Source organism: Arthrobacter sp. YA7-1 (assembly GCF_025960325.1).
GTDB lineage: Bacteria > Actinomycetota > Actinomycetes > Actinomycetales > Micrococcaceae > Arthrobacter > Arthrobacter bambusae_A.
Genome location: NZ_CP110114.1, coordinates 1542571 through 1657913, shown reverse-complemented (window position 1 = coordinate 1657913; position 115343 = coordinate 1542571). Strand labels below are relative to the sequence as shown.

General features: G+C 64.7%; 98 protein-coding genes, 1 tRNA gene, 3 rRNA genes and 2 pseudogenes (2 of these 104 only partly in view). 27 read left to right on the top strand and 77 right to left on the bottom strand.

Translation table 11 applies throughout. The features are described from left to right. Positions 1 to 1141, bottom strand: the 5' portion of a protein-coding gene (locus tag OIT41_RS07740; RefSeq protein WP_372489697.1) for a class II 3-deoxy-7-phosphoheptulonate synthase. 287 nt of this gene lie to the left of the window's left edge; the window shows 1141 of its 1428 coding nt (coding positions 1-1141); it begins with the start codon at positions 1139 to 1141; its stop codon lies off the left edge, out of view. A gap of 66 nt (positions 1142 to 1207) precedes the next feature. Then, the gene (locus OIT41_RS07735) at positions 1208 to 2008 is read right to left on the bottom strand and encodes a lysophospholipid acyltransferase family protein (RefSeq protein WP_264637715.1); all 801 of its coding nucleotides are present in this window, start codon (positions 2006 to 2008) and stop codon (positions 1208 to 1210) included. Positions 2009 to 2164: 156 nt separating this feature from the next. On the opposite strand from OIT41_RS07735, the gene OIT41_RS07730 reads away from it, so the two are divergent. Together OIT41_RS07730 and OIT41_RS07725 are read left to right on the top strand one after the other, a co-directional pair. Beyond that, positions 2165 to 2980, top strand: coding sequence for an alpha/beta hydrolase (locus OIT41_RS07730; RefSeq protein WP_264637714.1), 816 nt, complete (start codon positions 2165 to 2167; stop codon positions 2978 to 2980). Next, positions 2973 to 3521 carry a hypothetical protein gene (locus tag OIT41_RS07725; protein ID WP_241710269.1) on the top strand — a complete coding sequence of 183 codons (549 nt, stop codon included), beginning with the start codon at positions 2973 to 2975 and terminating at the stop codon, positions 3519 to 3521. The genes OIT41_RS07730 and OIT41_RS07725 overlap by 8 nt, the downstream gene beginning before the upstream one ends. Positions 3522 to 3595: 74 nt before the next feature. Here OIT41_RS07725 and OIT41_RS07720 read toward each other — a convergent pair whose 3' ends face one another. Further along, positions 3596 to 4711, bottom strand: a complete 1116-nt coding sequence (locus OIT41_RS07720; RefSeq protein WP_241710268.1) for an ROK family glucokinase — start codon at positions 4709 to 4711, stop codon at positions 3596 to 3598. A 207-nt stretch (positions 4712 to 4918) separates the two neighbouring features. Between OIT41_RS07720 and OIT41_RS07715 the strand changes: the two genes are divergently transcribed. Then, complete coding sequence (locus OIT41_RS07715; RefSeq protein ID WP_264637713.1) at positions 4919 to 6730, top strand: AMP-dependent synthetase/ligase; 1812 nt, start codon at positions 4919 to 4921, stop codon at positions 6728 to 6730. A 97-nt stretch (positions 6731 to 6827) separates the two neighbouring features. Here the strand turns inward: OIT41_RS07715 and OIT41_RS07710 are convergent, their stop codons facing one another. Beyond that, positions 6828 to 10223 carry a pyruvate carboxylase gene (locus OIT41_RS07710; RefSeq protein ID WP_241710266.1) on the bottom strand — a complete coding sequence of 1132 codons (3396 nt, stop codon included), beginning with the start codon at positions 10221 to 10223 and terminating at the stop codon, positions 6828 to 6830. 311 nt (positions 10224 to 10534) lie between these two features. On the opposite strand from OIT41_RS07710, the gene OIT41_RS07705 reads away from it, so the two are divergent. Then, positions 10535 to 11353, top strand: coding sequence for a ParA family protein (locus OIT41_RS07705; RefSeq protein WP_078105593.1), 819 nt, complete (start codon positions 10535 to 10537; stop codon positions 11351 to 11353). A gap of 143 nt (positions 11354 to 11496) precedes the next feature. Here OIT41_RS07705 and OIT41_RS07700 read toward each other — a convergent pair whose 3' ends face one another. The 5 genes from OIT41_RS07700 to gcvH form a co-directional block, all read right to left on the bottom strand. Then, positions 11497 to 12090, bottom strand: coding sequence for a MerR family transcriptional regulator (locus OIT41_RS07700; RefSeq protein WP_078105594.1), 594 nt, complete (start codon positions 12088 to 12090; stop codon positions 11497 to 11499). A 242-nt stretch (positions 12091 to 12332) separates the two neighbouring features. Then, positions 12333 to 12836 (bottom strand): bifunctional nuclease family protein, encoded by a 504-nt coding sequence (locus OIT41_RS07695; protein ID WP_078105595.1) that lies wholly within the window; start codon positions 12834 to 12836, stop codon positions 12333 to 12335. Further along, positions 12836 to 13552: a MerR family transcriptional regulator gene (locus OIT41_RS07690; protein WP_241710275.1), complete on the bottom strand. Its 717-nt coding sequence runs from the start codon at positions 13550 to 13552 to the stop codon at positions 12836 to 12838. The genes OIT41_RS07695 and OIT41_RS07690 overlap by 1 nt, the downstream gene beginning before the upstream one ends. 20 nt (positions 13553 to 13572) lie before the next feature. Continuing rightward, positions 13573 to 14052, bottom strand: coding sequence for an FHA domain-containing protein (locus OIT41_RS07685; protein WP_241710265.1), 480 nt, complete (start codon positions 14050 to 14052; stop codon positions 13573 to 13575). 141 nt (positions 14053 to 14193) lie between these two features. Continuing rightward, a complete protein-coding gene (gcvH, locus tag OIT41_RS07680) occupies positions 14194 to 14580 on the bottom strand; it encodes a glycine cleavage system protein GcvH (protein ID WP_078105597.1) in 387 nt (128 codons plus the stop codon). Positions 14581 to 14743: 163 nt separating this feature from the next. Between gcvH and OIT41_RS07675 the strand changes: the two genes are divergently transcribed. Continuing rightward, on the top strand, positions 14744 to 15637 hold the full coding sequence (locus OIT41_RS07675; RefSeq protein WP_264637712.1) for a DNA-formamidopyrimidine glycosylase family protein: 894 nt from the start codon (positions 14744 to 14746) through the stop codon (positions 15635 to 15637). Between the two features lie 21 nt (positions 15638 to 15658). Here OIT41_RS07675 and OIT41_RS07670 read toward each other — a convergent pair whose 3' ends face one another. Beyond that, positions 15659 to 16882, bottom strand: coding sequence for an MFS transporter (locus OIT41_RS07670; RefSeq protein WP_264637711.1), 1224 nt, complete (start codon positions 16880 to 16882; stop codon positions 15659 to 15661). Between the two features lie 174 nt (positions 16883 to 17056). Between OIT41_RS07670 and OIT41_RS07665 the strand changes: the two genes are divergently transcribed. Beyond that, positions 17057 to 17503: a MarR family winged helix-turn-helix transcriptional regulator gene (locus tag OIT41_RS07665; RefSeq protein ID WP_078105600.1), complete on the top strand. Its 447-nt coding sequence runs from the start codon at positions 17057 to 17059 to the stop codon at positions 17501 to 17503. 5 nt (positions 17504 to 17508) lie between these two features. Here OIT41_RS07665 and OIT41_RS07660 read toward each other — a convergent pair whose 3' ends face one another. The 11 genes and pseudogenes from OIT41_RS07660 to OIT41_RS07610 form a co-directional block, all read right to left on the bottom strand. Next, positions 17509 to 17859 carry a zinc ribbon domain-containing protein YjdM gene (locus tag OIT41_RS07660; protein WP_264637710.1) on the bottom strand — a complete coding sequence of 117 codons (351 nt, stop codon included), beginning with the start codon at positions 17857 to 17859 and terminating at the stop codon, positions 17509 to 17511. Between the two features lie 604 nt (positions 17860 to 18463). Beyond that, positions 18464 to 18537, bottom strand: a tRNA-Pro gene (locus tag OIT41_RS07655). Positions 18538 to 18664: 127 nt separating this feature from the next. Beyond that, complete coding sequence (der, locus tag OIT41_RS07650) at positions 18665 to 20215, bottom strand: ribosome biogenesis GTPase Der (protein WP_078105603.1); 1551 nt, start codon at positions 20213 to 20215, stop codon at positions 18665 to 18667. A gap of 10 nt (positions 20216 to 20225) precedes the next feature. After that, a pseudogene (locus OIT41_RS07645) lies at positions 20226 to 20924 on the bottom strand (lysophospholipid acyltransferase family protein). Between the two features lie 25 nt (positions 20925 to 20949). Continuing rightward, complete coding sequence (gene cmk / locus OIT41_RS07640; RefSeq protein WP_078105605.1) at positions 20950 to 21663, bottom strand: (d)CMP kinase; 714 nt, start codon at positions 21661 to 21663, stop codon at positions 20950 to 20952. Further along, positions 21663 to 22769, bottom strand: coding sequence for a prephenate dehydrogenase (locus OIT41_RS07635; RefSeq protein ID WP_264637708.1), 1107 nt, complete (start codon positions 22767 to 22769; stop codon positions 21663 to 21665). Before OIT41_RS07635 ends, cmk begins: the two co-directional genes overlap by 1 nt. A 3-nt stretch (positions 22770 to 22772) precedes the next feature. Then, complete coding sequence (locus tag OIT41_RS07630; protein WP_264637707.1) at positions 22773 to 24038, bottom strand: pseudouridine synthase; 1266 nt, start codon at positions 24036 to 24038, stop codon at positions 22773 to 22775. A gap of 159 nt (positions 24039 to 24197) precedes the next feature. Next, positions 24198 to 24863 carry an SMC-Scp complex subunit ScpB gene (scpB, locus tag OIT41_RS07625; RefSeq protein ID WP_264637706.1) on the bottom strand — a complete coding sequence of 222 codons (666 nt, stop codon included), beginning with the start codon at positions 24861 to 24863 and terminating at the stop codon, positions 24198 to 24200. Further along, positions 24860 to 25789, bottom strand: a complete 930-nt coding sequence (locus OIT41_RS07620) for a segregation and condensation protein A (protein WP_413542314.1) — start codon at positions 25787 to 25789, stop codon at positions 24860 to 24862. The genes scpB and OIT41_RS07620 overlap by 4 nt, the downstream gene beginning before the upstream one ends. Positions 25790 to 25794: 5 nt before the next feature. Next, positions 25795 to 26694: a ParA family protein gene (locus OIT41_RS07615; RefSeq protein WP_078105609.1), complete on the bottom strand. Its 900-nt coding sequence runs from the start codon at positions 26692 to 26694 to the stop codon at positions 25795 to 25797. A 257-nt stretch (positions 26695 to 26951) separates the two neighbouring features. Beyond that, on the bottom strand, positions 26952 to 28277 hold the full coding sequence (locus OIT41_RS07610) for a cation:dicarboxylate symporter family transporter (protein WP_241710256.1): 1326 nt from the start codon (positions 28275 to 28277) through the stop codon (positions 26952 to 26954). A 152-nt stretch (positions 28278 to 28429) separates the two neighbouring features. Here OIT41_RS07610 and OIT41_RS07605 point away from each other — a divergent pair, with 152 nt between their 5' ends. The 6 genes and pseudogenes from OIT41_RS07605 (at position 28430) to OIT41_RS07580 (ending at position 35216) form a co-directional block, all read left to right on the top strand. Further along, entirely contained in the window at positions 28430 to 30097 is a 1668-nt protein-coding gene (locus OIT41_RS07605; protein ID WP_264637705.1) for an ATP-binding protein, read from the top strand. Further along, complete coding sequence (locus OIT41_RS07600; protein ID WP_078105612.1) at positions 30094 to 30807, top strand: response regulator; 714 nt, start codon at positions 30094 to 30096, stop codon at positions 30805 to 30807. The genes OIT41_RS07605 and OIT41_RS07600 overlap by 4 nt, the downstream gene beginning before the upstream one ends. A 119-nt stretch (positions 30808 to 30926) precedes the next feature. Beyond that, positions 30927 to 31608: pseudogene (locus OIT41_RS07595) on the top strand (GntR family transcriptional regulator). Beyond that, positions 31577 to 33097 (top strand): MmgE/PrpD family protein, encoded by a 1521-nt coding sequence (locus OIT41_RS07590; protein WP_264637704.1) that lies wholly within the window; start codon positions 31577 to 31579, stop codon positions 33095 to 33097. Before OIT41_RS07595 ends, OIT41_RS07590 begins: the two are co-directional and overlap by 32 nt. Then, entirely contained in the window at positions 33098 to 34006 is a 909-nt protein-coding gene (gene prpB, locus OIT41_RS07585) for a methylisocitrate lyase (RefSeq protein WP_264637703.1), read from the top strand. It begins immediately after the preceding gene. Between the two features lie 70 nt (positions 34007 to 34076). Next, positions 34077 to 35216: a bifunctional 2-methylcitrate synthase/citrate synthase gene (locus OIT41_RS07580; RefSeq protein WP_078105616.1), complete on the top strand. Its 1140-nt coding sequence runs from the start codon at positions 34077 to 34079 to the stop codon at positions 35214 to 35216. An 83-nt stretch (positions 35217 to 35299) separates the two neighbouring features. Here OIT41_RS07580 and OIT41_RS07575 read toward each other — a convergent pair whose 3' ends face one another. The 10 genes from OIT41_RS07575 to OIT41_RS07530 all read right to left on the bottom strand — a co-directional run bounded on the left by OIT41_RS07575 (position 35300) and on the right by OIT41_RS07530 (position 45163). Next, complete coding sequence (locus OIT41_RS07575; RefSeq protein ID WP_264637702.1) at positions 35300 to 35803, bottom strand: 8-oxo-dGTP diphosphatase; 504 nt, start codon at positions 35801 to 35803, stop codon at positions 35300 to 35302. 47 nt (positions 35804 to 35850) lie between these two features. After that, positions 35851 to 36843, bottom strand: a complete 993-nt coding sequence (gene xerD, locus OIT41_RS07570; protein ID WP_413542323.1) for a site-specific tyrosine recombinase XerD — start codon at positions 36841 to 36843, stop codon at positions 35851 to 35853. Next, the gene (locus OIT41_RS07565; RefSeq protein ID WP_078105618.1) at positions 36816 to 37478 is read right to left on the bottom strand and encodes an NUDIX domain-containing protein; all 663 of its coding nucleotides are present in this window, start codon (positions 37476 to 37478) and stop codon (positions 36816 to 36818) included. The genes xerD and OIT41_RS07565 overlap by 28 nt, the downstream gene beginning before the upstream one ends. Positions 37479 to 37505: 27 nt before the next feature. Then, the gene (locus OIT41_RS07560; RefSeq protein WP_264637700.1) at positions 37506 to 39248 is read right to left on the bottom strand and encodes a CTP synthase; all 1743 of its coding nucleotides are present in this window, start codon (positions 39246 to 39248) and stop codon (positions 37506 to 37508) included. A 211-nt stretch (positions 39249 to 39459) separates the two neighbouring features. Then, positions 39460 to 41199 carry a DNA repair protein RecN gene (recN, locus tag OIT41_RS07555; RefSeq protein WP_264637699.1) on the bottom strand — a complete coding sequence of 580 codons (1740 nt, stop codon included), beginning with the start codon at positions 41197 to 41199 and terminating at the stop codon, positions 39460 to 39462. A gap of 3 nt (positions 41200 to 41202) precedes the next feature. Next, on the bottom strand, positions 41203 to 42225 hold the full coding sequence (locus OIT41_RS07550; protein ID WP_241710245.1) for an NAD kinase: 1023 nt from the start codon (positions 42223 to 42225) through the stop codon (positions 41203 to 41205). A gap of 13 nt (positions 42226 to 42238) precedes the next feature. Then, entirely contained in the window at positions 42239 to 43051 is an 813-nt protein-coding gene (locus OIT41_RS07545; protein ID WP_241710244.1) for a TlyA family RNA methyltransferase, read from the bottom strand. A gap of 2 nt (positions 43052 to 43053) precedes the next feature. Continuing rightward, positions 43054 to 43308, bottom strand: a complete 255-nt coding sequence (locus tag OIT41_RS07540) for a hypothetical protein (RefSeq protein ID WP_264637698.1) — start codon at positions 43306 to 43308, stop codon at positions 43054 to 43056. Positions 43309 to 43317: 9 nt separating this feature from the next. Continuing rightward, positions 43318 to 44307 (bottom strand): HAD-IIA family hydrolase, encoded by a 990-nt coding sequence (locus OIT41_RS07535; RefSeq protein WP_241710242.1) that lies wholly within the window; start codon positions 44305 to 44307, stop codon positions 43318 to 43320. Then, entirely contained in the window at positions 44300 to 45163 is an 864-nt protein-coding gene (locus OIT41_RS07530; RefSeq protein ID WP_264637697.1) for a hypothetical protein, read from the bottom strand. The genes OIT41_RS07535 and OIT41_RS07530 overlap by 8 nt, the downstream gene beginning before the upstream one ends. 21 nt (positions 45164 to 45184) lie before the next feature. Between OIT41_RS07530 and OIT41_RS07525 the strand changes: the two genes are divergently transcribed. Then, complete coding sequence (locus tag OIT41_RS07525; RefSeq protein ID WP_264637696.1) at positions 45185 to 46090, top strand: hypothetical protein; 906 nt, start codon at positions 45185 to 45187, stop codon at positions 46088 to 46090. 656 nt (positions 46091 to 46746) lie between these two features. On the opposite strand, the gene rrf is transcribed toward OIT41_RS07525, so the two are convergent. The 3 genes from rrf to OIT41_RS07510 all read right to left on the bottom strand — a co-directional run bounded on the left by rrf (position 46747) and on the right by OIT41_RS07510 (position 52276). Beyond that, positions 46747 to 46863 (bottom strand): 5S ribosomal RNA (gene rrf / locus OIT41_RS07520). Positions 46864 to 47032: 169 nt separating this feature from the next. Beyond that, positions 47033 to 50171, bottom strand: a 23S ribosomal RNA gene (locus OIT41_RS07515). Between the two features lie 583 nt (positions 50172 to 50754). Further along, positions 50755 to 52276: ribosomal RNA gene (locus OIT41_RS07510) — 16S ribosomal RNA — on the bottom strand. The 16S, 23S and 5S rRNA genes sit together here, the layout of an rRNA operon. Before the next feature lie 599 nt (positions 52277 to 52875). On the opposite strand from OIT41_RS07510, the gene OIT41_RS07505 reads away from it, so the two are divergent. Then, complete coding sequence (locus tag OIT41_RS07505; protein ID WP_264637414.1) at positions 52876 to 54060, top strand: integrase catalytic domain-containing protein; 1185 nt, start codon at positions 52876 to 52878, stop codon at positions 54058 to 54060. A 141-nt stretch (positions 54061 to 54201) separates the two neighbouring features. On the opposite strand, the gene tyrS is transcribed toward OIT41_RS07505, so the two are convergent. Both tyrS and OIT41_RS07495 read right to left on the bottom strand, forming a co-directional pair. After that, entirely contained in the window at positions 54202 to 55512 is a 1311-nt protein-coding gene (tyrS, locus tag OIT41_RS07500; protein WP_264637695.1) for a tyrosine--tRNA ligase, read from the bottom strand. A gap of 44 nt (positions 55513 to 55556) precedes the next feature. After that, entirely contained in the window at positions 55557 to 57785 is a 2229-nt protein-coding gene (locus OIT41_RS07495; protein ID WP_241708877.1) for an AAA family ATPase, read from the bottom strand. 158 nt (positions 57786 to 57943) lie between these two features. Here OIT41_RS07495 and OIT41_RS07490 point away from each other — a divergent pair, with 158 nt between their 5' ends. After that, positions 57944 to 58579 (top strand): GNAT family N-acetyltransferase, encoded by a 636-nt coding sequence (locus OIT41_RS07490; protein ID WP_241708876.1) that lies wholly within the window; start codon positions 57944 to 57946, stop codon positions 58577 to 58579. 19 nt (positions 58580 to 58598) lie between these two features. On the opposite strand, the gene OIT41_RS07485 is transcribed toward OIT41_RS07490, so the two are convergent. Next, positions 58599 to 59261 (bottom strand): DNA-3-methyladenine glycosylase, encoded by a 663-nt coding sequence (locus tag OIT41_RS07485; RefSeq protein WP_264637694.1) that lies wholly within the window; start codon positions 59259 to 59261, stop codon positions 58599 to 58601. 96 nt (positions 59262 to 59357) lie between these two features. On the opposite strand from OIT41_RS07485, the gene OIT41_RS07480 reads away from it, so the two are divergent. Beyond that, complete coding sequence (locus OIT41_RS07480; RefSeq protein ID WP_264637693.1) at positions 59358 to 60923, top strand: AlkA N-terminal domain-containing protein; 1566 nt, start codon at positions 59358 to 59360, stop codon at positions 60921 to 60923. Here the strand turns inward: OIT41_RS07480 and OIT41_RS07475 are convergent. From OIT41_RS07475 to argC, 9 genes are all read right to left on the bottom strand, one after another. Continuing rightward, positions 60829 to 61566 (bottom strand): maleylpyruvate isomerase family mycothiol-dependent enzyme, encoded by a 738-nt coding sequence (locus OIT41_RS07475; RefSeq protein WP_078105634.1) that lies wholly within the window; start codon positions 61564 to 61566, stop codon positions 60829 to 60831. The genes OIT41_RS07480 and OIT41_RS07475 overlap by 95 nt on opposite strands. Positions 61567 to 61743: 177 nt before the next feature. After that, positions 61744 to 63171, bottom strand: coding sequence for an argininosuccinate lyase (gene argH, locus OIT41_RS07470; protein WP_264637692.1), 1428 nt, complete (start codon positions 63169 to 63171; stop codon positions 61744 to 61746). A 5-nt stretch (positions 63172 to 63176) separates the two neighbouring features. Continuing rightward, positions 63177 to 64382, bottom strand: coding sequence for an argininosuccinate synthase (locus tag OIT41_RS07465; RefSeq protein WP_264637691.1), 1206 nt, complete (start codon positions 64380 to 64382; stop codon positions 63177 to 63179). Between the two features lie 103 nt (positions 64383 to 64485). After that, positions 64486 to 65022 carry an arginine repressor gene (locus OIT41_RS07460; protein ID WP_241708869.1) on the bottom strand — a complete coding sequence of 179 codons (537 nt, stop codon included), beginning with the start codon at positions 65020 to 65022 and terminating at the stop codon, positions 64486 to 64488. After that, positions 65022 to 66020: an ornithine carbamoyltransferase gene (argF, locus tag OIT41_RS07455; RefSeq protein WP_241708866.1), complete on the bottom strand. Its 999-nt coding sequence runs from the start codon at positions 66018 to 66020 to the stop codon at positions 65022 to 65024. Before argF ends, OIT41_RS07460 begins: the two co-directional genes overlap by 1 nt. Further along, on the bottom strand, positions 66017 to 67324 hold the full coding sequence (locus OIT41_RS07450; RefSeq protein WP_241708865.1) for an acetylornithine transaminase: 1308 nt from the start codon (positions 67322 to 67324) through the stop codon (positions 66017 to 66019). Before OIT41_RS07450 ends, argF begins: the two co-directional genes overlap by 4 nt. Continuing rightward, complete coding sequence (argB, locus tag OIT41_RS07445; protein WP_241708861.1) at positions 67321 to 68280, bottom strand: acetylglutamate kinase; 960 nt, start codon at positions 68278 to 68280, stop codon at positions 67321 to 67323. The genes OIT41_RS07450 and argB overlap by 4 nt, the downstream gene beginning before the upstream one ends. 11 nt (positions 68281 to 68291) lie before the next feature. Next, entirely contained in the window at positions 68292 to 69458 is a 1167-nt protein-coding gene (argJ, locus tag OIT41_RS07440; protein ID WP_241708860.1) for a bifunctional glutamate N-acetyltransferase/amino-acid acetyltransferase ArgJ, read from the bottom strand. Next, a complete protein-coding gene (gene argC / locus OIT41_RS07435; RefSeq protein WP_241708859.1) occupies positions 69455 to 70486 on the bottom strand; it encodes an N-acetyl-gamma-glutamyl-phosphate reductase in 1032 nt (343 codons plus the stop codon). The genes argJ and argC overlap by 4 nt, the downstream gene beginning before the upstream one ends. 200 nt (positions 70487 to 70686) lie before the next feature. Between argC and OIT41_RS07430 the strand changes: the two genes are divergently transcribed. From OIT41_RS07430 to OIT41_RS07415, 4 genes are all read left to right on the top strand, one after another. Next, the gene (locus tag OIT41_RS07430; protein WP_078105643.1) at positions 70687 to 71775 is read left to right on the top strand and encodes a fatty acid desaturase family protein; all 1089 of its coding nucleotides are present in this window, start codon (positions 70687 to 70689) and stop codon (positions 71773 to 71775) included. Between the two features lie 135 nt (positions 71776 to 71910). Continuing rightward, positions 71911 to 72876, top strand: a complete 966-nt coding sequence (locus tag OIT41_RS07425; protein WP_241708858.1) for a quinone oxidoreductase family protein — start codon at positions 71911 to 71913, stop codon at positions 72874 to 72876. A 107-nt stretch (positions 72877 to 72983) separates the two neighbouring features. Continuing rightward, complete coding sequence (locus OIT41_RS07420) at positions 72984 to 76916, top strand: Pls/PosA family non-ribosomal peptide synthetase (RefSeq protein ID WP_264637690.1); 3933 nt, start codon at positions 72984 to 72986, stop codon at positions 76914 to 76916. An 81-nt stretch (positions 76917 to 76997) separates the two neighbouring features. Next, the gene (locus OIT41_RS07415; protein WP_264637689.1) at positions 76998 to 78395 is read left to right on the top strand and encodes a M1 family metallopeptidase; all 1398 of its coding nucleotides are present in this window, start codon (positions 76998 to 77000) and stop codon (positions 78393 to 78395) included. 27 nt (positions 78396 to 78422) lie between these two features. On the opposite strand, the gene OIT41_RS07410 is transcribed toward OIT41_RS07415, so the two are convergent. From OIT41_RS07410 to pheS, 3 genes are read right to left on the bottom strand one after another with little or no spacing between them, the layout of a single operon-like run. After that, positions 78423 to 79067, bottom strand: a complete 645-nt coding sequence (locus tag OIT41_RS07410; RefSeq protein ID WP_264637688.1) for a 4'-phosphopantetheinyl transferase family protein — start codon at positions 79065 to 79067, stop codon at positions 78423 to 78425. 47 nt (positions 79068 to 79114) lie between these two features. After that, on the bottom strand, positions 79115 to 81664 hold the full coding sequence (pheT, locus tag OIT41_RS07405) for a phenylalanine--tRNA ligase subunit beta (protein ID WP_264637687.1): 2550 nt from the start codon (positions 81662 to 81664) through the stop codon (positions 79115 to 79117). Between the two features lie 2 nt (positions 81665 to 81666). Continuing rightward, positions 81667 to 82728, bottom strand: coding sequence for a phenylalanine--tRNA ligase subunit alpha (gene pheS / locus OIT41_RS07400; protein WP_078105647.1), 1062 nt, complete (start codon positions 82726 to 82728; stop codon positions 81667 to 81669). 172 nt (positions 82729 to 82900) lie between these two features. Between pheS and OIT41_RS07395 the strand changes: the two genes are divergently transcribed. Further along, positions 82901 to 83551, top strand: a complete 651-nt coding sequence (locus OIT41_RS07395; RefSeq protein WP_264637686.1) for an SIMPL domain-containing protein — start codon at positions 82901 to 82903, stop codon at positions 83549 to 83551. Positions 83552 to 83565: 14 nt separating this feature from the next. Here the strand turns inward: OIT41_RS07395 and pcp are convergent, their stop codons facing one another. Next, positions 83566 to 84213: a pyroglutamyl-peptidase I gene (gene pcp, locus OIT41_RS07390; RefSeq protein ID WP_264637685.1), complete on the bottom strand. Its 648-nt coding sequence runs from the start codon at positions 84211 to 84213 to the stop codon at positions 83566 to 83568. Positions 84214 to 84337: 124 nt separating this feature from the next. Between pcp and OIT41_RS07385 the strand changes: the two genes are divergently transcribed. Further along, on the top strand, positions 84338 to 85432 hold the full coding sequence (locus OIT41_RS07385) for an Rv2578c family radical SAM protein (RefSeq protein ID WP_264637684.1): 1095 nt from the start codon (positions 84338 to 84340) through the stop codon (positions 85430 to 85432). Between the two features lie 25 nt (positions 85433 to 85457). Here the strand turns inward: OIT41_RS07385 and OIT41_RS07380 are convergent, their stop codons facing one another. Then, positions 85458 to 85898 carry a (deoxy)nucleoside triphosphate pyrophosphohydrolase gene (locus OIT41_RS07380; RefSeq protein ID WP_264637683.1) on the bottom strand — a complete coding sequence of 147 codons (441 nt, stop codon included), beginning with the start codon at positions 85896 to 85898 and terminating at the stop codon, positions 85458 to 85460. A gap of 146 nt (positions 85899 to 86044) precedes the next feature. Between OIT41_RS07380 and OIT41_RS07375 the strand changes: the two genes are divergently transcribed. Beyond that, complete coding sequence (locus OIT41_RS07375; protein ID WP_264637682.1) at positions 86045 to 87253, top strand: MFS transporter; 1209 nt, start codon at positions 86045 to 86047, stop codon at positions 87251 to 87253. Positions 87254 to 87267: 14 nt separating this feature from the next. On the opposite strand, the gene OIT41_RS07370 is transcribed toward OIT41_RS07375, so the two are convergent. From OIT41_RS07370 to infC, 5 genes are all read right to left on the bottom strand, one after another. Further along, positions 87268 to 88185 (bottom strand): cation diffusion facilitator family transporter, encoded by a 918-nt coding sequence (locus OIT41_RS07370; protein WP_078105653.1) that lies wholly within the window; start codon positions 88183 to 88185, stop codon positions 87268 to 87270. Position 88186: 1 nt separating this feature from the next. Beyond that, positions 88187 to 89083, bottom strand: a complete 897-nt coding sequence (locus tag OIT41_RS07365; protein ID WP_264637681.1) for a TrmH family RNA methyltransferase — start codon at positions 89081 to 89083, stop codon at positions 88187 to 88189. Between the two features lie 53 nt (positions 89084 to 89136). Continuing rightward, positions 89137 to 89667, bottom strand: coding sequence for a 50S ribosomal protein L20 (gene rplT / locus OIT41_RS07360; RefSeq protein ID WP_078105655.1), 531 nt, complete (start codon positions 89665 to 89667; stop codon positions 89137 to 89139). Between the two features lie 117 nt (positions 89668 to 89784). Next, the gene (rpmI, locus tag OIT41_RS07355; RefSeq protein ID WP_059387794.1) at positions 89785 to 89979 is read right to left on the bottom strand and encodes a 50S ribosomal protein L35; all 195 of its coding nucleotides are present in this window, start codon (positions 89977 to 89979) and stop codon (positions 89785 to 89787) included. 117 nt (positions 89980 to 90096) lie between these two features. After that, entirely contained in the window at positions 90097 to 91122 is a 1026-nt protein-coding gene (infC, locus tag OIT41_RS07350) for a translation initiation factor IF-3 (protein WP_264637680.1), read from the bottom strand. A 376-nt stretch (positions 91123 to 91498) separates the two neighbouring features. Here infC and OIT41_RS07345 point away from each other — a divergent pair, with 376 nt between their 5' ends. Next, the gene (locus OIT41_RS07345) at positions 91499 to 91885 is read left to right on the top strand and encodes a DUF1844 domain-containing protein (protein WP_078105657.1); all 387 of its coding nucleotides are present in this window, start codon (positions 91499 to 91501) and stop codon (positions 91883 to 91885) included. A gap of 83 nt (positions 91886 to 91968) precedes the next feature. On the opposite strand, the gene OIT41_RS07340 is transcribed toward OIT41_RS07345, so the two are convergent. The 8 genes from OIT41_RS07340 to OIT41_RS07305 form a co-directional block, all read right to left on the bottom strand. Then, positions 91969 to 93303 carry an MFS transporter gene (locus tag OIT41_RS07340; protein ID WP_264637679.1) on the bottom strand — a complete coding sequence of 445 codons (1335 nt, stop codon included), beginning with the start codon at positions 93301 to 93303 and terminating at the stop codon, positions 91969 to 91971. A gap of 58 nt (positions 93304 to 93361) precedes the next feature. Further along, complete coding sequence (locus OIT41_RS07335) at positions 93362 to 94264, bottom strand: SseB family protein (RefSeq protein ID WP_264637678.1); 903 nt, start codon at positions 94262 to 94264, stop codon at positions 93362 to 93364. Next, positions 94264 to 95010, bottom strand: coding sequence for a bifunctional 1-(5-phosphoribosyl)-5-((5-phosphoribosylamino)methylideneamino)imidazole-4-carboxamide isomerase/phosphoribosylanthranilate isomerase PriA (priA, locus tag OIT41_RS07330; protein ID WP_241708830.1), 747 nt, complete (start codon positions 95008 to 95010; stop codon positions 94264 to 94266). The genes OIT41_RS07335 and priA overlap by 1 nt, the downstream gene beginning before the upstream one ends. Positions 95011 to 95057: 47 nt before the next feature. Further along, positions 95058 to 95216, bottom strand: a complete 159-nt coding sequence (locus OIT41_RS07325; RefSeq protein ID WP_264637677.1) for a hypothetical protein — start codon at positions 95214 to 95216, stop codon at positions 95058 to 95060. Position 95217: 1 nt separating this feature from the next. Then, complete coding sequence (gene hisH, locus OIT41_RS07320) at positions 95218 to 95973, bottom strand: imidazole glycerol phosphate synthase subunit HisH (protein WP_078105661.1); 756 nt, start codon at positions 95971 to 95973, stop codon at positions 95218 to 95220. Next, positions 95970 to 96596, bottom strand: coding sequence for an imidazoleglycerol-phosphate dehydratase HisB (gene hisB, locus OIT41_RS07315; protein ID WP_078105662.1), 627 nt, complete (start codon positions 96594 to 96596; stop codon positions 95970 to 95972). Before hisB ends, hisH begins: the two co-directional genes overlap by 4 nt. A gap of 43 nt (positions 96597 to 96639) precedes the next feature. Next, on the bottom strand, positions 96640 to 97758 hold the full coding sequence (locus tag OIT41_RS07310; protein ID WP_264637676.1) for a histidinol-phosphate transaminase: 1119 nt from the start codon (positions 97756 to 97758) through the stop codon (positions 96640 to 96642). A 91-nt stretch (positions 97759 to 97849) separates the two neighbouring features. After that, positions 97850 to 98209 carry a LysM peptidoglycan-binding domain-containing protein gene (locus OIT41_RS07305; protein WP_264637675.1) on the bottom strand — a complete coding sequence of 120 codons (360 nt, stop codon included), beginning with the start codon at positions 98207 to 98209 and terminating at the stop codon, positions 97850 to 97852. Between the two features lie 358 nt (positions 98210 to 98567). Between OIT41_RS07305 and lexA the strand changes: the two genes are divergently transcribed. Further along, positions 98568 to 99317, top strand: a complete 750-nt coding sequence (gene lexA, locus OIT41_RS07300; RefSeq protein ID WP_078105743.1) for a transcriptional repressor LexA — start codon at positions 98568 to 98570, stop codon at positions 99315 to 99317. A gap of 22 nt (positions 99318 to 99339) precedes the next feature. Here the strand turns inward: lexA and OIT41_RS07295 are convergent, their stop codons facing one another. Further along, positions 99340 to 101403, bottom strand: coding sequence for an ATP-dependent DNA helicase (locus OIT41_RS07295; protein ID WP_241708826.1), 2064 nt, complete (start codon positions 101401 to 101403; stop codon positions 99340 to 99342). Beyond that, entirely contained in the window at positions 101396 to 102958 is a 1563-nt protein-coding gene (gene hflX, locus OIT41_RS07290) for a GTPase HflX (RefSeq protein ID WP_241708825.1), read from the bottom strand. Before hflX ends, OIT41_RS07295 begins: the two co-directional genes overlap by 8 nt. Positions 102959 to 103345: 387 nt before the next feature. On the opposite strand from hflX, the gene OIT41_RS07285 reads away from it, so the two are divergent. Next, positions 103346 to 103960: a class I SAM-dependent methyltransferase gene (locus OIT41_RS07285; RefSeq protein WP_241708824.1), complete on the top strand. Its 615-nt coding sequence runs from the start codon at positions 103346 to 103348 to the stop codon at positions 103958 to 103960. Here the strand turns inward: OIT41_RS07285 and dapF are convergent. From dapF to OIT41_RS07250, 7 genes are all read right to left on the bottom strand, one after another. Continuing rightward, the gene (gene dapF / locus OIT41_RS07280; protein WP_241708823.1) at positions 103941 to 104909 is read right to left on the bottom strand and encodes a diaminopimelate epimerase; all 969 of its coding nucleotides are present in this window, start codon (positions 104907 to 104909) and stop codon (positions 103941 to 103943) included. The genes OIT41_RS07285 and dapF overlap by 20 nt on opposite strands. Positions 104910 to 104940: 31 nt before the next feature. Beyond that, the gene (gene miaA, locus OIT41_RS07275) at positions 104941 to 105882 is read right to left on the bottom strand and encodes a tRNA (adenosine(37)-N6)-dimethylallyltransferase MiaA (RefSeq protein WP_264637674.1); all 942 of its coding nucleotides are present in this window, start codon (positions 105880 to 105882) and stop codon (positions 104941 to 104943) included. Positions 105883 to 105888: 6 nt separating this feature from the next. Next, entirely contained in the window at positions 105889 to 107343 is a 1455-nt protein-coding gene (gene miaB, locus OIT41_RS07270) for a tRNA (N6-isopentenyl adenosine(37)-C2)-methylthiotransferase MiaB (protein ID WP_264637940.1), read from the bottom strand. Between the two features lie 148 nt (positions 107344 to 107491). After that, complete coding sequence (locus OIT41_RS07265) at positions 107492 to 108754, bottom strand: lytic transglycosylase domain-containing protein (protein WP_241708818.1); 1263 nt, start codon at positions 108752 to 108754, stop codon at positions 107492 to 107494. A gap of 128 nt (positions 108755 to 108882) precedes the next feature. Continuing rightward, the gene (locus OIT41_RS07260) at positions 108883 to 109443 is read right to left on the bottom strand and encodes a regulatory protein RecX (protein WP_372489656.1); all 561 of its coding nucleotides are present in this window, start codon (positions 109441 to 109443) and stop codon (positions 108883 to 108885) included. A gap of 109 nt (positions 109444 to 109552) precedes the next feature. Next, positions 109553 to 110602 carry a recombinase RecA gene (gene recA, locus OIT41_RS07255; RefSeq protein WP_078105671.1) on the bottom strand — a complete coding sequence of 350 codons (1050 nt, stop codon included), beginning with the start codon at positions 110600 to 110602 and terminating at the stop codon, positions 109553 to 109555. Between the two features lie 241 nt (positions 110603 to 110843). Continuing rightward, on the bottom strand, positions 110844 to 111083 hold the full coding sequence (locus tag OIT41_RS07250; RefSeq protein WP_241708817.1) for a DUF3046 domain-containing protein: 240 nt from the start codon (positions 111081 to 111083) through the stop codon (positions 110844 to 110846). A 41-nt stretch (positions 111084 to 111124) separates the two neighbouring features. Here OIT41_RS07250 and OIT41_RS07245 point away from each other — a divergent pair, with 41 nt between their 5' ends. Further along, on the top strand, positions 111125 to 111622 hold the full coding sequence (locus OIT41_RS07245) for a MarR family winged helix-turn-helix transcriptional regulator (RefSeq protein WP_264637673.1): 498 nt from the start codon (positions 111125 to 111127) through the stop codon (positions 111620 to 111622). Positions 111623 to 111801: 179 nt separating this feature from the next. Here OIT41_RS07245 and OIT41_RS07240 read toward each other — a convergent pair whose 3' ends face one another. The 4 genes from OIT41_RS07240 to OIT41_RS07225 all read right to left on the bottom strand — a co-directional run. Continuing rightward, positions 111802 to 112254: a helix-turn-helix domain-containing protein gene (locus OIT41_RS07240; protein WP_078105673.1), complete on the bottom strand. Its 453-nt coding sequence runs from the start codon at positions 112252 to 112254 to the stop codon at positions 111802 to 111804. 132 nt (positions 112255 to 112386) lie between these two features. Further along, positions 112387 to 112890, bottom strand: a complete 504-nt coding sequence (locus OIT41_RS07235; protein ID WP_264637672.1) for a CinA family protein — start codon at positions 112888 to 112890, stop codon at positions 112387 to 112389. Then, positions 112887 to 113489: a CDP-diacylglycerol--glycerol-3-phosphate 3-phosphatidyltransferase gene (gene pgsA / locus OIT41_RS07230; RefSeq protein ID WP_264637671.1), complete on the bottom strand. Its 603-nt coding sequence runs from the start codon at positions 113487 to 113489 to the stop codon at positions 112887 to 112889. Before pgsA ends, OIT41_RS07235 begins: the two co-directional genes overlap by 4 nt. A gap of 9 nt (positions 113490 to 113498) precedes the next feature. Beyond that, positions 113499 to 115343, bottom strand: the 3' portion of a protein-coding gene (locus OIT41_RS07225) for an FtsK/SpoIIIE family DNA translocase (RefSeq protein ID WP_264637670.1). The gene runs 1005 nt beyond the window's last position; only the last 1845 of its 2850 coding nucleotides appear in the window; its start codon lies beyond the right edge, outside the window; the stop codon is at positions 113499 to 113501.

The window sequence follows — 115343 nt, the reverse complement described above, 5'->3', positions numbered from 1 at the left end:
GCATCGGGTCCGTGACCCAGAGAACCTGGGCGCCCGAGGCAGTGACCTTCTCGACGACGGCGGGCAGCTTCTCGCGGATGTTCTTGGAGCCCATCCGGGTGATGAAGGTGAGGCGGCCAGGCTCGCGGTTCGGGTCCAGCTTGTCAATGAGCCGCAGCGCGTCGTCTCCCGAGGTCCCGGGACCGAGCTTGACGCCGATGGGATTGCGCACGCGGGACAGGAAATCCACATGCGCATGGTCAAGCTCGCGCGTGCGCTCACCGATCCAGAGGAAATGCCCTGAGGTGTCGTACGGAAGCCCGGTGCGGGAGTCAATGCGGGTCAGGGCCCGCTCGTAGTCGAGCAACAATGCCTCGTGGCTCGCGAAGAACTCCACGCGCTTGAGGGCTTCGAAATCGGCACCGCAGGATGCCATGAATTTGATGGCTCGGTCGATGTCCCGTGCCAGGGACTCGTAGCGCGCATGGGCGGGGTTTTCGGTGAAGCCCTTGTTCCAGAGGTGCACCAGGCGAAGATCGGCGAAACCACCCTGCGTGAAGGCGCGGATGAGGTTCAGCGTGGAAGCCGAGGTGTGGTAGGCCTTCAGCATGCGGCTGGCATCGTGGGCTCGGGATTCCGGGGTGAATTCGTAGCCGTTGACGATGTCGCCGCGATAGGCGGGCAAGGTCACGCCGTCGCGGGTTTCGTCGTTCGACGAACGGGGCTTGGCGAACTGTCCGGCCATGCGGCCCATCTTGATGACGGGCATGGCCGCACCATAGGTGAGGACAACGGCCATCTGCAGGATGGTGCGGACCCGGGCACTGATCTTGTCCGCCGTCGCGTCCTCGAAAGTCTCGGCGCAGTCGCCGCCCTGCAACAGGAATGCCTTGCCCTGGGCCGCAGCCGCCAAACGCTCGCGCAATACGTCCACTTCGCCAGCGAAGACCAGCGGCGGAAGCACGGAGAGTTCTTTGACGGAGGCATCGAAGACACCCCTGTCGGTCCAGGTGGGTTGCTGCGAGATAGGCAGCTGGCGCCAATCGTCCAAGCCGGGATAGTTTGCCGCGCCGCTTTGCGCGGTGCTGGTCAGGGGGCTGCCCAGGGAACTGGTCAAGGGGCTCGTCACGGACGGTGCGGGGTTCGCGGATAGCTCAGTCACTCTCCAAGACTAGTTGCCTTGCCCGCTGTTCGGGGCACGGCTTCCGTAACCCTTATTCCACCGCCGTCACACTTTCCCGGCCACCGCGCCGTCGCCGTCCGGCCCCGAACCGTTGCCGGGGAGCCGCCTCCCCTTTTCACCGCCGTCGCGTGGATTCCCTTCTGACCCGCCGGCCGGCTCCGGAAGCTGCCCGGCGAGCCGCTGCTTGACGACGGCGGCGTACTCGTCCACGTATTCCTGACCGGAGAGCCGCATGAGTTCGTACATGATTTCGTCGGTCACGGCGCGTTGCACGGAATGGTCTTCCTCCTGGCCGTAATACCGGCTGAAGTCCATCGGTTGACCGAAAATGATCCCGATCCGGCGGATATTGGGCAAACGTTTGCCGATGGGCTGGACCTTCTCAGTGCCGATCATCGCCACGGGAACAACGGGCACCCGGGTCTGGAGTGCAAGTTTCGCGACCCCGACCTTGCCCCGGTAGAGCCTGGCGTCGGGACTGCGGGTGCCCTCGGGGTAGATGCCCAGCAGTCCGCGGTCGGCCAGGACGTCCCTGCCGGCCTGCAAGGACAGCTCGGACGCGGCACCGCCCGAACGGTCCATCGGCAACTGGTTGGTGAGCCGGAAGAACAAGGCCGTAAGCCTTCCTTTGAGACCGGTGCCCGTAAAGTACTCGGACTTGGCAAGGAAACTCACGCGCCGGGGCACCATCACCGGCATGAAGATCGAGTCCGAAAAGGACAAATGATTGGAAGCGAGAATCGCGGGACCATCGTGGGGAACATTGTCGAGGCCCTTGACCCAGGGACGGAACAGCAATTTGAGAAGCGGACCCAAAAAGATCCGCTTCATGACCCAATAGAACACGTTGGTTCCTCTCCGGGGCGGCGTCTGCAAGGCGTCCGGACGGTGCCGGTCCGCATTCAGAAGCCACCCTACTCCAGTGAGAAATGTCCCGAACAGTGACACGATGGACTCATCACGGAAAGCAGTGCCGCCAACTTCAGTAGCCTCGGAGTCATTATGAAAACCCTCCCCGATCCCTCGCCGTACGCCAGCGGCTTCACCGGTAGTGGACCCAGCATCGGCGTCGTGATGAGCCACGGCTTCACGGGCAGTCCGCACAGCATGCGCCCTTGGGCGGAGTATCTGGCCGCGGAGGGCTACGCGGTCCGCCTGCCGCTGCTTCCAGGCCATGGGACAACGTGGCAGGACATGGCCACGAAGCACTGGCAGGAGTGGCACCATGCGGTGGATGCCGCTTATCTCGAGCTTCAGGCCGAGTGTGACTTCGTCTTCGCCGCCGGCCTGTCGATGGGGGGAACGCTGGCCCTGCGGATCGCGGCCACGCGGCCCGTGGCCGGCACCGTCGTCGTCAATCCGGGACTGGTGATCGACGACCCGCGCGCCGCCGTGGTCGGCATCCTCAAGCACGTGATGAAATCCACCCCTGCCATCGCCAACGACATCCTCAAACCGGGCATGGATGAAGGAGCGTACCCCAGGACACCGGTTGCCGCCGCGCATGAGTTGAAAAAGATGTACAAGGACACCGTCACCCTGCTGCCCCGGATTTCCGAGCCGGTGCGCGTCTTCCGTTCCTCCGTGGACCACGTGGTTTCGGATCGAAGCATCAGTCAGTTGAAGGAGCGGGTCACGGCTCCCATGGAGTTCAGCACCCTGGAGAACAGCTACCACGTGGCTACGCTGGACAATGATGCTCCGGAGATTTTCCGGGGATCGGCCGAGTTCATCAGGAAGACAATGGCGGGAGTGGCAAGCAGTTCCGCCCCCGCTGGCCAGTCCGGCACCGAGCTCCGGGATTCACCCCATGAATAGGCCGGGGCCCGATTCCCCCGACCAGAGCGCCAACAAGGACGACGACGCCGTCTGGCTCGATCTGGTGGCCCGGCTTGAGTCGATGCCTTCCTCGGCGCTCGACGAAGCGCCGACGGCGGAGACGTCAGCGAGCGATTCCGGAACCGAGACGGGTACGGGTCCGGGTCCGCAGGACGTTCCTGGCCGGTCGTCGTCCCGTTCCTTCCAGGACTTCGATCCCCTCGGGTTGTCCAAAAGGGGCGCTGCTGAAGAATCCGGGGGCAGCGGAGCTGCCGGTCCGCGCGACTACGACGTCGACGACGAAAACGGCTTCGTCCCGGAGGAGCCGCCGAGCCTGGCCGGCACCGAACCGCTGACCATGCTCGCTTGGCTCGGAGCCGTGGGCGGCCCGCTTGCCCTGCTGTTCACCGCGATGTTCTGGCGCTCGGCACCGCTCCTGGCTGTGATGGGCATCCTGGCAACCTTCCTGGCCTCCGTTGTGTACCTCATCATGAAGCTGCCCCAGGAAAAAGACGAGAACGACGACGGCGCACGCGTCTGAGCGGACTGCCGCCCTGCGCATCCCTCGCGGCTGAGCGGACTCCCCCCTGCCCATACCCTCGCGGCTGGGGCCTGCTAGCCGCGTGCCCGGCCGCTGACCCTTGACAGGTCGGCGGCACCGATCATCCCGGCCCGCGGTCCGAGTGCGGCAAGCTTGATGGCGGCCACGGGACGGAAGCCGCGGCCCGTGAGGTTCCGGGCGAAGGCTGTCCGCGCAGGGCCGACAAGAAGCTCACCGGCGTCGCACAGCCCGCCGCCGATCACAAATGTTCCTGGGTCAAGCGCAGCCGCGAGGTTTGCAAGGCCAAGCCCGAGCCAGTGCCCCACTTCTTCCAGGAGCTCCCTCGACGCGGAGTCCCCGGCTTTTGCCCGCTCCGTCACGGTTACGCCGGAGATGTTCCCGGCAGAGCCCCCGGCAGCCTTGAGCAATTCGAAGGCAACCGGTGAATTCCGCAGGGCAAGCTCCCGGGCTTCCCTGCCGAGCGCATTACCGGAAGCATATTGCTCCCAGCAGCCCCGGTTGCCGCATTCACAGCGATGGCCGCCGGGCACCACGATCTGGTGGCCGAACTCCCCCGCTACGCCGAACCGTCCACGCTCCACCCGTCCGTCCATGACCATGGCGCCACCGATGCCTGTGCCGAGCGTGATGCAGACGAGGCGGCTCTCCCCTTGCCCCGCTCCGAAGCGCCATTCGGCCCAGGCAGCGGCGTCGGCGTCGTTGGTGACGAGTACCGGGCGCCTCAACAGGTGCTGCAGGTTTTCACGCAACGGCTCGTTTCGCCAGGCGAGATGCGGGCTGAAAAGCACCGTGCCGCCGTCGAGGTCCATCCAGCCGGCGGCGCCGATCCCCACGGAGGCTATGCGTTGGCTCCTACCCAATTCCTGGACAAGCTCGACGATCACTTGCTCTACTGCCCGGGCGTCATTGCCCGGCGTGGAGCGCCACGCTTCTTCGACCACGCGGCCCGAGGGATCCACAACTCCGGCTGCCACCTTCGTGCCGCCGATGTCGATGCCGATCGCCAAGCCCCTACGGCCGAGATGGGAACGGCGCGCGGCCCACGGCACCGATTCCCAACGAAGACCTCCGTGTGTGGAGCCGGCGCGCCGGCCGGTTGCGTTCGAACCGGACCAGGAAATCTTCCGGACTCTTGCCGGGATCTGGTCGTTGGATGAATTCAAGGGCATGTCGCCATCCTATTCCGCGTGCCGCATATGTACTGAGATGGACGCTGCGCGGAGGGAACGTTCACACGCCCGCATTGGCGGAATTCCACGCTTCACGTAAAGTTACTCATCAGTAACTTGAGTATCGTGAATTGCGACACACCCATTACTTGGCCGTATAGAGTTAGAGCAGCCCCGCAATGGTCTGTTGATATCGAAGGAGCTATCGTGCGTGAATTCAGTGTTCCGCCCCTGGTGAATGTTGCCCCCGAAACCAACATCACGGACCTCGTGGTTCGTCAGGCCGCCAAGGCGTCCAACCCGGCACTGTTTGCCAAGCTCAACAGCGCCGGCCAATGGCAGGATATCCGGGCAACGGACTTCCTCAAGGACGTGTCGGCCCTCGCCAAGGGACTGATCGCCAACGGCGTCAGCGTGGGCGACCGCGTGGGCATCATGTCCAGGACCCGCTACGAGTGGTCCCTCGTGGACTTCGCCATCTGGTTTGCCGGCGGCATTTCCGTGCCGATCTATGAAACGTCGTCGCCGTCGCAAGTGGCCTGGAACCTCGGCGACTCCGGCGCGGTGGCCGCATTCGCCGAGTCCCCGCACCACGAAGACGTGATCCGGCAGGCCGTTACCGGAGAAGGCCTCGGCTCAGTCGCCCATGTCTGGCAGCTCGAAGGCGGCGGCCTTGACGCACTCCGCGACTCCGGCAGCGCCGTCAGCGACGAGGAACTCGAGGCGCGCCGCAGCAGCGCGGAACTGGCCGACGTCGCCACGATCATCTACACCTCGGGCACCACAGGCCGCCCGAAGGGTTGCGAACTCACGCACGGCAACTTCGTGGAACTCTCGGAGAACGCCTTGGCCTCCCTCGGGAACGTCGTCAACGAGAACGCCAAGACCATCATGTTCCTTCCGCTGGCCCACGTCTTTGCCCGTTTCATCTCGGTCCTGGCCGTCGCCGCGGGGGCCCAAGTGGCGCACACGCCCGATATCAAGAACCTCTTGGCGGACCTGCAGAGCTTCCAGCCCTCCTTCATCCTGGCTGTCCCCCGCGTCTTCGAGAAGGTCTTCAACTCGGCCCTCACCACGGCAGAGGACGGTGGCAAGGGCGCCATCTTCCACAAGGCCGTGGACACCGCGATCGCCTACTCGAAGGCGCAGCAGTCGGGATCCGTCGGCTTGGTGCTCAGGCTCAAGCATGCAGTCTTCGACCGTTTGGTGTACGGGAAGCTTCGCGCTGCCATGGGTGGCCATGTCAGCCACGCCGTCTCCGGCGGTGGCCCGCTCGGCGAACGGCTGGGCCATTTCTTCCACGGTATCGGCCTGCAGATCCTGGAAGGCTACGGCCTCACGGAGACCACGGCGCCCATATCAGTCAACACCCCGTCCCTGATCAAGATCGGCACGGTGGGGGCGCCGCTCCCCGGCAATGCGGTCAGGATCGCCGACGACGGCGAAATCCTCGCCAAGGGCGTCTGCGTCATGAGGGGCTACTTCAAGCGGGATGACCTTGCCGCGGAAACCTTCGTGGACGGCTGGTTCCGCACGGGTGACATCGGCGAACTGGATGAACAGGGGTTCCTGAAGATCACCGGCCGCAAGAAGGAAATCATCGTCACCGCCAGCGGCAAGAACGTGGTGCCCGCCCTGCTGGAGGACCAGATCCGCGCGGATGCGCTGGTGTCCCAAGTCCTCGTCATCGGCGACAACCGGCCCTTCATCGGCGCGCTGGTCACCCTCGACGAGGAAGCCCTGCCCGGCTGGCTGGAGCGCCATGGCCTTCCCTCATCCACGACGACGACCGCTGCCGCGGACAACGCCCTTGTCCGGGCGGCGGTCCAGGAATTGATCAGCCACGCGAATCAGTCCGTCTCGCATGCGGAGGCCATCAAGTCGTTCCGGATCGTGCCGTCCGACTTCACCGAGGCTTCCGGCCACCTCACGCCGTCGCTGAAGGTCAAGCGCGCCCAGGTCATGAAGGACTTCGACGCCGTGATCGAGGAAATGTACTCGGCGCCCAAGGCGTCCTGACGCGCCGCACGCGACGCATCGGTCAAAGCAATGAAGGAAGGTCCCGGGCTTTAGCCCGGGACCTTCCTTCATGTGTGCTCCGCGGAGGAGCGGGCCGCTATTCGACCACGATCAGCAGATCGCCGCCCTGGACCTGCTCCACGTTGTTGATGGCGAGGCGCGAGACCGTGCCGGCCACCGGCGTCGTGATGGACGCCTCCATCTTCATTGCCTCGATAGTGGCGACGGTGTCGCCGGCCTTGACGGTGTCCCCGGCTTTGACGGTCAGCGTCACGGCGCCGGCGAACGGCGCTGCGACCTGGCCGGGCTGGGACGCATCCGCCTTCTCCGCCGCCTTCACGTTGCTGACGACGGACTTGTCGCGGACCACCACGGGGCGGGACTGGCCGTTGAGCTTGCACATGACGGTGCGCATGCCCTTTTCGTCAGGCTCCGAGACTGCTTCCAGGGAAGCGATCAGGCGCACGCCCTTTTCGAGCTCCATGACGTGTTCGGTACCGAGCTGGAGACCGTAGAGGTAGTCGCGGGTATCGAGCACCGACAGGTTGCCGTAGGTATCCACGCTCTTGAGGTAGTCCTTGGTGGGGCCCGCGAACAGCAACCGGTTCAGTGTCCTCTGGCGGGTCTTCGAATCACCCTTGAGCGCCGCGCTGTCTTCGGGGCTCAATTCGACGTCGCGGACCTTGATGCTGCGGCCCTGGAGCGCCTTGGTGCGGAACGGCTCCGGCCATCCTCCGGGAGGATCTCCCAGTTCACCCGACAGGAAGCCGATGACGGAGTCCGGGATGTCGTAGTTCTGCGGGTTCTCGTTGAAGTCCGCAGGATCCGCATGGATTCCCACGAGGTGCAGGGCGAGATCACCGACCACCTTGGACGATGGCGTGACCTTCACCAAACGGCCCAGAATACGGTCCGCGGCGGTGTACATGTCCTCGATGGCCTCGAAACGCTCGCCAAGGCCGAGCGCGATGGCCTGCTGGCGCAGGTTGGACAGCTGGCCGCCCGGGATTTCGTGCTGGTAGACCCGGCCCGTAGGACCGGGAAGCCCGGATTCGAACGGTGCGTAGACCCGCCGGACCGCCTCCCAATAGGGCTCCATGGAGCTCACGCTGGCCAGGCTGAGCCCGGTATCGCGCGGCGTGTGTGCCAATGCGGCCACGAGGGCCGACGCCGACGGCTGGCTCGTGGTACCCGCCAGGGACGCTGACGCGACGTCGACGGCGTCCACGCCGGCGTCCACAGCCGCCAGCAAGGTGGCCAGTTGGCCGCCTGCGGTGTCGTGGGTGTGCAGGTGGACAGGCAGGTCGAAGCGTTCGCGCAAGGCGCTGACAAGCTTGGCTGCCGCCGCCGGGCGAAGCAGCCCGGCCATGTCCTTGATGGCGAGGATGTGCGCACCGGCGTCGACGATCTTCTGGGCGAGGTCCAGGTAGTAGTCGAGGGTGTACAGGGTCTCGTCCGGGTCGAGGAGATCGCCGGTGTAGCAGAGTGCCACCTCAGCTACCGCGGTGCCGGTGGCCCGCACGGCGCGGATGGCAGGAGCCATCTGGTTGACGTCGTTGAGGGCGTCGAAGATGCGGAAGATGTCGATGCCCGTTGCCGCGGCCTCGTTGACGAATGCCTCGGTGACTTCCTCCGGGTAGGGCGTGTACCCGACCGTGTTGCGGCCACGCAGCAGCATCTGCAGGCAGACATTGGGCAGGGCCTTGCGCAGGGCGGCCAGCCGGTCCCAGGGATCCTCGCCGAGGAAGCGCAGGGCGACGTCGTAGGTGGCGCCGCCCCAGGCTTCGACCGACAGCAGCTCGGGCAGCAGCGCGGAGACCGCAGGGCCGGCCGCGACGAGGTCGCGGGTACGGACACGGGTGGCGAGCAGCGACTGGTGCGCGTCGCGGAATGTTGTGTCGGTGACGGCGACGGCGGTCTGTTCGCGCAGCGCCTTCGCAAAGCCAACGGGACCAAGCTCCTGCAGCTTCTGGCGCGAACCGGCCGGTGCAACGATCCCTGCAACCGAAGGGAGCTTGGCCGCGGGATCCGTGTGGACTTTGAGTTCGCCGTTGGGCTTGTTGACCGTCACGTCGGCCAACCAGGTCAGCAGCTTGGTTCCGCGGTCCGCGGAGACGTGGGACTTCAGCAGTTCAGGACGTTTGTCGATGAAGTCGGTCGCCACGTTGCCGGCAATGAAGTCGGGGTCCGCGAGGACGGCCTGGAGGAAGGGGATGTTGGTGGACACGCCACGGATCCGGAACTCTGCCAGACCGCGCCGGGCACGGGCCACTGCGGCCGGGTAGTCGCGTCCGCGGCAGGTCAGCTTGACCAACATGGAGTCGAAGTGCGGGCTGATCTCGGCACCGGAGTAGACCGTGCCGCCGTCGAGACGGACACCGGCGCCGCCGGCCGAACGGTAGCCGGTGATCTTTCCGACGTCGGGCCGGAAGCCATTGGCGGGATCTTCCGTGGTGATGCGGCACTGCAGGGCGGCGCCCTTGATGGATACCGACTCCTGGCTCAAGCCGAGGTCTGCGAGTGTCTCGCCCGAGGCAATGCGCATCTGCGCCTGGACGAGGTCCACGTCCGTGATTTCCTCGGTGACCGTGTGCTCAACCTGGATGCGCGGGTTCATCTCGATGAAGACGTGCTGGCCGGCCCGTTCGCCCTCGGTGTCCACGAGGAACTCGACCGTTCCGGCGTTGACGTAGTTCAGGGCCTTGGCGAAAGCCACAGCATCCCGGTAGAGGGCCTGGCGGATTGACTCGTCCAGGTTGGGAGCCGGAGCGATTTCCACGACTTTCTGGTGGCGGCGCTGCAGGGAACAGTCGCGCTCGAAGAGATGCATGACATTGCCCTCGGCGTCCGCCAGGATCTGTACCTCGATGTGACGGGGACGCAGCACGGCCTGCTCCAGGAACATGGTGGGATCGCCGAACGCGGCGTCCGCCTCGCGCATGGCCGACTGGAGGGCTTCCGGAAGGTCCTCGCGGGTCTCCACCCGGCGCATGCCGCGGCCGCCGCCACCGGCGACGGCCTTGGCGAAGATCGGGAATCCGACCTCGTCCGCCGCGGCGATGAGCTCGTCGATGTCACGGGACGGCGCACTCGACTTCAAGACCGGCACGCCGGCCTTGCGGGCGGCCTCGAGAGCGGCGACCTTGTTGCCCGCGAGCTCAAGCACCTCCGCCGGAGGGCCGACAAACGTGATGCCCGCCTCTTGGGCTGCCCGGGCGAGGTCAGGGTTTTCCGACAGGAATCCGTAGCCCGGGTAGATTGCGTCCGCACCCGCTTCCTTGGCGACCCGGACGATTTCATCCACGTCCAGGTAAGCGCGGACCGGATGACCCTCCTTGCCAATCAGATAGGCCTCATCAGCCTTCTGACGGTGGATCGAATTGCGATCCTCATACGGGAAGACCGCTACGGTCTTGGCGCCGAGTTCGTAGCCGGCGCGGAAGGCCCTGATCGCGATCTCGCCGCGATTAGCCACCAGAATCTTGGAAAACATGCTTCTCCTGCATCATTGCGGGTGTAACGGTCGGTGGTCACAGTGTGTAAGACCTCCATACCCAAACACAAATCTTTGTGGTGACTGTCACACGGGAATTCGTCACGAGCAGTGTACCTTCGCGCACGATGCAGTTTCACGTGCTAAAAGGCGATCGACTTCGGACGGCCAAGCCGTTCCGGGCCGATAAGGCAGGAAACGGCGGCCACTCAACATATGATGTTGAAGGGCAGCGGCAGAGCCCCGGTTCCGGCAAGGCCGGAACACAAGCACCGCGACACGGCAACCGGCGTTAGGTTTTGGGTTTTCAAGTGCAAGTAGTCAGCATCAGCAGCCTCAAAGGCGGCGTGGGCAAGACATCCGTAACCACTGGGCTAGCCTCGGCCGCATTGGCCGCAGGGATCCCCACCCTTGTCGTGGACCTGGATCCCCACGCGGACGCCACCACGGCCCTCGGCGTCCAGGCCGGCGAGCAACTCGACATTGGCCGCATGCTGAAGAACCCCCGCAAGGCGAGGCTCTTGGACAACGTGGTCAGCAGCGGCTGGGTTGACCACCCCCGCGGCAATGGCGGAGGGACGGCCCTTGATGTCGCCGTCGGATCCGCGTACACCGGAATCTACGATCGGCCGGACCTTGGGCGCCGCGATCTCCGCCGCCTGACGGCAGTCCTTGCCGCGGCCGAAAAGTACGAGCTGGTACTCGTGGACTGTCCGCCGTCCCTCAACGGCCTCACACGCATGGCCTGGACCGCGAGTGACCGCGTGGTCCTCGTCGCCGAGCCGGGGCTCTTCTCGGTAGCCGGCACGGAACGCACCATGCGCGCCATCCAACTGTTCCGCCAGGAGTTCGCCCCCCAGCTGGCCCCGGCAGGGATCGTTGCCAACCGCGTCCGTCCCGCCTCGTCCGAGCACACCTTCCGCCTCGCCGAGATGGAATCCATGTTCGGCGAGCTCCTGCTGGCACCGCACATTCCGGAGCAGGCCAACTGGCAGCAAATCCAGGGGGCCGCCCACGCAGTTCACCACTGGCCGGGCGACTCCGCCAAGAACACCGCCAAGCTGTTCGACACGCTTCTGGCGAATATGTTGTCCTCCCACAACGGCACGCGGGACCGCCGCAAACGCTGACGGGAGTCCTCGGGGCAGAAGCCGCCCTTTCGAGATCATCGATCGTCGAGAAAAGCCAATGGAGCCGCCTTCCTGTTGGAAGGCGGCTCCATTGGCCTTCAGTGGCATCTTCTGTGGCCGCTGGCGGCAAACCCGACGGCGGTTCAGCCCGTCCGGCGCGCGGAGCGGCGCTTACTGAGTTCGTCGTCCGGAAATGACTGTTCTGCGGCGTGTTCGCTCGGAAGGGCGGCAAGGCTGCCCTCGACTTCGCGCCACACGCGGCCTACCGCGATGCCGAATACGCCCTGGCCGCCCTGCACCAGGTCAATGACTTCGTCCGCTGAAGTACATTCATAGACGCTCGCGCCGTCGCTCATGAGCGTGATCTGCGCCAGGTCTTCCACTCCCCGTTCGCGCAAATGTTCAACGGCCGTGCGGATCTGCTGAAGGGACACACCTGTATCGAGGAGGCGCTTGACGACCTTGAGTACCAGGATGTCCCGGAAGCCATACAGGCGCTGCGATCCGGAACCGGCGGCGCCCCGCACTGCGGGTTCAACAAGTCCAGTACGTGCCCAGTAGTCCAGCTGACGGTAGGTAATCCCTGCCGCCTTGCACGCGGTGGGGCCACGGTAGCCGGCATCTTCGTCCAGGACCGGAAGGTCCTCGGTGAAAAGCAGACCCTGGGCACCGCTTGCGGGTACAGCAACGCCTGTCGAGGCCTGCTTTAGCTCGCCTGCTTCGCCTTTGGGACTCACGTGACCCTCCTTGTCAGAAGTTCCCTTGGGGATGGTGCATACGGGGGCAACACGAAAAGGGGAAATGCACTCGTGTAATTTCAACGCGTCCGCACCTTTCAGTGTGACCTGCGCGGGTCCTGTACGCAACGGGAACTTGATATCTTCGACGTTAGGCGTGCCGGGGCCTCAGGTCAAAGACGTCCGGGCCCTTTTCGGATCGTGTCGAAACTTTCATCCTCCACTTTAACCTTAGGCTGCCTTCAGCCTTCGAAATCCTCAGGCTCCACATCGTCCAGGAACTCCCGGAATCGGCGCAATTCCCGCTCTTCGTCGACTTCGGGACCCGGTTCGGCGTCTTCGCCTTCGTCGTGTTCCGTGATCCGGACGCCGGCTTCGTCCATCACGGCGTCGGCGCACCAGATGCGGCATTTCGCCCGCAACGCAAGCGCCAGCGCGTCGGAAGCGCGGGAACTCACCACAGTGCCGTCGTCGAACTGGAGCTGGCCGTAGAAGATGTTGTCCTCGACCGCCACGATGTTCACGCTGATGATCGTGTGGCCGAGCGCCTCCACGACGTCGATCATCAAATCGTGGGTCATGGGCCGGGGCGGCACCACGCCTTGTTGAGCCAGGGCGATGGCGCTGGCTTCGGGCGTGCCGATCCAAATGGGAACATGGCGTTCCCCGTGCATCTCACGCAAGAGGACCAAGGGCTGGTTTGAAGGCAGTTCAATCCGCACTCCAACGATCTCGACCTCAATCATCATGCATCCATACGGGAGATACGGTCCTGCACCAAAGCTCGATGCAGGCTGAGGCAGAGTTCGCTGATTTCCCGGGCGGCTTCGGCAGCCCGGGATTGCGATGCCGCATCCTTGCGGGACGTCAAGGGAGCGACAACCCGTTCCACCAAGCCGAACTCGCGCTCGGCTGCCGCCTGGAAGGGACGGAGGTGCCGCGGTTCAAGTCCGTGGCTTTCAAGTTGGACACACGCGCGCGCCACCTGGAGGGCGTGTTCGTCGAATTTGCCGTTGACGTGGTTGATGAGCCCATAACTGAGGAGTGACTGCAGGAGCGGAACGCTGGCGCCGGATTCCGTCCGCAGCTGTTCCTCGCTCAGGGCACGTGCGCGGCCCTGCAGCTCGGCCGCGAGTTCGTCCGAGACAATACGGGGGGAAACCGACACCCCCGGCGGGAGGTTTTCGGGGCGCTCTCCACGGTCGATCGCGTCGAGGTAGTCCTTGATGACTTTGAGGGGCAGGTACTGGTCACGCTGGAGGGACAGCACGAAGCGCAGGCGTTCGACGTCGCTTTCGGCGTATTGCCGGTAACCGGCGGGCGTGCGCTTCGGATTGATCAGTCCCTTTTCCTCAAGAAAACGGATCTTGGACGCCGTCATGGTAGGAAAGTCGTCGCTGAGTTGCGCGAGGACCTCTCCGATGTTGAGGACCTGCGGTCCTCGCCGTTCCGGCTGGGGCAGTGCCACAGGCGTACCCGGAATCAGTCTTGGCCTGCTGCGCGGGCAGGGCTCAGGTAGTAGGTGAGGCGGAACTTGCCGATCTGAACCTCGCTGCCGTTCTTGAGCAGCACGTTGTCCACCCGGTCCTGGTTGACATAGGTGCCGTTGAGGCTGCCGGTGTCGACGACTTCGAAGCCCTCGGGGGTGCGTACGAACTCCACGTGCTTGCGCGAAACCGTCACGTCATCCAGGAAGATGTCCGCATCCGGGTGTCGGCCGGCAGTGGTGGTGTCCGAGTCCAGGAGGAACCGCGCACCAGCATTGGGGCCGGTGTGGGCAATGAGCAAGGCCGAGCCAGGAGGCAATGCCTGCACCGCGGCGCGTTCTTCGGCAGCCAGCGGCGGGCGGTCATCCGGCTCGTGATGGCGCACCGGGGTGAGCTGGATCGAGGTGGTCTCCGAGGTTGGCTGTCCTACAGCACCGTGCTCGTCCCGGGCGTGGTTCCGCTTACCGCCAACCATGGAATTCCTCCTCATCCGCCGGCCGTTGTCACCAACTGCCGGTTACGCAACTGCCCGGTTCCCCCGGGCCAAACAGGTCGCTGGCCCGCCGCCGTCGCTCCCCTGTTCCGGGGAGAACCGACTTGGCGGGCCAGATACCATTTAGCCTACCTGTTGTTCGTACTCTGATGCACTGAGAAGGGTCTCGATGGCGTCAGCTTCCGAAAGCTTTACTTCGAACAGCCAGCCGTCACCGTAGGGATCCGAGTTGATCAGGGCAGAGTCGGTGTCGAGAGCCTCGTTGCGGGAGACAATTTCGCCGCTGACCGGGGCGTATATATCGCTCACGCTCTTCGTGGATTCCACTTCACCCACGACGTCGTTGCCCTTCACAGTAGTGCCGGGCTCGGGAAGCTGGGCATAGACGACATCGCCGAGGGCATCCTGGGCGAAGTCCGTGATGCCGACGCGCACGACGCCGTCTGCATTCGGGGCGCTGACCCATTCATGTTCGGCGGTGTAGGAAAGATCGGCAGGAATGTTGCTCATGAGTCGCCTTTCATCGGGACATTTCGGACCACGACGGCGGCCCGGTCATCCGGCCACCGCTGAAAGTATAAGCACATCCATGCCCCCGCCCCACAGGTGTCCGGAATGATTGAAAGCAGACTCGAGACGCATATTCCTGCACCGCCGTCGAAGGAGCGCGATCATGCCGGAACTGCCCGAAATCACTGCCCTGGGCGACTTTCTGGACGAGAAGCTGGCCGGGGCCCAGCTCACCCAGGTATTGCTACCATCGGCGTTTCCCCTGAAAGTAGCGGATGTTCCCCACGAATCTCTGGTCGGGCGGACCGTCGAATCCGTCGGACAGCGGGGCAAATTCCTCGTTTTCGAGATCGCTCCCGAGGCTCCGGACAGCGGAGGCTTTGCAGAGGCCCTCTACGTGATCGTCAGTTTCGCGAAGTCCGGCTGGCTCACCTTCTCGGACAAGAAGCCCGGAGACGAAGCGCCTGCTATGGGCGGATATTTCGCGGCGCAATTGGACTTTTCCAACGATGGCAGCGATTTTGGCATCACGCTTACCGACACCGGAACGTGGAAGGGATTGGCCATCTTCATCGTTCGCCAGCCGGAGGACGTCCATGGCATTGCGGAGCTGGGGCCGGATCCCCTTGACCCCGCCTTCGGCCTGGACGAGTTCAGCCGGCTTTTCACGCACCGGCAGCAGATCAAGGGAATCCTGAAGAACCAAAAGCTTATGGCGGGCATCGGGAACGCCTACAGTGACGAAATCCTCCATGCGGCGAAGCTCTCTCCCGTTGCCCACGCTTCTTCGTTGGACCCGGACGCAGTGAAGCGTCTCTTCACCACGATGCAGGACATTCTCACGGGTGCCATCAAGGGGCTGTCGGGCAAGAAACCGGAAGAGCTGAAGGCGGCCAAGAAAGCCTCGATGCGCGTGCATGGCAGGACCGGCGAGCCTTGCCCGGTCTGCGGGGACACCGTGCGCGAGGTTGCCTTCGTGGGGACTTCGCTGCAGTACTGCCCTACGTGCCAGACCAACGGCGAGATCCTGGCCAAACGCCGTTCGGGCGAAGACTGATCCTGAGGGACCTGCTTTTCGCTAGGCGACCGGTGCCTCCTCAGGTTCGCGTACGACGTCGGCGGCTGCTTGCGGTGCGGAAACGGACTGCGCCGCTCCCCCGCGCCGCGCAGCCGCCGCGGCGGCAATCATGACGAGCAGGGCCGCTACGGTGATGGCGGCACCGGCCCAGATCGGCGAGGTGTAGCCCAGGCCCATGGTGATGGTGACGCCGCCCAGCCAGGCGCCGAGGGCGTTGCCCAGGTTGAAGGCGCCGATATTCGCGCCGGAGGCGAGGGTGGGTGCGGTGGCGGCAAAGTGCATGACGCGCATCTGCAGTCCCGGAACGGTAGCGAAGCCGAAGCCGCCCATGAGTGCCAGCGAGAACAGGGTGGCCACCGGGCTCGCGGCGGTGAGTCCGAAGAACACGAGCACGAGCACCAGGCCCGCGAGGATGACCACAAGCGTGTTGTCGATGGATTTGTCGGCCGCTTTGCCGCCGGCGATGTTGCCGACGAACAGCCCGGCGCCAAACAGGACCAGGAGCCACGGGACGGCGCGGGGATCGAACCCGGAGACGTCGGTCAGGGTGAAGGCAATGTAGGTGAAGGCACCGAACATGCCGCCGAATCCGAGAATTGTGACGATAATCGACAGCCAGACCTGGCCGGACTTGAACGCGCCGAGCTCGCTGCGGAGGCTGCTGGCGACCACCCCTTCTTTAGTGCGCGGGACCATGAGGGCGATGCCGATGAGGGCGACGACGCCGATGATCGTGATGGCCCAGAAGGTGGACCGCCAGCCAAGGTTCTGGCCAAGGAAGGTTCCGAAGGGCACGCCCAGCACGTTCGCGGCGGTGAGGCCCGTGAACATGATGGCAATGGCTCCCGCCTTTTTGTGGGCCGGGACAAGGCCTGCCGCGACCACTGAGCCGATGCCGAAGAAGGCTCCATGGCAGAGCGCTGCGACAATGCGTCCGATCAGCATTGCCTGGTAGCTGTCCGCGATGGCGGACAGGAAATTGCCCGCTATGAACAGGACGAGGAGCCCGATCAGCACAGGCTTGCGGGGCAGGCGGGTGACGGCCGCCGTAACCAGGAGGGCGCCGACCACGACGCTCAGCGCATAGCCGGTGATGAACCATCCGGCGGCCGCTTCGCTGACTCCGAAGTCGGTGGCAATTTCTGGCAAAAGGCCCATGATGACGAATTCGGTCAAGCCAATGCCGAATCCGCCGAGGGCAAGGGCGATCAACCCTGCGGGCATGTTGTTGCTCCTTTGTGGGGATGGATTCCCGTGAGACTGGAAGTGCGTCGCCGAGAACCGTAGAATATTAGTTGCAGACGCTGCATATATAGTTGCACACGCCATGTAATTGCGCAAGCAACTACTTTTGCGTGCGTCTGGTTTCTTCATCAATCGGCAGGAGTTACGGGAGACATGGGCATCAAGGACGACGCCGTTGAGGTGCGGGCGCAGGGGTGGCGGACTCTCGCGGCGCTGCACGGCAACATCGAGGCAGCACTGGAGAAGGCGTTGCAGTCCGCCGCGGATCTTTCCGTAGTCGAGTACACGGTGCTGGACGCGCTGAGCCGCCAGGACGGCTGGCACATGCGGATGCAGCAGCTCGCGAGGGCCACGGCGCTTTCCAGCAGCGCCACGACGCGTTTGGTGAACCGGCTCGAAGACCGGGGGCTGCTGACCAGGATCCTGTGCGCCGACGACCGGCGAGGGATCTACACGGAACTCACCGAGGCCGGCCAGAAGCTGTTGCTGGCCGCCAGGCCCGTGCATGACGAAACCCTCGCGGAGTCCCTGACGGCCGCAGAATCGGTGCCCGAGCTCGAGCCCCTGGTGAAGGCGTTGGGGGCGTTGCAGGGGGCTTGAGGGCGTTAGACCTTCTTGACCACGCTTGACTTGAGCTGCATGGGTCCGAAGCCGTCCACCTTGCAGTCGATATCGTGATCCCCCACGCCGTTCACGAGGCGGATGTTGCGGACCTTGGTGCCGACCTTGATGGCCGTGGCGCTCCCCTTGACCTTGAGGTCCTTGACCACCGTCACGGTATCCCCGTCTGAGAGGACGTTGCCCACGGCGTCCTTGATCTCCGTTGACTCGGCTTCCGCTTCGTCAGAAGCCGCCGGCGCCCATTCGTGCGCGCATTCGGGGCAGACCAGCAAGGCACCCATCTCGTAGGTGTATTCGCTGGCGCATTCGGGGCAAGGGGGAAGTGTTTCGCTCACCGTCCAATGATAGTTGGGGGCGGTCCAACACGGAGACGAGGACCCGGGCACACGGAGACGGCCGGCGAGAACCCCGGAATCTCGCGGAATTGGACACGTAGATTGGAACTGCAGACCACTTAATTCTTGGGTTTGACCACTGGGAGGCCACATGTCGGCCATATATTGCCAATGCCCAAGACTTCGAAAGTTGGTGCATGAACCGTGCAGTTGCCTACATGGGGCCTCGTCCTGGGATGGCTGGTCGTCAGCATATATCTTCGCTCGCCCAGACTCTTCGCCCTGATGACTGACTCAAGACGAGTGAGCGCCTTCCTGACCTTCTTTGGTTTGGGAAATCGCTTACGACACGGCGAGTCACGTCATTTCAAAGCTCTGGGCCCTTCAAACAAGGTCAGGAAGGCGAGTCAGGCCGGGAGAATCATGGGGACGGCGTCGATTCTGCTGGATCACTCTCTTCGCCGAAGTTCCCGGTCCCGTGATTCCGCAGATCCATTCGAATGATTGAGCAGGATCCAACCCGCACTCGAGGCCACACCAACACTTAAACGCAAAGTCCCGGGAACGTTTACGTTCCCGGGACTTTGCTATCCATACCTTGCGGTCGGGCTGACAGGATTTGAACCTGCGACCCCTTGACCCCCAGTCAAGTGCGCTACCAAGCTGCGCTACAGCCCGTCAGTCCTGCCGTTCTCCGCCTAGGTTTTCACCTAAGCAGTCCGGCCGAACCACCTCAAAAAGCTTACACGATGTTCGAGGTTCCCAATGACACCTTGGCGGGTGTCATCTGTGATGCGCGTCTCAATTAACGCTTCTTGCCGCGCTTTTCACGGACGCGCATGTTGACCTCGATCGGCGTGCCGTCGAAGCCAAAGGTCTCGCGCAGCCGGCGAGTGATGAACCGGCGGTATCCGGGGTCCAGGAAGCCCGTGGTGAAGAGCACGAACTTCGGCGGACGGCTGGACGCCTGGGTGCCGAACAGGATGCGGGGCTGCTTGCCGCCGCGTACCGGGTGCGGGTGGGCAGCCACGAGCTCGCCCAGGAACGCATTCAAGCGACCCGTGGGGATGCGCTTGTCCCAGCTCTCCAAGGCGAGGTCCAGTGCGGGCACCAGGCGGTCCTTGTGCCAGCCGGTCTTGGCGGAAATGTTGACTCGCGGAGCCCATTCAACGTGCGCCAGGTCCTGCTCGATTTCCCGCTCAAGGTAGCGGCGGCGTTCGTCGTCGAGCAGGTCCCACTTGTTGAACGCGAGCACCAGCGCGCGGCCGGACTCGATGGCGAGCTGCAGGATGCGGACATCCTGCTCGCTGAGCACCTCGTCGACGGCCAGGAGCACGACGGCGACCTCCGCCTTTTCGAGCGCGGCCTGCGTACGGAGGGAGGCGTAGAAGTCCGCGCCCTGGGCCATGTGCTGGCGGCGGCGGATGCCTGCGGTGTCCACGAAGCGCCAGGTGCGGCCACCGAGTTCGATGAATTCGTCCACGGGGTCGCGGGTGGTCCCGGCGAGGGGATCAACGACGACGCGCTCGGAGCCGGCCAGCTTGTTCAGCAAGGAGGACTTGCCGACGTTCGGGCGGCCGATGAGGGCGATGCGGCGTGGACCACCGGAGCGCTCGACGCCTTCGACGGTGGAGAACTCGGGCAGGGTGTCCATGACGTGGTCCAGGAGGTCGGCAACGCCGCGGCCATGGAGGGCGGACACCGGGTACGGCTCGCCGAAGCCAAGGCCCCAAAGCGTTGCCGAGTCGGCTTCCTGCGCAAAGTCGTCAACCTTGTTGGCCACCATGATGACCGGCTTCTTCGACTTGCGGAGCATCTTCATGACGCCTTCGTCCGTGGCGGTGGCGCCCACGGCGGAGTCCACCACGAAGAGCACGGCGTCAGCCAGTTCCACGGCCATCTCGGCCTGCTCGGCGACGCGGGCGTGGATGCCCCTGGCATCGTGCTCCCAGCCACCGGTGTCCACCAGCGTGAAATTGCGGCCGTTCCAGTGAGCCGAGTACATGACACGGTCACGGGTAACGCCGGGGGTGTCCTCGACCACGGCCTCGCGGCGGCCGAGGATGCGGTTCACCAGCGTGGACTTACCGACGTTGGGGCGGCCAATGATGGCCAGGACCGGGTCAAGCTTGAGGGGGCCGTCTTCGCCTTCGTCGTCGTAGAGTCCGCTCAGCAGGGCTGCGTCGTCCTCGTCGAGGTCGTAGTCTTCCAGGCCTGCGCGGAGGGAGGCTGCGCGGAGTTCGGCTTCGTCGTCGTCCAGGGCGGCGAGGTTTTCAGCCACCTGGTCGGTGCCGGTGGGCGTGTATTCGTCGTCGCCGGCTCCGATGTTGCCGGATTTGTGAGTCGTATCGCTCATTGCACTTTCCTTAGTGGTGATCTGCCGGCGTCCCGGCTACTTCTTCTTGGCGGTGCTGCATTGGCTGTGGGCCGGCGCATTAGTCCCCCGGAAGGGACTGACCGGTGGTCTTGACGGCATCCTGGACGTGTCCAGCCAGCGCAGCGCGGATCTCCGCAGCCGCCCTGTCCATTGAAACACGCCCCGACTCGCCATTTCTGCGGGTCACATTGAAGGGGGCTCCGAAACTGACCTGCAGCTGACGGCGCAGCCTCGGAATGTGATCACGGTGTTCGTCTTCGATCCGGGTTCCGAGGATGGCCACGGGAATCACTGTGGCTCCGGTCATCAGCGCGAGCCATGCGACGCCGTTGCTGATGTTGCCGGCGGTGCCGCTTCCCCGCGTTCCTTCGGGGAGGATCCCCACGCAACGGCCGGCGTCGAGCACTTTCTTTCCGAGCTGGAGCGCCGAGCGGTCGCCCGTGCGGTCGATGGAAATCTGTCCCGACGCACGAAGCACCTTTCCCAGGAACCCCTTGAACATCTCTTTCTTGACCAGGATGTGCATGGGCCGTGGAGCCGCGCCGAACATCACCGGCCCGTCCAGGAAGCTGATGTGGTTGCCCGCGAAAATGACCGGGCCGGATTTGGGAACATTGGAGCGTCCCGTGATCGCGGTCCGGTACAGGACATGGTCCAACAGCCAGCCAACAGGCCGGCTCCAGATCATGGTCCAGCGTGCCGGGGGCCGGGGCTCAGTCACCGTAGATGACCTTGCCCACAATGCTCAGCGCCGTTTCGACCGTTTGTTCGAAGTCCAGCTCCGAGGAATCCAGGGTGACCACACCGTCGGCGGCCTGCGTGAAGTTCACCACGGTGGAGTCCTTGGCATCGCGGTGAATCACTTGGGCGGCCAGCTGCTCGTGGCTCTGCGTTCCGCCCAACTGGAGGCCGCGTCGCCGCAGCCTCGCTTCCTCGCTGGCAGTCAGCAGCATGCGGACCTCCGCAGAGGGCGCGACGACGGTGGTGATGTCCCGTCCCTCCACCACCATGCGGCGGTGGTGCTGTTCGATCAGCTGGCGCTGGCGGCGAATCAACTCGTTGCGGGCACCCAGCGTGGTTGCCACTGCGCTGACGGATGACGAGATCCTCGGCTCACGGATTTCCTCAGTGATGTCCACCCCGGCAACGCTGACGTATTCGGCGTTGGCGCTGGTGCTGAGTTCCAGCGGCAGGTCCTTTGAGGCCTGCTCGACGGCGGCGCCGTCGCTGAGGTCGATGCCGGTCTTGAGGCAGTACCAGGTCAACGCACGGTACATGGCACCCGTGTCGAGATAGGCGAGCTTCAAGCGCCGGGCCACTTCCTTGCTCACGCTGGATTTGCCGGATCCTGACGGGCCGTCGATGGCGACGACGAGCGGCTTGCCCGGACGAACTACGGTCTCCGGGCCGAAAAGTTCACGTGTCATTACTGGAGTACCCGCCATCCACGGTCGGTCAAGGCTTCAACAAGGAGGTCATGTTTGTTCGGCATGACGGAGAGTTCCACCATGCCAACGTTCTGCCCTGACGAGTGATCCAGGCGGAGATCTTCAACGTTGACGCCGATCTCACCGATCTCCGTCAACAGCCTGGCGATCTGCCCGGGCCGGTCGTCTACCAGAACTGTAAGCCATGAATATGCCTGCGGGGGTCCGCCGTGCTTTCCCGGGATCCTGGCCTGCCCCGCGTTGCCCTCGCTGATGAGCTGGGCAAGGTCCAGCCGGGCGCCGGGTGCCGTGGGATCCTCCAGGGTACCGATCAGACGGTTGAGGTCCTCGCGGACGCCATGAAGGATATGCACCATCTTGGCCGCATTGTTGCCCAGGATCTGCACCCATAGGGTGGGATCGCTGGCAGCAATCCTCGTGGTGTCCCGCAACCCGTTGCCAGCCAAAGACAGCGCGTGGAGCGGCGTCCCCTGCAGGCGGCTGGCCAGAAGCGAAGACATCACCTGGGGCAAATGCGATACCAGCGCAACCGCTTCATCGTGCTCCTCCGCCGTGAACTGGGAAACTATTGCCCCCAGGTCACCGGCGAGGGAACGCGCAGCGTGAAGCGCGTCGGCGCTGGTCTCGTCGGACGGGCAAAGGACCCAGGGCATGGACGTGAAGAGCTCGCCGCGGGCAGCGACGGGCCCCGATTTCTCGCGCCCCGCCATCGGGTGCGTCCCGACGTAACGGGACATGTCCACTCCACGGCCCCGGAGCTCGGACTGGATTGCCAGCTTGACGCTGGATATGTCCACCACAACGGCCTCCGGGTATTCACCCAGGGCACGCTCGACGACGTCGGCAGTCACATCCGGCGGCGCCGCGACAACAACCAGCTGGGGTGGGTTCTCAAGCTCGGACAGAGGCCTGCCCGCACCGATATCCACGGCCACGGCCTGGTTGGTTGGCGACGGGTCCGAAAGGAACACGGAGACACCCCGGCCACGCAGGCCGAGACCGATGCTGGCTCCGAGCAGGCCGGTGCCGAAAACGACCACCGGGCCGTCAAGGTGGCCCCGGCCGTGCGAGTGGAATGCCGACATGCCTTACAGTCCTACGGAGGCCAGGAGGTGTCCGACTTCCTGCTTGCCGAGGTTGCGGATGCTCCCCTGGCGCTGGTCGCCCAGGCCGATGGGACCGATCTTGACGCGCACGAGACGGAGCACGGGGAAACCGACGGCTTCGAACAGACGGCGGACAATTCGGTTCTTGCCGGAGTGCAGCACGACCTCGATCAGGACGTGGCCCGGAGTGGAGTCCACCAGTTTGAAGGAGTCGACGGACGCGATGCCATCTTCGAGCTCGATGCCCTCCTTCAACTTCGCGCCGACACCCTGCGGGAACGGACCACGGACCTGGACCAGGTACGTCTTGGGCACCTCATAGGAAGGGTGCGTCAAGCGGTTGGCGAGTTCGCCGTCGTTGGTCAGCAGCAGCAGGCCCTCGGTGGCGACGTCGAGGCGGCCGACGTGGAAGAGGCGCTCGCCCTTGTTCTTGGCGGACTTGAGGAAGTCGCTGATGCAGGGACGGCCTTCGGGATCTTCCATCGTGGAAACGACGCCCTTGGGCTTGTTGAACACCATGTAGAGCATGGTGTCATCGAGCTGGATGCGGATTCCGTCTACGTGGATCACCGCGGTAGCGGGGTCCACGCGCATGCCCAGCTCGGTGGTGAGCTGGCCGTTGACCTCGACGCGGCCTTCCTCGATCATTTCCTCGCAGACGCGGCGGGAAGCCACGCCCGCCTGGGCCATGACCTTCTGCAGGCGCACGCCATCGGCGTCGTGCTGCTCGGACTGCGCCACCTCGCCGCGGCGGCCGCGGGGCTTGCGGATCGGGCCAAGGTTCTGGCCGAAGCGCTCACTGCCGAAGGCGCGGGAAGCGTACTGCTTCTTGTTGCTGGCTTTGGGCTTCAATGCGCCCGGCGTGCCCGGAGCCTTGCCGAAGCCGGGCTTGTTGGAGCCAGGCTTGCGAGGGGCCTTGGCCGGCCTGGGATCTTGGCGGCCGGCGTCTTCACGGCGCCCGTAGCCTCCGGCCGACGTGGGGTTGTCCGGATCGAAGGGGCGCTCTTCACGCGGACGCGTGGGCTTGAAGGGGCGTTCTCCGCCCGGGGAGAAGCTGCGCTTGCTGCCTCCGGAGGCGCCGCCGGCACGGCTTGCGCCACCCCGGCCGGCACCGAAGCCGCTGCCTCCGGCGCGGCCGGCACCGCTGCGGCCGGCATTGTTGCGGCCTGAGTCTTGCGACTCGTTGCGTCCGGAATTGTTTCGTCCCGAACTGTTACGTGGTGAACCCTGGCGTCCCGCCTGTGTCATGACCCGTCCTTTTGTTATGGTGGCCGGCTTGTTCTTTCTCAACGTAAGCCAGCCGGACAGAGAATATCTGTCCCGTGTGTCTGCCCGCTACTAGCCGGGCGTTTGTAGATCCTTGCAATATTGAGTTGTTCAGCTTGCCGGCGGCCGGCTTTCCTGCGACTACATGCGTTCGGCGTCGAAGAACTCCTCGATGCCCTCCAGCCCCGGAAGGTGGGGGGACAATTGAGGCAGTTCCGCCACCGAGCCAATGCCCATGCGTGCGAGGAAGTACGAGGTGGTCCGGTAAAGGATCGCCCCCGATTCAGGATCGGTACCCGAGTCCTCGATCAGCCCGCGTTGGACAAGGGTCCGAACGACTGAATCGACATTGACGCCGCGGATGGCCGACACCCTGGCCCTGGAAACCGGCTGCCGGTACGCGATGACCGCCATGGTTTCAAGGGCTGCCTGCGTCAGCCGCGCGGTCTGGCCTTCGAGAACGAACCTGCCCACGACGTCGGCGAAATCCGCGCGTGAATAGATCCGCCACCCTCCGGCAACGTTCCGCAACTCAAAACCCCGGGGTGCAGCGCTGGCACTTGCATCAGTGTGCAAGTCATCAGCGTCCCTGCCCGGGGCTTTAACAGTATAGCCGCTATACTCCCGCCGCAGTCCCTCCAGCAAATCCTCGACGACGGCAACCGTCACGTTGAGCCCGGCGGCCAGTTCTTCCGCGGTGGCCGGTTGGTCGATCACCATCAGGACCGCTTCGAGGGCTGCGCGGACCCCGCCCGGCAAGGCTTCAAGCTCGGCGAGGCCGTCCCCGCCGGTTTCCTGCTCGCTCACAGCGGTTCCTCTCCTTGGTCGATCTGCTCGTACTCGTCGCTCATATTGTCGCTGCTCCACCCTTCGGGGCGCCCTGTCCAGCGGACCGTCAGTTCGGCGAGCGGACCCGGTTGATCAAACGCCACCACGCGGTCGCGGAACAGCTCGAGGAGCGCCAGGAACCGGACCACGACGACGAGCGTGGATTCGGCGTCGGCGATCAGTGCCCTGAATGTTTGTGGCTGGCCCCGCTGCAGGCGGTACCCGATGATCTCGGCTTGTTCCTTGACACTGACGGGTGTTCCGTGAAGGTGGTCGAGCCCGACTTCCTCGGGCGTGTTGTCCTTGGGTGCCAGCGTCTTGGCGGCCAGCGCGGCGAACTGTTCGGGCGTATGGCGCCAGATCAGCTCCGGCAGCATTGCCGCGAAATGCCCTTCCAACGCGACTTGCCGCGGGAAGCGCCGGGCTTCCGATTCCAGGGTGCCGGACATGATCGCGGACACCTGTTTGAAGGCCTTGTACTGCAACAGCCTGGCGAAGAGGAGATCCCGGGCCTCCAGCAAGGCAATGTCCTCGGCATCTTCGACCTCACCGGCCGGCAGGAGCCTCGCGGCTTTGAGGTCCAGGAGCGTTGCGGCGATGACCAGGAATTCGCTGGCCTCGTCCAGGGCCCAGTCCTCCCCCAGTTCCTGCAGGCGCCGGATGTACTTGATGAACTCATCCGTGACGGTCGCCAGCGCAACTTCCGTGATATCCAGCTTGTGCTTGGAGATCAGGCCGAGCAGGAGATCGAAGGGGCCGGTGAAGTTTGCCAGCCTGACTTCGAAGCCGGCCTTCCGTCCGGAAAGCCGGGCTCCGGCGTCGTCCGCGTTGTCTTCAGGTGGGTTCGACGGCGGCGCGTCGTCCGCCAGGACGGTCGCGGTTTCAGGGGCGAGTGGCTCTGCCACGCTGGCTAGGGTGCGCCGCCGCGCGAAATCAGTTCCTTGGCCAGGCGGCGGTAGGCGTCGGCACCGATGTGGTTTCCGGCGTAGCTGGTGATGGGCTCCGCGGCGACCGTGGCGTCGGCGAATTTGATGGAACGCTTGATGACGGTCTCGAAGACCTTGTCCCCGAACGCCTCCACGAGCCTGGAAATGACTTCGCGGCTGTGCAGGGTGCGCGCGTCGTACATTGTGGCGAGCACCCCGTCCACCTGAAGGCGCGGGTTCAACCGGTCCTGCACTTTTTCGATCGTTTCCACGAGCAGTGCCACCGCGCGGAGGGCGAAGAATTCGCAGATCAGCGGGATGATGACGCCGTGCGCAGCGGTCAAGGCGTTGACCGTGAGGAGGCCGAGGGACGGCTGGCAGTCAATGAGCACCACGTCGTAGTCGTCCTCGACGCTCTTGAGCGCGCGGTCCAGCACTTGCTCGCGCGCTACTTCGTTGACCAGCTGGACCTCGGCGGCGGAGAGGTCGATGTTCGCCGGCAGGAGGTCGATGCCTTCGACGCCGGTCTTCTGGATGGCATCGCGGATGTCCACTTTGCGGTCCATCAGGACGTTGTAGACCGTGAGGTCGAGCTCGTGCGGGTTCGCGCCCAGGCCCGCGGAAAGCGCTCCCTGCGGGTCGAAGTCAACGAGCAGCACGCGCCGGCCGAATTCTGCGAGCGCAGCGGCGAGGTTGATGGTTGACGTGGTCTTGCCCACGCCACCCTTCTGGTTGACCATGGCAATGACGCGGGCCGGGCCATGGGAGGCCAGTGGCGCGGGCTCGGGGAAGTCGCGGTGCGGGCGGCCCGTGGGCCCCATGACGGCGTCTTCCAGATCGAAATCCGTGCCCTCCAGCGTAGTCGTTCCCCGTTCGCTGCTCACGTATCTATCCACTCTCTCCACGACGGTCATTTCCTGCGGCTGTCTCCAGCACCAGCACTGCTCCCCACCTAGGCTACAGCGCCCGACACGGCATTCTGCGGAACTTGACATTGCCCGCAGTTTGAGCCTTTACCTTCTAGCTGAAGTAGAAGGTTGGGTCGGCGTGCAACAAAATGTGCCCGCAAAACGCAGGGAAGGCAGGTCCCCTGACGGGTTCCTGCCTTGCCTGCGTGGATACTTCCAAACACTGTGCCGGACTAAGCGGCCACGGCCTCTTTCACCTCGGGTTCGGCATGGTGGCTGATCATGGTCAGCTCGTCGAAAGGAGTCGCACCGGACAGGACGTTGGTGACCTGCGTGCGGTCGATTTCCTTGACCCAGGTACCGATCAGCACGGTGGCCACCGCGTTGCCCGTGAAGTTGGTCAGGGCGCGGGCTTCAGACATGAAGCGGTCGATCCCGACGATCATGCCGACACCGCCCAGCAGTTCGGGCCGGTGTGCCTGCAGGCCTGCGGCGAGGGTGGCCAGGCCGGCACCGGAAACGCCGGCCGCCCCCTTGGACGCAATGATCATGAACACCAGAAGCGATACCTGGGCGCCCAGGTCCAGCGGAATACCCATGGCGTTGGCGACGAACAGCGAAGCCATGGTCAGGTAGATGGCGGTTCCATCCAGGTTGAAGGAATAGCCGGTAGGCACCGTGACACCGACAACCGGCTTGGAGACGCCGAGGTGCTCCATCTTGGCGATAAGCCTGGGCAGCGCCGCTTCGGAGGATGAGGTGGAGAAGATGAGCAGGTATTCGCGGGCCAGGTACTTCATCAGCTGGAAAATGCTGACGCCGGCAACGACCCGCAGCAAGCTGCCGAGTATCACCACGATGAAGAGCGCGCAGGTGATGTAGAAAGCGACCATCAGGGTGAGCATGCCGAAGATGGCTTTCACTCCGGTGGCGCCGACCACCGCGGCGATCGCACCGAAGGCGCCGACGGGCGCCAGCCACATGATCATGATGAGGATGCGGAAGACGAGCGCCTGCCCATGCTGGATGGCCTTGAGCACCGGCTGGCCCTGCGAACCCATGCGCTGCAGCGCGAAGCCCACCAGGATGGCAACCAGGAGCGTCGGCAGCACGGGAATGTCTCCGGGGATGATCCCCAGCAGGAAGTCGGCGGTGCTGTTCGAAGAAGCAGGCGCGTTCGGGTTGTACGGGATCAGCTTCAGCCCCTCGCCCGGGTGGATGATGTTGCCGACGACCAAACCAATGGCGAGCGCGAACGTGGACATCACCAGGAAGTAGATGAGTGCGAGGCCGCCGACCTTGCCGACCGTGGCAGCCTTGGCGATCGACCCGATGCCCAGGACGATGGTGCAGAAGATGACGGGGGCGATCATCATCTTGATGAGCTTGATGAATCCGTCACCCAAAGGCTTGAGTGATTTGCCCACTTCGGGGAAAAGCAGGCCGACGACGGCGCCCAGCACAACTGCGGCGATCACGGCGATGTAGAGGTAATGCGACTTGTCCAGCCCCTTGCGCCCGGCCTTCGCGGGTGCAATCTCTCCTCTTTGAGAGGTCATGGCTTTGCTCCTTATAGATACTCTGGAAAGCGCCGTGGTCCCTGCAAAATGTCCCTGCGTCGCTCTGCTGTGATACCCATCATTAGGCGCGGCGTGACATGCATCACTGTTGCGTTCATATTGGTCACAGGATGGCCCGTGGAAAGGAGCACGTGATCCGACGCTGGAGCATTGCCCGGAGACTCTTTGTGGCGAATCTGCTGTTCATTCTGGCGCTCACCGCGATCGTGGGAACGGTGGCCTTCGTGGACGCCCGGGACCGGGCCTACAACGACGCCGGCCAGCGCATGCAGGCTGTGGCCGCGGCGATCGCAGCCAACCCCCTCGTCCTTCAGGCCGCCGGCACACCAAACCCGTCCGCCGCCCTGCAGCCCTACGCCCAAGTGGTCATGGCCAACGCCCATACCGACTTCATCACCATCATGGCCCCGGACCGGACGCGCTGGACCCATGCGAACCCCGACGAGATCGGCAAACCCTACATCGGCACCATCGATCCGGCCCTCCACGGCCAGACCTTCACCGAGGTCACCGCCGGTACTCTCGGCCCGTCCGTCCGCACCATCGTTCCCGTGGAGGATTCCTCCGGGAAGGTACGGGCACTGGTCGCCGCGGGTGTCACGGTGCGGACGGTGGACGTCGCGGTCTCAGCCCGGCTCACGACGATCATCGCCTTCTCCCTGGCCATGCTCGCCGGAGGCTCGCTGGCCTCCTGGTTGTTGGGCCGCTACCTGCGTTCGGTCACCCGGGGGTGGGGACCGGAGCAATTGGCGCAGTTGTTCGCTTACTACGAGTCGGTCCTGCATTCTGTCCGCGAAGGCGTGGTGCTGATCGACACGGAAGGCCGCGTGGTCATGTACAACGACCAAGCCGCGGAGCTGCTGGGACTGGAGCGGTCCGACGTCGATCCCGCCGCGGGAGCCGCACCGCGCCTTGCGGACCTGCCCCTCGAGCCCAGCCTCCACGGGCTCTTCGAGTCCGGCCGGACGGCGCACGACGAAATCCACCTGACAGGGTCCAGGATCCTGGTGGTGAACCAGGCGCCCGCCGTGGGACCCCCGGGAATGAGGGGCCGGCAACGACCTGCCGTGTTCGGGACCGTGGCCACGCTCCGGGACAGGACGGAAATCGAGTCCTTGGGCAGTGAACTCGAAACCATGAAGACCCTGTCCGACGCCTTGCGGGCCCAGACACACGAACATGCCAACCGGCTGCACACCATCGTGTCCCTCATGGAACTCGGGCGGACCACCGACGCCCTGGACTTTGCCACCAAGGACCTTGAACTGAGCCAACAACTGACCGACCACCTCGTGGCGTCGGTGGACGAACCTGTCTTGAGTGCGCTCATCATGGGGAAGTCCGCCGAGGCGCACGAACGCGGGGCGGAGCTCACGGTCACGGTGACGGGCGGGGACGGACTCCGGGGCCTGGCTGTCCAGGACCTCGTGACGATCCTGGGCAACCTGCTCGACAACGCGCTCGACGCCGCTGCTGCCGCTCCCCCGCCCCGCAAAGTGGAACTGGGCATCGAATCGGGCCCCGAAGGAACCACGTTCACGGTGGTCGATTCCGGGCACGGGATCGATCCCGCCATCGTGGACGACGTCTGGCACTACGGATACAGCACCAAGGCGGCCGGCATCGGACAAACCGGGCAACCCGGAGCCCCGTCGCGCGGCGTGGGACTGGCCTTGGTGCGGCAAGCGGTACAGCGGCTGGGCGGTACGCTGTCCATCAGCGACTCCACGAGCGCCTTGGGCGGTGCGTTCTTCCGCGTAGCGCTCCCCGCGCCGGACTCCAGGAAAGAAGCCGAATGACCGAGATCCGCGTCCTCGTTGTCGAGGACGAACCCATCGCCGCCGATGCCCATGGCGTCTACGTCGGCCGAATCGACGGCTTCACCGTTGCGGGAACGGCCCCTGACGGACAATCGGCCCTGCGGCTGCTCAACGAGTTCGCTGTTGCCGGGCAGCCGGTGGACCTCGTCCTGCTGGACATGAACCTGCCGGATCTTCACGGACTGGACGTTGCCCGCCGGATGCGTGCTTCGGGACTGCTTGCGGACATCATCGCCATCACCGCCGTCAGGGAAGTGAACATTGTCCGCAGCGCGGTGTCGATCGGCGTGGTGCAGTACCTCATCAAGCCCTTCACGTTCGCGACGTTCGCAGACAAGCTCGCCAGCTACCGCGCCTTCCGTGAGCAGCTCGCCGCACCGGCGTCGGGCGCGCGGGCGAGCGGTGCGTCCCAAAGCGATGTGGACCAGGCGTTCGCGAGTCTCCGCGCCCCCTCCGAAGTCCCGCTGCCCAAGGGCCTTTCCGCCCATAGCCTGGAGTCCGTCAAAGACCTCCTGGCCAGCCTTGGCCGGCCGGTGTCCGCGAGCGAGGCAACCGTCGCCCTGGGGATGTCCCGGGTCACCGTACGCCGCTATCTCGAGTACCTGGCCGACGCCGGAATGGTCACCCGGAATGCTCGATACGGCACTCCGGGGCGGCCGGAGAACGAGTACCGCTGGAACCGGGGTTAGCCCACAATTCATCTTGGTGTATACATAGCTCGATCATTGGCCGGGCATTCTCGAGAAAAGCTAGGCTTGGTGGCCATTTGTGTATACACTGAGGACGTCCACCCAGCGAAGGAGGGTCCATGCGTGCCAGCGACAAAGCCTATGCGGCCCTGCGCGAAGACATCATTGAGTGGCGCCTGGCACCCGGAACGGTCCTCGCGGAAGTGGAACAATCCGAACGTTTGGGCGTGTCCCGCACACCGGTCCGGGAGGCGCTGAGCCGGCTCAGCGCGGAAGGGCTGACGACGGCGGCAGGCGGCCGCGGCGTCGTCGTCACCGACATCTCGCTGGACGACATCGACGAACTGTTCGAGCTGCGCGAAACCCTGGAAGGCAAAGCCGCAGCCCTCGCCGCGAAGCGAGGCGAACATGCGGTGTTCGAGCAGCTGCACGCCGAGCTCCTCCGGGCGCCCGAGATGCTCAACGACAGCGATCCTGCACGGCACGACTACTACGCCCTGGTGGGACGGCTCGACGACGCGATCGACGAAGCCATCTCCAATTCCTACCTCGCCCAGGCCATGCGCAGCTTGCGCGTCCACCTCGTGCGGGTCCGCCGCCTCGCGGCCGACGACGCCGAACGCCTCCATGCCGCCGCGGCCGAGCATGCCGCGATCGCCGAAGCCATCGCGGCAGGCAACCCCCGGCTCGCCGAAGCCGCCACCACCCTTCACCTGCACCGCAGTCTCTCCCACGTCAAAGCCACCCACACACCTCACTAAGGAGCACCATGGTGAAGAACAACCACGTCCGCGTCTATAAGAGCGAAGAAAACCTTGCCCGCGAGGAGCAACTGGCGCACAAGATCGCCACCGTTGCCGCCGACCCCGTCGAGGTGACTCCCGAGGTCACCGACATGATCATCAACCGGATCATCGACAACGCCTCCGTCGCCATCGCTTCCTTGAACCGCGCCCCGATCGTCGCCGCCCGGGCTCAGGCTTTGACCCACGCGCCGACCACCAACGGCAAGGGCTCGTCCGTTTTCGGCATCAGCGACAAAGTCTCCCCCGAGTGGGCCGCCTGGGCCAACGGCGTCGCCGTGCGCGAACTCGACTACCACGACACGTTCCTGGCCGCGGACTACTCCCACCCGGGCGACAACATCCCGCCGATCCTCGCCGTGGCGCAGCACGTCGGCGCGGGCGGCAAGGACCTGATCCGCGGCATCGCCACGGGCTACGAAATCCAGGTGAACCTGGTCAAGGCCATCTGCCTGCACAAGCACAAGATCGACCACGTAGCGCACCTCGGCCCGTCCGCCGCCGCCGGTATCGGCACCCTCCTGGGCCTGGACGTCGAGACGATCTTCCAGTCCGTCGGCCAGGCCCTGCACACCACCACGGCCACGCGGCAGTCCCGCAAGGGCGAAATCTCCACCTGGAAGGCCCACGCCCCGGCGTTCGCCGGCAAGATGGCCGTCGAGGCCGTGGACCGCTCCATGCGCGGCCAGACCTCCCCCGTGCCGATCTACGAAGGCGAAGACGGCGTCATCGCCTGGATGCTCGACGGCCCGGATGCCTCCTACGAGGTCCCGCTGCCCGAAGCCGGAGAGCCCAAGCGGGCCATCCTGGACACCTACACCAAGGAACACTCCGCCGAATACCAGGCCCAGGCCTGGATCGACCTCGCCCGCAAGCTGAACAAGGAGCACCCGGAGGCCACGGACCCGGCCAACGTGAAGTCCGTCCTGATCAAGACGAGCCACCACACCCACTACGTGATCGGCTCCGGCGCCAACGACCCCCAGAAATACTCGCCCACCGCTTCACGCGAGACGCTGGACCACTCCATCCCGTACATCTTCACCGTCGCCCTGCAGGACGGTTCCTGGCACCACGTCGACTCCTACAGCCCGGAACGCGCAGGACGGGCGGACACCGTGGAACTCTGGCACAAGGTCACCACCGTCGAGGACCCGGAATGGACCCGCCGCTACCACTCCCTGGACATCGCGGAGAAGGCCTTCGGCGGCACCGTGGTCATCACCCTCAACGACGGCACCGTCATCACGGATGAGATCGCCGTGGCCGATGCCCACCCGCTCGGCGCCCGGCCGTTCGCCCGCGAACAGTACGTGAACAAGTTCCGCACGCTTGCTGCCGGTTTGGTCGAGGAGGCCGAGATCGAAAGGTTCCTCACCGCCGTCGAGCGCCTCCCGGAGCTCGGCCCGGGCGAGCTGGACCAGCTGAACATCCAAGCCGCCCCCGGCGTCATCGACCTCGCCGCCGCACCGAAGGGACTGTTCTAGATGCTCTATTCCAAGACCACGCCTGAGCAGAAGCGGCTCGCCCTCCGCGAGATGCTCGCTTCCGGGACCATCGTCCAGTTTCCCGGCGCCTTCAACCCGCTCTCGGCACGGCTGATCGAGGAGAAGGGCTTCCCCGGCGTCTACATCTCCGGTGCCGTCCTCGCCAACGACCTCGGCCTTCCGGACATCGGACTCACGACCCTTACCGAGGTCGCCACCCGTGCAGGGCAGATCGCCCGCATGACCGAACTCCCGTGCCTGGTGGACGCGGACACCGGATTCGGCGAACCGATGAACGTGGCCCGCACCATCCAGGAGCTCGAGAACGCCGGGCTGGCCGGTTGCCACATCGAGGACCAGTTCAACCCGAAGCGTTGCGGGCACCTTGACGGCAAGAACGTCGTCGACGTCGATACCGCTGCCAAGCGCATCCGTGCGGCAGCCGACGCCAGGCGCGATGCGAACTTCCTCATCATGGCCCGGACCGATATCCGCGCCGTCGACGGGATCGAGGCCGCACAGGAACGCGCCCGGGCGCTCGTCGACGCCGGCGCCGACGCGATCTTCCCCGAAGCCATGAAGGATCTCAGCGAGTTCCAAGCCATCCGTGATGCAGTGGACGTGCCGATCCTGGCCAACATGACCGAGTTCGGCAAGAGCGAGCTCTTCACCGTGGAAAAGCTCCGAGGCGTGGGCGTGAACATGGTGATCTACCCGGTCACCCTGCTCCGCATTGCCATGGGGGCTGCAGAGCGTACGCTGGAAACGATCAAGGCCACAGGAACGCAGGAGGCGCAGGTGGAGAACATGCTCACCCGTGCGCGGCTCTATGACCTCGTGGACTACGAGGCTTACAACCACTTCGACACGAGCGTTTTCAACTTCCAGGTTCCTGGGCTCAGCCGGTAACTGGATCAACCAAGGGATGCAGGCGCTCCGGCTATTCCGGAGTGCTTGCCGATGAACGAAGGAGAACAGCATGGTAGCTGTTGAGATCAAGAAGGGCCTGGCCGGCGTCGTGGTTGACTACACCGCGATCTCCAAAGTCAATCCGGACACCAACTCGCTGCTGTACCGCGGCTATCCCGTGCAGGAACTCGCCGCCAAGTGCAGCTTCGAAGAAGTTGCCTTCCTGCTGTGGAACGGCGAGTTGCCCACGCCGGAGGAGCTCGCAGAGTTCACAGCCCGCGAGCGCGCGGGCCGCGCCCTTGACCCCGTGGTGAAGCAGGTCATCGATGCTCTGCCGACGACTGCCCACCCCATGGATGTGTGCCGGACGGCCGCTTCGGTGCTGGGCGCACGGCACCCCCTGGCCGAGGATTCCACGCCCGAGGCCAACATGACCAAGGCAATCGACTTGTTCGCCGCGATGCCGGCGGTGGTCGCCTACGACCAGCGACGCCGGCGCGGCCAGGGAGTGGTGGATCCTCGCGAGGACCTCGGCTACTCCGCGAACTTCCTGTGGATGACCTTCGGCGAGGATCCCGTGGACGAGGTCGTGAAGGCGTTCAACGTCTCGATGATCCTCTACGCGGAGCACTCCTTCAACGCGTCCACCTTCACGGCGCGCGTTGTCACCTCCACGCTCTCGGACCTGCACTCCGCGGTCACCGCGGCGATCGGCGCCCTCAAGGGTCCGTTGCACGGCGGCGCCAACGAGGCCGTCATGCACACCTTCGAGGAAATCGGCATCCGCACCGAGGAATCGCTGGATGAGGCCGCCAGCCGGGCGAAGACCTGGATGGAACACGCCCTGGCGCAGAAGAAGAAGGTCATGGGATTCGGGCACCGCGTCTACAAGCACGGCGACTCCAGGGTTCCCACCATGAAGGCCGCACTGGACAAGATGATCGCCCACTACGGCCGGCCGGAAATCCTTGGGCTCTACAACGGCCTCGAGCAGGCCATGGACGAGGCCAAGGCGATCAAGCCCAACCTCGACTACCCCGCCGGACCGACCTACCACCTCATGGGCTTCGACACCCCGACCTTCACCCCGCTGTTCGTCGCCAGCCGGATCACCGGCTGGACCGCACACGTCATGGAGCAACTCGGATCGAACTCCCTGATCCGTCCGCTCAGCGAATACAACGGCGTCGACGAACGGCACCTGCCGTAATTTTCTGAACGTACGACGTCGGGCCGGTCACCTCAGGTACTCGCGAGGACCGGCCCGGCGTCGTTCTGGTTTCTGCCAGGAAGTCAGCGCGCGGCTCCCGAATCCAGCCACTCGGCCGTGTGGACTTCGGCGACGCTTTCATTGTCATGGGCAAGCACGACTTCAACGGCGATGCGTTGGCCGGAAATCATGGCCGGCAGCCAGTGTTCGGCGTCGGCCCACATCTGTTCGACTGGGAGTCCCTCCACCCGATACCACTGTGGCGCTATTTCATCGCTTTCGGCGGGTTCGCCGGTCCATTGCCCGGTCAGATACACCGTGGTGAACATGTTCCATTCGGGCTTGGCGGGGAAGACGAAATCCACAGTGCCCGCGGGGATAAGGTCCTCTTCTTCCACGTGGACGAAGATCTCTTCGTGGACTTCCCGGCATACGGCTTGGGCCGCCGTCTCTCCGGCCTCCACGTGTCCGCCGACACCCACGACCTTGCCGGTGCCGAAGCCGGTCTTTTTCCGACCGAGGAGCACCTCCTGTCCGGCGTTGCCGTCGCGGAGCAGGAAGCACAGGGTGACGTGGGCTGCGGTCATTGACCAAGCCTAACCCTGCAGCCCCGCATCGGGTTCAGGGCGACGCGTCAGCCGAGCGCCCGCGGGTGCGCAGCGGCGTACACTTCGCGCAAGGTGTCGGCAGTGACCAAGGTGTACACCTGCGTGGTGGTCACCGAGGCGTGGCCCAGGAGCTCCTGCACCACCCGGACATCGGCGCCGCCCTCCAGGAGATGCGTGGCGAACGAATGCCGGAGGGTGTGCGGCGAGACATCCTTGGTGATGTTTGCCTTCTCCGCCGCTGTCTTGAGAATGGTCCAGGCGCTCTGCCGGCTGATCCGGCCTCCGCGGGCATTCAGGAACAGTGCCGGGGTGCCTTTGCCTTTCGCGGCCAGCGCCGGCCGTCCGCGAACCACGTAGGACCCGACGGCGCGGGCACCATAGGACCCCAGCGGCACCAGGCGCTCCTTGGAACCTTTCCCGAAGAGCCTGACGATCGCGGGGCCATCGGATTCCGCGTCGAGGGAGACATCGTCGACGTCGAGCCCCACCGCTTCGCTGATGCGGGCGCCCGTGGAATAGAGGAACTCCAAAAGGGCCCGGTCCCGCAATCCGGTGGCGGTATCGGCGCCGGCAGCCTCAAGGATCCGGGTCACTTCGCCGACGCTGATGGCCTTCGGCAGCCGCTTGCCGGGCATGGGCGGGTGGACATCGCTCGCCGGATCGGCCGTCGTCGTGCCCTCCAGGGCCCAAAACTTGTGGAGCCCCCGGACGGCGACCACGGTGCGTGCAGCTGAGCGGACCCCGAGGGCGGCGCCACCATCCGAGCCGTCGGACAGTGCCTGGACAAAGGCCGTGACATCGTGGCGGGAGATGTTGCCAGGTTTGTCCACGCCGGACGCGGCCAGGAAGTTCGAATAGCGGGACAAGTCCCGGCGGTAAGCGGACAAGGTGTTGCGTGCGAGGCCACGTTCCACGCCCAGGTGTTGCAGGTAATCCGTGACGGCCCGGTCAATGGAGGTCTGGACCCGGGTCTCCGCGAGCTGGGGCACGGTCAGCGCTGGCTCGGGTGGGCGGGCCAGGGAGCATTGGCGGGGCGCAGGTTCCTGAAGCCGTCCGCGCGCGCGGCGGCGGCCGCGAGGATCCCGACGACGGCGGACGGGTTGTGCAGCCGGCCTTCGAGCACCGCTGAAACGGCTTCGTCGAGTGTCACCCACACGAGCTCGATTTCGGCTTCTTCATCCGTGCGGACGTGCCGTTCCGCCTCGGGAACGCTTCCCAAACCGCGTGCCAAATAGATGCGAATCGCCTCGCTCGAGGAGCCGGGCGAGTTGAAGAAGTCCGCGAGGACATTCCACGTGGCCGCGGTAAGATCGGCCTCTTCCGCGAGCTCCCGGGCTGCACCGACGACGAAGTCTTCGCCGGCCACGTCAAGAAGACCGGCCGGAATCTCCCACAGGTCCATGCCCACGGGATGGCGGTATTGCTTGAGCAACAGGATTTCGCCGTCGACATTCATCGGCAGCACCGCAACAGCACCGGGGTGGTCGATGTAGTCGCGGATCAAAGTGCCGGTGTCTTCGCCCAGTTCGAACGCGTCACTGACGACGTCCCAGATCCGGCCTTCATAGACCTTGCTGGACGACAAAAGACGGCGCGGGCTCGGCATGTCCGAAACCTTCCGAAAAGTGCTGGGGGTTTCAGAAAAACCGGGCATCGCGCCGTCCTTCGTTTGTGTGAGCGATTACTTTGCAGCTACCTTGCGGGCCGACTTTGCTCCGGCGTCCACGCCTGCCTGACGCTCCAGCGCAGCCTTCACGAGGCCGGCAAACAGGGGGTGGGGGCGCGTGGGGCGGGAGCTGAGCTCGGGGTGGGCCTGCGTTGCCACGTAGTACGGGTGTACTTCGCGCGGGAGTTCCACGAACTCGACCAGCTTGCCGTCGGGGGACGTTCCGGAGAACACGAGCCCCTCGGCCGCAATCTGCTCGCGGTACTTGTTGTTGACCTCGTAGCGGTGGCGGTGACGCTCGCTGACCGTCGTGGCACCGTAGGTCTCTGCGACCACGGAGCCTTCATCCAACGTGGCTTCGTAGAGGCCCAGGCGCATCGTGCCGCCGAGGTCGCCCTTGCCGTCCACGATGTCCAGTTGTTCTTCCATCGTGGCGATGACCGGGTACTTGGAGTCGGGTTCGAACTCGCTGGAGGACGCCCCTTCGAGGCCGACCACATTGCGGGCGTACTCGATGACCATGCACTGAAGGCCGAGGCACAGGCCCAGCACGGGAAGCTTCGTCTCGCGGGCAAACTTGAGCGCGCCGAGCTTGCCCTCCAGGCCACGGATGCCGAAGCCGCCGGGAACACAAATAGCGTCGACGCCTGCCAAGGACTTCGTGGCGCCTTCGAGGGTTTCGCATTCGTCGGACGGGACCCACCGGATCTTGACCTTGGTTTCGTTCGCAAAACCACCGGCACGCAAGGCCTCGGTCACGGACAAGTAAGCGTCCGGGAGGTCGATGTACTTGCCCACCAGGGCAATTTCAACGTGGTGCTTGGGGTTGTGGACTGCTTCGAGGAGCTTGTCCCAGCTGGTCCAGTCGACGTCCTTGAACGGGAGATCCAGGGCTCGGACGACGTAGGAGTCAAGGCCCTGGGAGTGCAGCGTCTTGGGGATGTCGTAGATGCTGGGAGCATCGGCGGCGTTGATCACGGCGTCAATATCGACGTCGCACATGCGGCCGATCTTCTCGCGCATGGCGTCGGGCACTTCGCGGTCCGAGCGGATGACGATCGCTTCCGGCTGGATGCCGAGCGAACGCAGCGCGGCAACAGAGTGCTGTGTTGGTTTGGTCTTCAGTTCCTGCGAGGGGCCGATGTAGGGCACCAACGAGACGTGCAGGAAAAAGACGTTGTTCCGGCCGATGTCCTGGCGGACCTGGCGTGCGGACTCGAGGAAAGGCTGCGACTCGATGTCGCCAACGGTGCCGCCGATTTCGGTGATGATGACGTCAGGAGCGTTCTTGCCCTCAGCGGGGAGGCGCATGCGGCGCTTGATCTCATCCGTGATGTGCGGGATGACCTGGACGGTGTCGCCGAGGTACTCACCACGCCTTTCCTTGGCGATAACCGTCGAGTAGATCTGGCCGGTTGTGACGTTGGCCGAACCCTCGAGGTTCTCATCGAGGAACCGCTCGTAGTGTCCGATGTCGAGATCGGTTTCGGCGCCGTCGTCAGTGACGAAGACTTCGCCGTGCTGGAAGGGGTTCATCGTGCCCGGATCCACGTTGAGATAGGGATCGAGCTTCTGCATAGTTACAGACAAACCGCGTGCCCGCAGCAGGTGGCCGAGGCTCGAAGCCGTCAGTCCCTTGCCGAGCGAGGACGCCACACCGCCAGTGACAAAGATGTGTTTGGTCGTCTTGGACGAGCCCGGAAACCGGGAATTTACACGGGAATTTGATCGCTGCACCACGGAATTCGAGCCTATCATCAATTGCGCCTCCAAAGGATCCGCTAGCCGTTTTCCCAAATGCTCAATAGTCCCCTGCCATCGGGCAAGGATCAAGAGTAAAGCCCACCCGGAACGGCAAAACAGCTCAGCCGCCCGGGAATCAGCTGCTTGGCCTCAGGTACCGCAGAAGGAGCCTCCCTGTCCGGCGAAAGCGCGCATGTGACCGATGTCCCAGGCCGCAGCCGGGTAGCTACGCCTGCTGCGGGAGAACCTTCGCGTCGTCCAGCAATTCCTGGGCATGCGCCCGCGCGGACTCCGAGTCTTCCTGGCCCGCCAGCATCCTGGCAAGCTCTTTCACGCGTTCCTCGTCATCGAGGAGCTGCACGTCGCTGGACGTGAAGCCCGTGGCGGTCTTGCCGTCGCTTCCCCTGACCGAGGTCTTGGTGACGCGGATATGTTGGTCGGCGAAGGCAGCCACCTGCGGCAAGTGGGTTACCACCAGCACCTGGACGTGGCGGGCCAGCATGGCAAGCCGGCGTCCGATCTCCACGGCCGCGCGCCCGCCAACTCCGGCGTCCACCTCGTCAAAGACGAACGTCGGCACCGGATCCACGGCCGCGAGGACCACTTCGATGGCGAGCATCACGCGTGACAACTCGCCACCGGACGCCCCCCTGCCAAGGGGGCGGGCAGGGGCACCCGAGTGTGGCTGCAGGAGGAAGGAGATGTCGTCGACGCCGTGGGGGCCCAACTGTCCTTGGCTGTCCACCTCGATCACCAGGGTTGCGTCGGCCATCGCGAGGGCGGTGAGTTCCGCGCTCACGCGCGTGGAAAGTTCTTTGGCTGCCTTCGATCGCGACTTCGAGATGCGCGCGGCTTGCTTCCGCAGCGTGGACTCTGCGGCAGTCACTTCGGCCTCGAGGGCTTCGATCCGGCTCGAGTCGTCCTGCAGTTCGTCGAGCCGGATCCTCGAAGCTGCGGCCCATTCCAAGACCTCGTCGATGCTCGGGGCGTACTTCCGGATGAGTTTGGCCAGGGCAGCGCGCCGTTCCTCGATCTCCGAGAGCCGTTCGGGCCCCTCGGAGTCCAGGGAGGCCTGGTAGCTGGACAGCTCCCCCGCGATGTCGTTGATGAGGAAGCCGATCTCGGCGAGCCGTGCAGCAGCTCCCGCCAACGCTTCGTCATGCTCGGAAACCTGGTCCAGCGCCCGTTTCGCGGAGTCGATCAGCGTGGTCGCGTCGGCTGTTTCGCCGAATTCCTCCGAAATCAGTGCTTCGTGCGCTGCCGCGGCGGCAATGCGGAGCTCTTCCACATTCGCCAGCTTCACTGCCTCGGCCTTGAGGGATTCATCCTCGCCCGGCTGCGGATCGACGTCGTCGATTTCACTGAGCGCGACCGCGAGCGATTCCGCCTCGCGCAGCCTTTCCCGCGCCTCGCTGCGGAGGGTATCGAGCTCCGCCTGGCTGGACTTCCAATGGGTGTAAAGCTCCTGGTATTCCGTGAGCGTCGCGGCGAGATCGGCACCGGCGAAGCGGTCCAGCGCGTGCCGCTGCGCCACGGCACCCTTGAGCCGGATCTGGTCCGACTGGCCATGCACCACCACCAGGCTCTCGCCAAGTTCCGCCAACACGCCTACAGGCGCCGATCTGCCGCCCACGAACGCACGGCTGCGGCCGTCCGCACCCACGGTGCGGGCCAGCAGGAGCTGGGTGCCGCCGTCGTACTCTTCCGCGTCGCCGCCCGCCTCCACGGCCCTTTCCACGGCACTGTGCGCCGGATCGAGCAAGAGCGTGGCCTCAGCAGAGGCCGACTTTGCACCGGAGCGTACCGCACCGGCGTCGGACCGCGCTCCCAGAAGGAGGCCGACGGCGGTGACCACCATGGTCTTGCCGGCGCCGGTTTCGCCCGTGACGACGCTCAAGCCTGGCCCCAACGGCAGGGTGGCGTCGGTGATGACGCCGAGATCACGGATCCGGAGTTCCTCGATCATGGTTTACATCTCCTTTGTGGGATCGGCCGCTCTACCTGTCCGCACGTCGTGGGGCGTCGGCAAAGGGCTGGGCTTGAAGGTCCTGATCACGGGGGTCGGGCCCGTGTGGATGTCGGCCGAACGGGGCGCCGGACCCCGCCAGCCGTGGATGGGGAGCTCAAACTTCCGAACGAGCCGCGCTGAGAACGGGGTCTGGTGCGTGCGCGCAAGCCGCACAGGCCGGGTGGACCGGGTGACTTCGATGCGGGCGCCGGGCGGCAGGTCCACGGAACGGCGGCCATCGCACCACAGTACGCCCTGGGCATCCGTCCGGGTGAGGATCTCCACGGCCAGCTTGGACCGCGGCGAAACCACGAGGGGCTTGGCGAAGAGGGCGTGGGCGCTGATGGGGACAATCACTAGTGCCTCCACCTCGGGCCACACTACCGGGCCGCCGGATGAGAAGGCATAGGCCGTGGAGCCCGTAGGGGTAGCCAGCACCACTCCATCGCAGCCGAAGGACGTCAGCGGACGCTCATCCACTTCGGTCACCACTTCGATCATGCGCTCCCGGTCCGCCTTTTCAATGGCGGCTTCGTTGAGGGCCCAGGTATGCCAGATCTTCTGGCCCCGGACCCACACCTGGACGTCGATGGTCATGCGTTCTTCCACGGTATAGTCGCGGCTGGCAATCCACTCCACAGTCTGGGCGAGATCGGCACGCTCGCTCTCGGCGAGGAAGCCAACATGCCCGAGGTTGACGCCCAACAGGGGAACATCGACGTTGCGGACCAGCTCGGCCGCGCGCAGTATGGTGCCGTCGCCGCCAAGAACCATGACGAGTTCGACGTCCTCCAGCCGGACATCCTCATGGAGTATCTCAATCGGCTTGTCCACCACGCCATAGAACCGTTCGATATCGTCCAGTTCGGACTTCTGCATCACGGGGATCAGGCCGGAGTAGTGGAGCTGCCCGCAGGCATCCCAGGCCGCGCGAAGGGAGTCCTCGCGCCCGGTGTGGGCAAGGACCATAACGCGCCTGCTCATGGTGTTCTGCTTTCTAGTGGGTGGTCCAGATTCGTTCCATCAGTGCAGCAACTTCCTCGTCCCGCTCTTCGATCTTAGGCAAGTCCACCTGCATCCTGCGTCTTATCCACAGGAAGTACTCCACATTTCCGTCCTGGCCGGGCAAGGGGCTCGGTGCAAGGCCGCAGAGTTCAAGCCCTGCATCCACGGCGGCCTGCGCGACTTGGGCCACCGCGCGCCGCCGTTCATGGTCCGAGGTGACCACGCCGGTGCGGCTCAGCCGCTCCTTGCCCACCTCGAATTGCGGCTTCACCATGAGCACCAGGTCTCCCCCGGGTTCTGTGCACGCCGCGAGCGGGTGCAGAACCAGCGTGAGGGAAATGAAGGACAAGTCTGCCACAGTGAGCGCGGCCGGCCCGCCGATCTGCTCGGGCGTCATGTAGCGGACGTTGAGGCCCTCATGGACTGCCACACGGGGATCGTTCCGCAAGGACGGCACCAGCTGGTCATGCCCGACGTCGACCGCCACCACGTGCGCGGCACCTTGCCGGAGCAGCACGTCGGTGAAGCCACCGGTGGAGGCTCCGGCGTCGAGGCACCGCTTCCCCTCGACAACGACGGAAGGGAACGCCGCCAGCGCTCCGGCAAGTTTGTGTCCGGCGCGGCTGACGTAAACGTCCTCGGCATGGGCCTGAACGTCAATGTCCGTTTCTTCGGAGACCTGTTGCGCTGCCTTGGCGAGAACGCTGCCTCCGGAGCTGACTTTCCCGTCCGCAATGAGTTTCGCGGCATGGGTCCGCGATCTCGCCAATCCACGGCTGACGAGTTCCTGGTCGAGCCTGGCCATGCTCAGCGTTCGTCGGCGTCGAGGGCCGCCAGCAACAAGTCGTGGACCTCGGCATAGAGCCCGCTGTGTTCGGCCACCGGCGCAGCGGAGACCCCGGCCAGTCGCCCCAACGCGGAATCCACGGCGGCGTCACCTGTGGCGACCGTGTCGTCCGGCCATGGGGCATCGTGCGGCTCGACGCTTTGCGGCTTGAGGCCGTCCAGATCGATGGCACCCATTTCGGCTGCGCTCTCCGGGTGATCGTTCAACTCGCTCATTGGACCAGTCTAGTTTTCCAGCCATTCGAGCCGCGGCAATGTAGCCTCCGCAGCGTCGGGGGTGGCCGCCCACCAGGCTGCGCATGCAGCGCGCCAGGCGTCCAGGTCCTTCTCGGACCCGGAGACCTTGATCAGGCCATCCTGGACTTCGGCAGTTGCCTTTCCGCAGCGGAACGTGCTGTCCTCCTCGACGATCTCGGGGTACGGCTCGTACAGTTCCGTGAGGTCAGCCAGCAAGTATCCCGGGCGTTCAGAGCTGCGCGCAGCAAGGATGGACTCGGGCGTGTCGACGCCCGTGAGGACGGCCGCCGTCGCGAAGCCCGCACGGTTACCGCCAAGGATGTCAGTGTCCAAGCGGTCTCCCACAACGATCGGCCGCTCGGACTTCAGCCTCCGGGCGGCCGAATGGAAGAGCGGGGCCTCCGGCTTGCCGGCGACCCGCGGTTGCTTGCCCGTGGCAGACGCCACGGCAGCCACGAGGGTGCCGTTTCCCGGGGCAATCCCCCGGGCCTGGGGTATGGACATGTCCGTATTGGTAGCCACCCAGAGGGCGCCTGCGGCAACAACATAGGATGCCTCGGCCAGGTCCTTCCATGCGATTTCCGGGTTGAAGCCCTGGACCACAGCCACAGGCTTCTCTTTGGCGCTGTGGACGGGGGTGAGGCCCACGAGTTCGATCTCGTGGGCCAAGGCCGCGCTTCCCGTGATCATGACACGCGAACCCGGAGCGAGGAGTTCGGCCAGAAGATCCCCGGCAGCCTGCGAAGAACTGACCACTTGGTTATCTTCGGCAGGCGCGCCAAGTTCACGAAGATGGGCTGCCACCTGCGCCGGGGTACGCGAGGCGTTGTTGGTGACATAACCCAGCCGCACCCCGACGGACTCAAGCCGCTGCAGGGCTTCCACTGCGCCCGGGATGGCGTGCGGACCTGCGTAAACTACTCCGTCCAGATCGGACAGAACGGCGTCAAAACGCGAAACCAGTGAGGCTTCAGTCATTCCCGGACTCTTCGCCGGCGTGGGAGGCCTCTTCTCCGTCTTCTTCAGCGTCGTCGTTTTCCTCCACGGAATCGCGGTCCGACTCGGCGTCGTCGGACTCAAAGTAGTCAGACTCGGCGTCGTCGAGTTCCACTTCGTCCTGTTCGGGGGCTTCAGGGGCGATAACTGTCTCTGCGCGTGCCGGCGCCTCCGCGGACTGGCGCTCCTCGGCTCGCTCGGGGGTCCCTTCGAGGTTCCGGAAACGAGGTTTGCGTGCTTCGTTTTCGTCGTCTTCGCCGAGGTCGATGATGTCCGGGTCCTCGAAGTCTCCAACGCCGAGGGCGTTTTCGGCCACGACTGCCTGGCGCTGCCACTTGCCGGCTTCTTCCGTGCGACCCACTGCCGTCAGGGCGTCGGCATAGGCACGGAACAAGCGCGGACTGTAGGAGAAGGCGCGGTTGATGTCGAGCTGGATGATCTCCAGTTCGGCCACGGCAGCGTCCAACTGGCCAAGATCGCTCCGGGCGCCGGAAGCCACAATGGCGAGCTCAACCTTGCCGGGAGCGTCGAGATCCTGGGCCTCGGGTGAACGGACGACGTCGAGCGCACGGCCCGGCCGCCCCAGGCCGCGTTCGCAGTCGGCCATGAGGGGCAAATGGACGTTGGAGCCGCTGATCCGCCGGTAGGTGCGGAATTCGCGAAGAGCCTCGCCATAGTGGCCGGCGGCATAGGCGGTCAGGCCCACGGCTTCACGGACGGCTGCCAAACGCCCGCCGCGACGGCTCGCGGCCAGGGCGTGCTGGAAGGACAGCTCAGGGTCGATATCGATGAGGCGGCCGGCCATCACCAGGTGCTTGGCGACCCAATCGGCATTCATGCCTTCAAGGGTCTTGATCTGGTGCTTCGTGACCCGGTCGAGTTCCTGGCCTGTGACGTCGTCGTCGATCTCGGGGGAACGCTCGCGGTCCGGGCGGTTGGCGCTGCGCAGATCCGCCGCGTTCGGAACCCGCGCGGGACGTTCTTCCCAGGATCCGCCGCCGAAGCTGCGTCCCTCGGTACGTGGGCCATCAAACTTGCGGGGACCGCGCTCCGGGCGGTCGCCGAAGCTACGACGCTCTCCGTCGCCATCGCGGCGTGGACGGTCACCGAAGGGCTTACGGTCACGGTCACCGAAAGGCTTGCGATCGCGGTCACCGAAAGGCTTGCGCGCATCCCCATCACGACGAGGACGATCACCGAAGGGCTTACGGTCACGGTCACCCTCGCGGCTCGGGCGATCACCAAACGGCTTACGATCCCGGTCACCGAAGGGCTTACGATCCCGGTCACCGAAACTCGGGCGCGCATCCCCGTCACGACGAGGACGATCACCGAAGGGCTTACGGTCACGATCGCCGAAGGGCTTACGGTCACGGTCACCCTCGCGGCTCGGGCGATCACCAAACGGCTTACGGTCACGGTCACCCTCGCGGCTCGGGCGATCACCAAACGGCTTACGGTCACGGTCACCCTCGCGGCTCGGGCGATCACCAAACGGCTTACGATCCCGGTCACCGAAACTCGGGCGCGCATCCCCATCACGACGAGGACGATCACCAAAGCTACGGCGCTCACCATCGCCGACCGCCTTCCGATCGCGGTCGCCGCCAGCGGCGCCGTCACGGTTGTCCCTGGAACGGAACCCTCGGGGGTCGCCCCCGGAATTGTTGTTGGCGCGGAACGGGCCGCGCTCGCCACGGCCACCGCCGAAGTTGCCGCGATTGCCGCCGTTGTGCTCAGCCATGATGGATTCCTCCTGTTGTGAGCTGACCACTGGCGCATGCGCAGCCGCTCTTATCCGTATTTTGTTCTCACGCCGCCGGGATCCGGCTCGTATCTCTTATGCAATTCTAGGTGAACAGCCATCGGCGAACGCATTCGAAGGCCGCGTATTCAGCTTCCCGTGGGAATCATCACAACCTGATGCCTCGGCAAACACCCTTCGGCCCTCCGGGAAACCAAGCCCACGGCCGGCGTGTCAGTTCTTAGAAGCCGTCAAGTCTACCCAATCCCTACAACAACCCTCGATCACATATAGCGGTCCCGGGCCGGACGCCCGCTCACCTATCCAGGGTCCGGACGGACAGATGTGAGCGGGGGTTGGTGGAAACCGGGTGATATGTGAGCCGGCGTTTGGGGAAACGGGCGTATATGTGAGCCGGCGTTTGGGGAAACGGGCGTATATGTGAGCCGGCGTTTGGGGAAACGGGCGTATATGTGAGCCGGGGTTGGTGGAAACCGGGTGATATGTGAGCGGGGGTTTTCGTTGATCGCGCGCTCACTTATGGCGGGTCCGGGCCGGACGCGCGCTCACCTTGGGTGGGGTGGGGGTCCCGGGGCCGGGGGGGTGTTGGTGGTGTTTGTTTTTTTAAGTGGGTCAGGCCCCGACAGTGTGTGTCGGGGCCTGGCCTGTGAATGGTTGTCCGGCGGTGTCCTACTCTCCCACACCCTCCCGGGTGCAGTACCATCGGCGCTGTGGGTCTTAGCTTCCGGGTTCGGAATGGGACCGGGCGTTTCCCCCACGCTATGACCGCCGTAACCCTGTTACCCGGTCCCCGCACGGGGTGCGGGGCGGGAAGATTGTGGTTACAACAGGTGTTCCCTTTTTTTCGGGGGAACGGTGGTGTTGTTATTCAGTTGTGGTTTGTTCCTGAACGGGTTGTTGTTCGGGAACCACATAGTGGACGCAAGCAGTGATCGTGTTTGTGTGGTGTAAGTTGTCGGCCTATTAGTACCGGTCAGCTTCAACAGTCTTTAGTCCTGTCTTCCACATCCGGCCTATCAACCCAGTGGTCTGGCTGGGGGCCTCTCACACACGAGGTGTATGGAAATCTCATCTTGAAGCGAGCTTCCCGCTTAGATGCTTTCAGCGGTTATCCCATCCGAACGTAGCTAATCAGCGGTGCACTTGGCAGTACAACTGACACACCAGAGGTTCGTCCGTCCCGGTCCTCTCGTACTAAGGACAGCCCTTCTCAAATTTCCTGCGCGCGCAGCGGATAGGGACCGAACTGTCTCACGACGTTCTAAACCCAGCTCGCGTACCGCTTTAATGGGCGAACAGCCCAACCCTTGGGACCTACTCCAGCCCCAGGATGCGACGAGCCGACATCGAGGTGCCAAACCATGCCGTCGATATGGACTCTTGGGCAAGATCAGCCTGTTATCCCCGAGGTACCTTTTATCCGTTGAGCGACGGCCATTCCACAATGTACCGCCGGATCACTAGTCCCGACTTTCGTCCCTGCTTGAGATGTCTCTCTCACAGTCAAGCTCCCTTGTGCACTTACACTCGACACCTGATTGCCAACCAGGCTGAGGGAACCTTTGGGCGCCTCCGTTACTTTTTAGGAGGCAACCGCCCCAGTTAAACTACCCATCAGGCACTGTCCCTGACCCGGATCACGGGCCGAAGTTAGATGTCCAAAGTGACCAGAGTGGTATTTCAACGATGACTCCACCCGAACTGGCGTCCGGGCTTCAACGTCTCCCACCTATCCTACACAAGCCACTCCGAACACCAATACCAAACTATAGTAAAGGTCTCGGGGTCTTTCCGTCCTGCTGCGCGTAACGAGCATCTTTACTCGTACTGCAATTTCGCCGAGTTTATGGTTGAGACAGCGGGGAAGTCGTTACTCCATTCGTGCAGGTCGGAACTTACCCGACAAGGAATTTCGCTACCTTAGGATGGTTATAGTTACCACCGCCGTTTACTGGGGCTTAAATTCTCAGCTTCGCCTTGCGGCTAACCGGTCCTCTTAACCTTCCAGCACCGGGCAGGAGTCAGTCCGTATACATCGTCTTGCGACTTCGCACGGACCTGTGTTTTTAGTAAACAGTCGCTTCCCCCTGGTCTCTGCGGCCCCGATCCCCTCCCACCAGCAAGTGGTGTTCAAGGTTGGGGCCCCCCTTCTCCCGAAGTTACGGGGGCATTTTGCCGAGTTCCTTAACCATAATTCTCTCGATCGCCTTGGTATTCTCTACCTGATCACCTGTGTCGGTTTGGGGTACGGGCGGCTAAGACCTCGCGCCGATGCTTTTCTAGGCAGCATAGGATCACCGGATCCCCCCATGACGGGGGTCCCATCAGATCTCAGGAACGTCATCAAAGACACAGCGACGGATTTGCCTATCGCTGACCCTACATCCTTAGACCGGGGCAACCATCGCCCGGCCCGGCTACCTTCCTGCGTCACACCTGTTAATACGCTTACCTCCCGGGATCAGGTCCCGCGCTCGGCCAAAACCCGCACACCACAAGGGTGATTGGGCAGGCTCCGGGCGGTTAGTATCCCCCGCTTGGCATGGGCGGTCCTTCGCCGGTACGGGAATATCAACCCGTTGTCCATCGACTACGCCTGTCGGCCTCGCCTTAGGTCCCGACTTACCCAGGGCAGATTAGCTTGACCCTGGAACCCTTGATCATTCGGCGGACGGGTTTCTCACCCGTCTTTCGCTACTCATGCCTGCATTCTCACTCGTGTAGGCTCCACCGCTGGTTTACACCGCGACTTCACCGCCCACACGACGCTCCCCTACCACTCCAGACGACTGAACCACGAAGGCTTGTCTACTATCTGAAATCCACAACTTCGGCGGTGTACTTGAGCCCCGCTACATTGTCGGCGCGGAATCACTTGACCAGTGAGCTATTACGCACTCTTTCAAGGATGGCTGCTTCTAAGCCAACCTCCTGGTTGTCTTCGCAACTCCACATCCTTTCCCACTTAGCACACGCTTAGGGGCCTTAGTTGGTGGTCTGGGCTGTTTCCCTCTCGACTATGAAGCTTATCCCCCACAGTCTCACTGCTGCGCTCTCACTTACCGGCATTCGGAGTTTGGCTGACGTCAGTAACCTTGTAGGGCCCATCGGCCATCCAGTAGCTCTACCTCCGGCAAGAAACACGCAACGCTGCACCTAAATGCATTTCGGGGAGAACCAGCTATCACGGAGTTTGATTGGCCTTTCACCCCTACCCACAGCTCATCCCCTCCATTTTCAACTGAAGTGGGTTCGGTCCTCCACGACGTCTTACCGTCGCTTCAACCTGGCCATGGGTAGATCACTCCGCTTCGGGTCTAGATCACGCCACTACACTCGCCCTGTTCAGACTCGCTTTCGCTACGGCTACCCCACACGGGTTAACCTCGCGACGTAACACTAACTCGCAGGCTCATTCTTCAAAAGGCACGCCGTCACCAGAATCAGACTGGCTCCGACGGATTGTAAGCACACGGTTTCAGGTACTGTTTCACTCCCCTCCCGGGGTACTTTTCACCTTTCCCTCACGGTACTGGTCCGCTATCGGTCATTAGGAAGTATTTAGGCTTATCAGGTGGTCCTGACAGATTCACACGGGATTTCTCGGGCCCCGTGCTACTTGGGATCCTCTCCAGGCGGCACACAACATTACGGTTACGGGGCTAACACCCTCTCCGGCCGGCCTTTCAAGACCGTTCACCTATGTCCATGCTCTCACCCCACCGGTCCGGCAGAACCAGTACGGAAAGTCCCACAACCCCGCCCATGCAACGCCCGCCGGCTATCACACATGGAACGGTTTAGCCTCATCCGCGTTCGCTCGCCACTACTAACGGAATCACTCTTGTTTTCTCTTCCTGCGGGTACTGAGATGTTTCACTTCCCCGCGTTCCCCCCACGCACCCTATGTGTTCAGATGCGGGTCACCAGATAACCTCACAGCCTCTGGCGGGGTTTCCCCATTCGGACATCCTGGGATCACCGTTCGGTTATCAACTCCCCCAGGCTTATCGCAGATTCCTACGTCCTTCTTCGGCTCCTAATGCCAAGGCATCCACCGTGTGCCCTTAAAAACTTGACCACACAAGATCAAAAAACTTCTCGAGAGAACCACGGAAACCGCCACATGCAAAAGCACGAACGGATCCAGGTTCAAAAAAAGAAATTGCTGTAAGACACACACACACCACCACCCCCCAAAAGAAGCAATGACCATGCGCGTGCCTAGATGCTCGCGTCCACTATGTAGTTCTCAAACAACAACCCCGTACCACACCCCCGCACACCAACCACCCCCCGCCACAAAAGACGAAGAACAACCGGACACGCACAGGACATGCAACCAGGAAACCAGAAACACACAAACCCGGCACAAGGAAACCACGCAACCCGAACAGGCCACGCACCCCCCACAACCGGCCCTGTTGCCTCAGGACCCAACAGTGTGCCAAACACGAAAACCAGCCCATCCCCGCCCGCACCGTTCCAGAACACCCAAAGAGCATCCGTACTAAACACAGGAAAAAACAAACCGGCCGCTATCTGCTGATATTCCACCCATGAGCACCCACCGCAGAACAGACGCCTGCGCAATGGGCTTTGCTTCCACACACCCCCGGACCATCCATGCAGACAGACCCAGAGGCGAAAATGGTGCTCCTTAGAAAGGAGGTGATCCAGCCGCACCTTCCGGTACGGCTACCTTGTTACGACTTAGTCCCAATCGCCGGTCCCACCTTCGACGGCTCCCCCCACAAGGGTTAGGCCACCGGCTTCGGGTGTTACCAACTTTCGTGACTTGACGGGCGGTGTGTACAAGGCCCGGGAACGTATTCACCGCAGCGTTGCTGATCTGCGATTACTAGCGACTCCGACTTCATGGGGTCGAGTTGCAGACCCCAATCCGAACTGAGACCGGCTTTTTGGGATTAGCTCCACCTCACAGTATCGCAACCCTTTGTACCGGCCATTGTAGCATGCGTGAAGCCCAAGACATAAGGGGCATGATGATTTGACGTCGTCCCCACCTTCCTCCGAGTTGACCCCGGCAGTCTCCTATGAGTCCCCGGCCGAACCGCTGGCAACATAGAACGAGGGTTGCGCTCGTTGCGGGACTTAACCCAACATCTCACGACACGAGCTGACGACAACCATGCACCACCTGTAAACCGACCGCAAGCGGGGCACCTGTTTCCAGGCGTTACCGGTTCATGTCAAGCCTTGGTAAGGTTCTTCGCGTTGCATCGAATTAATCCGCATGCTCCGCCGCTTGTGCGGGCCCCCGTCAATTCCTTTGAGTTTTAGCCTTGCGGCCGTACTCCCCAGGCGGGGCACTTAATGCGTTAGCTACGGCGCGGAAAACGTGGAATGTCCCCCACACCTAGTGCCCAACGTTTACGGCATGGACTACCAGGGTATCTAATCCTGTTCGCTCCCCATGCTTTCGCTCCTCAGCGTCAGTTAATGCCCAGAGACCTGCCTTCGCCATCGGTGTTCCTCCTGATATCTGCGCATTTCACCGCTACACCAGGAATTCCAGTCTCCCCTACATCACTCTAGTCTGCCCGTACCCACTGCAGAACCGGAGTTGAGCCCCGGTCTTTCACAGCAGACGCGACAAACCGCCTACGAGCTCTTTACGCCCAATAATTCCGGATAACGCTTGCGCCCTACGTATTACCGCGGCTGCTGGCACGTAGTTAGCCGGCGCTTCTTCTGCAGGTACCGTCACTTTCGCTTCTTCCCTACTGAAAGAGGTTTACAACCCGAAGGCCGTCATCCCTCACGCGGCGTCGCTGCATCAGGCTTGCGCCCATTGTGCAATATTCCCCACTGCTGCCTCCCGTAGGAGTCTGGGCCGTGTCTCAGTCCCAGTGTGGCCGGTCACCCTCTCAGGCCGGCTACCCGTCGTCGCCTTGGTAGGCCATTACCCCACCAACAAGCTGATAGGCCGCGAGTCCATCCAAAACCGCAAAAGCTTTCCACCACCACCGCATGCGCGGAATGGTCATATCCGGTATTAGACCCAGTTTCCCAGGCTTATCCCAGAGTCAAGGGCAGGTTACTCACGTGTTACTCACCCGTTCGCCACTAATCCCCCCAGCAAGCTGGAGATCATCGTTCGACTTGCATGTGTTAAGCACGCCGCCAGCGTTCATCCTGAGCCAGGATCAAACTCTCCGTTGAAGTAAAACAAAAACAGACACAACCACAACCACCGGAAATAACGGCAGAACGGCTGCACAAAATTTGAAACCAGCTGAAAACCAGACCCCACCCACAGGGGCGGACAAGGCCCGGCAAAATCAACCAATCCATAAAAACAAATCGGTATCAACAAACTTGGCACACTATTGAGTTCTCAAACAACAGACACAATCCGATTACTTCTCGGAAAAAATTCAATTGAATTTGTTCCGCATTTCCTCGCTGCGATGTTTCTACTTTATTTCATTCATTTCCACTTTGCAAATCCAGGATTTCTCCGGAAATTCACCCAACGGAATCGAATTTCCCCACAGAGTCGATAAATCATCCGATTCCAGATTTTCGGTCTACATCGGATTATTCACATTCAATGGGATTTTGTCGCAATTTATCCGCTTCAGCGGCAGCGACTCAGAAAACGATACACGCTCCCCCGGAGCCGCGCAAGTCGGCGCGTTGACTCATTGAAAACCTCCGCGTAGCCGGATACGTTGCCTCATTTGAAAACCTCCGCGTAGCGGCGTGGTTCGCAGGTGTGGCGGCGGTTGGGGGCTATGCCCGTTTTCATGGAGCTAACGATGGCCCAGCGGCAAGCTGTGACGAAGAAGAAGGCCCTCGCCTATAAGGGTGCTGATCGTGCAGGGAAGTCCCGGATCCTGAACGAACTGGTCGAGCTGACCGGGTGGCACCGCGACTACGCCCGGGCGGCGTTGCGGGATGCCCTGGTGTTGAAGATCGTCAGACCACGCCCGGGCAGGACCCCGGTGTACGGGCCCGATCTGCTGCCGGCCCTCATCAAGTGCTGGGCCGTGCTGCGCGCCCCTGCCGGCAGGCTGCTGGCCCCGATGCTGCCTGTCCTGGTGCCGCTGCTGCGCCGGGACCGGGAGCTTGAGCTGACCGATGAACAGGCCGGACTGCTGATGCGGATGAGCGCAGCGACGATCGACCGGAAACTCGCCGGCGAACGGGCAAAACTTTTCCCGCGGGGAAGGTCCCATACCAAGCCGGGCACGCTGCTCAAATCCCAGATCCCGGTCCGCACCTGGGCCGAGTGGGATGACGCCGTCCCGGGGTTCGTGGAGATCGACCTGGTGGGCCACGAAGGAGGCAACAGCTTCGGGGAGTTCTGCTGCACCCTGACGGTGACGGACATCGCCACGGGCTGGACCGTGAACCGGTCGGTGCGGAACAAGGCCGCCAAATGGGTCTTCGAGGCCCTCGAACACGTCACTGCCGTGTTCCCGTTCCCCATCATCGGCATCGATTCAGACAACGGTTCCGAGTTCATCAACGAGCATCTGCTGGCCTACTGCCACGCGCACGAGATCACCTTCACCCGCTCCCGGCCCGGCAACAAAAACGACGGAGCCCACGTGGAGCAGAAGAACTGGGCCAGGGTCCGGGAACTGGTCGGCTACCTGCGCTACGACACCCCCGCGGAACTGGCCAAACTCAACGAGATCTGGGAGCTGGACCGTGTCCTCACCAACTACCTGCTGCCCCAGCAGAAGCTACTCTTCAAGCAGCGGCACGGCGCGAAAGTCACCAAGAAACACGACGCCCCCGCCACACCCCACCAACGCGCGATCCGGCATGAACGGATGCACAAACGCCCGGTCATCCAGATGAACGCCGCCTTCAAACGCATCAAGCCCGGAGCCCTCTCACGCCAGATCCTGGCGCTCACCGGGCAACTGGAAACACTGGCCTTGGCCAAGAAACCAGCACCCCTCAAACCCTTCAACCGCGCCTGGAACCACTAGGCCTCGCGGAGGCACTTCACCGAGGCAACGAAACCACCCATCCGGAGGTTTTCAAATGAGGCAACGTATTACTCTTCCCGGAGGTATTGCAATGAGGCAACAGGGTCGGCCCGGAGGAGCGTGCAATAGTCCGTCTCGGAGTCAGACAGCCACTTCGACAGTAGCCAGATTCTTCTTCCCGCGGCGCAGCAGCAGGTACCGGCCGTGAAGCAGTTCCGCCCGGTCGATCACGGCGTCGGGGTCGGTTACCTTGTTGTTGTTCACGTAGGCGCCGCCCTCCCCTACCGTGCGTCGGGCAGCGGACTTGCTCTCGGAGAGGCCGGACGCAACCAGGAGGTCGACGATACCCAGGCCATCTGCGCCGACCGAGGCAGACGGCAGCTCGGCAGTGGCGGACGCCAAGGTCACTTCGTCCAGAACCGAGAGATCGCCATTGCCGAACAGCGCAGCCGAAGCGGTAATCACCTTCTCCGTCGCGTCCACTCCGTGCACGAGCGACGTGACTTCGTAGGCAAGCCGGCGCTGGCCCTCGCGGGCGAACGGACGCTCGGCAACAGCGGCTCCAAGTTCCTCAATCTCCGCGCGGCCAAGGAAAGTGAAGACCTTGAGGCGGTCAACGACGTCGGCATCCGCCGTGTTGAGCCAGAACTGGTAGAAGGCGTAGGGGCTGCACATGTGGGCATCGAGCCAAATGGCGTTGCCTTCGCTTTTACCGAATTTGGTGCCATCCGAGTTGGTGATCAGGGGCGTCCCCAAGGCGTGGACGGACTTCCCATCGACCTTGCGGATCAACTCCGTGCCACTCGTGAGGTTGCCCCACTGGTCCGAGCCGCCGGTCTGCAGCACGCAATCGTAGTCACGGTTGAGCTGGAGGTAATCCATGCCCTGCAGGATCTGGTAGCTGAACTCGGTGTAGCTGATGCCCTCGTCGGAGCTGAGACGGGAAGCAACGGCATCCTTGCGGAGCATGGTGCCCACCCGGAAGTGCTTGCCGATCTCCCGCAGGAAATCAATGGCGCTCAAGGGCGCGGTCCAGTCAAGGTTGTTGACCATGCGCGCCGCGTTGTCCCCCTCGAAGCTGAGGAAACGGCGGACCTGGGCCTGAAGGTAGCCGACCCACTCCGAAACGGTGTCCTTGGTGTTCAAGGTGCGTTCCGCCGTCGGGCGCGGATCCCCGATCAAGCCGGTGGAGCCGCCCACCAGGCCGAGCGGCTTGTGGCCGGCCAACTGCAGGCGGCGCATGAGCAGGAGCTGGACCAGGTTGCCGAGGTGCAGGGACGGCGCGGTGGGGTCGAAGCCACAGTAATACGTGATCGGGTCCCCGGCGAGGAGCTTTTCCAGTTCCGTTTCATCAGTGGAAACGTGGATCAGGCCGCGCCATTTGAGCTCTTGCCAGATGTTGGCAAAGCCCGGGTCGTTGTGTTGGGACTCGAGGTTGTTTACGTGTGACACGAGTTCTAAGTTAGCAGGATTGACGTTCGGCCTGCTTGCATGGCTCAGCGCTCGATACCCGCGGGCAATGGAGCGGCCGTGATGAGGCGCAACCGCTGCGTCGGACGGGTCATGGCGACGTAGAGATCGCCCACCTTCCCATGTTCATGGTTCAGCATGGCCGCAGGCTCAAGGACCACGACACCATCGAACTCCAGGCCCTTGGCTTCCTTGGGGCTGATGACCACGATGTCCTGGGAGTAGCTGCCCGCTCCGGTGCCCACGCGGTGTCCGTAGACCCCACGGAGGGCGGCTGCGGCGCGCGGCAAGAGGGCGCCGTCGGCAATCACGGCGAGAAGGCCGCCGTCGATCGCTTCCAGTTCCTCCGGAAGGACCTCGACGAGGCGGTCCACCATCCCGGCTTCGTCCACGCGATCCACGATGGGCGACCATTTGCCTTCCCGGACGGCCTTGGGTGCCGAGACGACGAGGCCGGCGCGGTTCGCCATACGGACTGCCGCTTCGGCGATCTGCGAGGGCGTGCGGTAGTTGACCGTGAGTTCTTCGAGCTGCCAGCGGTCCCCGAACGACGGCGCGAGGGCACTCTGCCAGGAATTCGCACCGGCGGAGGAACTCGTCTGGGCGATGTCGCCGACGATCGTGAAGGACTTCAGCGGGCAGCGGCGGACCAACAGCCGCCACTGCATGGGCGAGAGCTCCTGCGCTTCATCCACCACGATGTGTCCGAACGCCCACGAACGGTCGCTCGTGGCACGTTCGGCCGCGGTCAGGCGCGTTTCGCGCTCCTGGTTCTGGTCCGCCAGTTCCTCGGCCGTCATCAATACGTCCACACCCATGGCCTCCATGTTGACCAGGGTCTGCTTGGCGTTGGCGATGTCGCGGGCACGGTCGTGCTCTTGCTGCGCCAGCCCCCGGCCGGCGGCAGGATCCAGCTCGCCCAGGAGCTCGGCGGCCTCGTCGAGCAGTGGAACATCCGCTTCCGTCCACGGGGCGTCCGCCGGACGAAGCAGGAGGGCACGCTGGGCCGGGGTGAGGTGCGGGGTGCAGGCTTCCAGGATGGCTGGCTTGCTGAAGAGCTCGGAAACGAGCTTCTCGGGCGTCATGGGCATCCAGCAAAGGTTCAGGACGATCCTGACGTCGCGTGCCGAACGGACGTCTTCGGCGAGGTAGGAACGGTCGGCATTGTTGCCGATGTTCGATTCCTCGACGATCTCCGTCAGCTGCTCCGTGAGTTCGCGCAACAGGATCTTCACGAACGTCACGCGCGCTTCGTTGTGCGGCTTCCCGGTGGCGCGTGCCCTGTCCCGGGCGCGCCGGACTTGCCGCACGGACAGCGTGAGCTTGCGCGAATCGACCTCGAGGATGCGGTCCTCTGCGGGAGTCCGCTGCCGGTTGGCCACGGCGTTGGCAATCACGTCGGCCATATTCAGCTTGCCTTTGAGCGCTGCGACGTCGGGATCGGTTTCCGGGACGGCATGGATGCCGGGCATGAGGCGGCCAAGGCTCGCCATGACGACGCCGGTCTCGCCGAGGGACGGCAGCACCCGCTCGATGTAGTGCATGAACGACGACGACGGTCCAACGAGCAACACGCCCGCGGACTTCAAACGGTCACGGTGGGTGTACAGCAGGTAGGCGGCGCGGTGGAGCGCGACGGCCGTCTTGCCCGTGCCGGGACCGCCCTGGACAACCAAGGCACCCGACATGGACGAACGGATGATCCGGTCCTGCTCGGACTGGATGGTGCCGACGATGTCCGACATGCGGCCGGTCCGCTTGGAATTGAGGGCGGCAAGAAGTGCGCCCTCGCCCTGGAGCGAGGCGTTGTCCGCCAGCATGCTGGCATCCAGGACATCGTCCTCGATAGCCTTGACCTCGCGGCCTTGCAGGATCAGGTGGCGACGACGGCGGACCCCCTGCCGGTCGAAGGCGGTCGCCTGGTAGAAGTGGCCGGCTTCCGGCGCGCGCCAGTCGACCATGAGCCGCTGGAGGTCTGCCGTGGACAATCCGATGCGCCCGATGTACTGCGCCTCTCCGCTGTCCAGGTCAAGGCGCCCGAACACGAGGCGGTCGTCGACGGCGTCGAGCTGGGCGAGGCGGTCCTCGTACAGTGCCGCGAAGGCGTCCCTTTCGGAAACGTTCTGCATGGTGCCTACCGCCCCGGCGCGCCGGACCTGCGCCAGCTGTTGGCGCTTTTCCTCCCGCAGCTCATCCAGACGCGAGTAGAGACCGGCCACGTACTCCCGCTCGTGGATCAAATCAGCGTCGTGCATCGAAACGTTCCCCTATCGAAAAAGACGGACCGTCCATTCTACAGCGGTTTTGCTTGACGTGCGTGAAACTGCCCGCCCGCCGGTGCGTCACACAATGTTCACCCGGCGCTAACCTCCTGAGCTGTTCCATCCGCACCCAGTGGTGCTTCAATGCTGCAATGCAGCACGACGTTGCCCTGACCCGACACGGCATCAGCCTGGTCCCGCTCTCCCCCGCACATGCCGGTCCGCTCTTCGATTTCGTGGACTCCGGGATGTGGTCCGGCATGGCCGCCGACCAGCCCTTGAGCGCCGCGGAATTGGCCGAACTCTTCGCGGCCCGCCTCGAAGATCCGGCAACCATGCCGTTTGCCGTCGTCGAGCAGCGTACGGGAGCACTGCTTGGAACCACGTCCCTGTGCGAGTACAGTCCGCGGCAGCAGCGCCTGGAAATCGGCGGCACTTTTTACGGGCGACCGTTTTGGGGCAGCCATGTCAATCCGGCCGCGAAGCACCTGCTGTTGGCGTACTCCTTCGATGTGCTGGACGTCCACCGCGTTGCCTTCCGCTGCGACGCCCGGAATACGCGCAGCGCTGCGGCCATCCAGCGGCTCGGCGCCAGTTACGAGGGCACCCTGCGCGGGCACCGCTTCGCTCCGGACGGCAGCCGCTGCGACACCGCCGTCTTCTCGATCCTGCGCGAGGAATGGCCCCACGTGCGCGAGGCGTTGCTTGGCCGCCTCGCGCCCTTCGAACTGGCCGACAACCACTGTGCGTATGTCGCGGAACCGGCCCGGAGCGAACACGCGGCGTGACGGGTTCTTCGCGGGCCTCCTACGAGGGCTTCTCGAGGGCGCGGCTGCGGCCGGGCTTGTAGCGCGACACCGTGGGATCGCCGGAGAGCCAGAACCGCCACGGGTAGGCGGCGGAACCGCCGTCGCCCGACACTCCGACCCGGAGGCCGCTCGTGATTGCCGATGGCACCGCCGGGCTTGCCGGAAGGTCGAGGCTGAACGGTTCAGCCAAGGCATCCCGGCCGCTGTCCGCCGTGGTCAGTCCCAAAGCGGAGGCAAGCCGCGCCGGCCCGCTGGCAAGATCGTTCAGCGATCTCGACGCCGGACGGCGGGACTGCGCCAAGGCTTGCCCGGCCACCACCTCCCCTGCCCGCACCAGCAGCGCGGACGCAACGCCGTCGGGCCCGCAGACCATGTTGGCGCAATAGTGCATGCCATAGGTGAAGTAGACGTACAGGTGGCCTGCGGGACCGAACATCGGAGCGTTCCGGGCGGTGGGGCCCCCGAAGGTGTGGGATCCGGGGTCGGGTTGGGCGGAGTCCCGCGGACCCAGATACGCTTCCACCTCGCTGAGCCGGACGGACACCGTGCCCTCAGGAGTCCGGTGGCTCAACACGGCGCCGAGGAGCAAAGGGGCAACGTCCCGCGGATCTCCGGAAAGAATCGCCCGGATGGCCTCCGTGGATTGGCGCTGCGTTGTCATGCCCAGACCCTAGCAAAAAATCAGTCAATCGGATCCGCCGCCGGTGATGTCCGATTCCCGCTAGGAAGGGCCCGGGGAAGCTGACAGGATGAAGTCATGGACTTTTGGCAACGCTACTGTGCGATCGATGCGCGGGACCCCCGGTTCGACGGCCAGTTCTTCACCGCTGTGCGCTCGACGGGCATCTACTGCCGGCCGTCGTGCCCGGCACGGACGCCCAAGGCGGAAAACGTGACGTTCTACGAAACCTCGGCCGCGGCCCACGAAGCCGGGTACAGGGCGTGCAAGCGCTGCCTTCCGGAGGCGGTCCCCGGCACTCCCGCGTGGAACCTGCGCTCCGACGTCGCGGGCAGGGCCATGCGGCTCATCAACGACGGCGCGATCTCCCGGGTGGGCGTCGAAGGGCTCGCCACCAGGCTGGGCTACTCCTCCCGCCAGCTCAACAGGATCCTCAGCCATGAACTCGGCGCCGGGCCGCTGTCCTTGGCGCGGGCCAGCCGGGCCCAGACCGCCAGGACGCTCCTGGTCTCCACCTCGATGAAACTCTCGGACGTGGCGTTCGCCGCCGGTTTCAACAGTGTCCGCCAGTTCAACGACACCATCAACGAAGTCTTCGCCCTGACTCCCACCGCGCTCCGGGCCACCGCGAATCCCCCGGGCCATCACGGCAAGCCTGGCGAGGCGACGTCCCTGACCCTGAACCTCCCCTACCGGGAGCCGTTCGATACGGGGATTTTCGATTTCCTCGCGGCCCGCGCGGTTCCCGGTGTCGAGCTGGCGGGTCCCGCAAGTTACACGCGGACCCTCCGCTTGCCCCGCGGCAACGCCGTGTTCACCGTGGAGTACGACGGCGGGGCGCGCGGCGGCGCGCTGACCCTCGCCGTCAGCACCCTGGATCTCCACGACCTTCCCGTGCTGTTGAGCCGGGTGCGGCGATTGTTCGATCTCGACGCCGATCCCGTCGCCGTGGACGAGGCGTTGGCTTCCGATGCCCGGCTCGGCCCCTCAACCCGCGATACTCCGGGGATCAGGGTCCCGGGGGCCGTGGACCCCCGGGAACTGTTGATCCGCGCGATGATCGGCCAGCAAATCACCGTGGCCGCCGCCCGGACCGCTTTGAGCCACCTTTCCGACGCCGGAACCCGCCTGCCCGAAGGGCACGCAGGACAAGCACTGGGCCTGGACCGCCTGTTTCCCACGGCCGCGGAGATCGCCACCTCGGGCCGGGAACTGCTGAGGGGTCCGCAGCGGCGCATCGATTCCGTGCTGGCCGCGGCAGCAGCCATGGCAAGCGGGGACCTCGACTTCGACTACGGCGACGACCCCCAAACGCTCGCGGACAAACTGTTGCCGCTGCCCGGCGTCGGACCATGGACCGTGGGATACGTGGCGATGCGGGTCATCGGCGACCCGGACGTCTTCCTGGCGAACGATGCAGCGGTCCGGAACGGCCTCAAGAACCTCGCGGCAGCGGAAGACCTGCCTGCCGATTTCCGCAACGTGAGCCCGTGGCGTTCTTACGCCACGATGCATCTGTGGCGGGCAGCCGCAAGCAAACGCGGAGGCGCTAGTGCGCCGCGGGAACGCTCGATGGCCACGGTAGAAGCTCAGGCAAGTCAACACCGTCCGCGTCAGCAGAGGCCCGCAGGCTCCCCAGGGTAGGTGTGCGCCCGGCGAGCCAGGCGGCGATATCCGTGATCATGCCGTTGATGGCGACGGACTGCCGCCCCGAGCCGATGACCAGTTGCGGGAGGCCAAGGGGCTGAAGAACGAACTTCTGGTCGGCCGGAACACGGGCGGAGAGGAAATCAAAGAGGTGCTCGCAGAATTGCCGGCTCCAGGCTTCCGGGCCGCGGCCGATCCCCAGGTCCGTGACATGGATGACGAGTTCGCGCCAAAGCGCCAGGCCGCCGTCGAGCACGGTTCCGTTCCGGAAGCTGATCCGGGTGTTCCAGCCGGACTCCACGAGTCCGTCGAAGGCCCTCAGGGCCCGGGCAAGGGCGGCTTCGGTGGCGTCGCGGTGTTTGGCGAGGCTGTGACTCGCCGCCAGCTCAATGGCCTTCGTACGGCCCTCGTAGCCGCCGTCGTAGATGTCGATGGTCTCGCCGCGCGCGGCGTATTCCAGCTGCCTGGCCATGGCATTCGAGATGCCGGCGATGTGAGCCAGCACGTGGCCGCGGGTCCACCCGGGCAACTCGGAGGGAGCTGCGACATCGGCGTCGTCGAGTTTAGCGACAACGTCGGTGACAGTGCCGGCTGCTTTGTGGAGCTCGGCAAGAAGCGCTGAGGTAGTGATCTCGGTCATAGCGCCATAGTATCCGACAGAGTTAACCGCTGTTAACGACGATTAACTGACACCGGCGGGCATTTCGCGGCAGCGTTTGCGAAAAACCGTTTGCGAAAAACACTGCCGCGAATCCCCACCCGCCCCCTAGCCTCGCAAGCTCGGCCAGGGAACCCTGCGGGCGTGGGCCCATTGTTGTTACCCGGCGTAGCCGCGTACCGCTGCGAGTTCCGCTTCGAGGGCAAGCAGTTGGCGCTCGACGGCGGCCGGGGCCGTTCCGCCCTGGGAGTTGCGGCTGTTGAGCGAACCTTCGGTGCTGAGCACTGTGCGAACCTCGGGAGTCAAGTGCGCCGAAATGCCCGCGTACTCCTCGTCCGTCAGGTCCCACAGCTCGACGCTGCGCCCTTCGGCCAGCTTCACCGCGGCACCGGAGAGCTCGTGTGCCTCCCGGAACGGGACGCCCTGGCGGACGAGCCACTCTGCGATGTCCGTGGCAAGTGCGAAGCCCTGCGGGGCCAAGGATGCCATGCGCTCGGTGTTGAAGGTGAGCGTAGCGATCATGCCGGAAACAGCCGGGAGCAGCACTTCCAAGGTATCCGCCGCGTCGAAAACCGGTTCCTTGTCCTCCTGCAGGTCGCGGTTGTACGCGAGCGGGAGGCCCTTGAGCGTCGCCAACAGCCCGGTCAGGTTGCCGATGAGGCGCCCTGCCTTGCCGCGGGCGAGCTCGGCGACATCCGGGTTCTTCTTCTGCGGCATGATCGAGGACCCCGTGGAGTACGAATCATGGAGCGTCACGAAGGAGAACTCCTTGGTGGCCCACAGGATGACCTCCTCGGAAACCCGCGACAGGTCCACGCCGATCATCGAGCAGATCCATGCGAACTCGGCGAAGACATCGCGCGAGGCAGTGCCGTCGATCGAGTTGTGCACCGCCGAGAAGAATCCGAGGTCCGCAGCGACGGACTCGGGATCCAGGCCGAGCGAGGAACCCGCCAAGGCTCCGGAACCATACGGCGATACACCGGCGCGCTTGTCCCAGTCCTGGAACCGCTGCACATCGCGCAGCAGCGCCCAGGCATGGGCTAGCAGGTGATGGCTCAGCAGGACAGGCTGGGCATGCTGCAAGTGCGTCCGGCCAGGCATGGCAACGCCCTGGTGGGCCTTGGCCTGCTCCACGAGGGCGTCGATCGTGGCGAGCACACCGCGGGCGATGATGCGGGCGTGGTCGCGCAGGAACATGCGGCCCAGCGTGGCCACCTGGTCGTTGCGCGAACGCCCGGCCCGGAGCTTGCCGCCCAAGTGGGTTCCCGCGCGCTCAATGAGCCCGCGTTCGAGGGAACCGTGCACGTCCTCGTCGCTCTCGGCAGGCTGGTAGGCGCCGCTCGCGACGTCGTCATCCAGCAGGGTGAGCGCCGCGAGCATGCCTTCGAGTTCGCCGTCGTCGAGCAGACCGGCCTTGTGCAGCACGCGCGCGTGGGCCTTGGAGCCGGCGATGTCGTAGCGGGCCAGCCGCCAGTCGAAGTGCGTGGACTTGCTCAGCGCGGCAAGCGCATCTGCAGGGCCGCCGGCGAACCGGCCGCCCCACAGTGCGCCAGTGTTTGTCGCTTCCGATTTTTGTTCAGCCACAGGGGCTACTTTCCCGAAACCCGCAGGTCGCGGCCTGCGGCGACCTTGGAGGACATTCCCCAGAGCTCGATGAAGCCCTTGGCCTGCGACTGGTCGAAGGTGTCGCCGGTGTCGTAGGTGGCGAGGTCGAAGTCATAGAGCGAGGTGTCGGAACGGCGGCCGTTGACGATGGCCTGGCCGCCGTGCAGGACCATGCGGATGTCGCCCGAGACGTATTTCTGGGTGTCCTCGATGAAGGCGTCCAAGGAGCGCTTGAGCGGGGAGAACCACTGGCCATCGTAGACCAGCTCGGACCAGCGCTGGCCGACGGTGGCCTTGAAGCGGGCCTGCTCGCGCTCGATGGTGACGTCCTCGAGGTGCTTGTGGGCGGTGATGAGGGCCATCGCGCCGGGCGCCTCGTAGATTTCGCGGGACTTGATACCCACCAGGCGGTCCTCGACGACGTCGATGCGGCCAACGCCCTGGGCGCCGGCGCGGCGGTTCAGTTCCTGGATGACCTGGAGCGGAGTGCGCTTGACGCCGTCGACGGCCACCGGGACGCCGGCTTCGAAGGTGATGGTGACTTCGTCCGGCGCCGGCGGGAATTCCGGGGTGGCCGTGTAGTCGTAGATGTCCTTGGTGGGGGCGTTCCAGATGTCCTCGAGGTAGCCGGTTTCGACGGCGCGTCCCCAGACGTTCTGGTCGATCGAGTACGGGTTCTTCTTGGTGGTCTCGATCGGCAGTCCCTTTTCCTCGGCGAAGGCGATGGCCTTGTCGCGGGTCAGGGCGAGGTCGCGGACGGGTGCGATGCACTTCAAGTCCGGGCCCAGGGTCTGGATGCCGACCTCGAAGCGGACCTGGTCGTTACCCTTGCCGGTGCAGCCGTGCGCAACGGTGGTGGCACCGAATTCGCGGGCGGCCTTGACGAGGTGCTTGACGATCACGGGGCGTGAGATCGCCGAAACCAGCGGGTAGTGGCCCTGGTAGAGGGCGTTGGCCTTCAGCGTGGGCATGGCGTATTCGTTGGCGAATTCGTCGCGGGCGTCGGCCACGTAGGCCTCGACGGCGCCGCAGCCGAGGGCGCGCTGGCGGATGGTCTCCAGCGACTCGCCGCCCTGTCCGACGTCGACGGCCACGGCGATGACCTCGGCACCGGTGGCTTCACCGATCCAGCCGATGGCTACGGAAGTATCAAGGCCACCGGAGTAGGCCAGAACAATGCGCTCAGTCACGAGAGTGCTCCTTTGTTGTTGCTTGGTTCTTTTGAGTCAAATGCTTGGATCGGGCCGAAGGCCCGGATGGAACAGGTCAGAAGGGCTCAGTTGCCGGTCTCGGCTAGTTCCCCGGTCCGGCTTCCTGGGCCAGCTGGAGGAAGCGCGTTGCCAGTTCGGCGCCGCCGTCGGGATCCCTGGCAACCAAAAGCAAGGTGTCGTCGCCTGCGATCGTACCCAATACAGACGGCATTACCGAGTGGTCGATGGCCAGGGCGAGGAAGTTGGCGGCACCCGGCGGTGTCCGCAGCACCACGATATTGCCCGAGGCCTCGGCAGTGACCAGCAGCTCGCCGCAGAGGCGCGACAAGCGGGCGTCCAGGATTTCCTGGGTGACGCCGCTTTTTGCATTGCGGTCGCCGCCCTCGCCGGGCACCGCATAGACCAGTGCACCGTCCTTGCCGCGCACACGCACCGCCCCCAGTTCAACCAGGTCCCTGGAGAGGGTCGCCTGGGTGACCTGCACGCCGTCGTCGGCCAGCAAAGCCGCGAGTTCGGCCTGCGAGCGCACCGACTGACCGGTCAGGATCGCGGTGATCCGCGCCTGGCGGGCGGTCTTGGTGGCGGGGCTGGCGCCTTGCGACGCAGGATGGGTGGACACTAGAACGTGCTCTCTCCGGTGCCCTCAACGGGGGAAAGCCCGTCGACGAACGCGAGTCCCGAGCGGTGCATGAGCCAGGCCATGAGCGCTTTCTGGGCGTGCAAGCGGTTCTCGGCCTCGTCCCAGACGATCGACTGGGGTCCATCGATGACACCCGCGGAGATTTCGTAGCCGCGGTAGGCGGGCAGGCAGTGGAGCACGACGGCGTCCGGTGCGGCGTGTGCCATGGCGGCCTCGTCCACGGAATACCCGCGGAAGAGCTCCATCCGCGCTTCCTTCTCGGCTTCCTGCCCCATGGACACCCAGGTGTCCGTAGCGACGACGTCGGCGCCGTCGAGGGCTTCCGCGGCGTCAGTGGTGATGAGCACGGAACCGCCGGTCTCGGCGGCGCGCTCCTCGGCCGCCGCCACGATGTCGGCGGCCGGCAGGTAGCCTTCCGGACCCGAGATCCTGACGTGCATGCCCGCCGTGACGCCTGCCAGCAGATAGGAGTTGGCCATGTTGTTCGCGGCGTCGCCCAGGTAGGCCATGGTGAGGCCCTTGAGTTCGCCCTTGTGCTCCTTGACTGCCAGGAGGTCTGCCAGCAACTGGCAGGGGTGGTAGTCATCGCAGAGGGCGTTGATGACGGGAACTTTGGAGTTTTCGGCCATGGCTACGAGGCCGGAGTGCGCCGAGGTCCGCCACACGATGGTGGAGACCATGCGTTCGAGGACCTTGGCGGTGTCCTCCACGGATTCCTTGTGGCCGATCTGCGCCTCGCCCGGATTGATGATGAGCGCGTTGCCGCCCATGTCGGCGACGCCGGTGGCGAAGGACACTCGGGTACGGGTGGAGGTCTTGTCGAAGATCACGGCGACGGTCTTGCGCCCGTTGCCGGCAGCCGCGAACGGTTGGATGCTGTACGGGGCGGCCTTCATCCGGACTGCGAGCTCGAGCACCTCGGCTTGCTCGGCCGGAGTAAGGTCCGTGTCCTTGAGGAAATGACGGGTGGCGTTCACTGTGCGTCCTTAGCGGTCAGTGGTGCAGCGTTCAGGGGTGCAGCGGTTTCGGCTGCGGCCTGGATGATGCCTGGCAGCGCGTCGAGGAAGCGGTCGGCTTGCTCGGCGGTCAGGATGAGCGGCGGAGCCAGCCGGATGGTGCGCGGGCCGGGACTGTTGATGATGAAGCCCGCGTCGAGGGCAGCAGTCACCATGGCGGGCGCAATGTCGGAGTCGAGGTCGAAACCGATCAGGAGGCCTTCGCCCCGCACTTCGGTGACGGCGTCGACGTCGGACAGTCCGGCCCGCAACCGCGCGCCGACGCTGAGCACATTTTCCAGTACGCCCTGGCTTTCGATCGCATGCAGGGTGGCGAGGGCGGCGGCTGTGGCCACCGGGTTCCCGCCGAAGGTGGTGCCGTGCTGGCCCGCGGTCAGGAGCGACGACGTCGGCTCCCCGAAGGTGATGAGCGCGCCGACCGGGAAGCCACCGCCCAGGCCCTTGGCGAGCGTCACGGCGTCGGGGACGATTCCGGCGTCTTCGCTGGCCAGCCATTTGCCCGTTCGGCCGACGCCGGTCTGGACTTCGTCCAGGATGAGCAGCGCGCCTGCTTTGCTCGTCATCTCGCGGGCCGCCTGCAGGTACTCGACGCTGAGCGGGCGGACGCCGGCTTCGCCCTGGATGGGCTCCAGGAACACCGCGGCAGTGGTTTCGTCGACGGCGGCACGGAGCGCCTCGATGTCGCCGAACGGGATGTGGACGACTCCACCCGGCAGCGGCTCGAACGGCGCCCGGTACGCTTCCTTGGCGGTCAAGGCCAGCGCACCCATGGTGCGGCCGTGGAAAGCACCTTCCAGGGCGATGATCTTGGTGCGCGTGCCAGAGCTGTTGCGCCGCGCCAGCTTGAACGCGGCCTCGTTGGCTTCGGTACCGGAGTTGGCGAAGAACACCTTGGAGCCGGCAGGAGCTTTGGTGATGGCGAGGAGCTTCTCCGCGAGCGCGATCTGCGTGGGGCTCGTGAAGAAATTGGAGACGTGGCCCAGGGTGGCCAGCTGGCTGGAGATGACGGAGGTGACGAACGGGTGGGCGTGGCCCAGGGCGTTCACCGCAATCCCGCCGAGGAGGTCCAGGTATTCCTTGCCGTCGGCGTCCCACACGAGGGCACCCGCACCCCGGACCAGGACCCGCTGCGGGGTGCCGAAGACGCCCATGAGCGAGGAAGCGTAACGGGCCAGCCAGTCGCTTCCGGTGCTCTGGGAAACAAGCGTGGTTGCGGCGGGTTCCGCAGTAACGGCGGTCGGGCTCAAACCAACGGTTTCGTTCATGAGTTCACTTCCTCGTCGGGGACAACCTGGGTTCCGATGCCCGCGGTCGTAAAGGTTTCCAGGAGCATGGAGTGCGGCAGGCGGCCATCCACGATGTGCGCGCGTTCCACTCCTTCATCAATGGCCTTCAGGCAGGCCGTCATTTTCGGGATCATGCCGGACTCGAGGCGCGGCAACATCTCGCGCAACTCCGTCGCCGTCAGCGAGGAGATAAGCGAGGACTTGTCCGGCCAGTTGGCGTAGAGGCCCTCGACGTCGGTCAGGATGACGAGCTTGGATGCGCCCAGTGCCGAGGCGACCGCCGCTGCGGCCGTGTCCGCGTTGACGTTGAGGACCTGCCCCGTTGTGGAGCCCGTCCCGTCGCCCTCGTCGATGATCTCGGGTGCGACCGTGGAAATCACGGGGATGCGGCCGGCTGCGAGGATGTCCTCGATACCCGTGGGATCAACACCCACCACTTCGCCCACCAACCCGAGGTCCACTTCCTCGCCGTCCACTACGGTGCCGGTGCGCACGGCACGCAGGAGTCCGCCGTCTTCACCGGACATGCCCACGGCATAGGGTCCGTGGGAGTTGATGAGGCCCACGAGTTCGCGGCCCACTTGTCCGGTAAGCACCATGCGGACAACGTCCATGGCCTCGGGAGTGGTGACGCGCAGGCCGCCCTTGAATTCGGATTCGATGCCCAGCCGGCCGAGCATCGAGTTGATCTGCGGGCCACCCCCGTGCACGACGACGGGGTGGATACCCACGTGGTGCAGGAAGACGATGTCCTCGGCGAAGGCGCGGCGGAGTTCCTCGTTGACCATGGCGTTGCCGCCGTACTTGATCACCATGGTGGTGCCGGCGAACCGCTGGATCCACGGCAGCGCCTCGATCAGGGTCGCTGCCTTGTCCTGGGCAGTTTTTGCCGAATCGGCGCCGATGGATGTGTTTTCCCGGGTGTGCGCAGTCATGGTCATCCCGTCTAGCTCGAGTAGGCGCTGTTCTCGTGCACGTACTCGTGCGTGAGGTCGTTGGTCCAGATGGTGGCCTCGGCGTCGCCGGCCTGCAGGTCGATTTCCACGAGCACCTCGCGGGGTTCGAGGTCTACGAGGTTGCGGTCGTCGCCGATGCTGCCGTTGCGGCAGATCTGGATACCGTTCATGGAGACGTTGAGCCGGTCCGGTTCGAAGACGGCGTCGGTGGTGCCCACCGAGGACAGGACGCGGCCCCAGTTGGGGTCCTTGCCGAAGATGGCAGTCTTGAAGAGGTTGGAGCGGGCCACCGAACGGCTGACGATTTCGGCGTCGCGCTCGCTCGCCGCGTTGAACGTGCGGATGGCGATGTCGTGGCTGGCACCTTCGGCGTCACCGATCAGCTTGCGGGCAAGCTCGGCGCACACGTGGGTGACCCCGGCACCGAGCTGCTCGGCGGACGGCATGGCCTCGGAGGCCCCGGAGGCCAGCAGGACCACGGTGTCGTTGGTGGACATGCAGCCGTCGGAGTCCGTGCGGTCGAAGGTGACGCGCGTCGCGTCGCGGAGCACCACGTCGAGCTCTTCCGCCGGGACCTGGGCATCGGTGGTGAGCACCACGAGCATGGTTGCCAGGCCCGGCGCCAGCATGCCGGCGCCCTTCGCGATGCCCCCGACCGTGAACGTGTTGCCCTCGGCATCGGTTCCGGTGAAGACTGCTTCCTTCGCCACGCTGTCCGTCGTCATGATCGCCGTGGCGGCAGCGGAACCGCCGTTCTCGGAAAGTTCGGCGAACGCGGCGTCGATGCCAGGGATGATCTTGTCCATGGGCAATTGCTCGCCGATGAGTCCGGTGGAGCAAACCACGACGTCGGAGGCGGAGATCCCGAGCACGGCTGCCACTTTCTCTGCGGTTGCGTGCGTATTTTGGAAACCCTGGGGACCGGTGCAGGCGTTGGCGCCGCCGGAATTCAGCACCACTGCGTCGACGCGCCCGTCGGAGAGAACCTGGCGCGACCAGTGCACCGGCGCCGCGGCAACGCGGTTGGACGTGAAAACGGCTGCTGCGGCTTTCAGGGGACCGTCGTTGACGACGAGGGCGAGGTCCGGGTTGCCCGAGGCCTTGATGCCGGCTTTGACGCCTGCGGCCCGGAATCCCTGGGGGGCGGTGATGGTCACGGGGCAACTCCTTGGACATTGAGGCCGGCGGATTCGTCCAGGCCGAGGGCAATATTCATGGACTGCACGGCGCCGCCTGCGGTCCCTTTGGTCAGGTTGTCGATGACGCACGTGACAACCACACGGCCGGAATGCTCGTCGAAGGCCAACTGCATGACGGCGTGGTTGGAACCCTGCACCGATTTGGTGGTGGGCCACTGGCCCTCGGGCAACAGGTGGACGAACGGTTCGTCGTCGTACGCTTCAGCCCAGGCACTGCGGAGTTCCGCAGCGGTGACGCCGGGCTTGACCTTGGCTGTTGCCGTGCTCAGGATGCCCCGGCTCATGGGCGCGAGGGTGGGAGTGAAGGACACGGTGACCGGTTCACCCGCGGCGTTGGAAAGTCCCTGTTCGATCTCCGGGGTGTGGCGGTGGCCGCCGCCCACGCCATAGGGACTCATGGACCCCATGACTTCGGAACCGATGAGGTTGACCTTGGCCGCCTTGCCCGCGCCCGAGGTACCGGAGGCGGAAACTATCACGACGTCGTCCGGCTGGAGAAGCTTGTTGGCGAAGCCGGGCGTGAGGGCGAGGAGGGCCGACGTCGGGTAGCAGCCGGGAACGGCAATCCGCTTCGCTCCCTTCAAGGCGTCGCGCTGGCCGGGAAGTTCCGGCAGCCCGTACGGCCAGGTCCCCGCATGGGCGGAGCCATAGAACCTTTCCCAGGCTGCGGGGTCTTCGAGCCGGTGGTCCGCGCCGGCGTCGATCACCAGCGTGCCTTCCGGCAGCTGCGCTGCGATCTCAGCCGAGGCTCCGTGCGGGAGCGCCAGGAACACGACGTCGTGACCGGCGAGGTTTTCCACGCTGGTGTCTTCGAGAATCCGGCTGGCCAAACCGTGGAGATGCGGCTGCAACTCCCCTAGTCTGGAACCGGCGTTGCTGTGCGCAGTGATGGCACCGATGGTGACGTCGGGGTGGCCTGCCAGAAGGCGCAGCACCTCTCCCCCGGCATAGCCGCTGGCACCGGAGACGGCAACAGAAATAGTCATGGCACGACTATACAGCAAAACTATTCATGGTTGCCGATATTTATGCACGCCCTTTTCCGGAGCTTCTTCGAGCCACTCCCGGAAGCAGCCCGTCTCGGCACAACCCCTTTGGGAGCGTATGCTGAATAGAGGGTGATCTAGACCGTGCAGCCGATCGTCGGTTGCAGCGTTGCCCGTTATGTATTACGGGGCAACTGCATATGTCACAGACCTCCACCACGGAACGTCCTCATAAGGGCGTCCGGCCACCCAACGCCGTCGTTCTTAGCTATTCCGAACTGCTCAAGACGGTCCGCGCGGAAGGGCTTTTGAAGCGCCGCGTCGGTTTTTACATCAGCGTTTTCGCTTCCCTGGTCCTCTTGCTGACCGGCACCTGGTTCGGCTTCGCGCTGATTGGGCCCAGCTGGTACCAGCTCCTCATCGCCGCGGCCCTGGGCATCCTTTGCACCCAGTTGAGCTTCCTTGCCCACGAGGCCGGCCACCGCCAGATTTTCGCGTCCCGCAGGGCCAATGACTGGTCCGCCCGCATCCTGGCCACTTCGGTTGCCGGCATCAGCTACGCCTGGTGGGAACAGAAGCACGGCGCGCACCACAACAGCCCGAACGTGATTTCGAAGGACCCGGACATCAAAACCGGAGCCCTGGCATTCCATGTTGAAGCCGCTGCCGGCAGGCAGGGACGCTTCGCGTTCCTCACCCGCAGGCAAGGCTGGTTCTTCTTCCCGCTCCTCTTGCTGCTGGGCATCAGCCTGCAGTGGGAGTCCTTGATGTACATCTTCCGGCCCGGAGCCATCAAGCACCGCTGGGTGGAAACCCCCATCCTCCTGGCACGGCTTCTCGCGCTGCCGGTCCTCGCCTTCACGTTCCTTCCGCTTGGCATGGCATTTGCCTTCCTGGGCGTCCAGATCATGGTGTTCGGCTTCTACATGGGTGCTTCCTTCGCCCCGAACCACAAGGGCATGCCGGTCCTCCCGGCAGACTCGCGGGTCGATTTCCTTCGCCGCCAGATTCTGACCGCCAGGAACATCTCCGGCGGCCCGTTCATGAACATCCTCCTGGGCGGCCTCAACCACCAGGCGGAGCACCACTTGTTCCCGGACATGGCCCGCCCGCACTTGCGCCGCGCTTCGGAGATCGTTCGGAGCTACTGCGAAAAGCATTCCATTCCTTATACGGAAACCACGTTGATGCAGTCGTACGGCATCGTCGTTCGGTACCTCAACGAGGTAGGACTCGCCGCAGGCCGCGGCTTTGACTGCCCCGTCGCATCCGCGCACGGCAGGGGCTGACGCGCCCGGAAGGCCACGGGCCACGTTACGGCGAACCACGGCCCCCAGCAGCTGACTGGACACTCGACGGACTCCGCTCCCTAGGATGGTTGTGTGAATGCGGGCACGAAAGTGCCTCGACGGAGAAGGAGACCCATGACGCAAGCGATCATTGCCCGGCAAGCGGGAGGACCTGAAGTCCTCGAACTCACCGAAGCAGAGGTTCCGGTTCCTGGCCCGCGACAGCTCCTCGTCAAAGTTGCAGCCGCCGGAGTGAACTTCATTGACACGTATCAGCGCAGCGGCACCTACAAGGTCGAGTATCCGTTCACCCCCGGCTCCGAGTCTGCAGGCACCGTGGAGGCCATCGGCCCCGACGTCGAGGACTTCGCCGTCGGAGACAGGGTCGCTACGGCTGAAGGATCCCGCAGCTACGCGGGGTACACCCTCGTAGACGCCGACAAAGCGCTTCCCGTGCCGGACGGCGTCGACGACCACACAGCGGCAGCACTGCCGCTGCAGGGAATGACCGCGCACTACCTGATCAACTCTTCCTTCCGCGTGGAACCGGGCCAGACCGTCCTGACGCATGCCGGCGCCGGCGGCGTGGGACTCATCCTGACGCAGTTGCTCAAGGCCCGGGGCGCACGCGTCATCACCACGGTCTCCTCGGACGAGAAGGAAGCCCTTGCCCGGGAAGCCGGCGCGGACGAAGTCCTGCGCTACACCGGATTTGCGGACAAGGTCCGCGAGCTCACCGATGGCACGGGCGTGAACGTGGTGTACGACGGCGTCGGCAAGGATACTTTTGACGGTTCCCTCGCGAGCTTGCGCGTCCGCGGCGCGCTCGTCCTGTTCGGGGCGGCTTCCGGGCCTGTGCCACCCTTCGATCCCCAGCGGCTGAACGCGGGCGGATCGCTGTCCCTGACGCGCCCCACCCTTGGCCATTTCCTCCAGAACCCGCAGGAGCGGCGCTGGCGCTCGGCTGAAGTCTTCGGCGCTGCCGCCAGCGGCGCGCTCAAAGTCCGGATTGGCGGAACATACCCGCTCGCCGACGCAGCCCAGGCCCATCGCGACCTGGAGGGCCGCAACACCACCGGCAAGCTACTGTTGCTCCCATAATCGAATAAACAGCACGTTGGCTTTTCACTTAGCATTGGGCTAGGCCATGGCAACGGTCACGCGGCCGCTGACACTTTTTGTTCACTTCAATCCGAGAAGCTTCGAACGTGACCCAGGAACATGAAATCCCGGCGGACAGCCTGGAACTCCAAGCGGTGCATCTGCCCCAGCTGCAAGGTTCAGCAGCCGCCCCGCCCGCGCGCACGCTCGTGGAGATCCTCCACGACACGGCCCTGGCATTTCCGGAGGCTTCTGCCCTCGACGACGGGCAGAAGTCGCTGAGTTATTCAGAACTCATGGCACAGGTACACGGTTTTGCTGCAACGCTCAACGCAGCCGGTCTGGGCCCCGGGGACAAGATCGGCGTCCGGGTTCCCTCCGGATCCAACGATCTCTACATTGCCATCCTGGCGATCCTCTCGATTGCGGCCGCCTATGTGCCCGTGGACGCGGACGATCCCGAGGAACGGGCACGGCTGGTTTTCGGAGAAGCCAAAGTGTCTGCCGTCGTCACCAAGGGCGGCAGGATCGATGTGTCCGCGGACCGCCCCACACCGCACCCGACTCCGCGCGCACCCGGGCTGGACGACGATTCCTGGGTCATCTTCACCTCGGGGTCCACCGGCACGCCGAAGGGTGTGGCAGTGCGACACCGTTCATCCGCCGCCTTTGTCGACGCCGAAGCCCGGCTCTTCCTCCAGCAGGATCCGATCGGACCGCAGGACCGGGTCCTCGCCGGCCTTTCCGTGGCCTTCGACGCTTCCTGCGAAGAAATGTGGCTGGCGTGGCGGCACGGCGCCTGCCTTGTCCCGGCCCCGCGCGCCTTGGTGCGTTCCGGCGTGGACCTTGGCCCGTGGCTCATCAACCACGGCATCACGGTGGTTTCCACCGTTCCCACACTCGCGGCCCTGTGGCCCGCGGAAGCCCTCGAAAACGTGCGCCTGCTCATTTTCGGTGGCGAAGCCTGCCCTCCGGAACTCGCCGAGCGTCTCGCCGTTGACGGCCGCGAAGTGTGGAACACCTATGGCCCCACCGAAGCAACCGTCGTGGCCTGCGCGGCTCCCCTAGGCGGGGATGGCCCGGTGCGGATTGGACTGCCGCTGGACGGCTGGGACCTCGCCGTCGTCGATGCTGCCGGTATTCCCGTCGCGGAAGGCGAGACAGGCGAACTGATCATTGGCGGCGTCGGACTGGCCCGCTACCTCGACCCGGCCAAGGACGCCGAAAAGTACGCCCCCATGCCGTCCCTCGGGTGGGAACGCGCATACCGCTCCGGCGACCTCGTCCGCTACGAGGAAGCCGGCCTCATTTTCCAGGGCCGCGCGGATGAACAGGTCAAGCTTGGCGGCCGGCGCATCGAACTCGGTGAGATTGACGCCGCCCTGCAGGCCCTCCCGGGAGTCGCCGGCGCCGCGGCTGCGGTCCGCACGACGGCGGCGGGGAACCAGATACTGGTCGGCTACCTGGCTCCGGCCGGACCAGGGGACATCGACCTCGCAGCGTCCCGCGAATTGCTCACGGAAAGCCTTCCCGCCGCGCTGATCCCGCTGCTGACGGTCGTCGATTCGCTTCCGACCAAGACCAGCGGCAAAGTGGACCGGCATTCGCTTCCCTGGCCACTGGCCGGCGCGGGCGCCGCGGATGCCGACAAAGCACCACTCAACCTCCCCGAGGACGCCCAATGGGTGGTTGAACAGTGGGAAAGCGTCCTCGGCTCCAGCGTCACCTCGCTCGACGCCGATTTCTTCGCCTACGGCGGCGGCTCCCTCGCCGCAGCCCAACTCGTCTCGGCGCTGCGCGTGCGGTACCCCACCATCACGGTGGCCGAAATCTATGCAACTCCTCGCGTAGGCGCCTTGATCGACGCCGCGCGGCAGTCACTGCCGGAAGGCGGCATCCAAGGGCCGGCGGCCGAACGCACGGTCCGCCCCACCTCCCGGAAATCGCAGATCTTCCAGACCCTGATGGGAATCTTCCTCAACATCCTGGTGGGCATGCGTTGGCTCACGTACCTCATGGCCGCCAACCGCTTACTGGCCGACTTCGCCGGTTTCACCGCCGCTCCCGTGGTGTCCTGGTGGTGGATCCTGGCATCGTGGCTGGTGTTCGTCAGCCCGCCGGGACGCATGGGGATCTCGATTCTGGCCGCGCGAACCCTTTTGCGCGGCGTCAGTCCCGGAACGTACCCGCGCTCGGGCAAAGTCCACTTGAAGCTGTGGCTGGCAGAACAGATCCAGGACCTTTCAGGCGCCATCAGCCTCGCGAGCGCTCCGTGGGTTCCCTACTACGCCAGGGCACTCGGGGCGAAGATCGGGAACAACGTCCATTTGCACTCGCTGCCTCCGGTCACCGGACTGCTCTCCTTGGGCAGCGGCTCCAACATCGAACCCGAAGTGGACCTCTCTGCCTGGTGGATCGACGGCGACTTCGTCCACATCGGCGCCATCCACGTAGGTGCCGGCGCCACAGTCGGCTCCCGCAGCACCCTCATGCCGGGAACCAGCATCGGCGCAGGTGCGCGCGTGGAGCCCGGCTCCGCGGTGTTGGGCAAGGTCAAGGCCGGGCATCTTGTTGCCGGCTCCCCCGCCGAGCGCCGCGGCAAAGCCAAGAATGGCTGGCCCGAGACCCCTTCGTCACACCACCTGATCGGCAGGCTCTGGTTTGCGGCATTCGCTGCGGCCTCGGCGCTGCTCGCCCTGATCCCCTACATCTCGGCATTCGTCGCTGCGATCGTCATCCTGGCATTCATCCAAGGCAGGAGTTCCCTGCAGGACGCCTTCCCGGAACTCCTGCCTGCCATCCCCTTGGCGGCCTTGGCCTGGTTCCTGTGCAATCTCCTCTTGATCCTGGCGACCACCCGGATGCTCGGCGTCGGCCTCAAGGAGGGGTACTACCGGGTCCGCAGCCGCGTCGGCTGGCAGGTCTGGGCCACCGAACGTGTGCTGGACATGGCACGGGACCTGCTCTTCCCGATCTACGCCAGCCTCTTCACCCCGGTGTGGTTGCGCCTGCTGGGTGCCAAGGTAGGCCGCAACGTGGAAGCTTCCACGGTGCTCCTGCTTCCAGGCATGACGACCATCGGCGAAGGCGCGTTCCTCGCCGACGACACCATGGTGGCCTCCTACGAGCTCGGCGGCGGCTGGATGAAAATCGCTCCGGCCAAGATCGGCAAACGCTCCTTCCTGGGCAATTCCGGCATGACCGCCGCAGGCCGCAGCGTTCCCAAGAACTCACTCGTGGCGGTCCTGTCCGCCACGCCGGCCAAGGCCAAATCGGGCACCTCCTGGCTGGGGAGTCCTCCCGTCAGGCTGCGCAGGACTGCCGTCAATGCGGATCAGAGCCTCACCTTCAACCCGCCGTTGGCCCTCAAGGCCAAACGGGCCCTGTGGGAACTGTGCCGCTTGGTGCCGGTCATGCTGACGGTGGGGATCGCCGTCGGCATCATGCTGGTCCTCGACTGGATCGCCACCGAGACCTCCTACTGGCTCGCCGCCGTCCTTGGAGGCGTCGTGATCCTCGCCGCGGGTGCCGTGGCGGCTGCGAGTTCGGTGGCCGCGAAGTGGGTCTTGGTCGGGCGCATCAAAGAGGGCGAACATCCCCTGTGGAGCTCGTTCATTTGGCGCAACGAGGTGGTGGACACCTTCATCGAAATGGTCAGTGCCCCTTGGTTTGCGCGTTCAGCATCCGGCACGCCGGCGTTGGTGTGGTGGCTCCGGGCGCTCGGCGCGAAAATCGGCCGGGGTACCTGGTGCGAGAGCTACTGGCTGCCCGAAGCCGACCTCGTCACGCTCGGCGAAAGCTCCACGGTCAACCGCGGCTGCGTGGTCCAGACACATCTCTTCCATGACCGCATCATGAGCATCGACACCGTGGTCCTCGGTGACGGCGCCACGATGGGTCCGCACGGCGTGATCCTGCCGCGCGCCAGCATCGGGGCCGGCGGAACGGTGGGACCGGCGTCGCTCGTCATGCGTGGAGAGACGGTTCCCGCGGGCACCTACTGGATGGGCAACCCCGTCAGCCCGTGGTCCGGGCCGTAGCGTAGATTGGCAAGGGGGCTTATTAATTACCAGCCCATGAGGACCCCGACACAACAAGCTACACGGAGGCAGCCAGCGCACATGAGCCGCAGCGAACCCGGAACACCCCAAGCGCGGGAAACCACTACAACTGCCGCCGATCCCTACACCCTGCACCATGGGAGCACGGCATTCCAGGTCCTGAGGTATGAACTGGACCTGGACTACAGCCTGGGCAGCAACCGGCTTAACGGACGCGCCGTGCTCCGTTGCGTCACGCTCGAAGACACGGACTCCGTAGTCCTCGACCTGGTAGGCATGAAGGCTTCCAAAATCCTGGTTGACGGCAAGAAAGTGCCGAAGTTCAGCCCGCGCGGCGAACACCTCGTGATCACCACCAAAGACCGCTTGCGGGCAGGCCAGCACTTCACGGTTGAACTCCGCTACGACGGCAACCCGAAGCCGCGCCGGGGCCTGTGGGGCGAAGTCGGGTGGGAAGAGCTCGAAGACGGCGTGCTGGTTGCCGGGCAGCCGAACGGCGCCGCGTCCTGGTTCCCGTGCAACGACCATCCCCGGCACAAGTCCAGCTACTTGATCAGCATCACCACCGACGACAACTACCGCGCCATCTGCAACGGCCGCCTCGTCTCCCACAGCAGGAAATCAAGCCGCGAAACCTGGGTCTACGAACAGGCCGAGCCGATGGCAAGCTATCTCGCCACCGTGCAAATCGGACGCTACCGGCTTCACCAGCTCAGCCCCGCCCCGGGTGGGGTCCGCGCCGGAACTGCCCATCACGCCGAAGCCCTGCGGCAGGCTCCGGTGCCCCAGTTCGTTGCGGTCTCCCCCGGTTTGTTGACCGAGGCCCGCGAAGGCCTGGCACGGCAGGCCGACATGATGCGCACCTTTGTGGAGTGTTTCGGTCCGTATCCCTTTGCCGAATACACGGCCGTGGTGACCGAGGACGAACTGGAAATACCGCTTGAGGCCCAGACCCTCTCCATCTTCGGCCGGAACCACATGGAGCAATCGTGGGACGCGCAGCGCCTCATCGCCCACGAGCTGTCCCACCAGTGGTTCGGCAACTCGCTCACCGTGAGCAGCTGGCGGGACATCTGGTTGCATGAGGGCTTCGCGTGCTATGCCGAGTGGATCTGGTCCGAAGAGGCGGGCGTCATGTCCCTCGCCAACCGCGCAAGGGCCGCGTGGCGCAAGCTCGACATGGGCGCCCAGGACCTCGTGATCGGGGATCCCGGACCGGAGCACATGTTCGATGACCGCGTCTACAAGCGCGGGGCCCTGGCCCTCCACGCCGTCCGCCGCGCATGTGGAGACGAACCGTTCTTCGGATTGCTGCGCCATTGGACCGAGGCCAAGCGCCACAGCTCGGTCTCCACGGAGGAATTCATCGCTGCGGCAAACACTTACGTCCCGGGGCTCGACGCGGCAAGTGTCCTGGAACCGTGGCTGTACCAGGCAAGGGTGCCCGCTTTCGGCTGATCCCGGAAATCCAGCCTGTCCAAGGACTTAGCGTGCCGATATCGCGAGGGCGGCAAGCAGTCCGGCCGGAAGATCCCGGCCGCCCGCGCTTGACGGGAGTTCGAGGTCCCACAGCCCCGCCCTGTCAAGCACATCGAGGGAATCCGGGGCCACCCTGAGCCCGTCGCCCGTCATCTTCAACCAGGCTTCCTTGCGCGCCCACAATCGTGCTCGCTCCTGGGCCCGCCCCGCGGGATCCAGCGCGTCGAGATGGCGCCGCTCCCGCACGGTCAGGGCGACGTCGTCGAAGCCGGTGAACTCCGTGCCCGCGGCATTTTCCAGGTCGGCGCCCACCCGGAGCCCTGGTCCGGGGTGTACGACGGCGGCAAACAGAACCCAGCCCGACGACCGTGAGGCGCTAAGCGCCAAGGGTGCGGGGCCGCCGTCGAGCAGGTATCCGGGCCGACCATGCGCGATGTCCGGACCGGAACCGCAGTCCGGGCACTCGTAGGCCGCCTGGAGCTTCGAGGCGGGAACACCCAGAAGGGTGGCCGCGAAGTCTTGCTGCGCCAGCCTGGAGGCCAGGAATTCCAGGCGCAGGGCCGGGGCCATGGTGTTTGCCCGAAGCGTCTCGGCCGGAGACAGCAATTCCGCCGCGATCTTTTCGATGGCGGCGGAATCGGCAGGGTCCAAGGACTGGATGTGGACAGCCAGCCCCTGGACCCCCGGGTTGATGTCCGTCAGCGCTGGACTGCCCCGAATCGCTCTGCGGCGACGGCGACGGCGGCCTCACGTGCCGCCGATGCCTCGTCGGCGGTCAAAGTGCGGTCCGAGGCACGGAACCGCAGCCCGAACGCGAGCGACTTCTTGCCGTCTTCGATCCCCTGGCCCGCGTAGACATCGAACAAGGCGACGTCTTCGAGGAGTTCGCCGGCGCCTTCCCGGAGGGCCGCCAGCACTGCGTCCGCCGGAACGTCCTGCGGCACCACAAGGGCTACGTCCTGGGTGGCCACCGGGAAACCGGAGATGTGCTTGGCGACAATGACGTCCGGAGCGGCGTCGAACAGTGCGTCCGCATTGAGCTCGAGGGCAACGGAGCGCGCCGGCATGTCATGGGCGGCGAGCAGCTTGGGGTGCAACTCGCCGGCGTAGCCGACGACGTCGCCGGAGCGGAGCGCCAACCGGGCGGCCCGGCCCGGGTGGAACGCCTGGTGGCTGCCTTGGCTGACGACGAGTTCGACGCCGAGGACGTCGCCGACGAGCCGGGCAACATCCAGGGCGTCGGCCCAGTCCCAGGCACGCGGGGTGTGGGCCGCGGCTGCCGGGGAATCATGGCCGGTCAAGACCGCGGCAATGTGCAGCGGCTGGTCCGGGACGCCGTCGTACAGTCCGTCAAGGACCTCGTCGGTTGGCTTGACTCCCAGCGGCGGGATGGATGCCGTGCCGAGCTGACCGTCGGGAAGGAACACCGAGCCTGCCTCGAAAAGGGCGAGATCGCGGAAACCGCGGGAGTGGTTGCGGCGGGCCACGTCGATCAGGCCCGGAAGCACGGACGTACGCAGGTAGCCATGTTCCTCGCTGATCGGGTTGGCCAATTTGAGGGCGGTGCGTGCCGCGCCTTCCTCTGCCACGCCGAAGGTGTCGTTGGCCGACTTGGAGACAAACGGGTACGACAGGACCTCGGTGAGCCCGGCGTCGGCGAGGGCCTGGAGCACGCGGCGTTTTTGCTGCTGGGTCCGGGTCAGGCCGCGGCCAGGAGGGGCCACGGGCAGGGTTGCCGTGATGTTGTCGTAGCCCACCAGCCTCGCGATTTCCTCGGAGAGGTCTTCCTTGGTTTCCAGGTCGTTGCGCCAGCTCGGTGCCGTGACCACGTAGGAGTCGCTCGCTTCGTCCTTCAGGACGATGGCGCCGAGGTCCTTGAGGGAACCCGTGATTTGCTCTTCCGTGAAGTCGATGCCGATCCGGGAGGCCGCGTAGCCTGCCGGCAGCTCGATGGTGACGGCGTCAGGTGCCGTCCCGACGTCGGTGCCGGCTTCCTCCGCCGTCCCGCCGGCCAGTTCCACCAGGAGGTCGACGACGCGCTGGGCAGCTACGTTGGCAACCTGCCAATCCACACCGCGTTCGAATCGCTTGGACGCCTCCGACGGCAGCTTGTGCCTGCGGCGCGAGCGACCGATCGAGACCTCGTCGAAGTGCGCGGCCTCGACCAGGATGTTGGTGGTCGAATCGGAAACCTCGGTGTTGGCTCCCCCCATCACGCCGGCGATGCCGATTGCACCGGAGTCGTCGGTGATCAGGAGGTCTTCGACGTCGAGCGCGCGCACTTTGTCGTCAAGGGTGGTGATCTTCTCGCCCGCGACGGCTCGGCGGACCACGATGTCGCCCGAAAGCTTGTCGAGGTCGTAGCAGTGGTTCGGCTGGCCGAGTTCGAGCATCACGTAGTTGGAAATGTCGACAGGCAGCGAAATGGAGCGGATGCCGGCAAGACGCAGCCGGGAGACCATCCATGGCGGGGTGGGACGGGTTGCGTCCACGCCGCGGACCGTGCGGGCCACGAAACGGTCGCAACCAGGCTTGCCGTAGATGGGGGCGTCGTCGTTGAGCTTGACGCCATAGCCGCCGGAGAGCGCCGCGGGGGCGTTGACCTTGGCCGCCGGGTCCGTGAAGACGGTTCCGGTGGCGTGGGCGTACTCGCGTGCCACGCCACGAATGGAGAACGCGTAGCCGCGGTCCGGGGTGACGTTGATTTCTGCGGCTTCGTCGTAGAGGCCCAGCAGGGACATGGCGTCGGTCCCGATTTCGGGATCCAAGCCGATGCGGGAGAGCACCAGGATGCCGTCGTGGTCCTCGCCGATGCCGAGTTCACGGACGGAGGCGATCATGCCTGCCGACAGGTGCCCGTAGGTCTTGCGGGCGGAAATGTGGAAGTCACCCGGGAGCACGGCGCCCGGGAGGGTCACCACAACCTTGTCTCCCTCGACGAAGTTGTGGGCACCGCAAATGATGCCCTGCACGCCGGAAGGATCGATGCCCTTGCCGGTCAGGGTCTGCTCCTGGCCTTCAGGGACAACGCGGACCTGGCACCAGTTGATGGTCTTGCCGTTGGACTGCGGTTCCTTGACGAGGCTCAGGACCTGGCCCACCACGATGGGACCCTTGAGTTCGTCCGTGGGGCGGTGGACCGCTTCTTCCTCAAAACCGACCTTGACGAGTTCCGCCATGACGTCTTCGGCCGTGGCGTCGGCCGGAACCTGCGCGAATTCACGCAGCCATGTAAGTGGGATACGCACTGTTAGATCTCCATCCCGAAGTGCTCGCTGAAACGTACATCGCCTTCGATCATGTCGCGCATGTCGCCGACCTCGTTGCGGAACATGAGCGTGCGCTCGATGCCCATGCCGAAGGCAAAACCTGAATACTCGTCCGGGTCGATGCCGGCAGCGCGCAGGACGTTGGGATTGACCATGCCGCAGCCGCCCCATTCGATCCAGCGGGGGCCGCCCTTGGCGCCGGGGTGCCAAATGTCCAGTTCCGCGGACGGCTCGGTGAACGGGAAGTAGTTGGGACGCAGGCGGATCTGTGCCTCGTCACCGAACATCTGCCGGGCGAAGTGCTCCAAGGTGCCGCGCAGGTCGGCCATGCTCAGCTTCTTGTCGATGGCCAGGCCCTCGAACTGGTGGAACACGGGCGTGTGCGTGGCATCGAGTTCATCGGTGCGGAACACCTTGCCCGGGCACAGCACATAGATGGGCACTTCGCGCTCCAGCATGGAACGGACCTGCACCGGAGAAGTGTGCGTGCGCATCAGCAGGTGCGCCTCGGGAGGCTCCACGAAGAAAGTGTCCTGCATTTCGCGGGCCGGGTGGTCCGGCTTGAAGTTGAGGGCGTCGAAGTTGAACCACTCGGACTCGACCTCGGGTCCTTCGGCGATTTCCCAGCCCATCCCGACGAAGATGTCCGCGACACGGTCCTGCAGCGTGGACAGCGGGTGGCGGGCACCGGCGCGGCGCCGTCGCGGTGCCGCCGTGACGTCGACGGTTTCCTCGACGAGGATGCGGGCGTCGTTTTCGGCTTCGAGCACAGCGGTCCGTGCTGCGAGCGCCTGGTTGACGCGGCCACGGGAAGAACCCATGAGCTTGCCCGCGGCGGCCTTCTGTTCCTTGGGCAAGCCACCGATTTCACGGTTGGCAAGGCTCAAGGGCGACTTCTCGCCGGTGTGCGCCAAGCGGACGGCTTTGAGTTCTTCGAGGGAGGATGCAGCAGCAATCGCGGCGACGGCTTCCTCAACGGCAGCGGTGATGGCAGCTTCATCCAGAGGGTTCGGGATGGCAGCGCCCGGCAAAGTGTCAGTCATCTACTGTTCTTAGCTACGAGTCGGAAATGGTCTTCACCAGGCAGGGCCGTGGCAAAAGCAGGAGTCATGCTCGCCGGACACGTCCGGCGGACACTAACCCCAGTCTAGTAGAAGGGTTCGGCGGGGCTTTAACCCATGACACCCTTCCAGCGCCCGGGGCTAGCATGGCTTCATGACACCGGCCCGCACCATCACTGTCACCGGAGAAGGAACCGCCGAAGCCGTTCCCGACCTGCTCACACTCACACTCGCCGTCGAAGTCAGGCGCGACGCCGCCGAAGCGGCCTATGACGACGCCGGAGCGATCGCCGTGGCCGTCACGGACGCCTTGCGGGGGCACGGCGTGGCCGCACGTGATCTGCGGACCAGCGGCCTCAATCTGCGCGCCGAACTTGTCTGGGCCGAAAACCAGGGGCAAAAGGTCACTGGTTATGTTGCGTCCACCACCCTGGTCGCCCGGGTCGGCCCGCCGTCGGCGGCCCCCGCGGCCATCTCCGCAGCGGTGGCTGCGGGCGGTGACAGCCTTCGCATCAACGGGATCGAGCAAGGATTCACGGATCCCTCCGCGGTTGCGGCGCGGGCACAAGCGGCGGCGTGGCGGGAAGCCGAAGCGACGGCGTCCCGCTTTGCGTCACTCGCAGGCGCCCGCTTGGGGCGGGTGCTCTCCATCGATCAGCGGCCGGAGCATGGATCACCGGTGCCGATGATGTCCGGCATGAAGCGTGCCTCCGCGGGCGAAGGCGTTCCCATTGAGGCGGGATCGGCGGCTGTTTCCGCGAGCGTGGTGGTGCAGTGGGAGCTGGACTCACCGGCGCCGGCCTAGAGAACAGCGCCAGCTTAGTGAATAGCGCCGGCGGACAGCTTCGCGTCCACCGGAGTCTCAAGCGCTGTGCGCACGACGACGGCGATTCCCCGGCCCATGTCCCGCGTCGCCATGCCGGGCGCGGTGCTTCCCTGCGGGATCCGCGCTTCGTCATAGGGAACGTGAATGAAGCCGCCCCGCGGGCGCGGCGCTGCCGTTCCGGCGAGCTCGTGCATGAGGGCATAGAACACGTGGTTGCACACGTACGTCCCGGCGGTCTGTGAGACTTCGGCGCGGATTCCGGCGATCTGCAGTGCCCGGAGCGCGGCCTTCACCGGCAGCGTGCTGAAGTACGCCGCTGGCCCTTCGGGGACCACCGGTTCGTCGATGGGCCGGTTTCCGGCGTTGTCCGGAATCCTGGCGTCATCGCAGTTAATGGCCACGCGCTCCAAGGAGAGGCGGTCCCGGCCTCCGGCGAGCCCGACGCAGACAACCAGCTCGGGGTGAAGTCGCCCGACGGCGTCGCGCAGGACCGTGGCGGATTCACCGAAGACGCACGGCAGCTCGAGCGCTTCCACTCCATGTCCTTCTGTGCGCAAAATTTCCTGCGCTTCGAGGACGGCAGCCCACGAAGGGTTGTTCGAATCGCCACCGAAAGGCTCGAACCCCGTCAGCAGAATCATGCACCCACCTTAGCAACAGCTCGCGCGGCTCCCCCGTCCTCGCGCGGACTTTCACCGGCTGTTTCATCAGCCCGTGCTTCAGCAGGCCTTGACAACCATTCGAACATATATTCGAATGGAGCATATGAGATGGGACGCACAGGCGCTTTCACCACGACGTGGTCCGGCACAAGGAGACAACAGCAACAGCATTCCGTCCGGAGCCGCCCCAGCAACAGACGCACTACTGCCGCTGGCCGGGCTTGTGCGTTCCGTCTCTACCCCCGAATTCTCCGGAGTCACCTTCCATGAGGTCACCGCCAAATCGGTGCTCAACAAGGTGGCGTCCGGTTCCCAGATGCCTTTCGAATGGACGGTCAATCCTTACCGCGGATGCAGCCACGCCTGCGTCTACTGCTTTGCGCGCAAGAGCCACACCTATCTGGAGTTCGACGCCGGACACGATTTCGATTCCCAAGTGATCGTGAAGATCAACGCAGCAGAGGTCCTGCGCAAGGAACTCGCGAAACCGTCGTGGGGCCACCACCACGTGGCGCTCGGCACCAATACGGATCCGTACCAGCGGGCAGAAGGCCGCTATCAGCTGATGCCGGGGATCATCCGGGCCTTGGCCGATTCCGGTACACCGTTCTCCATCCTCACCAAGGGAACCCTCCTGGGCCGCGACATCCCCCTCCTCAAGCACGCCTCAAGCCAAGTGCCGGTGGATCTGGGCATCTCGCTGGCCATGACTGACGAAGCCCTTGCATCGGCAGTGGAACCGGGCACGCCCGCACCACGCGCCAGGCTCAAGCTCATCCGCCGCCTGCGCGAGGCCGGGTTGCCTTGCGGTGTCATGGCCATGCCCATCCTGCCGTGGCTGACGGACAGCGATGAAGCCCTGGAGTCGCTCTTTACCGCGTTGTCCGACGCCGGTGCCACCGGCGTCACGGCCGGGGCGTTGTACCTGAAGCCGGGCACCCGGGAATGGTTCATGCAGTGGCTGGCGGCACAGCACCCCGGCCTGGTCGGCAAGTACCGCCGTCTCTACGGCCAAGGCTCGTATGCCTCCAAGGAATACAGGACCTGGCTAAGTGGACGTATCAACTACTTCAAGGCCCGCCACGGTTACTCCGGAAGCAGCGGTTTCAGCCACAGGAATGCCGCTGCCGGCAAGGAACCGCCGGCGTCGTCACCACCGGCTTCCGTACCAACAGCAGGCCAGTCCACTCTTTTCTAGCAAGGTCTTTGTTAGCCAAACCTGTTCAGCCAAGCAGGCCCGAGGCCACCCGCTCCAGCAGCGCCTGGACAATCGGAAGGTCGGCAGGGATCCACGGCAACGTGGAGGCCTCGTCTCCGTTGCCCAGCGGAACCCACCGGAGTTCATCATGGTCCTGGAGGGGACGCGGCGCGCCGTCGAGCAGTTCGGCGAACCATACCCTCATGACGGCCCGCTCGTTCAGGGGCCATCCCGTGCCTGCCTGCGGTTCCACTTCGGCTCCGAGCCGGACGGTGACTCCGAGCTCCTCGAGCAGTTCGCGGTGCAGGGCGTCTTCGAAGGATTCCCCGGCCTCGAGTTTGCCGCCCGGGAACTCCCACATACCCGCGAATTGCGGTGGGGCGCTGCGCCTTGCGACGAGCAACCGTTTCGGATTTTCGAGGGAATCGACGACGGCGGCGCCCGCCACGCTTATCAGTCCAGTCACCGCAACAGTCTATGGGCCGCCAGGTGATCACCTCCGCCTATGGAAGTGCTCACATTCAGGGCCATTCGCCGGAGACTCGCACTAAGCTTGAAAGCTGGCTTTATTCCCGTCGAGTGGCTTCCCACTCACCCCCAAGAAACAGGACGATGACCACTACCGCTGTCAGCAAGACCTCCCAAAAGACCGGAAACCGCCACGTGGCGCTGGCGATCTTCGCCCTTGCCATGGGTGGATTTGCCATCGGCACCACGGAGTTCACCATGATGGGCTTGCTCAAGGAGATCGAGCAAGGACTCAACATCAGTACGCCTGAGGCCGGGAACCTGATTTCTGCCTACGCCTTGGGGGTCGTGGTGGGGGCGCCGATATTCGCTGCCCTGGGCGCCCGCCTCCCCCGCAAGCAACTTGCCTTGGGTCTCATGCTGTTCCTGTCCATAGCGAACCTGACGTCCTTCATCGCACCGGACTACGGAACCATGTTGATCACGAGGTTCGCCTCGGGACTGCCCCATGGCGCCTTCTTCGGGATCGCCGCGGTCATCGCGGCGAGCCTGGTTGCTCCCACCAAGCGCGGCTGGGCGATTTCGATGGTCATGGGCGGGCTCACCATCTCCAATGTCATCGGCGTTCCCGTGGCTACGTGGCTCGGCCAGAGCTTCGGGTGGCGCCTGCTCTTCATAGTGGTCGGCGCGATCGGCCTTGTCACCAGCGTGTTGCTGTGGAAATTTGTCCCCTTTGAGCCTGCCCACCCCGAGGCAAGCATCCGCCGGGAACTCGGTGCCCTCAAACGCATCCAGGTCTGGCTGGCATTGTTGATCGGAATCATCGGTTTTGGCGGCTTCTTTGCCACCTACACGTACATCTCCCACACCATGACGTCCGTGGCCGGCATCCCCGAGGCGCTGATACCCCTGGTGGTTGCCCTCTACGGTCTCGGCATGGTGGCAGGCAACATCCTCGGCGGCCGCATCGCCGACAAGTCGGTCATGGGAACCATCTACCGGGTCCTTCCGCTCATCGCGTTGGCGCTGGTGGCCTACGCCGTCGCAGCCCACTGGGCGTGGTCCGCGTTCATCATGGTCTTCATCGTGGGCGGTATCGGCTCCATGTTGGTTCCGCCGTTGCAGACGCGCCTCCTCGACGCATCACCGGACGCCCCGTCCTTGGCTTCCTCGCTCAACCATTCCGCCCTCAACATCGCCAACGCGCTTGGCGCGTTCCTGGGCGGCGTGGTCATCGCCTGGGGTTGGGGTTACGTTGCCCCGGCCCTCGTCGGTGCTGTCCTCGCAATCCTGGGACTTGGAGTCGCGGGCATCAGCGGCTGGCTGGAACGCAAGAGGCCACTGGCTGCATAGTGCTGTCGCAGGACCTAGACCTGCACCCGCTCCACGTCCGGTTCAAGGTAGATGACCCGCGCGATCGGCACTGCAGTGCGGATCCTGAGTTCGGCGTCGTCGATCGCTTTGGCAATCGCCTGGCCGGTATCTGCCGCGCCCACACTGATCTTCGCGGCGACAAGCAACTCCTCCGGACCCAGGTGCATGGTCTTGAGGTGGATGATGCGCGTGCCGTCGGACTCGATGGCTGCCGTGATGCGCGCGTTGTCCTCTTTGGTGGCTGATTCGCCGAGCAGCAAGGACTTGGTCTCCACCGCGAGCACCACGGCGATTCCCACAAGAAGCAGCCCGATCATTCCCGTGCCCGCCGCATCCCACAAGCCGTTGCCCGTGAGGAGGGTCAGGCTCACGCCGAACAGGGCGAAAACGAGGCCCAGCAGCGCTCCGAAGTCCTCCAGGAGAATCACGGGCAATTCCGGCTGCTTGGCGTTGCGGATGAACTTGATCCAGCTCTGCCCGCCGCGCAAGGGATTGGACTCGTGGATGGCCGTCCGGAAAGAGAAGGATTCCGCCACCACCGCGCCGAGGAGCACAGCCAGCGGCACCCACCAGAAACCACCTTCGATGGCATGGGGATGCTGGAACTTCTCCGCGGATTCGTACAGCGCGAAGAGGCCACCAACGCTGAACAGCACAATCGAAACGATGAAAGCGTAAATGTAACGTTCCCGGCCATAGCCGAACGGGTGTTCCGGACTAGCGGCGCGCTTCGCCCGCTTCCCGCCAAGCAGCAGGAGCAGCTGGTTGCCGGAGTCCGCTACCGAGTGAATCGCCTCGGCCAACATGGACGACGACATCGTCAGGACGAATGCGACGAACTTGAGCACGGCGATCGCCAGGTTGGCGCCAAGTGCCGCCAGGATTGCCTTGGTACCGCCGTGTTCAGCCACGTCAGGCCCCCTGCTGGGAGCGTGCGCTGGCGTAAAGACAGACAGTGGCAGCTGTGCCGAGGTTCAAGCTTTCCGCCGAACCGTAAACCGGCACGGCGACGCGATGGTCCGCAAGCGCCAGTTCCGACTCTGAAAGCCCTTGCGCCTCGTTACCGAACAGCCAGGCCGTTGGTGCTTCGAGTGCGTAAGCGGAAAGGGCTGCCGACGCTCCCAGACGGCGTGCCGCGTTCTCATCCTGGAGTCTGTCCAGGTTGAGGGTGCCGTAACCGTCCGCGGCGAGGATTCCGATACCGCGTTCCTTGCAGAGGGCCACGAGTTCCTCGACGTCCGCACCCAGGACAACGGGCAGGTGGAAGAGCGAACCTGCCGTGGACCGGACGGCCTTCGGGTTGTAGATGTCAACGCTGGAGGCCGTCAAGACGACCGCATCCGCGCCCGCGGCATCGGCGGCCCGAAGGACTGTTCCAGCGTTGCCGGGGTCCCGCACCTGGCACATGACGGCGATCAGCCGCGGTCCGGCGTCGAGCACCGATTCAAGGCTGACGTCCACAAAACTGCAGACGGCCACGATCCCTTGGGGATTGACAGTGTCCGCCATGGCGGCCAGGACGTCGTCGTTCGCGAGCCGCAAGGCAACGCCATCGGCGAGCCCGGCCAGTTCAGGGAGCCGGTCAAGGCAGCTTTCGCTCGCGAAGACTTCGTGGACGACGCCGGGCTCCCCCGCCGCGGTCCGCTCCCGGTGCAGGACCAGCGCCTCACGAACAGCCTGGGGGCCTTCCGCGAGGAACCGGCCGCGTTTTAAACGGACCGGGCGCCCTGCAAGCTTTGCGACATCCCTGACCCGATCGGCTCGGGGGTTGGACATCGGAAGTTCTTGCGGGCGCCCGGTTTCGTTCATATACAAAACATTAGTGGCAGTTGCCACTGTCCCATGAACTGAGGCTACGCGTGCTACTCAGCAGCTTCAGCGGCCGGCTTCTTCGCAGCCTTGGCCTTGGGGGCCTTGGCAGCGGGCTCTTCGTCGGAAACGGAGGCCTTGACTGCCGGAGCAGCCTTGGTAGCCGCAGAAGTCTTGGCGGCAGCCTTCGGAGCGGACTCGGCCTTGGCGGCCGGAGCGGAGGTGTCGGCCGGCAAGGAATCCTTGGCAACCTGGACCAGTGCGGCGAAAGCGTTGGCGTCGGAGACGGCCAGCTCTGCCAGCATGCGGCGGTCAACCTCGACCTCAGCGGCCTTCAGGCCCTGGATCAGGCGGTTGTAGGTCAGGCCGTTGGCGCGGGATGCAGCGTTGATGCGCTGGATCCAGAGGCGACGGAAGTCGCCCTTCTTCTTGCGGCGGTCGCCGTAGCTGTACACAAACGAGTGCAGCAGCTGCTCTTTAGCCTTGCGGTACAGGCGAGACCGCTGACCGCGGTAACCCTTGGCCCGTTCAAGGACAACCCGACGCTTCTTGTGGGCGTTTACCGCCCGCTTCACACGTGCCACGTGCGTACTCCTTCAAAATTCTTATCCCAAGCTGCTACTGCCGGAAACCCGGCCGGCCTGAGAAGGCTTTGGTGTAGTCGGCAGCTACCGGATGGCAGCAACCAGAAAACTTGGAACTTAGACGCCGAGCATCTTCTTGATGACCTTGGCATCGCCCTTGAAGACGATCTTGTCGCCGGCAAGGCGACGGGTCAGGGTGGAGGACTTGTGCTCCAGGTAGTGGCGGCGGTTGGCCTGCTGACGCTTCAGCTTGCCGGTACCGGTCAGCTTGAAGCGCTTCTTAGCACCACTGTGGGTCTTCATCTTCGGCATGGGAACCGATCTCCTTACGTGTCCGCAGACTGGGTCTGCAGTTCTTTCGTGCAGCCACCCCATAGGAGGCGGCTGCTGCTTTCGTGCCGGGCGGAGGGGATGCCTCCTGCGGCGTGACTAGTTGGTCTTGCGCGCCGCTGGCTTCGGGGCGGCCTTGGGGGCTGCCGGTCGAGCTGCAGGCTTCGGAACCGCGGGCTTCGCCATCGGTTTCGGTACTGGTGTAGCAGCAGGCTTGGGAGCAGCCGGCACAACGGGCTTCGGAGCGGCCTGCTCAGGAGCCTTTGCCGGCTGAGGAGCCTTGACCGGTGCCGGTGCCTTCGCAGGCGCCGCAACCGGGGCAGCCTCAACTACGGGAGCCTTTTCGACAACCGGAGCCGCTTCAACCACAGGGGCCTCTTCGACAACCGGAGCCGCTTCAGCCACAGGGGCCTCTTCGACAACCGGAGTCGCGTCAACCACAGGGGCCTCTTCGACTTCAGCAGCCTCAGCTTCAACGGTCTCCGGGGCGGTTTCCTCGGCCTGGGTCAAGAGTTCCGCCGGGAGCAAGTCCGCGAGTGACTGGGTCAAGGGAGCATCCTCGCCTGAAACGTCAATCCGGCCTGCAGCCTTGGCTTCATTCTGGGCTTTGGCTTCTGCACGCTGCGCCGCGCGGCGGGCCTCGGCCTTGGCCTCAGCCTTGTTCTTCAGCGGACCGATCACCATGACCATGTTGCGGCCATCGATACGCGGGCTTGACTCAATCACGCCGACTTCGGCAACATCCTCAGCGAAGCGCTGCAACAGACGGATGCCCATTTCAGGGCGCTGCTGCTCACGTCCGCGGAACTGGATCATGGCCTTTACCTTGTCACCGGCACCCAGGAAGCGAAGCGCGTGGCCGCGCTTGGTCTCGTAGTCGTGGGTGTCGATCTTCAGGCGGAAGCGGATTTCCTTCAGAACCGTGTTTGTCTGGTTCTTGCGGGCCTCACGGGCTTTGACAGCGGCTTCGTACTTGTACTTGCCGAAGTCCATCAGCTTGCACACCGGAGGCTTCGCCTGCGGTGCAACTTCAACGAGATCCAGGTCAGCCTCGGCAGCCAGACGCAGGGCGTCCTCAATACGGACGATTCCAACCTGTTCGCCGGCAGGGCCGACCAAACGCACCTCGGGGACGCGGATACGCTCATTGATTCTTGGCTCGCTAATGTCAAAGCTCCTGTTGTTGTGATGAGTATTCCACCGGCAAATAGAGAAGGCCCCCAATTGCTGGCGCAATCGAAGGCCTCGAAGATCGGATAAGCCCCTCAATGGGGGCATTCGCACCATCCAAGGTTGACCTTGAACGGTGTCCGACCAAGTACCCGGCAACTTACATCCCCGAAGGGAAACGGCTGACGCGGGTGGGAGAGAACTCCGCTTGCAAACTGAAAATCAATTCTACAGAAATCGGCAACCAACCGCACATTAACGATGGGTGGCCGAGCGCTGCATATGCCATGGAAATGGCAACTTCCAGTCGGTCTGTGACAAGCTTACCAGCATGAGCACTTCAGACAGCAATTCCCTCGACCACGAGCCCACCGGCACCGATGCCGGAGTAGGCCAGCAGATCCGCGACATTTCGGAAGTTCCGGCTGTTGAGGTCATCACCACCGGCGCCGTTCACCTCATGAGCGCAGCAGCCGTCAAGGTGGGCTTGGCCGACGATCCCGAGGCCGAGGAGCTCAAGGACCTGGACGAGGCCCGCAAACTGATCACCGCCTTGGCCGGACTCGTCACCGCCGCAGCACCGGAAATCGGTTCGCAGCACGCCGGCCCCTTGCGCGACGGCCTCCGCTCCCTGCAGCTTGCGTTCCGCGAGGCGTCCTTGATACCGGACGAGCCGGGCAAGGGCCCGGGCGAAAAGTTCACCGGCCCGGTCAACTGATCCGGACTACCTGTTCGACCGCGACGGCGGGCCGGCCCCTTTGGTCGGCCCGCCGTCGTCGTACTATCGCGCTTGGGCGAAACTCAGCTGGCGGGATCTCCCGCGCCGGCGCGGGAGATGGTCATGCTCCGGCGCCGACGCAGCTGGAGGAACAGCCCGGCCAGGCACAGGATCACTCCCGCCGTCCCGATGGCGACGAAGCCGGCCCAGGGCCCCACTCCGTCGATGAAGAGCCCCGCGACCGGCGAACCGAAGGCTACCCCCGCCGTAAGGGCCGAGCCATACCAGCCCATTGCCTCTCCACGCCGTTCCTCGTCCACGAGGTCGGCGACCTTTTCCGATGCCGCGGACAACACGGGCGCGCAGAGCAGGCCGGGGAGCAGCGACAACAATGCAAGGGTCCAGGTGTCCCCGGCGAAGCCCATCGGAATGGTCAGTGCCGCCATGCCCAGCAGGAGGAGGATGGGTGAAACGGGCCGGTGCATGGCGCCGTAGATGAGCCCGCCGACAACGGAAGAGGCGCACCAGAAGAAGAAGACAATTCCGATCTGGCTCTCGTGCCCGCCGCGCTGCAACACCGCGACGATTCCGACGTCGGTGCCGCTCAGCACCATGCCTGATCCTGCGGCGACGGCGAACACGGCGGCCACCGCCGCTGTGAACCACGTGAAGTTCCGGGCCATCCTTCCCCGCAGCCCGGACGGCTGGAAAACCGTCGGAGCCATCTCGGAGGCGGCTTCCTGGAGATGGGCCGGCGCCGATGCCACCACGGCGGCTTCGGCCGCATGGAGCTCATCGGCATCCCGGTCAGCCGTCTGGCCGGCATCCAGGACGACTTCGCTGCGGGTGGGCGGGTTGAACCAGAACAAGAACAGCCCGGCGGCTGAGGTGCACACACCGACGATGGTCAGGCCGAGGACCGTGAAGCCGCTGGTAGCGACAACTGCGCCCACCGCGGGGCCGATCATGAAGACCACTTCGGTGCCTATGGAGTCCAAGGCATAGGCGGAACGCCGTTGCTCACCGTCAACCAGGACACCGAGGGACTGCCGGATGACGCTGAAGATCGGCAGCGTCAGCAGGCCCCCGACGAAGACGAGCGGAAGGATCCATTCGTAGCTGACGTGGGGCACCACGGACCAAATCACCAGTTCCGACACCACCGAAGGAATAAGCGCCTTGCGCAGCCCGACGGTGTCCACGCGCCGGCCCCGCCACGGGGCGCCGATCGCGATGCCGATGGTGAAGACCGCGGCAGCAGCACCGGCGGCGGCATATCCCTTGCCCAAGGTGAGCACGATGTGCAAAGTGAGCAGGACCCCGGCTGCCGAGTGCGGTATGCGGGCCACCATGCCCACCAAGAGGAGACGCCGCACGGACGTGATGGACAGCATCTCCCGGTAGAGAGAGAAATTCACGAGCTACATCCCCTGTTCTGCCGAGGGCAGGACAAGGACGTTCCCCCTGTGCCTCCGGCTACTGTGCCGCCCGCTGCAGGCTGACTTCGATGGAGTCAACCCGCTCGGCGAACAATTCATTCTGCGCCCAACGCCCGTTCAGCCCGGCGACGAGGTCCTGCACCGCTGCGGGGTCCAGGCCGTCTTCGAGATACAGCACCACGCGCAATTCGGGCCCGGGTCCTCCGCCGGCCATGGCCGATCCGTCAGCCGTGCGCGAAGCCATTCCCGATCCCGGCCGCACCTCCAGGCGCCGCACGGCCGGGTACACCCCTGCCAGGGAATTGAGAGCAGCCTCCAGTTCATCATCAAGGTACGACGGCGTCCAGTCACGTTGCTGCGCCAGCGACCACATGGCGGGCCGTCTCACAACGAAGGTCACATCGGAACCGGGGTCGAGCACGAGCAGCTGGGCTCCCTCCGAGACAGCCGACAGCGCTGCCCGGGCCGCGTAGACTGCGACGGGACGGGCCTGCGGGTGCCAGGACTCAAGTGCGCCGGCCGAAGTGAACACGGGCATGGCCGTGCGGCCATCCGGCGCTTTCAGTGTCACGAGCGCCATGTCGGCCTGCTTGTCGGCATGGAGGCCGTCCACGCCCTCCGCTTCCTCAGCAAGCTGGGCCACGACCGGAACGAAGACCCTGGCGGTCGCCAGGGAAGCCACCACACCGGCCTCGCTCCCGGTACCCGCGAGCAGGGCCGCGACGGCGGCGAGGTACCCGGCGTCGGCCGTTCCGTCGTCGTCTTCGAAGTTGTGGATCTTGGCGGCGTCTCCGCTCAAATCCCGGCCCGCCCAGGGCTGGCCGGCGGAATCGACTGCTCCCCCGGCACCTGCGAGGGCCGCGGCGATGTGCCCGGGCAACTGCCGGGGCGCGGGAGTCGAATCCTTGTCAGCGGCCGGGGACTGTGGATCGTGGGACATCAGCGGCGCCCGGCGACGTCCAAGGCTTCCGGAAGGGTGAAGGCCCCGGCGTACAGCGCCTTGCCGACGATCGCTCCTTCGACCCCGAGCGGCACGAGTTCGCGGAGCACCCGCAGGTCCTCCAGGCTCGAGATTCCGCCGGACGCAATGACAGGTTTGCCGGTCTTTTCCACCATCTGGCGCAGCAGCTCGACGTTGGGACCCTGCAGGGTCCCGTCTTTCGTCACGTCGGTGACCACGTAGCGGGCGCAGCCGGCGTCCTCAAGGCGGGCGAGCACTTCCCAGAGATCCCCGCCTTCCTTGGTCCAGCCCCGGCCTGCGAGGGTTGTGCCGCGGACGTCGAGCCCGACGGCGATCTTGTCACCGAAGCGGCCGATGGCCCGGCGTGTCCACTCGGGGTCCTCCAACGCGGCGGTTCCCAGGTTCACGCGGGCGACGCCGAGCTCGAGTGCGCGCTCAAGGGATTCATCGTCGCGCAGTCCGCCGGACAACTCCACCTTGACGTTCAGCTGGGAAACAACCTCGGTGATGAGACCGGCGTTGTTGCCGCGGCCGAAGGCGGCGTCGAGGTCCACCATGTGCACCCACTCGGCTCCGGCGTTCTGCCAGTTCAGCGCTGCTTCCAACGGGGTGCCGTAGCTTGTCTCGGAACCGGCTTCTCCCTGAAGGAGACGGACGGCCTGGCCGTCCACGATGTCGACGGCGGGCAGGAGTTCCAGAACTGGCAGTTCGGAGGCGGTGGTCATTGAAGTCCTCGGTGTTTGTGGGGACGGGCGTCAGTTGCCCGGCCGGGTCATTTAGGGGCCAGGGTGAAGAGATAGGCAGCCAGCAGTGCAAGGCCGGCGAGTACGTAGAACGAAAAGGAAACCCAGGCGGGGCGTTTCTGCTGGTGGAAGGAGATACCGCCGCCGACCAGCAGCCCGGCCGTGCCCATGAGAATAACGGACCACATATCAGGCAGTTCCTTCGGCTTCGCTCGCGTGCGGTTGGGACTTAGCCTGTGGACGCAGGCCCTCAACCCAGTTGCGCAGGAGCCGGGCTCCGGCGTCGCCCGACTTCTCGGGGTGGAATTGCGTGGCGCACAACGGTCCGTTTTCCACGGCGGCGATGAAGGGGGCGCCGTGTTCGGACCAGGTTACCTTCGGCGGGGCCATGCGCGGCTGGACGACGTCGAATTCCCACTTCTGCACGCCGTACGAGTGCACGAAATAGAACCGTTCGTGCTCGACGCCGGCGAACAGCTTCGAGCCTTCCGGCACGTCCACCGTGTTCCAGCCCATGTGCGGGACAACGGGCGCCGGCAGGAGCTCCACCTTGCCCGGCCACTCGCCCATGCCTTCGGCTTCGGTTCCGTGCTCGACACCGGCTTCGAACAGCACCTGGAGCCCGACGCAGATACCGAGGACGGGCCTGCCCCCGGCAACACGCCGGCCGATCATACGGATGGCGTCGACTGCCTTGAGTTCGCGCATCACTGTTTCGAAGGCGCCGACGCCGGGGACCAGGAGCCCGTCAGCGTTCAGGACGTCTTCAGGCTTGGCGCTCAGTGTGACTGCCGCACCGGCACGCTCAAGGGCGCGGACTGCCGAGCGGACATTGCCCGAGCCGTAGTCAAGGACCGTTACGGTCGGCTTGCCCTCAGGCGAGACGATGCGGCTGGCGGCTTTCGGATCCACCACGGCGCCATCCTTGAGGATGTGCGTACTCACAGGGCACCCTTGGTGGACGGAATGCCTTCGACCCGGGGATCGGACTCGACGGCGGAACGGAGTGCACGGGCGAATGCCTTGAACTGGGCCTCGACGATGTGGTGCGGATCCCGGCCGGCCAGGACATTCATGTGGAGGCAGATGCCGGCGTGCAGGGTTATGGCCTCAAAGACGTGGCGGGTCAGCGAACCGGTGAAGTGTCCGCCGATCAGGTGGTATTCCTGGCCGGCGGGCTCACCGCCGTGGACCAGGTAAGGGCGTCCGGAGACGTCGACGACGGCGTGGGCCAGCGCTTCATCCAACGGAACCGTGGCCTCGCCGAAGCGACGGATACCGGCTTTGTTGCCCAACGCGGTGCGCAGGACCTCGCCGAAGGTGATCGCAACGTCCTCCACCGTGTGGTGGGCGTCGATGTGGGTGTCTCCCGTCGCCTTGACGGTCATGTCGATGAGCGAATGCTTGGAGAGCGCAGTCAGCATGTGGTCATAGAACGGCACTGAGGTACTGATGTCCGAGACTCCCGTGCCGTCGAGGTTGATTTCAACCAGGACGGAGGACTCACTGGTGGTGCGTTCCATGCGTGCAGTCCGGGCGGCCGCCGTGCTGGCGCCGTTTTCGCTCATTGATATGTCCTTAGGAGGAAGGTGTGGTGGGGCTTGTCCAAGTCTAGGCCGGTGAGGGAGCCTGGCCGTCCAGCAAGGCTTCGAGCGCCTCAAGGAAGGCCGTGGTCTCCGGCTCCGTGCCTGCCGTCACCCGGAGGTGGCCCGGTATGCCGACGTCGCGGATCAGGACTCCACGCTCCAGCAGGCCTTGCCACAGGGCATGGGGGTTTTCGATTCCGCCGAAGAAAACATAGTTCGAATCGGAGGCGGCCGGGGTGAAGCCCATCCGGGTCAACTCGCTGACAATGCGATCGCGCTGGATCTTGATGTCTTCGACGTCGGCCATGAGGGCTTCGCGGTGCCGGAGTGCGGCCAGCGCAGTCGCCTGGGTGATGGCGGAGAGGTGATACGGAAGGCGGACCAGCCGGATCGCGTCGGCGACCTCGGGGGCAGCGGCCATATAGCCGATGCGTGCACCGGCGAGGGCGAAGGCCTTGCTCATGGTCCTGGAGACGATCAGGCGCTCCCGGCCAGGGAGGAGCGTCAGCGCGCTTGGCGTATTATCGTGGGCGAACTCGTGGTAGGCCTCGTCCACGATCACGACTGTCTGGCTTGCTTCGCCTGCCTCGTACACGGCTTCGACAACATCCAGGCCAAGTCCGGTGCCGGTGGGGTTGTTCGGCGAGCAAAGGAACACGACGTTCGGTTTGAGTTCGCGCACCTGCGCGGCGGCCGAGGCTGCATCGAGTCCGTAGTCATCGCCGCGAACACCCGCAATGTATGCGGTGTCGGTGCCGCTGGCCAGCAGGGGGTACATGGAGTACGTGGGAGGGAACCCGAGCGCGGACCGTCCGGGGCCACCGAAAACCTGGAGGATCTGCTGCAGCACTTCATTGGAGCCGTTGGCCGCCCAGATATTCCCGGCAGCGAGGTCGTGGCCAAGGTATTCCGCCAAGGCCTCGCGCAGTTCAGTGAACTCACGGTCCGGATAGCGGTTCAGTCCGGTCGCGGCTGCCGCCACCGCTTCGGTGATGGCCGCCTGGACATCGGCCGGAACGCCATGCGTATTCTCGTTGACGTTGAGCAAAATCGGGACATCAAGCTGCGGCGCGCCATACGGGCTCAGGCCGCGGAGGTTGGTCCGGAGGGGAAGTCGGTCAAGTCGCTCAAGCTGCTCACTCACCATGACAGTTTAAGGTGCCACGGCGGATGCCCTGAAACTGTGACGGCCCTGCGCCCGTTCAGGCGCGCTGCCACCCTGGACGAAAGTGCCCTCAGGTGGCAGGAATGAACAGTTGCTGGCCCGGTACGATGCGTCCGTCCTGCAGGTTGTTCAGCTGGATAATCTCGGCTACGACATCGCGAGGATCCCGGGAAGGCGCCGCCTTCCCTGCAATCCCCCACAACGATTCGCCCATTTGAACCGTGACACTCGTGCTGGACGTGGGCTGTAGCTCGGCGACGGAGTCAGCAGCCTTGGCCGGTGAATTCAGGAATCCCGCCAGACTGAGCAGCGCTGCAACCACGAGCATTGCCGGGAGGCCGAAGAAGACCATACGGCCCCGGCGTGTCAGGTGAAGCCTGCCCGGCGCCGCACTGCGGCCTGGGGTGTGGGTGATGGTGATTGCGGACATGAGCTGAGCCCTTCTGAACAATGCCGCATTCCGGAATCTCTGGGTGCGGCTGCCAATTCTTGCCTTCAGTCAGTGCTTGCGAGGCGATTGTTCGTCCATGTCTTCGAACGAACACCCGGATCCCGCAGCACTTTTATAGAACACATATTCGAACCTTGCTATGACATTTTTAGCACTTATCAACGAACGATGTCGAGACTCGCTAGAACAAATGTTTGATAAACGCCTGTGCCTGCCCTACGTTTGAGTGAAGGAACGAGCACTGAATCAGTGCAACAGGAGGGTCTGACATTTCAGGCCGACAGTCCCGGGAAGCGCCTCAGCGGCGGACGGGCGGAACGGAAGGGCGTTGGCGAACATGGCAGCGAAAGCCACTGGCAGCGGGTCGGCCTCATCGCGGAGCCAGCAGCCACAGAAGGCCCCCAAGAGCCTGACCGTCCGCCAGAAGAAAATCCTGGAGACCATCCAGCGTTCAGTGAACGATCATGGCTATCCGCCGTCGATGCGCGAAATCGGGGACACGGTTGGCTTGGCCAGCCTGTCCAGTGTCACGCACCAGTTGTCACAGCTTGAGAAGCTCGGCTATCTCCGCCGCGATCCCAAGCGTCCGCGGGCGATGGAAGTCCTCATGCCATTGACCTTGGACGGCGGCTCGGTCATTCCCGGCGTCGAGGCTCCGGCGAAACTCCGGAGCGCGGGCGGCCTGGCCGTCACAGAGCTCGCGAGTGCCAGCGACACGGCCATGGTTCCCCTCGTGGGGCGCATTGCTGCCGGTGGACCCATCCTGGCCGACCAGACCGTTGAAGATGTCCTCCCGCTGCCCCGCCAGCTGGTTGGCCATGGCGAGCTCTTCATGCTGAAGGTCGCCGGTGATTCCATGATCGACGCCGCTATCTGCGATGGCGACTGGGTGGTGGTACGGCGGCAGAACGACGCACTCAACGGCGACATCGTGGCCGCGCTCCTGGACGACGAAGCCACCGTCAAGACCTTCCGTCAGCGCGACGGCCACACATGGCTGCTCCCCCAGAACACGCAGTACGAGCCTATCCTGGGTGACCATGCCACCATCATGGGCAAGGTCGTCTCGGTCCTGCGCTCACTCTAGGACGCGCCCGGACGCGCCCGCTTTAAGCCTTGGCCGACTCGGCGTAAAGCCGCTCGAGCGCACCGCGCACCACTGAACGGTCCGTCGTGGGCCAGAAGGGCGGCAAAGCTGCCCGGAGGAAGTTGCCGTAGCGTTCCGTCGAAAGCCGTGAATCCAGTACTGCCACCACGCCCTTGTCCCCCGTTGAGCGGATGAGGCGGCCTGCTCCCTGGGCCAGCCGGATGGCCGCGTGCGTCGCGGACACTGCCATGAAACCGTTGCCCCCGGCCTGCGCGACCGCGCGGGATCGTGCCGTCATCAAGGGATCGTCCGGACGAGGGAACGGGATCCGGTCGATGACGACCAGCCGGCAGGAACCGCCAGGAACGTCGACGCCCTGCCAGAGGGACATGGTGCCGAACAGGCACGTGTCCTCTTCCTCGGCAAACTGCCTGACCAACGCGGCCATGGTCGATTCGCCTTGGCACAGGATGTCCACGTCCAGGCGCGACCGCATCGCGTCCGCGGCGTCCTCCGCCGCACGGCGGGACGAAAAGAGGCACAAGGCTCCGCCGTGGGAGGCTTTGATGAGCTCTTCAAGTTCGTCGAGCGCCTCGGGCGAAGTGCCGCGCCCAGGCTTGGGCAGGTGCTTGGCGACGTACAGCATGCCTTGCTTCGGATAGTCGAACGGCGAGCCGACATCCACGCCGGTCCAGCTCGGGGCGCCTTGGCCAGTCAGGCCAAGCCCGCCGGCGGTGGCCTCGAAGGCAGAGCCAATGGCCAAGGTGGCAGAGGTCAAGACCACGGTGTGGCCTGCGAAGAGACCTTCCCGGAGGCGTCCGGCAACGCTGAGCGGTGCGATGTTGATGAGCGCCGGCGAATCCTCGTCGGGTGCCGTGTAGCCCTGCTGCGGATCGAAGGTGCTGTTCCGGGACAACCACACGACTTCCCGGTTTTCCCGGGCGGAGAGCAGCCGTTCGCACAACTCAAGGATCAGCATGAGCCGTGAGCGCGCGAGCTGGCGTCCGCCGTCGACCGCGTTGGACGAATCCCCCTTCGAATCGGAAAGCGCCGCACGGCACGCTTCCCGGAGCTGGTCCACGCAATCCAGCTGTTCATCATTGAGTCCGTTGGGCAGGAGGCCGGACGGCGCACCGATGATCGCGAGTTCCAGGCGGTCGGCTGCGGCGTTCAGCGCGTCCACGGTGATGGCTGTATGTTTGCGGGCGCTCGAGGCCGCGGCATGGATCATCGCCACCGACAGCTGTCCGGACACGGCTCCCGTCACCCGGTCCTGGAGCTCGTGGGCCTCGTCAACCACTACGACGTCGTACTCGGGCAGCACGGCCAGGCCTTCGAAGGCGCTGACGGCGAGCATCGCATGGTTGGTGACCACGACGTCGGACTCCGCGGCACGGTGGCGGGACAGCTCGCTGAAGCACTCCTCCGCCATCGGACACTTCTGCGCGCCGAGGCATTCCATCGACGTGACCGATACTTGGCGCCAGGCCCGGTCTGTCACACCCGGCATGAGTTCGTCGCGGTCCCCTGTGGTGGTCTTCCCGGCCCACTCGCGCAGCCGCAGGACTTCCTTGCCGAGCTGCGAGGCCGGGCCGCCGATCGCTGCGGCGAGATGCGGGACGCTGGTGTCCTCACCGAGGGAGAACAACTGCCCCTCGGCGGGCTCCTCGCTCGGGAAACCGCCCTCCAGCTTGTGCCGGCACACATAGTTGGCCCGGCCCTTGACCAGGGCGATGCTGACCGGACGTTCCAGCTCCGGATTGATGGTTTCCAGGAGGCGGGGCAGGTCCCGGCCCACGATCTGCGTCTGCAGGGCAAGGGTAGCCGTGGACACCAGCGTGGGCTTGTTGCTTTCCATCGCGTGCGCAATGAGCGGAATCAGGTACGCGAGGGACTTGCCCGTGCCCGTGCCCGCCTGGACCAGGAGATGTTCGCCGGTCTCGATCGCCCGCGCCACCTGCCTGGCCATCTGGTGCTGGCCCGTGCGGTTTTGCCCGCCCATGCCGGCCACGGCTTTGTCCAGGAGTTCGAGGGCGATCCGCTCCCCCACGGTTTCGCCGCGCTCCCCCGCCTCTGGATCAACCATTGCGGACGAACGACTCCAACTCGGCGGCGAGGTTCTCATGGACCATGGCCACCACGCGGGTGCCTTCCTCCTCATGCTCGAGGCTGAGGATTTCGGCGTCGGTGTTGTGCAGCTTGTTGATGAGCTCGCCGCGGTTGTACGGAATCAGGACCTCAAGGCGCACTCCGGGGCGCGGAATGGCCTCGCTGATGGCTCCAAGGAGCTCCGCAATGCCCTGCCCTGTGCGCGTGGACACGACGACGTGGCGTGGCTCTTTCTGCTTGAGCCGCTCAATGACGAACGGATCCGCGGCGTCCGCCTTGTTCAGGACAATGATTTCCGGGATCTTCCGGGCATCCACTTCGCTGAACACCGTGCGGACGGCGGCGATCTGGCCTTCCGGATCGGGATGCGAAACGTCCACCACGTGGAGGATCAGATCGGCGTCGGCCACCTCTTCCAGCGTGGAACGGAAAGCCTCCACGAGCTGGGTGGGCAACGAACGCACAAAGCCGACGGTGTCCGAGAGCGTGTAGCCGATCCCGTCAGGTGTCTGGGCTTTGCGGACCGTGGGATCCAAGGTGGCGAACAACGCGTTCTCCACGAGGACACCGGCGTCCGTCAGGCGATTGAGCAGCGACGACTTTCCGGCGTTCGTGTAACCGGCGATGGCGACCGAAGGAACGGCGTTACGACGGCGGTTAGCCCGCTTGGTCTCGCGCGAGGGCTTCATCGCCGCGATTTCACGGCGAAGCTTGGCCATGCGTGTGCGGATTCGACGGCGGTCCAGCTCAATCTTGGTTTCACCAGGACCACGCGAACCCATGCCGGCGCCGGCGCCGCCCACCTGGCCACCGGCCTGGCGGGACATGGAATCGCCCCAACCACGCAGGCGCGGCAACAGGTATTCCAGCTGCGCCAGCTCCACCTGGGCCTTGCCCTCGCGGCTCTTGGCATGCTGCGCGAAGATGTCGAGGATCAACGTGGTGCGGTCCACAACCTTGACCTTGACGATGTCCTCAAGGCCGCGCCGCTGGGACGGTGCCAGTTCGGCGTCGACCACTACGGTGTCCGCGCCGGTGGACATCACGATGTCCTTGAGCTCCAAGGCTTTGCCTGAGCCAAGGAACGTGCCGGGGTCCGGCTTCATGCGGCGCTGGACGATGCCGTCCAAGACTTCCGAGCCGGCCGTTTCGGCCAAAGCGGCAAGTTCCCTGAGCGAATTCTCGGCGTCGGCCAGGGTGCCTTCGGTCCAGAGGCCTGCCAGCACGACTCGCTCAAGGCGCAGCTGCCGGTATTCGACCTCGGTGACATCTTCCAGTTCCGTGGACAGGCCCGCGGTGCGGCGCAAGGCCCGGCGCTCGGCCAGGTCCTCTTGGTCGCCGTCGTAGATGCTGTGTTCATCGTCCAGGCGGGAAATCGCCTGGGCCTTGCCAAACACGCCCCGGGGTTCGTCGCGGTCCTGCACCATGGCGGGTGCGTCCTTGGAGAGAATCCGGTCGATGACAGCCTGGATTTCTTCAGGACTCATGTCCTGGGCGTCGGAATCGGGTCCGGTGTTCTTCTGCGTGGTCATGGTCTCCTTTAGGGGGTTCGGCATTTCCAGAATAGTGCCGATTCGTCTCTTATGGCGCGGAATTCGCGCAGGGCTGATGCCTGGCAAGCCCCTGCCGATGGTCCGGGTATCCCTCCGGAGGGGCTGCGCGGAGTGCGTGCACAGTTCCCAAGGGCGGAAGGGGGCCGATCTGCTGAGTATCCAGGCGTCAAGAACAGCGTCTGGAATGGACATGCCAAGGCGGAATGGCGCCGCACATGGTGCAGGCCTGCGTCGCGGGCGGTGCCGGCTACTCAAAGATCAGGAACATGCGCACCAGACTATCAGACCGCGTCAAGCACGGGTTGGGCCGGCCCGGGGCGACGCGCGGTTTCCCTTGCCCGCTGCTGGCCACTAATCTGGCAAGCTATGGAGTCTGCTCACTATTTCAGCGCACAGCCCGCGGGGCCGTTCACCCGCAAGCCCCTCACGGTGGAACTGGCCGGCGCGACCCGCCGGCTCCAGACATCGGGCGGCATTTTCAGCCCCGACGGGATCGACAAGGGAACTGCGATCCTGCTCTCCGAGGTTCCGGCGCCCGCCCCGCAGGGAAATCTGCTGGACATCGGCTGCGGCTGGGGTCCCATTGCCCTGACGATGGGGCTCATGGCGCCGCATGCGCGCGTCTACGCCGTTGATGTCAACGAGCGCTGCGTCACCTTGACGAACGAGAACGCCGCCCTGCTGGAACTTGGGAATGTCACCGCGAGCCTGCCCGACGACGTCGACCCTGACGTGATGTTCGACACCATCTGGTCCAACCCGCCCATCCGCATCGGCAAGGATGGACTCCACGAGCTGCTGCTCACGTGGCTGCCACGGCTCGCGCCGGGTGGAACCGCCTGGCTTGTGGTGCAGAAAAACCTCGGGGCGGACTCGCTTCAGCGCTGGCTGGCCGATACGCTCGACGGTTCCTTCTCGGTATCCCGGGAAAGCACCTCGAAATCCTTCCGCGTCCTGCGGATCAGGAAAGCGTCCCGCTAGCGACAATCACGGCGGGCCCGCTCAGCTCCACATGTTCACGGCCGCTTTCGCCCGGGAAGAACCGCACCCCGACGACGCCGCCCGGCACCTTGACGCGCCACGTGTCCGGGGCGCCTTCCCCTGCCCAGTGGCGGATGGCGACGGCGGCCGCGCAGGCGCCGGTGCCGCACGATTGGGTCTCACCCACGCCGCGTTCGTGGACCCGCATGGTGATGTTGCCGACTCCTTCGTGAACGAGGGGCTCCGCGGGAACCACGAATTCGACATTGGTGCCGTTGGCCGGCTTGGGATCCACGACAGGCGCCTTGAAGAGCTGCGTGGATTTGAGCTCCGAGAGTTCGGCCAATGCCACCACGGTGTGCGGGTTGCCCATGCTGATGGAAAGGGCGGGCCGGGCGACTTCCAGTCCGTCGGCGCTGACGAGGGAGTCCATGGCCTTGCTCGTGGCGTCCTTGGGGAAAATGAATTCCCACGGGCCCATGTCCACCGCATAGCCCTCAGTGGTCCGGACAATCTTCTTGATGCCGCCGCGCGTCCCGATGGTCAGGGATTCACCGGCGTTGAGCGTGACAAGGCCCTGCTCGATGAGGAATTCGACGAACACCCGGACGCCGTTGCCGCACATTTCGGACAGCGAACCGTCTCCATTGCGGTAGTCCATGAACCACTCGGCATCGGAGTCCGCTTCGAGGAGCTGGAGGCCTTCGGGCAGGTACCGTGAAGGGACAGCCCGGATGAGCCCGTCCCCTCCGATGCCCAGGTGGCGGTCACAGAGCGCCGCGACTTGCTCCGGTGAGATCTGGTGCGCGTCATCGGGGTCTGCGACGAGGACGAAGTCGTTGCCCGTACCGTGTCCCTTGGAGAAGGCCAGTCCGTGAAGTCCGGAGGCGGGTACCGAACCGCCGGCAGCGGCAGGCTGCGGGGCGGAAAATGCAAGGGTTTCATCCATGGCTCAAGGCTACCTGCCCGAGGGGGCCCGCCTAAATCACTGACACGTGGCTTGCGCAGATTTCTGTCGCTTTGGCCTCCAAATCCGGATCCTGCCAGCCAAGCCAGTGGATCCGGGGGTCGGCCCGGAACCAGGTGAGCTGGCGCCGGGCGAATTGCCGGGTGGCCACGTTGGTTTCTTCGGCCGCTGCCGCCGTATCGGATTCGCCGTCGAGGACCTTCAGGAACTGGGCGTATCCGAGCGCCCGCGATGCCGTCTTGCCTTGTCGCAGTCCGGCGGCGTCGAGCCGCGCGACCTCTTCAAGGAGTCCAGCGTCCACCATCCTCAGCACGCGCTCGGCCAAACGCTCGCGCAGCACTGGCCGGTCGACGTCGAGCCCTATCTGCACGGCCGGCTGGAAGTACTCGCGCTGCGGCATGAAGGAGCTGAACGGGCGCCCGGTGAGCTCGAAGACTTCCAGCGCGCGGATGATCCGGCGCGCGTCGCCGAGCCGTCCCGCGGAAACTGGGTCGACAAGTTGCAGCCGTTCCTGGAGGCCTGCAAGACCGGAGGTTTCGTGCTCCAGCTCCAGCCGTTGCCGTACACCAGGGTCCGTCCCGGGAAATTCCAGGACATCCAACGCCGCCCGGACGTAGAGGCCGGAGCCGCCCACCAGGATGGCCCGCTTGCCGCGGCTTTGGATATCACGGATGGCGGCCCGGCAGTCGGTTTGGAAAGCCGAGACGCTGGCTTCTTCGGTGACATCCATGGTGTCCAGGAGGTGGTGGGTCACTCCCCTGCGTTCGGCGACGCTGATCTTGGCCGTGCCGATGTCCATGCCACGGTAGAACTGCATGGCATCGGCGTTGATGACCTCGCCGTCCATCGCGAGGGCGAGGTTGACGGCGAGATCGGATTTGCCGGAACCAGTGGGGCCGACGACGGCGATCACGGGCGGATGCGGATCAGCTGATCCGGCCGGTACTGCTGCCATGCCGGGCTAGCCGCGTCGTACGGGGAGCGACGGCATACCGAGGGAGACGGCTTTGAGGCCGCCGGACGCGGCGCCTGCGCCACTCGGTGCCGGAGCGCCGCAGGAATCGGCCTGGGAGCGGTCCCACGCGTCACCGGCCCGGGAGCGCCGCAGGCTGTAGTCCGCCGTCGTCGCCGGATCGGAGACGAGGTGGAAGGCAGCGGCCTCGGTGATCGTCACGGTGACGAAGTCGCCGGGCCGCGGGGCCTCTGCGCCTTCGGGCACGGAGAAGTGGACCAAACGCTGGTCCTGGGAACGACCGGACAGGCGATGCGTTTCTTCTGCCTTGCGGCCGGACTGGGCGGTGACAAGCAGTTCAACCCGGCGTCCAAGCTGTTTCGCGTTCTCCTCGGCCGCGATGCGGTCCTGGAGGGCGGTCAGCCGCTCGTAGCGTTCCTGGACGACCGCTTTGGGCAGCTGTTCCGGAAGGTCCGCTGCCGGGGTGCCCGGGCGCTTGGAGTACTGGAAGGTGAACGCCGAGGCGAAGCGCGACTTCTCGACGACGTCGAGCGTTGCTTGGAAGTCCTCTTCCGTCTCGCCGGGGAAACCCACGATGATATCGGTGGTGATCGCGGCGTGGGGAATCCTGTCGCGGACTTTGTCCAGGATGCCCAGGAACTTCGTGGAACGGTACGAGCGGCGCATGTCCTTGAGTACCTTGTCCGAGCCGGACTGGAGGGGCATGTGCAACTGCGGCATGACATTGGCCGTCTCGGCCATCGCGTCGATGACGTCGTCGGTGAATGCAGCCGGGTGCGGGCTGGTGAAGCGGACACGCTCGAGACCGGGGATGTCACCGCAGGCGCGGAGCAGCTTGGAGAACGCCAGGCGGTCCCCGAACTCCACGCCGTAGGAATTCACGTTCTGGCCGAGCAGGGTGACTTCGACGGCGCCATCGTCCACCAGCGCCTGGATTTCGGCGAGGATCTCTCCGGGACGGCGGTCCTTCTCCTTGCCGCGGAGCGACGGCACGATGCAGAAGGTGCAGGTGTTGTTGCAACCGACGGAGATGGAAACCCAGCCCGAGTACACGGAGTCGCGCTTGGTCGGCAGGGTGGACGGGAACACGTCCAGCGATTCCAGGATTTCGAGCTGCGCCTCATTGTTGTGGCGGGCCCGGTCCAGCAGCGCGGGCAGCGCCCCCACGTTGTGGGTGCCGAACACCGCATCCACCCATGGCGCCTTGCGCACGATGGTTTCGCGGTCCTTTTGCGCCAGGCATCCGCCCACGGCGATCTGCATTCCCGGATGGGCTGCCTTGACTTGCTTGAGTTCCCCGAGGTTGCCGTACAGCTTGTTGTCGGCGTTCTCACGCACGGCGCAGGTATTGAAGACCACGACGTCGGCGACGCCGCCATCGAACGGCACGTATCCTGCGTCCTCCAGGAGCCCTGCCATGCGCTCGGAGTCATGGACGTTCATTTGGCAACCGAAGGTGCGGACCTGGTAGGTGCGCTTCGCCCCATGGTCTGGTGCCGTATCGCTGACCGGGGCCGGTGTGGGCTGCTGAAGGGTGGCTGGTGCTGGTGCTGCGGAAGGGGAACTCACCAATCTAGGGTAGCCCCTCTGACTAGTACCAGTTGAAGCCCATCTCATGCTGCCAGGCGTTGCAAGGGGAACCGTAACGGTCACGGATATAGCCAAGGCCCCAATCGATCTGGGTCCGGTAGTTGCTGAGCCAGTCGCTGCCCGCGGAATAGTACTTGTCCGGCGGGAGCGCCTGCGCAACACCGTAGGCCCCGCTGCTGGGATTCGTGGCATCCGTCATCCAGCTTGATTCCTGGTTCCACAGCAGTGACAGACACTGCATTTGGTCCTGCCCCCAGCCGAAGGCGCCGAGGCGGGACGACGCATATTGCCGCGCACCTGCGGGGTCGTCGACGACGCTTCCCCCGCCACCACCTCCGCCACCACCGAAGCCGCCGCCTCCTCCGCTGCTGACGGGCGGCGGTGCGGCTTGCTGGTTGCTGGCGGCTGCAGCTGCCTGCTGCGCCCGCTGGTTGGCCGCTGCCTGGGCGTCGGCTTCCGCTTGGCGCTGCGCCGCCTCCCGCTTGGCTTCCTGGGCCGCCTGATAGGCGGCAAGCGCTACTTGGCCTTCCTGGTACTTCTGTGCCACTGCGGCCGAGGTAGAAGTCAAGGACGCGAGCTGGGCGACCATGGTCTTCCGCTGGCCGTCCGTGGCGGCGACGCTGTCCTCGGCCGCGCGCCTGGCAGACTCTGCGGCTTGGGCCTTTGCCGCAGCGTCACTGTCCAGTTGGGCCAGGACATCGCGCGCAGCTTGTTCCTGGGCGGTTGCGGCGGCTGACGCCCGGGACGCGCTGAGGGCGTCATCGTGCAGCTTCGACGTGCGATCGAGAACCCTGTTCAGCAAGGCATAACTTTGAATGTTGTCAGGCGCGATGGCGGCATTCGCGACGGACCAGGGCCCGGGATCGAACCCGCCGGACTCGTATGCCTTGACGACCAGGGACGACGTGGCCTTCTTCAGCGAATCCGCTTTTGCCTTGGCCTGCTGCGATGCCTCAGCCAGTTTCTGGGTCACAGCTTGCTGGCGCTGCAGGGCGTCATGGGCCTTCGCGTACTCGGTTCCCGCTTTGATGGCGGCTGCGCCAAGCTCGCCTGACTTCTGCTGAAGGCCGGCCAACAACTGGTTGATCCGGTCCACTTCGGCGCTTGCGGCTGCTTCATTTCCTTGGGCCTGTTGCACTTCTGCCCAACTGGGATAGCCCGACGGCGGGGCATCGTCGTCCGCCGAAGCCGGGCCGGCTTGGAGAAGCGACGCGACAAGCAAGGGCACAATGATTGCCGAAAGCCGTAACGACAACGGATTCATTGGATCTGACCTGCTTTCCGACTCGGAACACTAGTCCAGAACCTTAGCCGACCACCACCAAGAACCCGACCAACCCCGCCGCACGGGACAATACTCACAGGCAGCTCTCAGTTTCCCGGCCGCCCCGTCTAGCCGATGTCGTCTCCTCCAGGACCGCCGTATGCGCCGGCCTTGCGGGACTCCGACTCGCCCGCCAAGGTTTCGTCCAGGACTTCGCCGACAATCCGGAATGCCGCCGATGGCTGGTAGCCCTTGCGGGCAAGCATCGACGCGAGCCGCCGGGTCTGCTTGTCTCGTTCGGTCCTGTCGGAGAGGTCGGCGCCGGCCCGCAAACGGCGGGCGACCAAGTCCCTTGCAGCGTTTGTTTCGTCGTCATCGCTCACTTGCGCGAGGGCCTTCTCCGCCGTTTCAGCGTCGATGCCTTTGTCCGCCAATTCGCGTCTCAAGGCACCCCGGGCGAGTTTCCTCGACTGGGAGCGGCTTCGGACCCACATCTCCGCGAACTCGGCGTCGTCGATGAGCCGGACTTCCTCGAAGCGGTCCAAGACGGCTTCGGCCACATCTTCCGGCACGTTCCGCTCAGCCAGCTTGCGTGCCAGCTGAAGCCTGCTCTTGGGCGAGTTGGTCAGTTGTCGGAGCACAATGGCCCGCGCCACTGATTCCGGATTGGCCTCAGGGTCCGCGGCCACGGACGAATCCGCAGAGGGACCCCAGGACCGGGCGCCCCGTCCGGATTCCGACGTCGGCTTGGAACCCGAAGAACCAAAAGAACCCGAGGACCGGGAGTGGCCGCCGCGCTTAGCCGTCAACGGCCTTCAGCTTCGGCGATTTGTCGGCTTCGGCAGGCTTGACTACTCCGACGCCAAGCTTTTCCTTGATCAGCCGCTCAAGGTCCGCTGCCAGCTCCGGGTTGTCACGCAGGAAGCGGCGGGAGTTCTCCATGCCCTGCCCCAGCTGGTCACCGTCGTAGGTGAACCATGAACCGGACTTCTTGATGATGCCGTGCTCGACGCCCATATCGATGATGCCGCCCTCACGGGAAATGCCCTGGCCGTAGATGATGTCGAATTCGGCGATCTTGAACGGCGGCGCCATCTTGTTCTTGACGATCTTGGCCTTGGTGCGGTTGCCTACCGAGTCCGCACCTTCCTTCAACGTCTGGATGCGGCGCACGTCAATGCGGATGGAAGCGTAGAACTTCAGTGCTTTACCACCGGTGGTGGTCTCAGGCGAACCGAAGAAAACGCCGATCTTCTCACGGAGCTGGTTGATGAAGATGGCGGTGGTCTTGGTCTGGCTCAGCCGGCCGGTGATCTTGCGCAGGGCCTGGCTCATGAGGCGGGCCTGGAGGCCGACGTGGGAGTCACCCATTTCGCCTTCGATTTCAGCACGGGGAACCAACGCAGCCACGGAGTCAATCACGACGATATCCAAGGAGCCGGAGCCGATCAGCATGTCCATGATTTCCAACGCCTGCTCGCCTGTGTCCGGCTGCGAAACCAGCAGCGCGTCGGTGTCGACACCCAGCTTTGCCGCGTACTCGGGATCGAGGGCGTGCTCGGCGTCGATGAAGGCAGCGATGCCGCCCTGGCGCTGGGCATTGGCTACGGCGTGAAGCGCGACGGTGGTCTTACCCGAGGATTCCGGGCCGTAGATCTCCACGATGCGCCCGCGCGGCAGGCCGCCAATCCCGAGGGCGACGTCCAGGGCGATGGAACCGGTGGGAATGACTTCGATGGGCGCACGGATATCGTCGCCCAAGCGCATGATGGAGCCCTTGCCGAATTGCTTGTCGATCTGGGCAAGCGCTGCCTCGAGCGCCTTCTCACGATCCTGGTTTGCCGCCATGGTTCACACCTCTGATGCTTTCTCGCTGTGGACTGGCCTGAACGGCCGCTTTCCTGTCCCATCCGACGCTAGTACGAGCCGCTGACAATTTTGCGTGCGACTTCGTCTATGTGGACAACTACGGGCTTCGAATGACACGGAAACCGCTCCGCCAGGACCAATTTTCCTCTGATAGGAGCATAGCCTCATCCGAACAGATATTCGAACAAATGTGCGGGCGTGTCCGGTCAGGAAGCGGAACTCAGAACGTCCGGGAACTTTTGTCGGCGGGCTTGACGTCCCTGCCGAGCCGTCGCTCCGGGGGAACGTCCTGGACGTCGCACAGGGCAAGCCAGACGTCGCGGGGGCTGTAGCCCGCTGCCAAGGCGTCGTCTGCCGTACGGCCGCCGACGCCGGCCAATACAAGGGAGCTGCTGAGGACCCGGGAGTAGCCAGCCCCGAATTCATCGTCCATTAGCCGCCAGAAGTCACTGATCCGCACCAATAGAGTCTCTCATGGGAGCGGACTCTAGAATGGTTGTCATGAGCAACACTCCCGACGACGCACCAGAGATGGTGGAGTCCGGCGACAACGTCGACGCCGCCCTCCAGCAGGTGGAACACCAGCTGAGCATGTTCTGGCGCCGCGCACGATCGCTTTCCCACCAGTTATCACGCCAGGTCCATCCCGACATGGAGCCAGCCGCTTACGGACTGCTGACGATCATTCGGAAAGAGGGCCCCATTCGCCTGACGGAGCTCGCCTCATGCATCGGCGTCGGAAAGCCGTCGGTAAGCCGCCAGATCGCGTTCCTTGAGAGCATCGGCATGGTCTACAAAGAGGCCGACCCCCAGGACGGCCGCGCACAGTCGATCCGGCTCACCCCCAAGGGCGAAGAAAAGATGCATCAGGTGCAGGACGCGCGCCGGCAGGTCTTCCGGGAACGGCTGGGCGAGTGGCCGCTGGAAGAAATCCAGACTCTGGCGGACTACATTGAACGGCTCAATGCTGCGTACGGCGAAGGAATCGGCAAGGACTGACCGCACCAAGCCGCAGGGACCAACGAAGCCGGATTGACCAGAGAAGGAGGACCTCCAACGGAGGTCCTCCTTCTCTACTTCAAGTATTTGCCGGCGCTGGACCGCAGAGGATCCCGACCAATAGGTCAAGAACGTGCCGGATCGCCGCTCCGGTAACCATGTACCGGAGGTGGCTCGGCCTAGCGGGCTCCGGAGAGCATGCCCTGCGTGAAATCGTCGTTCAGTTCGGCACTGAGCTCGCGGTCGAGATCTCGACCGTAGCGCTGGGCGAATTCCTGCGGGACGGTGTCCGGCACGGCGACGCCTTCGGCGACGGCCACCCGGTCGCTGACCTCGCGGAGCATTCCGGACAACGGAACGTCCAGCGCCGAGCAGATCGAGGACAGCAGCTCTGAGGATGCTTCCTTCTGGCCGCGCTCAACTTCGCTCAGGTAGCCAAGGGAAACGCGGGCGCTGTGCGAGACTTCGCGGAGCGTACGGCCCTGGCGCTGGCGGACATCGCGCAGGACATCACCAATTTCGTGACGCAGTACAACCATTTTGCGCTCCTTCTGTTCGCTCGGTGCCTTCTCGGCCAAGCCCACATCCTTCCAGCGGACAACGCCGTTTACGGATACGGGCTGCTTAACCATCTGTATCGCCTTGCTCCCTCGTGAGTCCGGTTCACCTTGAAGGTGCACCGCTTGTTTTCTACATCCTAGGCGCCCCGGCCATTCCGAGGCGACACAATGTAACAACTATTGGGCCGCTGTTTTTGTTCCCGGCTACTTTACGTGCGGTAGGTCGACATGGACAAGGCACTCCACCAAGCGCTCCAGTGCAGCCGCGGTTGCCTGCGCACGGATTCCCGGCCGATCTCCTCGAAAGGAGTAGGCATGCGCCACGGCTCCGCCGGACGTCGCGACGCCAATAAAGACAGTGCCGACCGGCTTCCCGTCGTGCGGCAAAGGCCCCGCAACCCCCGTAGTGGAGACCCCGACGTCGGCCCCGCAGGCTTGCCTGGCGCCGGCAGCCATTGCCGCGGCAACCTCGGCGTCGACGGATCCGACGGCGGACAGCAGGTCCTCGGACACCCCCAGGATTCCGGCCTTGACCGCATTCTGGTAAGCGACCACCCCGCCCTGGAGCATGCCCGACGCACCGGGAGTATCAGCGAGGGTGGCTGCGACCAGGCCCGCCGTCAACGATTCAGCGGTAGCCACGGTGACGCCCCGCTCGATGGCGAGGGCGACAGCGGACGCGGCCGTCGCATCAGCGGTGGTGCTCATGCGCGCTTGCCGGCGGCGCGAAGCTTTGCTGCTTCGATCACGTATTCGACGCCGGTCCACACCGTGATGGCGAGGGCGACGATCATGACCCAGAAGGCAACGCTGACCAGCCACGGCGCGAACGAATTCAGCGGAAGGATGTAGAGGAAGATCGCGACAGTCTGGACGACTGTCTTGAGCTTGCCGCCACGCGAGGCCGGCATCACCCCGTAGCGGATGACAAACAAGCGCAGGGCGGTGATTCCCCACTCGCGCACGAGGATGAGGATCGTGATCCACCAGGGCAGCTCCCCCAGCGCCGACAGGAGGACAAGAGCCGATCCAATCAGCAGCTTGTCGGCAATGGGGTCCGCGATCTTGCCGAAGTTGGTGACGAGGTTGCGGCTCCGGGCGATGTCGCCGTCGAGCTTGTCCGTATAGATCGCCACGGCGAAAGCCACGACGGCGGCCCAGCGCCAGACGCCATGCTGGCTGTTGTCCTCCAGGAGGAACCACACGAAGAAGGGGACCAGGACAATCCGGAGCATCGTCAGGATGTTGGGCAGGTTCCAGATATCGGAGCTGCTGGAACCGGCTTTGCTGCCCTCGGATGTAGTCACCCCTCTAGGCTACCGTCCGGTCAGTGACCAGGCGTCCTCGCCGCCGTCGTCCTCGTCATCGGAGCTGTCTGCGCCGTCGTGGTACTCCGTGACATGCTTGCGGCGTTCGAGGTCGGCGGCAACCAGGTCTTCGGCGTAGCCTCCGACGGCGATGTTCGCGTTCGCGTTCTCGCTCAGCGCCGCGGTGTGCGCGTCGGGCGTCACAGGAGCCTCCTGCCCCTTCATGGCCGCCAGCACGGGCGCGAGGTCGTCGGGCTTGACCAGGACATCGCGGGCCTTGGAACCTTCCGACGGACCGACGACGCCGCGCGACTCCAGCAGGTCCATGAGGCGGCCGGCCTTGGCGAAGCCGACCCGGAGCTTGCGCTGCAGCATCGACGTGGAGCCGAACTGGGTGGTGACCACGAGTTCCGTGGCCTGCAGCAGGACCTCGAGATCGTCTCCGATGTCGTCGTCGATCTGCTTCTTCTGCGCCTCGGGCGCGACGTCGTCACGGTAGACGGCCTTGAGCTGGCCCTTGACGTGCTCCACCACCCGGTGGATTTCCGACTCCGTGACCCAGGCGCCCTGCACGCGCATCGCCTTCGAGGCGCCCATGGGCAGGAAAAGCGCGTCACCCTGGCCAATGAGCTTTTCCGCGCCGGGCTGGTCCAGGACCACCCGGGAGTCGGTGACGGAGGACGTGGCGAACGCCATGCGCGACGGGACGTTCGCCTTGATCAGGCCGGTGACGACGTCAACGGACGGACGTTGGGTGGCGAGGACCAAGTGGATGCCGGCAGCACGGGCGAGCTGGGTGATCCGGACAATCGAGTCTTCGACATCGCGCGGGGCCACCATCATGAGGTCGGCGAGTTCGTCCACGATCACCAGCAAGTACGGGTAGGGCTTGATGATGCGCTTGGAGTCGACCGGTGGCACAACCTTGCCGGCACGGACGGCCTTGTTGAAGTCGTCGATGTGCTTGAAGCCGTAGTTGGCGAGGTCGTCGTAGCGGGCGTCCATTTCACGAACAACCCACTGAAGCGCCTCGGCGGCTTTCTTGGGGTTGGTGATGATCGGGGTGATGAGGTGCGGAACCCCCTCGTACGCTGTCAGTTCCACTCGCTTGGGGTCCACCATGACCATGCGGACCTCATCGGGTGTGGCGCGCATCAGGATGGACGTGATCATGGAGTTCACGAACGACGACTTACCGGCACCCGTGGCACCTGCCACGAGCAAGTGCGGCATCTTGGCGAGGTTCGCGACGACATAGCCACCCTCGACGTCCTTGCCGACGCCCATCACCATGGGGTGGTCTGTCCGCCGAGCGTTCTGGCTGCGCAGGACATCGCCGAGGGACACGGTTTCGCGGTCCGTGTTGGGGATCTCGATGCCGATGGCCGACTTGCCGGGGATCGGGCTGAGGATACGGACATCGCTCGATGCCACGGCGTAGGAGATGTTCTTGGACAAGGCCGTGACGCGCTCCACCTTGGTGCCGGGAGCAAGTTCGATCTCGTAGCGGGTCACGGTAGGCCCGCGGCTGAAGCCGGTGACAGTGGCGTCCACATTGAACTGCTGCATCGTGTCCGTCAGTGCGGCCACGACGGCGTCGTTCGCTTCAGTGCGCTCCTTCGGGATGGAGCCTGGCGTCAGGTTGTCCGAGGACGGCAGCGTGTAGGTGACGTCGCCGGCGAGCGACAGTTGTTCGGTGCGCTGCGGGATCGGCGTCGGGGGCGGCGGCGGACTGATCGGCGTGGAAGGCACAATGACCGGGGGGACCGCGGCGGTCGGAGCAACCAGGGGGATCGCTTCGGTGGCGTTGTCTGCTACCGCCTTCGCGCTTCCGAGTCCCTGGGCGGCCTTGAT

What these genes read in the sequence shown, in the direction of transcription:
- OIT41_RS07540 (WP_264637698.1), bottom strand. Translation starts at nt 43,308, where the DNA reads ATGAGCGAGTTGAACGATCACCCGGAGAGCGCAGCCGAAATGGGTGCC.
- OIT41_RS07395 (WP_264637686.1), top strand. Translation starts at nt 82,901, where the DNA reads ATGACACCGGCCCGCACCATCACTGTCACCGGAGAAGGAACCGCCGAA.
- priA (WP_241708830.1), bottom strand. Translation starts at nt 95,010, where the DNA reads ATGACCACCGCCTCCGAACTGCCAGTTCTGGAACTCCTGCCCGCCGTC.
- OIT41_RS07630 (WP_264637707.1), bottom strand. Translation starts at nt 24,038, where the DNA reads ATGACACAGGCGGGACGCCAGGGTTCACCACGTAACAGTTCGGGACGA.
- OIT41_RS07415 (WP_264637689.1), top strand. Translation starts at nt 76,998, where the DNA reads ATGAGCCGCAGCGAACCCGGAACACCCCAAGCGCGGGAAACCACTACA.
- OIT41_RS07365 (WP_264637681.1), bottom strand. Translation starts at nt 89,083, where the DNA reads ATGAACGAAACCGGGCGCCCGCAAGAACTTCCGATGTCCAACCCCCGA.
- OIT41_RS07495 (WP_241708877.1), bottom strand. Translation starts at nt 57,785, where the DNA reads ATGCACGACGCTGATTTGATCCACGAGCGGGAGTACGTGGCCGGTCTC.
- OIT41_RS07565 (WP_078105618.1), bottom strand. Translation starts at nt 37,478, where the DNA reads ATGCCCGGTTTTTCTGAAACCCCCAGCACTTTTCGGAAGGTTTCGGAC.
- OIT41_RS07575 (WP_264637702.1), bottom strand. Translation starts at nt 35,803, where the DNA reads ATGACCGCAGCCCACGTCACCCTGTGCTTCCTGCTCCGCGACGGCAAC.
- OIT41_RS07685 (WP_241710265.1), bottom strand. Translation starts at nt 14,052, where the DNA reads ATGGTTGGCGGTAAGCGGAACCACGCCCGGGACGAGCACGGTGCTGTA.
- OIT41_RS07450 (WP_241708865.1), bottom strand. Translation starts at nt 67,324, where the DNA reads ATGAACGAAACCGTTGGTTTGAGCCCGACCGCCGTTACTGCGGAACCC.
- OIT41_RS07235 (WP_264637672.1), bottom strand. Translation starts at nt 112,890, where the DNA reads ATGAGCACCACCGCTGATGCGACGGCCGCGTCCGCTGTCGCCCTCGCC.
- der (WP_078105603.1), bottom strand. Translation starts at nt 20,215, where the DNA reads ATGAGCGATACGACTCACAAATCCGGCAACATCGGAGCCGGCGACGAC.
- OIT41_RS07720 (WP_241710268.1), bottom strand. Translation starts at nt 4,711, where the DNA reads ATGCCCTTGAATTCATCCAACGACCAGATCCCGGCAAGAGTCCGGAAG.
- pheS (WP_078105647.1), bottom strand. Translation starts at nt 82,728, where the DNA reads ATGACTGACACTTTGCCGGGCGCTGCCATCCCGAACCCTCTGGATGAA.
- prpB (WP_264637703.1), top strand. Translation starts at nt 33,098, where the DNA reads ATGCTCTATTCCAAGACCACGCCTGAGCAGAAGCGGCTCGCCCTCCGC.
- OIT41_RS07480 (WP_264637693.1), top strand. Translation starts at nt 59,358, where the DNA reads ATGGACTTTTGGCAACGCTACTGTGCGATCGATGCGCGGGACCCCCGG.
- OIT41_RS07345 (WP_078105657.1), top strand. Translation starts at nt 91,499, where the DNA reads ATGAGCACTTCAGACAGCAATTCCCTCGACCACGAGCCCACCGGCACC.
- OIT41_RS07325 (WP_264637677.1), bottom strand. Translation starts at nt 95,216, where the DNA reads ATGTGGTCCGTTATTCTCATGGGCACGGCCGGGCTGCTGGTCGGCGGC.
- OIT41_RS07385 (WP_264637684.1), top strand. Translation starts at nt 84,338, where the DNA reads ATGAGATGGGACGCACAGGCGCTTTCACCACGACGTGGTCCGGCACAA.
- cmk (WP_078105605.1), bottom strand. Translation starts at nt 21,663, where the DNA reads ATGACACGTGAACTTTTCGGCCCGGAGACCGTAGTTCGTCCGGGCAAG.
- OIT41_RS07710 (WP_241710266.1), bottom strand. Translation starts at nt 10,223, where the DNA reads ATGTTTTCCAAGATTCTGGTGGCTAATCGCGGCGAGATCGCGATCAGG.
- OIT41_RS07245 (WP_264637673.1), top strand. Translation starts at nt 111,125, where the DNA reads ATGAGCAACACTCCCGACGACGCACCAGAGATGGTGGAGTCCGGCGAC.
- OIT41_RS07610 (WP_241710256.1), bottom strand. Translation starts at nt 28,277, where the DNA reads ATGACCTCTCAAAGAGGAGAGATTGCACCCGCGAAGGCCGGGCGCAAG.
- OIT41_RS07635 (WP_264637708.1), bottom strand. Translation starts at nt 22,769, where the DNA reads ATGTCGGCATTCCACTCGCACGGCCGGGGCCACCTTGACGGCCCGGTG.
- recN (WP_264637699.1), bottom strand. Translation starts at nt 41,199, where the DNA reads ATGATCGAGGAACTCCGGATCCGTGATCTCGGCGTCATCACCGACGCC.
- OIT41_RS07665 (WP_078105600.1), top strand. Translation starts at nt 17,057, where the DNA reads ATGGGCATCAAGGACGACGCCGTTGAGGTGCGGGCGCAGGGGTGGCGG.
- OIT41_RS07580 (WP_078105616.1), top strand. Translation starts at nt 34,077, where the DNA reads ATGGTAGCTGTTGAGATCAAGAAGGGCCTGGCCGGCGTCGTGGTTGAC.
- OIT41_RS07240 (WP_078105673.1), bottom strand. Translation starts at nt 112,254, where the DNA reads ATGGTTAAGCAGCCCGTATCCGTAAACGGCGTTGTCCGCTGGAAGGAT.
- miaB (WP_264637940.1), bottom strand. Translation starts at nt 107,343, where the DNA reads ATGAACGTCCATGACTCCGAGCGCATGGCAGGGCTCCTGGAGGACGCA.
- OIT41_RS07295 (WP_241708826.1), bottom strand. Translation starts at nt 101,403, where the DNA reads ATGGTTGATCCAGAGGCGGGGGAGCGCGGCGAAACCGTGGGGGAGCGG.
- argC (WP_241708859.1), bottom strand. Translation starts at nt 70,486, where the DNA reads ATGACTATTTCTGTTGCCGTCTCCGGTGCCAGCGGCTATGCCGGGGGA.
- OIT41_RS07335 (WP_264637678.1), bottom strand. Translation starts at nt 94,264, where the DNA reads ATGTCCCACGATCCACAGTCCCCGGCCGCTGACAAGGATTCGACTCCC.
- OIT41_RS07305 (WP_264637675.1), bottom strand. Translation starts at nt 98,209, where the DNA reads ATGTCCGCAATCACCATCACCCACACCCCAGGCCGCAGTGCGGCGCCG.
- OIT41_RS07265 (WP_241708818.1), bottom strand. Translation starts at nt 108,754, where the DNA reads ATGAATCCGTTGTCGTTACGGCTTTCGGCAATCATTGTGCCCTTGCTT.
- hflX (WP_241708825.1), bottom strand. Translation starts at nt 102,958, where the DNA reads ATGACCACGCAGAAGAACACCGGACCCGATTCCGACGCCCAGGACATG.
- OIT41_RS07600 (WP_078105612.1), top strand. Translation starts at nt 30,094, where the DNA reads ATGACCGAGATCCGCGTCCTCGTTGTCGAGGACGAACCCATCGCCGCC.
- lexA (WP_078105743.1), top strand. Translation starts at nt 98,568, where the DNA reads ATGGCAGCGAAAGCCACTGGCAGCGGGTCGGCCTCATCGCGGAGCCAG.
- OIT41_RS07375 (WP_264637682.1), top strand. Translation starts at nt 86,045, where the DNA reads ATGACCACTACCGCTGTCAGCAAGACCTCCCAAAAGACCGGAAACCGC.
- OIT41_RS07475 (WP_078105634.1), bottom strand. Translation starts at nt 61,566, where the DNA reads ATGACCGAGATCACTACCTCAGCGCTTCTTGCCGAGCTCCACAAAGCA.
- OIT41_RS07285 (WP_241708824.1), top strand. Translation starts at nt 103,346, where the DNA reads ATGGAGTCTGCTCACTATTTCAGCGCACAGCCCGCGGGGCCGTTCACC.
- OIT41_RS07485 (WP_264637694.1), bottom strand. Translation starts at nt 59,261, where the DNA reads ATGACAACGCAGCGCCAATCCACGGAGGCCATCCGGGCGATTCTTTCC.
- argB (WP_241708861.1), bottom strand. Translation starts at nt 68,280, where the DNA reads ATGACTGCGCACACCCGGGAAAACACATCCATCGGCGCCGATTCGGCA.
- OIT41_RS07730 (WP_264637714.1), top strand. Translation starts at nt 2,165, where the DNA reads ATGAAAACCCTCCCCGATCCCTCGCCGTACGCCAGCGGCTTCACCGGT.
- OIT41_RS07425 (WP_241708858.1), top strand. Translation starts at nt 71,911, where the DNA reads ATGACGCAAGCGATCATTGCCCGGCAAGCGGGAGGACCTGAAGTCCTC.
- OIT41_RS07590 (WP_264637704.1), top strand. Translation starts at nt 31,577, where the DNA reads ATGGTGAAGAACAACCACGTCCGCGTCTATAAGAGCGAAGAAAACCTT.
- pcp (WP_264637685.1), bottom strand. Translation starts at nt 84,213, where the DNA reads ATGATTCTGCTGACGGGGTTCGAGCCTTTCGGTGGCGATTCGAACAAC.
- OIT41_RS07430 (WP_078105643.1), top strand. Translation starts at nt 70,687, where the DNA reads ATGTCACAGACCTCCACCACGGAACGTCCTCATAAGGGCGTCCGGCCA.
- recA (WP_078105671.1), bottom strand. Translation starts at nt 110,602, where the DNA reads ATGGCGGCAAACCAGGATCGTGAGAAGGCGCTCGAGGCAGCGCTTGCC.
- OIT41_RS07695 (WP_078105595.1), bottom strand. Translation starts at nt 12,836, where the DNA reads ATGATTGAGGTCGAGATCGTTGGAGTGCGGATTGAACTGCCTTCAAAC.
- OIT41_RS07550 (WP_241710245.1), bottom strand. Translation starts at nt 42,225, where the DNA reads ATGAGCAGGCGCGTTATGGTCCTTGCCCACACCGGGCGCGAGGACTCC.
- OIT41_RS07725 (WP_241710269.1), top strand. Translation starts at nt 2,973, where the DNA reads ATGAATAGGCCGGGGCCCGATTCCCCCGACCAGAGCGCCAACAAGGAC.
- OIT41_RS07535 (WP_241710242.1), bottom strand. Translation starts at nt 44,307, where the DNA reads ATGACTGAAGCCTCACTGGTTTCGCGTTTTGACGCCGTTCTGTCCGAT.
- OIT41_RS07560 (WP_264637700.1), bottom strand. Translation starts at nt 39,248, where the DNA reads ATGATAGGCTCGAATTCCGTGGTGCAGCGATCAAATTCCCGTGTAAAT.
- gcvH (WP_078105597.1), bottom strand. Translation starts at nt 14,580, where the DNA reads ATGAGCAACATTCCTGCCGATCTTTCCTACACCGCCGAACATGAATGG.
- OIT41_RS07670 (WP_264637711.1), bottom strand. Translation starts at nt 16,882, where the DNA reads ATGCCCGCAGGGTTGATCGCCCTTGCCCTCGGCGGATTCGGCATTGGC.
- OIT41_RS07530 (WP_264637697.1), bottom strand. Translation starts at nt 45,163, where the DNA reads ATGAATGCCGATTGGGTCGCCAAGCACCTGGTGATGGCCGGCCGCCTC.
- dapF (WP_241708823.1), bottom strand. Translation starts at nt 104,909, where the DNA reads ATGGATGAAACCCTTGCATTTTCCGCCCCGCAGCCTGCCGCTGCCGGC.
- miaA (WP_264637674.1), bottom strand. Translation starts at nt 105,882, where the DNA reads ATGGCAGCAGTACCGGCCGGATCAGCTGATCCGCATCCGCCCGTGATC.
- rpmI (WP_059387794.1), bottom strand. Translation starts at nt 89,979, where the DNA reads ATGCCGAAGATGAAGACCCACAGTGGTGCTAAGAAGCGCTTCAAGCTG.
- OIT41_RS07675 (WP_264637712.1), top strand. Translation starts at nt 14,744, where the DNA reads ATGCCGGAACTGCCCGAAATCACTGCCCTGGGCGACTTTCTGGACGAG.
- OIT41_RS07505 (WP_264637414.1), top strand. Translation starts at nt 52,876, where the DNA reads ATGGCCCAGCGGCAAGCTGTGACGAAGAAGAAGGCCCTCGCCTATAAG.
- OIT41_RS07545 (WP_241710244.1), bottom strand. Translation starts at nt 43,051, where the DNA reads ATGGCCAGGCTCGACCAGGAACTCGTCAGCCGTGGATTGGCGAGATCG.
- OIT41_RS07490 (WP_241708876.1), top strand. Translation starts at nt 57,944, where the DNA reads ATGCAGCACGACGTTGCCCTGACCCGACACGGCATCAGCCTGGTCCCG.
- hisB (WP_078105662.1), bottom strand. Translation starts at nt 96,596, where the DNA reads ATGAGCGAAAACGGCGCCAGCACGGCGGCCGCCCGGACTGCACGCATG.